Source organism: Flavobacterium aestuarii (assembly GCF_040049115.1).
Classification (GTDB): Bacteria; Bacteroidota; Bacteroidia; order Flavobacteriales; family Flavobacteriaceae; genus Flavobacterium; species Flavobacterium aestuarii.
The window spans coordinates 1-115,343 of record NZ_JBDLZZ010000001.1; the positions used below are offsets into that span (position 1 = coordinate 1).

The window sequence follows — 115,343 nt, forward strand, 5'->3', positions numbered from 1 at the left end:
TATTCCGCTTGTCTCTCAAAGCGGGTGCAAAAGTAACAATTCTTTTTTAACCGGCAAGATAATCTTGAAGTTTTTTTTGAAAATTTTATTTTCGTTTTCTTCTCATTTTCTCTGCAGTCTCTCAAGGAACGTTACGCATTTTACCTCACTTAACCCTTATTTAAAAAAGGTGTTCGGTGAACTTCGTTTGCGGGGTGCAAAAGTAACTCACATTTTTAAATCTCGCAAGCTTTTTAAATCTTTTTTCGAAAATTTCTTTTCTCCCTGATTTGCTTTTCCTGCCAGTATCTTAATGAACGTCGTCGCTGTTGCGGGTGCAAAAGTAGTCAGTTTTTCCGTTTAAACAATGGGTTTTTTGTGATTATTTTTTGTTTATTTTTTAATACTCTGGTAACCTTTGATTTACAGCTGGGGGTTTTTGAGGATTTTTAATTCTGACAGGTTTTTTTTGGCAGTTTTATCGTTTTTGGCAGGATTCCGAAGGTTTCTTTACCAATTCTGCATGTTTAAAATAAACCGCAGATCTGACAGATTAAACAGATCTGCACGGATTTTACCTTTGGACACTTCTATCCTTAATATATAAAGCATAAATTCATGCTCTCTTTATTATGAAAACTGATGCCCTAGCCCAGATGGAAACGGCATCCTATTGTCCCGGGGTTCGGGACAATAGATACAGTGAACAGCTGGAGAATGCTCCTGATTTGGTATAAAAAAAAGAGACAATTACTTTTATAATCATCTCTTTTCGTGTGTTAAGGTCTGTAAATATTTATTTTTTTAGCCAAGCTTCGTCTAGCTTTTCGTAATCAATTGGCTTAGCTGCCTCTTGCTTGCGGAGCCTTCCCGACTCAAATCCCCTGACTAATATAGTTTCAATTAAATAATCTTCATTGACTTCAAAAGGCTTATACTGCATTTTTAAATCGATATTAAACATACTTGCAGTTGTATTTGAAACGAATGCCTTGAAACCGCTTTTAAGATTTTTAATCAGGTCGTAAGTAGTGGTTCCTGTTTGTCTGTCTATTAATTTGACCAAAATCTGGCCCTGCTTTTTGGAAAGTTTTTTTAAACGATCTTCGAACTCATTGCTTAAATAATCTTCAACTATTTTGAAATATCTTTTTTTATCTCTTTTGTTAGTAAACTTTTCCATGCCTCTATTTAAAGAAGTCAGTCTTTCTGCAGCGATCCTGGCATATGGATAGGTAGCATAAACTCTTTTTTGAAGCAATAAAAATTGCTTTTTATCCTCATCACTCATTTTGTGAGTCTCAATTACCAGTTCAGGCAGTACAATAGTATCACCAAATATACTATCAGCCTCTGTTAAGACATACCCCATAGGAATATTGTCATTTTTAGGGTCTTGAGCATAAAGGGACAATGATGTCAAAAAACAAAAAAATAGAATTTTATAGAGCTTCATGGGGAAAATATTTTTAACACAAAATTATACATTAAATATAGAACTATAAAGACAAATTTTTAATTTAGCCGAAAATTATTTTATATGAGTACTGAACCAATATTGAATGCATCATCCATCACTTTTTTAGAGAATTATTTGAATAACGCCTCACCTACTGGCTTTGAAAGTGAAGGGCAAAAAATATGGATGGATTATTTAAAACCATATGTAGATACTTTTATTACCGATACTTATGGAACTGCTGTCGGGGTCATCAATCCTGATGCTCCATATAAAGTTGTCATAGAAGGGCATGCTGATGAAATTGCATGGTATGTGAATTATATTACGGATGATGGAATGGTATATGTGATACGAAATGGAGGTTCTGATCACCAGATTGCCCCATCTAAACGCGTGAATATCCATACTAAAAATGGAATTGTAAAAGGTGTTTTTGGGTGGCCTGCTATTCATACCCGAAACAGAGATAAGGAGGAAAATCCAAAAATCAGCAATATATTTATTGATTTGGGATGCGAAACCAAAGAACAGGTTGAAAAAATGGGGGTTCATGTAGGATGTGTAATAACTTATCCTGATGAATTTATGATCATGAACGAAAATAAGTTTGTCTGCCGTGCCATTGACAACCGTATGGGTGGTTTTATGATTGCGGAAGTTGCCCGTTTATTGCATGAAAATAATATTAAACTGCCGTTTGGTTTATATATCACGAATGCGGTTCAAGAAGAAGTTGGCTTGAGAGGTGCTGAAATGATTACACAAACCATAAAGCCAAATGTGGCCATTATTACAGATGTCTGCCATGACTCGACCACTCCGATGATTGACAAGAAAATCGAGGGCGAAACTAAAATAGGGAAAGGCCCTGTTGTGACTTATGCTCCTGCTGTTCAAAACAATTTGCGAGAATTAATACTCGATACGGCAGTGGAAAAAAATATTCCGTTTCAGCGACTGGCTTCTTCAAGAGTGACCGGTACCGACACCGATGCTTTTGCATACAGCAACGGCGGAGTAGCTTCGGCCTTGATTTCGCTTCCATTGCGATACATGCACACAACTGTTGAAATGGTTCACCGTGAAGACGTCGAAAATGTAATCAAACTGATATACGAAACATTACTGAAGATTGAAAACAATGAAACCTTTTCATATTTTAAATAACCACATAGGCACCATTATAAATGGTGCTTTTTTTTTCAAAACACTTAATATAAAATAGTTACATCATGGATGTTGAAATATTAGCCCGCATACAATTTGCCTTTACTATTGCTTTTCATTATATCTATCCTCCTTTAAGCATTGGGATAGGTTTGATAATGGTCATTATGGAAGGTCTTTATCTTAAAACGGGGAATAAAGAGTACGAAATTTTGACCCGCTTCTGGATTAAAATATTTGCAATTACATTTGGAATTGGCGTTGCAACCGGAATAATAATGGAGTTTGAATTTGGAACCAACTGGGCAGTATACTCACGGTATGTAGGTGATATTTTTGGAAGCGCATTAGCCGCCGAAGGATTGTTTGCCTTTGGCTTGGAGAGCACTTTTCTCGGCATATTGCTTTTTGGATGGAATCGTGTAAAGCCCTGGGTTCATTTTGTATCTACATTGGGAGTATTTTTAGGTTCTATGTTCTCAGCTGTCTGGATTGTTGTTGCTAATTCATGGCAGCAGACACCGGCAGGATACCATATTGTGGGTACAGGAATGCACGCTCGTGCCGAAGTAACCGATTTTTGGGCAATGGTTTTCAATCCCTCTAGTGTGGACAGAATCATTCATACTTGGCAGGGAGCAATTTTGGCTGGGGCATTTTTGGTTTTAAGTGTACATGCATATTATATCAGAAAAGGGCGCTATATAGAAATATCTAAAAAAGCACTCCAAATTTCTTTGGTTGTTGCTACCGTATTTTCGCTTGCTCAATTAATTTCGGGACACAGCACAGCTGACGGAGTTGCGGTAAATCAGCCTGCAAAACTCGCGACAATGGAAGGTCATTTTGGAAAGGACAAGCCTGCCGATTTATATCTTCTAGGCTGGGTTGATAAAGAAAATCAAAAAGTTACCGGAATAGGGATTCCTGGAGGTTTATCATTTCTTGTTCATCAGGATTTTGATGCGCCTGTAAAAGGATTAAATAATTTCCCAATTGAAGACAGACCTACCCAAATTAACGCTGTTTTTCAATTCTATCACATTATGGTTGCAATTGGAATGTTCTTAATTGGACTCACATTGTATGCCAGTTTTTTATGGTGGCGAGGAAAACTATTCGAAACCAGATGGATTTTATGGATTTTTTCCTATGCTGTTATTTTACCACAGATAGCTAATCAAGTAGGCTGGTTTACTGCCGAAATGGGAAGACAGCCGTGGGTGGTTTATGGACATTTAAGAACAAGCGAAGCATTTTCTCAGGAAGTTACATCTAACCAAATTGTATTTTCCTTAATACTTTTTACAGTAGTTTACTCATTATTGCTAGTTTTATTTTTATATACAGTCAATAAAAAAATAAAGCATGGACCATATAATGAAGCAGAGAAAAAAGTAACATTCAAATCCTTTTAAACTTTAGTTATGGAAACTTTTTTAGGAATCGATTACCCAACATTATGGTATTTAGTAATAGGATTGCTGTTCTCTGGATATGCTATATTAGAAGGCTTTGATTTTGGTGCTGGTGCATGGCATTTATTTTTCAGAAAAGACTTAAGCCGAAGAATTGCAATAAATGCGATTGCACCTGTTTGGGATGCAAACCAAGTCTGGCTGATTATTGGCGGTGGTGCTTTATTTGCGGGATTCCCTGTGATGTATGCAACAATGTTATCAGCTATGTACGTGCCATTTATGCTGTTTTTGATGCTCAATGTACTCCGCGCTGCGGCTATTAAATTTAGAAGTGATGAAGAAATGAAATGGTGGAGAAATGGCTGGGACATCATTTACAGCATTTCCAGCATATCAATTGCATTTTTGCTTGGAGTAGTCTTGGGTAATATTTTGCAAGGTTTTGCTTTAGGACCCAATTTCAGCTATCATGGCGGAGTGTTTTTTTCTTTTCTGAATCCTTACGCAATTATGGTTGGATTTACAACTTTGTCCATCTTTATGACGCAAGGAGCAATTTACTTGTTACTAAAGACAGAAGGAAGATTACATGCCAGATTAACCTTTTTGCTCAAAAAAGGAATGATCTTTTTTATCATAAGCTTTGGAATTACTACATTGTATACGTTAGTATTTATTCCAGAAGTTACGGCTAATTTTAGAGCTAATCCAGTATATTTCATTGTACCCGTTATTTCATTTCTGGCTGTAGCCAATGTTCCGCGACTGGTTTCAAAAAAACAATATATGCTTGCATTGATATTCTCTTCCTTAACAATGGCTTTTTTATTAATTTTAGTTGCGCTGCAATTGTATCCAACACTTTTAATTTCCACAATTGATCCTAAATTCAATGTAACCATATACAATGCCGCTTCTTCACAAAAATCATTAGGCATTATGCTAACAATAGTTGTCATTGGCGCTCCTTTATTAGCAGCTTACTTTTTCTTTTTATACAGGACATTCAATGGAAAAGTTAAACTCGATGATACCAGCTACTAAATGAAACAGGCTTTTAAAACTTCCAGCATGAAATACATTTACACATTATTAACTGTGTTTACTGCCACAATTTTTTGGTCTATTATCCATCCAAAAGAAACCTTTACTTGTTTCCTGGAAATTATTCCTGCAATAATAGGACTTTTCATTTTGGCTTTTACATTCAAAAAATTTCGATTCACTAATTTTACCTACACTTTAATTTTAATTCATTGCATTATTTTATTTATAGGAGGTCATTATACTTATGCCGAGGTTCCGTTATTTGATTACATAAAAGAAGTCTTTCATCAAAGCCGGAACAATTATGACAAGGTTGGTCATTTTGCCCAAGGTTTTGTACCAGTGATGATTATTCGCGAATTATTTATCAGAAAAAATGTAATAGCCAATAAAAAATTCTTCAATTTTATAATTGTTAGTATCTGTTTAGCAATTAGTGCTGCTTACGAATGGATTGAATGGTTTGTTTCTGTTGTTACAGGAGATGGTGGTGACGCCTTTTTAGGAACGCAAGGTTATGTTTGGGACACTCAATCTGATATGCTGTTTGCAACAATTGGCGCAATCGCAGCTTTGTTATTATTTTCAAAGATACAAGATCGGGAACTATTAAAAATCTAATATAAAAAAGCATCATTATACTCTTTATAATGGTGCTTCTTTAAAAAAAAGATCCCGTTAAGTTTTGATAAAAAACATTTTAATCATTTGAAATTAATTCATTCCAATAAATGTTTTAGTATTGAATGTGCTATTATTTAAAATAGAATTACTGTTGATTTTTTTAAAATCCAAAGGACTAGCTTCATTTGTTTTAGTACTTTCGATGATTAATTCCAACTCGGCTATTTCATCTTCTATAGTTCTTTCAGCATACAAAGGATACGTTTCATTTGACACAGCGTTTTCTATGATTAAATCTGATTGTGCTATTATTTGTTTCATGAACTCCTCATATTTAATAAATTCCACATCTTCAGAAATAGTTTTCTCAACAATTTTATCACCCTCAGCAATGATGTCTTTTACTGTTTTTGGGCTGCTTGCAATAACTGTTTCTGGATCGAAAACTTCAACATCAACTGCTAACGAAGGTTTATCAAATTTCTTTGAATCGTGATTCTCAATTCTTTCATTATTATCCAAATAGAATGAATTCTGGAATAAATTGTATGGCAAATTAACTGTGTTCGCATTACTGCTGTTCGAAAAAGATATTAATGTAATTGCTAAGATTAAAAGTGATTTTTTCATGATTGATTATATTTTTTGATTGATTGATTGATTGATTTTGTAATGAGGCATCAGCTGTCTATGACGCCTCATTTTTTTTATTATTTTTTATTGCTTTAATAACTGAATTGCTTCAGTGGCATTAGACAATTCTGCATATTTTAAAGCGGTAAAGCCATTTTCGTCCTTTTTATTAAGATTGGCTCCTTTAGATAATAGAAGTTTAATGATCTCAACTTTATTATAACGGGCTGCAATCATTAATGGACTCATACCATTAGATACTTCATTTACATCAGCACCATATTCGATAAATTTTTTAACGGCTTCAATATCTCCTTTGCTGATGGCATATCCCAATGGCGTATTTGTTTCATATAACTCAACTTTTTGTGAAACTGTTACATTTGATTTTGCATTTGATGCTAAAGAAACATTTGTAAATGCTGCTAAAGCTACTCCTAAATAAACGATTGTTTTTTTCATGATAATTGTTTTTTGATTGATGATTGATTTAAACTGTTTGAACTATATAATAATATTCTATGCAAATATATATCTTAAAAAAGGTATTGTGTATCACATAGTACTTAATTTTAACTTTTTATTAACTTATTAAACGATTTTATTGAAAAAATTGTAAACTCATTAGCTGTCATAGAATAAAAACTGAGTGAATTACTACAACTGATATTTATATAGACTCCAAATAAAAAAGAATGTTACTATCTTTAGTAAATAATTAACAAATAAAAAAAAAACTCCATGGAGCAAAAAAAAACTGCTTCAAATTTTGAAGCAGTTTTATATAAATATATTAATATTAGATCGTCAAGAAATTTTTCCTTTAACAATTTCGTCTACAATTTCAGGATTCAATAACGTCGTAATATCTCCAAAATTTGAATAATCACCTTCGGCAATCTTTCTTAAAATACGGCGCATAATTTTACCAGATCTCGTTTTTGGCAAACCTGTAACGTACTGAATTTTATCCAGCTTGGCAATTGGACCAATGTGATCGGCAATATGCTGATTAATCTCTTTAGACAAGTTATCTCTATCTCTGTACTCACCTGATTCCTTAAGAATAACATATCCATACAATGCATTACCCTTGATATCGTGCGGAAATCCGACAATTGCAGATTCTGCAACAGCAGGATGCTCATTAATAGCGTCTTCAATTGGTGCTGTACCCAAGTTATGTCCAGATACTATCACTACATCATCTACACGTCCTGTAATCCTGTAATATCCAACTTCATCTCGCAAAGCTCCATCACCAGTGAAATATTTACCCGGAAAAGTTGAAAAATATGTATCCTTATATCTTTTATGATCTCCCCAGATCGTTCTCGCGATACCAGGCCACGGAAACTTGATACACAAACTTCCTACTACTTGATTACCTTCTATTTCATTTCTTTTATCGTCCATTAAAACAGGCTGAATTCCAGGCAATGGCAATGTAGCATAAGTAGGTTTTGTAGGTGTAATAAATGACAATGGTGCAATCATTATACCTCCTGTCTCAGTTTGCCACCAAGTATCTACAACTGGACAGCGTTTTCCTCCTACGTGGTCATTGTACCAGTGCCAAGCTTCTTCATTAATTGGCTCTCCAACTGACCCAATCACTTTCAATGATTTAAGCGGAAATCTTTGAACATAAGATAAATTTTCTTTTGCCAATGCTCGAATTGCGGTTGGTGCAGTATAAAACTGGGTTATTTTGTGTTTTTCGATAGTTTCCCAAAAACGGCTAAAATCAGGATAAGAAGGAATTCCTTCATAAATAACTGTAGTTGCACCATTTAATAATGGACCATATAAAATATAGGAATGTCCTGTGATCCAGCCAATATCAGCAGTACACCAGAAAATATCATTATCTTCGTAATTAAAGACATTCTTAAAAGTATAAGCAGTATAAACCATGTAACCAGCAGTTGTATGAACCATTCCTTTTGGTTTGCCAGTAGATCCAGAAGTATAAAGTATAAATAAAGGATCTTCGGCATCCATAATTTCAGCAACGCTGTTATTGATTGCATTATCAAGAAGAGGCGCTAGCCATTGGTCACGACCAGCTTTCATTTGGATGTCGGCATTTGTTCTTTTTGCAACTAAAACAGAAGTTACGCTTGGACAACTTTGTAATGCTTCATCAATTATCCCTTTTAAATCAATGGTTTTATTTCCGCGGTAACCACCATCAGAAGTAATTACCATTTTACATTCACTATCATTTATCCTAGATGCAACCGCCGATGCTGAGAAACCTGCAAATACAACTGAGTGGATTGCTCCAATTCGGGCACAAGCCAAAACAGAAACAGCTAATTCAGGAATCATTGGCAAATAAATACATACGCGGTCACCTTTAGTAATTCCTTGCTCGCGTAATACATTTGCCATTTTGGACACTCGCTCATAAAGCTCATTATAGCTTATATGCAATGCGTCTTCTGAAGGGTCATTGGGTTCAAAAATTATTGCGGTTTTTTCTCCTTTTTTAGCTAAATGCCTGTCAATGCAGTTTTTAGTAATATTCACTTTTGCATCAACAAACCATTTTACTTCGGCGTCAGCCATATTAAAATCGACAACTTTGTCCCAGTATTGATACCATGTGAAGTTCTCTTCGGCAATTTTTCCCCAAAATTTTCGAGGCTCACGTATCGATTTATTATAATGTTTAAAGTATTGTTCTAGACTATCAATTTTAAAATAACTCATCTTTTTTAATTTTTTATAAAAGTATTAAATCTGTTCGGTTTACAAAACTATTAATTTGGAAAATACACTAAAAAAATAATAAAAAAATGCTCTTATATAAAATTTAATGATTTTTTGATAACGTTTTAGTTTTATTATCAGATTTAAAACAAGAAAAGAGCATAGTCACCAAGTAACATGCCCTTTTATTAACAATATTAAACAGCAATTTTTTTTATTCTTTATAAACAAAAAAAATCATAACAACTAGGGATTACTTCACTTAACTTACAGCTCGTTCGAAGTTAAGTGAATGTAACTATGCATAAATATCTTTCAATTGTCCAATAAGTGCTTACTAATTCAAAATATTTAAACCTTAATGATATTATGCAAATCCCAGCACACCTCTCACGTGTGTTAATCCTAATTTTTATTTAATTATACAATTTTTTTCATTGCGGTCATTGATTCTCTTAACCACGCCCCTACTTCTTCAACAGGGTGATTTCTGATAATTGCATTTACTTCGATCAATTCTTTATTATCTACACCATTATTTCCATTATTAAATGGACGGCCAACTAAGTTGCTTGGTGCATTTTTCACGTATTCAGCGATTAATGGCTTACAAGCGTGATCGAACAAATAACATCCGTACTCTGCAGTATCAGAAATTACACGGTTCATTTCGAATAATTTCTTTCTTGCGATTGTATTAGCAATAAGCGGTGTTTCGTGTAATGACTCATAGTAAGCTGACTCTTCAATTATTCCTGAATCTGTCATTGCTTCGAAAGCTAATTCAACACCAGCTCTTACCATCGCAACCATCAATACTCCATTGTCAAAATATTCCTGCTCTGAAATTTCAACATTTCCAGCTGGAGTTTTTTCAAAATTTGTTTCTCCTGTTGCAGCTCTCCAAGTCAATAAGTTTTTATCATCATTAGCCCAGTCTTCCATCATTGTTTTAGAGAAATGACCTGAGATAATATCATCCATATGTTTTTGGAATAATGGACGCATGATATCTTTTAATTCTTCAGAAACTTTGAAAGCTTCAATTTTAGCTGGATTAGACAATCTGTCCATCATATTTGTAATACCTCCGTATTTCAATGCCTCAGTAATAGTTTCCCAGCCATATTGAATCAATTTAGAAGCATATCCTGCATCTACACCTTCAGCAACCATTTTGTCAAAACACAATATAGAACCAGTCTGCAGCAATCCGCAAAGAATAGTCTGCTCACCCATTAAATCTGATTTTACTTCGGCAACGAAAGATGATCTCAAAACACCTGCTCTGTTTCCTCCTGTAGCAACAGCATACGCTTTAGCTTGGTCTAATCCTACTCCATTTGGATCATTTTCGGGGTGAACTGCAATAAGTGTAGGCACACCAAAACCTCTTTTATATTCTTCACGAACTTCAGATCCAGGACATTTAGGAGCACACATAATAACAGTTAAGTCTTTACGAATCTGCATTCCTTCTTCAACGATGTTGAAACCATGTGAATATGACAAAGTTGCTCCTTGTTTCATCAATGGCATGATTGCAGTAATTACTGCTGTATGCTGTTTATCTGGTGTTAAGTTACAAACCAAATCAGCTGTTGGGATTAATTCTTCATAAGTTCCCACTTTGAAACCATTATCAGTTGCATTTTTCCAAGAAGCTCTTTTCTCTGCGATAGCTTCTGCACGCAATGCATAAGAAATATCTAAACCTGAATCTCTCATGTTTAAACCTTGGTTCAAACCTTGAGCTCCACAACCAACTATGACTACTTTTTTTCCTGCTAATGCATCTATCCCATTTGCAAATTCTGATTGATCCATGAATTCGCAAACTCCTAATTGTTCTAATTGTAATCTAAGTGGTAATGAATTGAAATAATTTGCCATTTTTTTTTAATATTTAATGAATGTAAAATTTAATAATTGAATTGTAACCTGAATTAATTTAATTTTAACAGATTGTGTTTTAATTTAAAGCTTCTAATAATAATGATGAAATTTCCATTTTTTCTTTTGAAACAGAAATTCTTCCTGACCGAACAAACTGCATGATACCAAAAGGCTTCAATTTTGCATATAATTCTTCAATTTCTGAGCGTCTTCCTGATTTTGAAATCACAAAAAACTCTCTTGATACTGTAACTATTTCTGATTTACTGTCTTTAATGATGTTCTGGATTTGCCTTTCATCAAAAAGCAGGCTGGATTCAATTTTGAAAATTGCGCTTTCCAAAAAGATGGTTTCTTCATCAACATGGTAAAACGCTTTGATAACCTCAATTTGTTTTTCTATCTGTCCTACAATGTTTTGCACCCATTTTTCAGTCGTGTTTACAACAATTACAAATCTCGAAACATTTTCAATTTCAGATTCTGAAACATTTAGGCTTAATATATTTATATGGCGTTTTAAGAATATACCCGATATCCTGTTTAATAAGCCAACATTATTTTCTGAATAAACAGAAATGGTGAACATTTTATTTTCCATTTTTTATTTTTTAAGTTTAAAAAAATGTTTAAAGTTTAAATTGTTAACAGTTTCAAACTTTAAACTTTAAACTATTTTAAGATAATCTCATGTCAGAAACCGATGCTCCTGTTGGAATCATTGGGAATACGTTATTCTCTTTTTCAACCATAACTTCCAAGAAATAGGACTCTTTTGACGCCATCATTTCAGCAACAGCATCATCTAAATCTTCTCTTTGCACTACTTTTCTGGATTTTATATGATATCCTTCTGCAATAGCAATAAAGTTTGGATTAATCATCTTGGTAGACGCATAGCGATTGTCAAAAAATAATTCCTGCCATTGGCGCACCATACCTAAAAATTCATTGTTCATTACCACTATTTTGACAGGAACCTGTGATTGAAAAATAGTCCCGAGCTCTTGAATATTCATTTGAAAACCGCCATCACCAATTATAGCAACAACTTCACGATCTGGTTTTCCCATTTTGGCACCTATTGCTGCTGGCAAAGCAAATCCCATTGTACCCAAACCTCCCGAAGTAACATTGCTCTTGGTCGAATTGAATTTGGCATAACGGCAGGCAAACATTTGGTGCTGACCAACATCCGAAACAATGATTGCATCCCCTTTTGAATGCTTATTAATCATTTCCATGGTTTCGCCCATCGAAATACCTTTTCCATGACTTGGAGTCAACTCTTCACCTATAACGGCATCAAATTCAATTCTGTACTTTTCTTTGAATTCATTATGCCAAGCATCATGAGCTTTTTTATCAATTAATGGAATCAATGCTGTTAAAGCTTCTTTTACGTCAGCCAGAACTGCAACATTTGTTTTTACATTTTTATCAACCTCTGCAGGATCAATTTCGAAGTGAATTACTTTGGCCTGTTTGGCATAAGTTGCTAAATTTCCAGTAACACGGTCATCAAAACGCATACCTAGAGCAATTAGCACATCACATTCATTAGTTAAAAGATTTGGCCCATAATTACCGTGCATACCTACCATTCCCACATTTAAAGGATGATCAGTTGGCAAAGCTGAAAGACCTAAAATAGTCCAGGCAGCTGGAATGCCCGATTTTTCAACAAATCTTTTTAACTCCTCTTCCGCTTCACTCAATATAATACCTTGTCCAAAAATAATATACGGCCTTTTGGCATTATTAATTAAATCGGCAGCCTCTTGCACTTTTTGAAAATCCAAATCAGGCTTTGGATGATAACTTCTAATTCCAGTACATTTTTCATAACTAAAATCCAATTCATCAAACTGGGCATTTTTCGTAATATCAATTAAAACTGGACCTGGACGGCCAGAACGTGCAATATAAAAAGCTTTAGCAATAATTTCAGGAATTTCATGAGCTTCAGTAATCTGATAATTCCATTTGGTTACTGGAGTCGAAATTCCAATGATGTCAGTTTCCTGAAAGGCATCGGAACCTAATAAATGTTTTCCAACCTGACCAGTAATACATACTAATGGCGTAGAATCAATTTGAGCATCTGCAATACCTGTTACTAAATTTGTCGCCCCTGGTCCTGACGTAGCTATTGCGACACCTACCTTGCCTGTAGCTCTTGCAAAACCTTGCGCTGCGTGTGCTGCACCTTGTTCGTGACGTACCAAAACATGGTGCAATTGATCTTGAAATTTATATATTTCATCATAAACCGGCATAATAGCTCCGCCTGGATACCCATAAACCAAATTTACTTCTTCTGCTAATAAACATCTGATAACGGCTTCAGCCCCTGATATTTTCATTTTATTTTTTATTTTTCACCAATAAGTCTTTTTTTTATTTTTTTGACTTACAGGTTTGTTGTTTTTATTAAATTATTTGTCGGTAACACATCCTTCAGATGCACTGGAGACCGAACGCATATATTTAAGTAAAACCCCTTGTTTGATTGCTGATTCTGGTCTTTTCCAATTAGCTTTTCGTTTTGCTAATTCTTCATCAGAAATTTTTACATCAATTGTGTTTTTTACAGCATCTATTGTTATGACATCACCATTTTCTATCAAGGCAATTCCTCCTCCTTCATACGCTTCCGGAGTAACGTGTCCTACCACAAAACCATGAGAACCTCCAGAGAAACGTCCATCAGTAATTAATGCAACCGAATTTCCTAAACCAGCTCCCATGATAGCAGATGTTGGTTTTAGCATTTCAGACATACCAGGCCCTCCTTTTGGACCACAATAACGGATAATTACTACGTTTCCAGGTTTTACTTCACCTGCCTGAATCCCTCTGATTACATCTTTTTCACCTTCAAAAACTACTGCAGTACCTTCAAAGAATTCACCTTCTTTACCGCTGATTTTAGCAACACAGCCTTCTGTCGCAATGTTACCGTATAATATCTGGATATTTCCAGTTGTTTTTAATGCTTTTCCAACTTCAAAAACAACTTCTTGACCGTCATGCAAATCAGGAACCGAAGCTAAGTTTTCGGCCAATGTTTTTCCTGTTACTGTTAAACAGTCACCGTGAAGGAAACCTTCTTTCAATAAATACTTCATCACCCCTGGAACACCTCCAACATTATGTAAATCTTCCATTAAATATTTACCGCTAGGTTTTAAGTCTGCTAATAATGGGGTTCTATCACTGATATCCTGAAAATCTTTTAAAGTTAATTCAATGTCAACTGAGTGAGCCATTGCTATTAAATGCATAACTGCATTTGTAGAACCTCCCAAAACTGCTACCATTGTAATTGCATTTTCGAACGCTTTGCGAGTCATAATATCTCTAGGCTTGATGTCTTTTTCCAGCAGTACTCTAATAGCTTTACCAGCATCAACACATTCCTGTTGTTTTTCTGGACTTAAAGCAGGGTTGGATGAACTGTAGGGCAAACTCATTCCTAAAGCCTCAATTGCCGATGACATAGTGTTGGCTGTATACATTCCGCCACAAGCGCCAGGGCCTGGGCATGCATTTTGAATTACTCCTTTGAAATCTTCCGGTGTAATTGTATTTTTAATTTTTTTACCTAATGCTTCAAAAGCAGAAACGATATTCAAATCTTCACCTTTCCATTTTCCTGGGTGAATTGATCCGCCATAAACCATAATAGAAGGACGGTTTACTCTGCCCATTGCCATTAAAGCACCTGGCATATTTTTGTCACAGCCTGGTACGGCTATTAAACCATCATACCATTGTGCTCCCATAACTGTTTCGATAGAATCAGCAATAACATCACGGGAAACCAAAGAATAACGCATTCCATCATTACCGTTAGAAATACCATCACTTACACCAATAGTATTAAATATCAAACCGACTAAATCCTCTTTCCAGACACCAGTTTTAATATCCTTGGCTAAGTCGTTTAAGTGCATGTTACAAGGATTCCCATCATAACCCATACTCACAATTCCGACTTGCGCTTTTTTAAGATCCTCTTCTGTCAAACCGATTCCGTAGAACATGGCCTGCGAAGCTGGTTGTGTTTCATCTTGCGTGATTGTCTTGCTGTATTTATTTAATTCCATTCTATTTATTGTGTATTTAATTTTATTTATAAAAAAAACCTCCCAGATTATGGGAGGTTTTATATATGTTTTTCACTTATATTTATACCAATCCCTTTTCATATGTGATAATCACAATGACACTTACTACTACAAGGACGTTGATAATATGTTTCATTTTTTTTATTTTGTCATTTGTTTTTTTGACTTTGCAAAAGTACAAAATAAATCTAAAATAAAAAACTTTTAACCAACAAACTAAAAGTAATTAGTGATATAATTCAATATTTTATGATTTTTATTAATTAAACGATAGTTGATTGCCCAATTTGAACATTATCGTTTTTAAAATACAAATCATCCTTACTTAATATGACATTCGAAATAAAATCACCAACATCATTCGTACCAAATCTTGAACCTGGATTCAAATCAATAGTAACTACTTTATATTCAATAGCTTTCTCCACAGCTTCATAAACTTTTTTTGCTTCTTTGTGCAGGCCAAAATGTTCTAACAACATGGCTGCAGACAAAATTGAAGCGATTGGATTAGCTATATTTTTCTTTTTTGCCTGAGGATATGACCCATGTATAGGTTCGAAAAGCGCCTTACTATCACCAATTGAAGCTGAAGCCATCAATCCAATAGACCCCATAATAGCACAAGCTTCATCAGATAGGATATCGCCAAATAAATTTTCGGTCAGGATCACATCATACTGCTTAGGATCAGTAATTATCTGCATGGCTACATTATCAATGTACTGGCATTCTAATCTTACATCTGGATATTGTTTCGCAATTTCTTTAACTAATTTTCTCCATAATCTGGAAGTTTCCAATACATTAGCCTTATCTACCAATGTTACTTTTTTTCTTCTGCCTTGAGCCGCTTTAAAAGCCTGGTGCGTAATGCGATTTATCTCATTTTCTGAATATTCGCATATATCCGAAGCAAAAGTTCCATTGTCATTTATGACTTTATCGCCATAATACGATCCTCCGGTTAATTCTCTATATATAACAAAATCTACATTTTCAATTACTTCTCTTTTTATTGGTGAAGCATCTAAAAGATTTTTAAATGGTTTTATAGGCCTGATATTGGCATAAAGACCTAACTCTTTTCGTAATCTCAATAATCCTTGTTCTGGGCGCACTTTAGATTCAGGATTGTTATCATATTTTGGATTCCCAATAGCGCCAAACAAAACTGCATCAGTATTCAAGCAAAGATTTAAAGTCTGCTCAGGCAAAGGGTTTCTAGTTTTTTCAATAGCAACCGCACCAATTAAGGCATCTTCAAAAATAAATTCATGATCATAGGCAACACTAATAGCATACAAGGCTTTCTTAGCTTGCAAGATAACCTCTGGGCCTACACCATCACCTGAAAGTACTGCTATTTTTAAGTTCATAATATTTATTTTAAAAAGTAATTTTTCTTCTAAATAATTAATTAACGTATATGTTACTTGCCTCTATAATCTGATGAATATCATTATCCAAGACCTCTTTTTTAATATCAGCAAACTTTAAAAACTCAACATAGACAATATCCAATTGAGTTTTTGTAAGTTCGTACCCCACTTTTTTAGCTCTGTAAGCCAAAGCTGCTCTTCCGCTTCTTGCTGTTAAAATAATCGATGACTCATTGACACCAACATCCAATGGATCCATGATTTCGTAAGTTTCTCTATTTTTGATTACTCCATCCTGATGAATTCCGGAACTGTGAGCAAAAGCATTAGCACCAACGATTGCTTTATTGGGCTGCACTATCATTCCCATGCTTTCAGATACCAAACGGCTCATTTCATTCAATTGCCTGCTATTGATATCTGTATATAAATTCAGGTAAGGATGCTGTTTGAAAATCATAACTACTTCTTCAAGTGCTGTATTTCCTGCTCTCTCTCCTATTCCGTTGATGGTACATTCAATCTGACGGGCACCGTTTACAGCCCCAGCAATAGAATTAGCAGTTGCCATTCCTAAATCATTATGACAATGACAGGAAATTGTAACATTATCAATACCTTTTACATTCTCTTTAAGGTATTTTATTTTTGCTCCGTATTCCTCTGGAAGACAATATCCTGTAGTATCTGGAATGTTAAGAACCGTAGCACCGGATTTAATTACTTCTTCACAGACTTTAGCCAAAAAAGCATTATCTGTTCTGCCTGCATCCTCTGCATAGAACTCAACATCTTCTACATATTTTTTTGCATGTGCAACTGCATGTTTAGCTCTTGCAATTACATCCTCAGGAGTCGTTTGCAATTTGTGTATAATATGTGAATCAGAAGTTCCTATTCCTGTATGAATTCTAGGTCTTACTGCATGTTTCAATGCCTGAGCTGCAACATCTATATCATTTTCAACTGCTCTGGTAAGCCCGCATACAGTTGCATTTTTTACAATTTTACATATTTCAGAGACAGATAAAAAATCACCTGGACTAGAAACAGGAAAACCAGCTTCGATGATGTCTACCCCCATTTCGTCAAGGCGATTGGCTATAACGAGTTTTTGATTGGTGTCTAATTTACATCCTGGGACCTGTTCACCATCTCTTAAAGTGGTATCAAAAATTTGGACTTTCTCTCTATTCATTTTAATTTATTTAATGTAATTTCACATCTCAAAACAAAAATAGTTTTCATTTACTCAAAACTAAACCTGAATTTAGGTAAATATACTATTTATAAAGCAAAAAATAACAAAACAACAATCTGAAAATCAGCACGTTAAACACTTTTATAATACAATGGCTAACCATCAAAAAGATTTTTTATTTGTATTAATAAAATCCCTTTCCAAATCTGAAAAAAGACAATTCAAAATTTTTGCCAGCCGCTTAGAGACAAGTTCCAATACTAAATTTATCGAGTTATTTAATATTTTAGATAAATCTGAAGTATATGATGAAAAACTGATTTTGAAGAATGGCTTGATAAAAAAAGTACAGTTGTCCAATTTAAAATCATACCTCTATAAACAAATATTAGTAAGCATTCGCTTAAATATTCCAAGTCAGAATATCAGATATCAACTGCGTGAGCAAATTGACTTCGCCGCAATATTATACAACAAAGGCCTGTATAAGCAAAGCCTTAAAATATTAGACAAAACAAAACAGCAGGCCATCGAAAATGATGAAAAATATATGGCTTTTGAAATTGTTGAATTTGAAAAATTAATTGAATCCCAGTACATTACAAGAAGTATTCAGGGGCGTGCTGATGAATTAGTTATTCAGGCCAAAGAACTGAATTATAAGAATACCATTTCGAGCAAGTTATCGAATCTGTCGCTGCAATTGTATGGCATAATGCTGAAAACAGGATATGTAAAAAGCGATAACGAATACAAATATATAGATGATTACTTCGTAAAACATATTGCGCGTCTGGATCAATCCAAATTTGGTTTCAGGGAAAAATACTGGTTTTACAATGCTAATCTTTGGAGAAGTTTCTTAGTTCAGGACTTTCTTTCCTGTTATAAATATGCCACCAAATGGGTTGCTTTATTTTATGACAACAAAAACATGATTTATCTAAATCCTGTTTTTTTTCTAAAAGGAAATCATTATTTATTGGAGTCTTTATTTATGCTGAAATATAAAACCAATTTCAAAAAATATCTGAATCTTTTAGAAGAAACAATTTCCGATCCACGATTTCCAGTCAATGACAATATTGCTTCTTTGTCTTTTTTATACATTTACAACAATAAGTTAAATTATCACATTCTGGAAGGTACTTTTGCTGAAAGCGAATATCTCATTCCAGAAATCCTCCATAAAATAAAAATTCACAGTGAACATTTAGATGAACATCACGAGATGGTTTTTTACTATAAAATTGCCAGTATTTATTTTGGTAATGAAAAATATCAGGAATGCATTGTTTATCTAGAAAAAATTATAAATAATAAAAATCTTTATGTCCGTGAAGACTTAGCGTGTTTTGCAAGACTATTATGCCTGATTGCACATTATGAATCTGGCAAGGATTTTAATTTGGAAAGCCAATTACTAAGTACCTATAAGTTTTTAATAAAAATGAATGACCTGCATGAGGTTCAAAAAGAGATTATTCGTTTCTTGAAGAAATTAAACAACTTATATCCGAGCGATATCAAAAAAGAGTTTATCAAAATGAGAGAACGTTTTATAGAATTAGAAAAAAACACTTACGAAAAAAGAGCTTTTTTATATCTAGATATTATTTCTTGGCTTGAAAGCAAAATCGAGAACCGAAAAATAAGCGATATCATTAAAGAAAAGGCAAAATTGATTAATCGCTAATCGCATAAAAATATTTTTAATCAAAATGACTTCAAGCAATTGAGGTCATTTTTATTTGGTTCCGATTATATAGTTTCCTTTTTTGTATTTTTACCAAAAAAAATAACACTCTATGAATTTTCTAAAAAAGTTTTCCCCTTTTTATAATCTGGCGCTTTTCTACATTATTGTAAGTTTCGTTTTGCGGATTGTTTTAATATTTCATCCTATCACGCAGACTAATTTTGTTTTTCTGGATACCATGAAAATTTTCCTCATTGGCTTGGTTTCAGATGCCTTTGTGTTTGTAATAGCTTCAGCTTTTTTATGGCTGTACCTTATTTTTATATCCAATTCCAAATATTACAAACCTTGGGGGTACATCATTTTTGGATTTTTCATAGCACTGCTGCTTTATATTGCATCTGGAAAAACGATTTTAAACGAATACGGCGGCGCTTTGCCAAAAATTGGACTTATTTTCGTTGGTATCAAAACTTTACTTTTTGGATTATTACTTTTTTTACCAAAACACCGAAGCAAAATCCGATTTTGGCTGTTCTCATTTGTGATGTTTTTGTATGTAGTTCTTATTCTTCAAAACGGCATCAGCGAATACTTTTTCTGGAATGAATTTGGAGTTAAATACAATTTTATTGCTGTTAATTATTTAGTTTACACCAATGAAGTAATCGGAAATATTATGGAGTCTTATCCTGTGATTCCGCTGTTTTCAGCTTTATTTTTAATAGCTGGAATTGTAACTTATTTCATTGTTAAAAGAACCAGAAATTATATTGATGAAATTCCAGCATTCACAGATAAATTAAAAATTTCAGGAATCTACCTTGCTCTGCTGGGCGTTTCTTTATTGGCCGTTCCTTATTTGGCTAAAAAAGAAAACTCTCAAAATGTTTTCACCAATGAACTGCAGGCTAACGGAATGTACCGCTTCTACCTGGCTTTCATGAACAGTGAATTAGATTATTTTAAATTTTACAAAACCCTGCCTGAGAACGAAGCTTTTGCCTTGTTAGGAAAACAGATTCCGTCCATATCAGGTGTAACCACTTTGCGAACTATTGAAAGTGATACTGCTGAAACTCCAAAGAATGTAGTTTTAATTACCATCGAAAGCTATAGTGCCGATTTTATGAAAGCATACGGCAACGACAAGAACATTACTCCTTTTCTGGATGATTTAGCACAAAAAAGTTTACTATTTACCAATTTATATGCCGTTGGAAACAGAACCGTACGCGGTCTTGAAGCGGTAACTTTGTGTTTTCCTCCAACAGCCGGCGAAAGCGTAGTTAAAAGAAAAGACAATAAAAACAAGTTCTCCACTGGTTCTATTTTCAAACAAAAAGGATATAACGTGAAATATCTTTACGGAGGTGATGCTTTTTTTGATAACATGGAAGACTTTTTTACCGGAAATGGTTATGACATTGTAGATAAAAAAACATTCGCTCCAGAAGAAATTACTTTTGCCAATATTTGGGGAGTATGCGATGAAGATATGGCCAATAAAGCCATAAAAACGATGAATGCCGAAGCCAAAGAAGGCAAACCTTTTTTTAATCATTGGATGACTGTGAGCAATCACCGACCATTCACGTATCCAAATGGCAAAATTGACATTCCGGGAGATTCCAAATCTCGTGACGGCGGTGTAAAATATACAGATTATGCTTTGAGAAAATTCTTTGATATGGCGAGTAAACAGCCTTGGTTCAAAAACACGGTGTTTGTAATTGTTGCCGATCATTGTGCTTCAAGTGCTGGAAAAACAGAACTTCCGGCTGATAAATACCGAATTCCGGCAATGATTTACAGCCCTGGATTTATTCAGCCACAGAAATATACCAATTTGATGTCCCAGATTGATATTATGCCGACACTTTTCGGCCTGCTGAATTTTAATTACCAAAGCAAATTTTACGGACAGGATGTTTTAAAACCAGATTATAAACCAAGAGCATTAATTGCTACCTATCAGGATTTAGGACTGATAAAAGACAATATTTTGACCATTCTTTCTCCGAAACAAGCAGTAAAACAGTTTCAATTGACATTAAAACCGGATCAAAAAACAGCACCTGAATTCCAGATTTACTACGATCAGGTTCCTTTGAAAACCGAAAGAACCGATTTGGTTAACGAAACGATTTCGTACTATCAAACAGCTTCAGATATATTAAAGAAAAAGAATTATCAAAAGGTGAAATAATTCATACCTAATTAAAATAGCCACAGATTAAGTAGTTCAAAAACTAATTTTTACCGCAAATTCGCAAATTATAGCAATTATAAAACTTTATAAATTTGCGAATTTGCGGTGAAAAAATTAGCCTTGACATCAACAAAAAAGCCTGTAAACTCAACATTTACAGGCTTTTTTATTTGCTTTTTATTATTATTGACTAATCAAAATCATTTTCTGCTTCCAAACCAAAAAGCTTTCCGCTTTTCCAAAGTTTCAAATCATTTTTTAAATTCTTTTTATTACGATTGGTTAATTCTTTTGAATCTAAACCATCCAAATCTGGCTTTCCTGCATTTACCCAAGCCGTATACCAAAAATTGGCTGTTGCAGTAATTGCTTTTCTCATCTGACTCTCGACCATTCCGTTTAAAGCGGTATTAAGCTGCGTCACATATTCTTTGGTATATAACAAATCACCAAATTTGCCTTTGGCAATTTTTCCATCCGCATCATGCTCATACATCGTTTCAGGCGTAAATTTTGCACGCAGATTTCTGTCAATCAATAAAAGTGGCTCTACTTGACTGTGCGAATCTTTTATCATGTCCCAAGTTGCTTTTTCAACATTATCAATATACTTCGCTTCTCCCGTATAAAAATTATAATCTCTGCCAAACATTTTCGGAATACGGGATTCCCACATAGCATGAATCCCTTTTTGATTGGTAAGCTGTCCGTCATGATTGGCTGATGTATGCAGAGGCATGTTTGCATCACCTATATAATGCGCCAGATCACCGGCCAAAAACAAAATTTCATTTTTTCTTTTATCTTTAAAAGCCTTTGTCAGCTTCGTCATCGTTTCCTGAATATACCAAGGCAGAATACCATTATCGGCCAAAAATTTCTCATCATACTTTTTCTTTGCTTCATCAAACTGCAGCGGAATCGATTCTACAGCACCAAAATTCTCCATGTCGATATAATGTCTCGGATTTTCGGCTTTATCACGCAAAGTGTATTTGCGCAGATCCGGAACCGATGACTCCTGTGTTATAAAATCAAGATGATTGTAAAAAAAAGCCTGTACTGGTTTTGGCAAAGCCATAACTGCCGCATTATTGATGTGCTCATGACCAAAAACACCCCAGGATAAACTGACAAAAGCAATACTAATTGCCGAAAAAATAAGCAGTGATTGTTTTAATTTAAAGTTTTTCATTATATTTATTTTATTGAAATACAAAAGTATTTTTTTTAAACAAAATTCAAGCATTTTGTGTTTAATATTATGTTAAGCCAAAGAAAAATAAATAAAAATGTTTAAACATCAAGGCAAAAACAGAACTTCAAAACATAATTTACGACTTGCCATACTGTTATCTTTTGTAGCTGGAATAGTTAATGTAACTGGTGTTTTATCGGTAAAGACTTTAACTACGAATGTAACGGGACATTTTGCTTTTTTTGCCGAAGAAGTGACCAAACACAACTATCATGAAGCAATTGTCTTTTTAATTTATACACTATTTTTTTTAGCAGGTGCTTTCACATCAAATTTTCTAGCTGAATTGGTTTCCTCGAAAAAACAAGATCTTTCTCATTTGCCTGCAATTGTAATCGAATTAACTATCTTGATTGCATTGGGAATACTTGGAAATATTTCAGATTTTTCATTTGGAGGAAAATGGATTGCTTTTGGCCTTCTCTTTGCAATGGGAATCCAAAATGCACTGGTTACCAAAATATCAAAATCGACAGTAAGAACTACACACTTGACAGGTCTTTTTACCGATTTAGGAATTGAGCTTTCACAGCTTTTTTTTTACAAAAAAACCGAAGAGCGAATAGCATTAAAGACCAGTATTTATTTGAGGCTCTCGATTATAACATTCTTCTTTTTGGGCTGTTTTAGCGGCGGTTTCATATATGGTTATTTAGCCCTAAAAACACTGCTTATCGCCGCTTGCTTCTTATTAATTGCGTTTTATTACGATTATATCCTATTGAATATCATTACAATCAAACGGAAAAAAACGCCTTTTTAGAAATATCGAATTACCAATAAAGTACCAACAGCAATACTCACCCAAAGAAAAATACCCTGCAATAAAGGCAGAATCCCAACTGATTTTAACACTGTATTACTAAGTCCTGCCCCTATCAAAAACAAGGTAACTGTTAGGCCTGCCTTGGCAACAGAAACAAAATATAGCGCAGCAGAAGTTACAGAAGGAAAATAAGTACTGCAGAGCATTGCCAGAATAAATAATCCAATAAAATATGGGATTTTCACTTTGCCCGTCTTATTCTTGAAAACTACCGAAGTAATCAATGCCACGGGAATAATCCATAAAGCTCTGGCCAATTTAACAGTTGTGGCAACCTGTAAAGCTTCTGCACCATACTTATTAGCCGCGCCTACTACCGAACTCGTGTCATGTATTGCAATAGCACACCACAAACCAAAATCATTTTGAGACATTTTTAGCCAATGACCAATTACTGGAAATGCAAACAAGGCAATAGAATTTAATATAAAAATTACCCCCAGAGCCACCGAAGTCTGTTTTTCATCTGATTTGATTACCGGAGCAATTGCGGCAATTGCGCTGCCACCGCAAATAGCGGTTCCGCAAGAGATAAGATGAGACGTTTTTTCCTCAATTCTAAACCATTTTCCTAATAACGTCCCTAAAGCTAAAGTCACCGCAATTGAACCAACCGTAAACAGAAAACCTTCTTTCCCTGCAGCTGTCGCGCTATGCACATTCATACCAAATCCCAATCCCACTACAGAAAACTGCAATAAAATATTGACTGCCTTGTGATTTAAATGCAAAAAAGGATGTCCAGAAAGATTAGCGACAATTAAGCCCAGCAACAATGCAAGAGGCGGAGAAATAAAAGGAAATAAACAAAGCAGCAGCAGCAAAACAAAAATGATTTGTTGTGCTGTAGTATTGATTTTTAAAAAAATTGGGGCGTTAAAGCTATTGGTTTCCATTTGTTTTGTCATTTTCAACACAACAAAGGTCGGTATTAAACCCGCTTATCACCAATCGTTAAAAATAATCCATTATAACTTTAAGTTATGATAGCTTGAAATATTATTTATAAATAATTCAGACAGAGAATCTGATTTACCTTGTAAAGTAATAATATAAAAAAAACGTTCAATGGACAAATCGATAACATCGATTACCTGTAATTCCTTATTTTTCAACTCTTTATCAATTGCATGGATAGACATAAAAGCCACACAATCAGAATTTAACAAATAAGACTTGATACTTTCGGTACTTCCTAATTGCATTTCGACCTGTAAATCATCAATTTTAATCTGAAAAGGTTTCAACGCATATTCAATAACTTCAAGTGTTCCAGATCCTTGCTCTCGGACAACAAACCGTAACACTTTAAGTTCAGATGGGGAAACTTCTCTTTTCTTGACTAATGCATGATTAGTATTGCAGACCAAGACAAGCTCGTCTTTAATGAATGGCGTGTATTTTATGGATTGATTTTTGGATTGCCCTTCAACAATTCCAATTTCAATTTCTTTATTAAGCAAAGCATTTTCAATCTGTTCCGTATTTCCATTAAGCAGACTCACTTTTACCGATTCCAGCTTTTGATGAAATCGCGCTAATAATGGCGGAATAATATATTGCGAAATAGTTGTACTGGCTCCCAATCGCAGCAGACCTTTACGCTCGTTAATTAACGTGCTCATATCAAAATCGATTTCCCTGTAAATCTCAAAGATATTTTTAGTATGTTTCAGTAATACTTCTCCAGCATTGGTAAGGGCTATTTTGGAACCATTTCTTTCAAAAAGCTTGATTTTGTATTCCTCTTCCAATTCCTGAATGTGCTTGGAAATAGCGGGCTGCGTAATGAATAATTCGGAAGCAGCTTTAGTAAAGCTCAGTCTCGCTGCGACAGTGAAAAATACTTTTAGTCTAAAATTCATATTGGCTATTTGAACTTATAATTTATTATCAATCAATAACTGTTTTATTAATCAAAAAAAAATAAAAATATTAATCTACCATATTTTCTATTTCAGTCTTTAATTTTTCCAAATGACGATTTATAATTGCCCAAACTATAGAATTATCAATACTGTCGTAAGCATGAACTAAACGATTACGAAAACCAATAATCTGTTTATCATTTTCAATCACGATTTCGGGTTCAATCTGTCGTAGTTTATTTAAAGCCTCCCCAATAATAACCAATAGCCTTTCAACCGCACTTTGGGTTTTTCTATCTTTATTATAAATATTGAAATCTGCAATCTCAATAGTAAATTCGCGAATTAAGTGTATCGCCATTAAGACATCAGAAAGATACTTTTTGCTCTTTTCCGTCATAAAGTAAAATTTTTGTAGCGTCTATATTTTTTCTAAGAATAGGATTTTTAATGGATGAATTTGTCAATAAATCAACTTTTCTTTGAAAAAATTCTTCGAGTTTATCCCAAATATCCATCAGGTTTTCTCCGCGTTCAATCGGGTCTTCGTTATCAATTTCAATTAGTAAATCAATATCACTGGATTCTTCATTGAAATTATCTGTCACAGCAGAACCAAAAGCATAAATATTTTTAACATTATGACTCTTGCACAATACTAAAAATTCTGCTAATTTCATTTGTATTGACTCTTTCATTTTCATATGTTGATATTTATTGTTTTTTATCGGTCGTATGTAATTCATATATCGACATTGATATATGCAACTAATTTGTTGCCATAAACATTTTATAAAGCTAAGATAGTTTATTTTTTTGAAAGTTATCTACCCACTAATTACTGTCAAACTCTACAACATCCCGTTATACTTCCTTACAAACCATTCTGTAGAAAGAAAAACAGCAATAAAAACCAACAGCCACTTCCAGTCAATCAAAGGTGATTTGGTTACAACATCTTTCTGGATTGGTTTATATTCCTCGTTTTCTAAAAGTGTTTTTATAAGCATATCAATCTGGTTTGGATAAAAAGCCGTTCCTTTGGTTTGGCTGGCCAATTGCTTCATTTTTTGAACATCAGGATTCACGAACTGCTTTTCAATATCAAAATCCAGAATCTCAAAATGCCCGGAATAAGAGTCATTGGAATTGAGTTCCTTGACCGAAAAATTATAACTGCCTGCAGCAAGTCCGTCAAGATTTACTTTGTAAGTGCTATTTCCTTTTAAAAGATCGTAATTTTTGGTCTGTTTTGTTTTGGCATTAGTCACTGCAATTGTCAAACGCGCTTTCTCGTCAAAATCATAATTTTTATTGAAATATTGTGCTGTAATTTCGATGGTTTCTCCTGAGTTGTAAAAGCTTTCATGATTAACCACCAATGATTTTTTAGCATTATTTGAAGCTAAATACTGAATGATTTTATTTATAAAAATATCGTATTTTTCAAAAGACTGAGTATTGATGTGACTCTGCATATTCCATTTCCAGCTGTTTTCCCCAAATAAATACGCTGATCTTCGGCCTTGATTTTCTGTAAATGATAATAAAGGAGCTTTAGTATCGATATTTCTGATTTTGGCCGAAAGCAGCACATTCACTTCACCATTTGCAGTAATAGTTCCAAAATTATTCTGTAAAGGAGGAAAGCTTTCAAAACCAATGTTTTCAGTTTCAAAAAGATTAAAATGAGTATCAAAACTAGCCAAATAATCCTCTTCCTGACCGCTCATCTTAAAAACAAAACTATTTTGCTCCTGATTCAAAAAAGAAAAATCGGTACTCGTTCCTGTAATTATAAATGTATTCAAATTAGCCTTTTTATTGGCTTCAAAAATTGATTTAAACGCAGAAGTTGGTTGATATAAAATAAGCACATTATAATCCTGTAATGACTTAACATCACTTGGTTTCACCAATACTGTTTTATGTTGCAGATTGGACTCAATCGCTCTCTTTAAAACTGCTATATCAGGATGATTCGTTGTTGAAACAATGGCAACAGTTGTTTTCTGGTCAATAACTTCAACAGCAAAATTCTTGATATTATTGAATGTGTTTTTTTCGCTTACTTTAGATTCAATTTTAGCTTTATAAACCTGTAAACCTGTTTTATTGGCGGGCAAAAGCACATTTAAAACAGCTGTCCTTTTGGAAGCAGAAAAGGATACACTCTCTTTGCTCAGCACTTGATTTCCTTGGGCAATACTGAAATTGGCAACCACATTCTTATCACCCGAATATTGCAAAAATACTTCAGCCGGAAATTTATTTTTCAGGAAAGCATACCGGTTTACATTCAGCTGATTTATTTTTAAATCCAGAACTTTGGTCGTATCTCCCAAAACTACAGGATACACCTTATTGTTTTCATTAAAGCTGTAAACATAATCATTCCCCGAAGTCTGATTCCCATCTGTAATAATAACCGTTGGATAAAATGCATTTTTATAAATGCTTTTTAGATTTTTGGCAACCAAATCCAAATTGGTTTGGTTCCCTTTAAAAGTCAAACTGTCCGACTGGCGAAAATCGGCATCGAAAAGATACGACTGTACATCAAACTTGTCCTTAATGGCACTGTATGAAGTTATTTTTTGCATCAATTCAGCTGCTTTTTCTTTTACATTCAAAAAAGAAATCGAGCTGGAATTATCAACGACTATTGGCAATGGTGTTTTTATAATTTCGAGTTTACTGGTTGTGATAATTGGGTTTATCAAAAGCACCAGCAATGAGAAAATAGCAAGAAAACGCAAAAAAGCCAAGAACAAATACACATTGGATTTGTTTTTGACTTTGTATAAATATTGAAAAAACGACAAACCACCCGCTATTAATAAAGAAAGTAGAAGTAATAGAATCGTGCTTGCTGTCATATTTGTTTAGTTTATTGTTTCCTGTTTATAGTTTTTAGTTGCAGAACAATAAACAACAAACCATAAACAATTAACTTTCTAAGTTAGCATTCCCCCGCAAACATTCAACACTTGCCCTGTAATATAAGCACTCATATCCGAAGCTAAGAACAGACAGGCATTGGCAACATCTTCGGTAGAACCACCACGTTTCAACGGAATACCTTCTCTCCATCCTTTTACGACATCTTCGCTTAATTTTGCAGTCATTTCAGTTTCAATAAACCCAGGAGCAATAGCGTTGCAACGAATATTACGAGAACCCAATTCCAAAGCTACCGATTTTGTAAAACCAATAGCACCCGCTTTTGAAGCTGCATAATTCGTTTGACCGGCATTTCCGGAAACTCCCACTACAGAACTGATATTGATAATAGAACCGGCACGCTGTTTCAAGAAAGTCTTCTGAATCGCTTTTGTCATATTAAAAACCGACTTCAAGTTCACATCGATTACCTGATCAAAATCAGCTTCTGACATTCTCATTAATAAATTATCTTTCGTGATTCCGGCGTTATTTATCAAGATATCTACAGTGCCAAATTCAGCCAGAACAGCATCAACAAAAACCTGCGCTTCATTAAAATCGGCTGCATTGGATTTGTATCCTTTTGCTTTAATTCCCAAAGCGTTCAATTCATTTTCCAAGGCCTGAGCTGATTCTGCAGACGAGCTATAGGTAAAGGCAACATTGGCTCCGTTTTTTGCAAAAACTTCAGCAATTCCTTTTCCAATTCCACGACTAGCACCAGTAATAATGGCTACTTTTCCTTCTAGTAATTTCATATTCAGTTAATATTTATTTTATTAGACTGTTACCCTTTGCAATCTGATGCAGATAAGCTTGATAACATTCGTCAAATATATAATAAAAATGCGGAATGAAAAAAATTACAATTTCAATTCCACAGTTTTGCTGCTGAAAGATTTGTTAGTATTTTTCTAAATTTGAAAAAAAACTGACTTTAAATAATCAAACAAAACACATGATCGTTAACAGAAAACTTTTTGGCTAAAACAACAAATATTTGGTTGAAAAACTGCAAATTAAAACACCATTCAGGGACAGAAAAAATTCTATCTTTAGCCAATGAAAGATATTTTTCCTTTTTATGGCATTGGAGACTTTATAAACCAGCCCAAAAACCCGACTGAGTTTGAAATATTGCGGTTCGACGAAATAGACGAACCCAATGTAGACGACTTTCACAAACACAGTTTTTATGAAATTCTTTGGACAGAAAAAGGCAAAAGCAGACAAATCATTGATTACAATAAATATGAAGTAAATCCGAATAGTTTATTCTTCATTTCGCCAAATCAAGTACATCATTTTGAAGAATGGAAACCGCTTGCCGGCGGGACAATCTTATTTACCGAAGATTTTTATTTACTCAGCCAAAACAATAAAGATAACTTATTTGAACTCAGTTTTCTGGACAATTTATATTCGAACCCCTGCATTGAATTTACAAAAACGGAATTTACTGAAATAGTAGATATTATTCATAAAATTGAAACAGAACAAAAACGTGCTGATAAAAATCCTTCAATTGTTCAGGCCTATCTGAGCATTTTACTTGCGCAGGTACAACGGCACATTCAAACAAAAAATAACACAGCTGCTTCAAAAAAATATCTCATTCAGTTTAAACAATTTAAGGTTATACTGGAAAAACACTTTGCAGAAAACAAAACCGCCAGCTTTTATGCAGACCAATTGAACATTACCCCGCATCACCTGAATCTGATCTGCAAGGAAATTGCAAATATAACGGCAACTGGCATTATCAGGGCAAGAAGTATTCTTGAAGCCAAAAGATTTTTGACATTTACCAGCAAAACAATTTCAGAAATTGCTTTTGAACTTAATTTTACAGATAGCTCCTATTTTTCTAAAACCTTCAAATCCGTTACAAATCAGACTCCATTAGATTTTAAAACCGAAATGTCCGAAAAATACCGAACAAGATAGTTTTAGTCATAACATCCAAACCCTGTTTTACTGCAATTTTGCATTGTTAAATTTATTAAAACCAAGAAACAATGACAAAATTTACAGTTCCCTCCAGAGGAGAAGTATCCGAAAACAATCAAGCCATTTTTGACAGCTTGCAAAAAGCCTTAGGCTTTGTACCAAATTTGTATGCATATTATGCTAAAAACGGAACTGCATTGAGCGACTATCTCTCTTTACAAAATCGAAAATCAACATTAAAAGTAAAAGAAAGAGAGGTCATTAATTTGGTAACAAGCCAAATCAATGGCTGTAATTATTGCTTGGCTGCGCACACAGCACTTGGCAAAATGAACGGTTTTACAGACGAACAGATTATTGAGCTGCGAAAAGGTTCAGCTTCATTTGACAAACAATTAGACGCTTTGGCAAAATTTACAGTATCTACTGTCACAAACAAGGGAAAAGCCAGTGCAGAAAGCAAGCAGGCTTTTTTTGATGCAGGTTACACAGAGGCCAGCATGATAGATGCAGTTATGGCTATTGGTGATAAAATCATCAGCAATTACATCCACAACCTTACAGGCTTTGAAGTTGATTTTCCTTTGGCACAGTCAATTTAATTATCTAAAAATATGACTAAGAAAACGTGGTTCATCACAGGAATTTCAAGCGGTTTAGGCAAAGCACTTGCTCAAGCCGTAATTGACAAAGGAGACTTTGTAATTGGTACATTTCGCAATCCATCACAAACTGATCTTTTTAATGACCAGCACAAAGACAAAGCATTTTCATTGACTTTGGACGTAACAAACTCCAGCAGAATTGAAAAAGCAGTTAAGCTTGTAAATGAAAAATTTGGTCAAATTGACGTGCTTGTAAATAATGCAGGTTATGGGCTTGCCGGTGCTATTGAAGAAACAAGCATGGAAGAAACAAGAAAAATATTTGAAGCTAATTTTTTCGGATCATTGAAGTTGACACAATCGTTTTTACCAATTTTTAGAAATCAAAAAAGCGGACACATTATTCAAATTTCTTCTCATGGTGGTTTTAAAGCCTTTGCAGGATTTGGCATATACAACGCAACGAAATTTGCATTAGAAGGTTTTAGCGAAGCGTTGGCACAAGAGGTTGCACCAATTGGAATTAAGGTTACGATTGTCGAACCAGGACCGTTTAGAACAAACTTTGCAGGCAGTGGCTTCAAGCTTGCCAAACAGACAATTGAGGACTACAATACAACAGCTGGCTTGTTTAGAGAAAGAATTAAAGGCGTAGATGGCAAACAGGAAGGCAATCCAGATAAGGCAGCACAAGCGATTTATGACATCACTAAATCTCATAATCCGCCTCTTCGGCTCCCACTTGGTAAAATTGCCCTGCTTTCATTGACAACTAAATTGGAAAACGTTAAAACGGATCTTGACAATTTTAAACACATTGCAGAAAACACTGTCTATTGACGATTGCACATGTTTAATATACAAATTCTTAGGAATCTTCTCCACTCTTCAAAGTATCTTCCAAAAATACCAATTGTAAGAGCGGGGAATTCCTAAGACTTGGTGAACACAGACAAATCCAACTGGGAAACCACAATAAAAACAACTGCAAGCAATGCCAAAAAAAGTCCGATTATATTGTATTTAGTGACTTTTTCCTTAAAAATAAAAACGCCAACAAGAGTACCAACAACGATAACTCCCATATTCATTCCTGCAAAAACAGTAGACGGATTTTTTGCAAATGCCTGATGTGCTTTCAGGTAAAACAAAATATTGCCAAAATTAAAAATCCCAACCAATCCTCCAAAGATGATACCCTTGAAATCTATTTTAGCTTTATCCGAAAAAAGCTCAAAAACATTATAAATTACCATTATCAATAACGCAATTGAAAAAATAACAAACAGTGAAGCCGTAAAAGATACATTCGAAGACAATGCAATCTGCTTGAAAAGAATGTCTATCATACCAAAACCAACCAATACAATTGCAGGATAAACCCATTTATTTTCTTTATTGTCTGTTGGTTTGTTCAGAATAAGCAATAATGCTGGAAATCCAATCAAAAGAGCGGTCAATTTTAAAACACTAAACTCTTCGCCAAAATACAGCCAAGCTCCCAAAACAGAGATAATCAGCGATAAACGCTGAGCAGAATCGGTTTTTACAATGCCCATATATTTTATGGAAACTGCCAGAAAAAGAAAGACAACAGGCAATAAAATTCCTAATGAAACGAATATTCCCCATGGCGAAGAGCTATCCAGAACTGAAACATCGGGACTGAAAAACATATAGCATAATACCAAGGCAAATACATAATTGAAGGTTACAATTTGAGCAGCCGGTACTTGAAAATTACGGGCAATCTTAAAAATCACGCCCACCGTTACACTACAGATTACAGACAGAATAAGAAATAACATAGTCCTATTTTTTTGATGGCAAAAATACTATTTAAACCTAAAATCAGATCAAATACCATTGTCGTCTTTTTATTTTTAATCAACTTTATACTATTTTTAATATTTTTTCAGTTCTATACAACTAAATTGCACTAAAATAAACTGACATGGAGAATATAAAAATACTTTGGGTTGATGATGAAATCGATTTACTTAAACCACATATATTATTTCTTGAGAAAAAAAATTACAGCGTTACCACCTGCAATAATGGACGTGATGCCGTAGATATTTTTGAAGAAGATAATTTTGACATTGTCTTTCTGGACGAAAATATGCCCGGAATGAATGGCTTGGACACTCTTTCTGAAATGAAAGAAAAAAAATCTTCGATTCCAGTGATTATGATTACCAAAAGCGAGGAAGAGCACATTATGGAAGAAGCTATTGGTTCCAAAATCGCAGACTATCTTATTAAACCGGTAAATCCAAACCAGATTTTGCTGAGTTTGAAGAAAAACCTGGACAATTCCAGACTGATTTCGCAAAAAACAACTTTGGATTACCAAAAAGAATTCCGAAAAATCACCATGGAGATGGCTATGGTGAACTCTTATGAAGATTGGGTGGAATTGTACAAGAAACTGCTGTTTTGGGAATTGGAACTGGAGAATATCAATGATCAGGGAATGATTGAAATTCTCGAATCCCAAAAAGTGGAAGCCAATTCGCAATTTGGTAAATACATTGAGCGCAATTATGAAGACTGGTTTGCCCCAAAAGCAGACAAACCAATCCAATCTCATAATTTATTCAAGGAATTGGTCGTACCGGAAATTCAGAAAAAAGACAAACCAGTGCTTTTCATTGTAATCGATAATCTGCGTTATGATCAATGGAAAGCTTTTGAAAGTGTGGTTGCCAATTACTACAAACTCGAAAAAGAAGTTCCTTATTTCTCCATACTTCCTACTGCTACCCAATATGCCAGAAACGCCATTTTCTCAGGATTACTGCCTCTAGAAATGGAAAAACAGTTTCCGCAGTATTGGAAAAACGATCCTGATGAAGGCGGTAAAAACTTATATGAAGCCGAGTTTCTAACAGCACAAATCAAGCGTCTGCGATTGGACATAAAAGAAGATTATTTCAAAATTACCAATCTGGCAGGCGGAAAAAAACTGGCCGAAAGCTTTAAATCATTAAAAGACAATGATCTTGTGACTGTGGTTTATAACTTTGTTGACATGCTTTCGCACGCCAAAACCGAAATGGATGTTGTAAAAGAGCTGGCTTCGGATGATAAAGCATACCGCTCGCTGACATTGAGCTGGTTCAAAAACTCTCCATTACTGGAAATCATTCAGCAGGCGCAAAAACTAGGATTCAAATTAATAATGACTACAGATCATGGTACTATTAATGTGAAAAATCCTTCAAAAGTTGTCGGCGATAAAAACACCAGTTTAAATCTTCGCTACAAAACGGGACGCAGCCTGACGTACGAACAAAAAGACGTTTATGCCGTAAAAGAACCAAAACTTATCGGTCTGCCTGCCATAAATATGAGCAGTTCATATATTTTTGCAAAAAATGATTTGTTTCTAGCCTATGTCAACAATTACAATCATTATGTAAGCTATTACAAAAACACGTATCAGCACGGCGGAATTTCATTGGAAGAAATGATTATTCCTTTTTTGGTTTTTAATCCGAAGTAGAAAAAGTGGGCAGTATTCAGTTTTTAGTAATCAGTTTTACTTAAATACTAACAAATCATTTAATGAATTAAAATACAGACCTAACAGGTTTTGAAAACCTGTTAGATCTAAAACCATAATGAAATAAAAAATGACCATTACATTTTCAATAGAACAGCTCCCAGAAACAGCACAGCAGATTTTAGATCAAAATCCTAATAAAGTAATCCTTTTCAATGGTGAAATGGGTGTCGGCAAAACCACTTTAATCAAACAGCTCTGCAAAACTCTGGGTGTACAGGATGCCACCAGCAGTCCTACTTTTTCTTTGGTAAATGAATACCAGACCAGCAATAATGAGACTGTATATCATTTTGATTTTTACCGATTGAACAAAGAAACTGAAGCTTTGGATATGGGTGTGGACGATTATTTGTATTCCGGAAACTGGTGTTTTATCGAATGGTCCGAAAAAATTGCTAATTTAATTCCGCCACAGCATACTGTAATTAATATTGGATTATTGCCAACGGGCGAGCGTTTATTAGAATTAAAATAATCTGGATTATGGATTTAGAAACTAATAACGTAATCATTATTCCTTTTTCACCTGAATATAAAGATGCCATAAAAGTTTTAAATTTAGAATGGCTTCAGAAATATTTCAGGGTTGAACCCAAAGATGAAAAAGTTTTATCCAATCCGCAAAGCGAAATAATAGATAAAGGCGGAATGATTTTTTATGCGCGATACAACAATCAAATTATAGGAACTGTATCGTTGCTGAAAATTGATGATATTACATTTGAACTATCAAAAATGGCAGTATCTGACGGAAATCAAGGTTTGGGCATTGGCAAAAAGTTATTGACCCATTGCCTGAATGAAGCAAAGCAAAAGAAAATTCAAAAACTTATTCTTTATTCCAATCGAAAATTACTGCCGGCACTGGCATTATATGAAAGTTTTGGTTTCAAGGAAATTCCATTGGAAGAAGGTATTTATGAAAGAGCGGATATCAAAATGGAAAGAAATCTATTCTAAATCTAAACTTTTATGACTATTTAATTAGGTGTTCCAAATATCATACTTTGAATCTTTTTTGTAAATTGTACCACTAATTTCAATACATCAATGTCTATAAGCCCATTTACAAAAGAACAATTACTGCCTCAGGAAGAAAAACTAGAAATTGCAAGACATAAAAGCCAGCTTTTTATAGGGATTCCAAAAGAGAATAGTTACCAGGAAAGACGTATTTGTTTAACACCAGATGCCGTGAATTCGCTTACCTATCAAGGACATAGAGTTATGATTGAAGCAGGTGCTGGAATGAGTTCCAGTTACAGCGACAAAGAATACAGTGATGCAGGTGCCGAAATTAGTCAGGATACAAAGAAAGTTTTTGGCTGTCCTATGATTTTAAAAGTAGAACCGCCTACAATAGCCGAAATTGAAATGATGAACCCTAAAACCATCTTAATTTCAGCAATTCAATTAAAAACTAGAAAAAAAGCCTATTTTGAGGCTTTATCCCGAAAAAAAATTACTTCTCTCGCATTCGAATATTTAAAAGATGAAGATGGTTCGTACCCTGCCGTACGTTCATTGAGCGAAATCGCAGGAACTGCTTCGATACTTATTGCTGCCGAGTTAATGATTACCAATGAATTTGGAAAAGGATTATTATTTGGCAATATTACCGGAGTTGCTCCTACCGAAGTAGTTATTCTTGGTGCAGGTACAGCAGGCGAGTTTGCAGCTAAAACCGCAATTGGTCTTGGAGCCAGTGTGAAAGTTTTTGATAATTCAATCACTAAACTCCGCCGATTACAAAATAATTTAAGCCAACGCATTTTCACTTCAACCATACAGCAAAAATCATTGCTTAAAGCACTAAGACGTTGCGATGTAGCTATTGGTGCTATGCGTGGATTAGAGCGCTGTCCAGTTGTTGTCAACGAGACAATGGTTGAACACATGAAGAAAGGTGCTGTTATAGTTGACATCAGTATCGATACAGGCGGCTGTTTTGAAACTTCCGAAGTGACAACTCACGAAAAGCCAACATTTATAAAAAGTAACGTTTTACACTATTGTGTTCCTAATATTCCTTCGAGATATTCCAAAACAGCATCGCTTTCGATAAGCAATATCATAACACCTTATCTGCTTCAAATTGCCGAAGATGGTGGTATCGAGAGTGCTATCCGCTGTAATTCGGGGCTAAAAAACGGTGTTTATCTATATCATGGAATTCTTACCAACAAAGCCATTGGCGACTGGTTTGATTTACCGGATAACGACATTAATTTAATTGTTTTTTAAACAAACTTTGCCATACCTTTGCCGAAAAATTAAAATATGAACTTTATACAGCGTTTTGCATACTATCTGGTAGGTTTGATTTTGGGTTTATTTGTGGTAGCAGCCATTTTCAGCGGAAAAGACACCCGCTGCAATTATTTCCCAAATGCCAGAGTTTTAAATGATTTAAGAAATAAACCTTTTCATTATTCCGATAAAGCTTCCCTTATTTTATCCCAAAAATGGATAGATACTACTGATATTAAAAACACCCTAAAACTGGGAGATGTTGATTTTGACAAAAGCAATATTCCGTTCAAAAAAGGAAAACTCTACGTTATAGAAGGCAAAACAAAAAAAAATCAGCAGATTATAATTAAAGTAATCAATTACGAAAACAAAGCCGTTCTCGAAGACATCACCAAAAAATAAGTTCACTAAACTCTTCATCACGAAGAGTTTTTTTATTCAAACCTCTAATGATTTTGCCAAAACAAAACACAAGGAACTTCAAGTCTATAGATAGTTATACCTTAATGTTACACTTATTTATTTGCCACAAATTGCACAAATTTTCACAAATCTGCATTAATTAATTTGTGCAATTTGTGACAGCTATTTTATATCCTAAAAACATGCATTAAAAATTTGAAGGAGCGAAACAATAGGCTTTATTAGTAAATATGGATTCCTGCTGTCACCTTTATCCCTCCGCTGCGCTACGAGGATATCGGCTCCATCAGGGCTAAAAAGCTTGCATTATCGCTTTTTTGGAATTAATTTTTAAATTTATTTCTTTCCATAAAAAAAGCCATAATTCAGTTCTGAATTATGGCTTTAAAATATTTTATGAATCAATTATCTGCTTGCCAAATAAGCCAAAACATTTTTCTCGATTCTTTCATTTATACTTGAAATATCAGCTTTTACAAATTTTTCACCAATAATATTTTCATACAATTCGATGTATCTGTCTGATACGGTTTCGATATATTCGTCTGTCATATCAGGAATCTGCTGACCTTCCTGTCCTTGAAAACCATTTTGGATTAACCAGCGTCTCACGAACTCTTTGGACAATTGTTTTTGTTCCTCGCCATTTTTCTGTCTTTCCTCATATCCTTCTGAATAAAAATAACGGGAAGAATCAGGAGTGTGAATTTCGTCAATCAAAACAATCACACCATCTTTGGTTTTACCAAATTCATATTTTGTATCAACCAAAATCAAGCCACGGCTAGCGGCAATCTCAGTTCCTCTTTGGAACAAGGCACGAGTGTATTTTTCAAGAATCAAATAATCTTCTTCAGTAACGATACCTTTAGCCAAAATATCTTCACGTGAAATATCTTCATCATGAGAACCATTATCCGCTTTAGTAGTCGGAGTGATAATTGGTTCTGGAAATTTATCATTTTCTTTTAAACCTTCTGCCATTGTTACACCGCAGATTTGTCTTCTTCCTGCTGCGTATTCGCGTGCAGCGTGACCAGAAACATAACCGCGGATTACCATTTCTACCTTAAAAGGCTCACACAAATGACCAACAGCCACACTTGGATCCGGCGTTGCAATTAACCAGTTTGGCACAATATCCTGAGTCAGCTCCATGAATTTAGTAGCAATCTGATTAAGAATCTGTCCTTTGTACGGAATTCCTTTTGGCAGAACGACATCAAATGCCGAAAGCCTGTCAGTAGCTATCATTACTAGTAAATCGTCATTGATATTATAAACTTCTCTTACTTTTCCGCGGTAAACTGATTTTTGGTTTGGAAAATTAAAATTAGTTGTAGTAATTGTATTGCTCATTTATATGTGTTTTAGATAAGTTTAGTATCTGTTTTAGATACTTTTAGTAGGCAAATTTAATATTAATTAACAGAGAACGCAAGGAAAACAAAAAGTTCATTTCAAGTTAAAAGATTCTTTTCCCTGCAACTTATGCTTTTATTTCCTTAAGTTTCGTTTTGAACACATCCAGATTTAAAGATAAATATTTTGCAACGCCATCTTTTGTGTTTTCTTCAATCACCTCTAAATGAGACAGTTTGTTTTTTAAATTTTCTGGTGCATTTCCCATAATCAGCCCCAGTCCTGCAGCGCAAAGCATTTTTTCATCGTTAAAACCATCTCCAAACGTAATGGCCTCTTCAAAAGAATATCCTTCTATTTCCAGTATTTTGGAGATTGCGACACTTTTATCTACAGATTTATCCATAAATTCCAGACAAATAGGCAAACTGAAAGCATGACTGAACACATCGGCATGACTTTCCAGAATTTTTTCTTTTAAAACTGTCAATTTTTGATGATCCTCATGAGTGAAAAATATTTTTATGGCACTAAAATCATTCAGATCAGCAAAATTTACCACCTCTGGCGGGTATGTTAAATCTTTTTGAAATGCATTTAACTTATTATTTGCTTTCGAAGTCTGCCAGACCTTTTCTCTGAACAAAACAGTAGTAATTTCTGGATCAATATCGAGTGACAAAACCGATTTTACTGAATCTGAATCCATATCAAAAGAATACAGCAATTCTTTTTGCGGTGAATGAATTCGGGCACCGTTTGATGTTACCAGATAAACAGGAAAATCCAAAGTATTAATAATCGTCATTGCATCCATATGATGACGCCCTGTGGCTACAATAATTAGATAATTCTGCTTGTGAAGTTCTTGAAAAACAGATTTGGTATAGGCTGATATTGTGTGATCAGAGTTAAGTAATGTCCCGTCTAAATCGCTGATAATTACTTTAATTTTTTGTTTCGGCATTTTATATTTCAATTTCATTTTAATCCGTGCAAATTTATTGCTTTTCAACAACATACCCAAAAGTCAGTTTCTATATAGAATCCATTTAACGTAATTATATATATTCATTAACATAAGTCAAAGAATTAAAACTCTTAAACATTTTTTAATTAAAAAGAGAGAAACCCAATCGAGCTTCTCTCTTTTTAATAAATAACATATTGTTTTTTCGATTTAATAATCATTGTTCTCTATCTGTTTATAAGCATCAATAACTTTTTTAACCAATCTATGGCGAACAATGTCTTTATCGTCTAAATAAATAATTCCAATTCCATCGATATCTTTTAAAACCAGTAAAGCTTCTTTAAGCCCTGATATAGTTCTTCGTGGCAGATCGACCTGGCCTGGATCGCCAGTAATCATAAACTTAGCACTTTTCCCCATACGGGTCAAAAACATTTTCATTTGTGAATGTGTGGTGTTTTGGGCTTCGTCCAGAATAACAAAAGCATGATCCAGTGTTCTTCCTCGCATGAAAGCCAAAGGAGCAATTTGTATAATTCCTTTCAAGATATAATCTTCCAGCTTTTCGTTAGGCAGCATATCCCGCAATGCATCATACAAAGGCTGCATGTATGGATCCAGCTTTTCTTTCATATCACCAGGAAGAAAACCAAGATTTTCACCGGCTTCAACCGCAGGTCTAGTGAGGATAATGCGTTTAACCTGCTTTTCTTTTAGTGCCTTTACCGCCATAGCAACCCCTGTATAGGTTTTTCCTGTTCCTGCCGGGCCAACAGCGAAAACCATATCGTTTTTGTTTAACGTATCAACAAGTAATTGCTGATTGGGAGTCATTGCCTTGATGATTTTACCACCTACACCATGAACTAATATCTTGTCGTGGTCAAAAGCTTTTCTGTCATCCTGATCATCACTTTGAATTACGCGCTCAATAACATTATCATCGATAGTGTTGTAACGTGTAAAATGCAGCATCAAGCGCTGAAAACGCTTTTCAAATTCATCTAAAATATCTTTGTCACCAAATGCTTTAAGCGTAGTGCCTCTGGCGACAATTTTTAGTTTTGGATAGTATTTTTTAATTGACTCTAAGTGAGAGTCATGTGTACCCCAAAAGTCTTTTGGAGCAATGTCGATAAGCTCTATGATTCTTTCGTTCAAAATAAGAAGTTTTTAAGTTAATCCATTGAATTTACATCAATTCAACCCTTGCGCTGTAATATTGTATTACAGTTTTTAATTACTAAATCTGTAGGCAATAACACTAAAAAACATCTTTTCCAGAATTTGGGTAATTCTGGTTCTAATTATACATTAGCTTTTAATTTTTTTAACATTTTTTCATTCAATAAATCCGAAGGCTTAATGGACAAAATTTCGCAAAGATTGTTGTTAAATAGCAACTCTACCTCTGCTTCATTGAATACTTTAATTTTTTGTTTTTTAACTTTAATTTTCTTGTCTAAAATATCTGGTTTAGCCGTTTCGCTTTCAGAAATATTTTCCTGCCCAAATGAATTCATAGCAGTAAATAAAAGAAATACAATAAAAATAAACTTTGACATGGTATTTGTGGTATTTGTTTTAATTCAAAATGAATTTGTGCATAAATAAATTATAAAATACTTTAGCTTTGCATTTTTCAAATTTAAGAAAAAAAAAGTTTCTTATACTGTAAAGTTCAATAGTTATAAACAATTTTATGTCAATAATTACCCTTACTACCGATTATGGCTTGAAAGACCACTTTGTTGGTGCATTGAAGGGAAAAATATTGTCCGAGTATTCTGAAGCTTCCATTGTTGATATTTCACATTACATCGATCCTTTTAACACTGCTGAAGCGAGTTACATTATTTCAGCTTCGTACAACAGTTTCCCAAAAGGAACTGTTCATATTATTGGTGTTGATTTGGAAGCTAATAAAGAAAATCAGCATATTGTTATGCAATGGAATGATCATTTTTTTATTGCAGCGGATAACGGCATATTGAGCATGCTTTCGCAAAAGATTATTCCGCAGAAAATCGTCACCATTACCATACACGATCGCCTGCATAGCGAAGCAACCGATCTTGATGTATTTGTAAAAGTAGCCTGCCATATTGCCAAGGGCGGTGCATTGAGTGTTATTGGCAAAGAAATCACAGTCTTAAAGGAAGTAACCGATCTACAAGTCGTTTTATCGGAAGATGGAAACCAGCTAAAAGGAAACGTTATATATATTGATCATTTTGGAAATGTGGTGACCAATATTTCCAAAAAGCAATTTTTGGAATGCTCGAAAGGAAGAGCCTATGAAATTGCTTTTAAAAACCAAACCATTAAAACTATTTTACCTTATTATTCGGCTATTGCCAGCTCGGATAAATATCCTGTAAAATATTATGAAGGAAACAAACTGGCTATTTTTAATGAAGCCGGTTATCTCGAAATCGCCATTTTCAGGAGTAATCCTTTAACTGTGGGTTCTGCCAGTACATTATTGGGACTTAACTATAGAGATGTGATTACAATTAGGTTTAAGAATTAAGATTTTTGATTGCTGATTAACGATTTTTGATTTAAGATTTTAGAAAAAAGAATCAAAGAGAAAATAGAGTTTAGATTGAAGATTTTAGAAAATTAATTTAAAATAGAAAAAATAACGGTTGGTAAAACCTGATAAAATGAAGTTTACAACAACAATATTGATATTATTTTTACTCTTTAGTTGTAATCAAAAAAAAGATAATACAAAATTAGACTTGTGTCCAAAAACTGATGAATTAATTAAAAAAACACACGACAAGGATAGAAACTATGCTTTAAACAAACTAAAGCTAGGACATCCTAAAGATTTGAAAAACAAAACTTTACGTATTTGGTGTTTTTATGGAGGTGGTGCAATTTTTTCAGAATTATACGAACTAAATATAGAAAAATCAGAGTTAAAATTGTATTCATATTTAATTGAGGATGTTGATAAAAAAGAATCTAAAGAATTGTCTAAATTTGAATATGTAGTCAAGATCGATGACAAAAAAATTATAGCCGATTTTATAAATACAACAAACAAAAAATCATTTTTAAATATTAGAAGTAGAAATGAATATTGTGAAAGCAGAAGAATCTGTGGCAACAGTTTTGAGATTGAATATATAAATCAAGAAACAATTAAAACATTTAAAGTTGATGATGACATTAAAAACTGTAATAACGAAAATGCTCAGGAATTAAAATATTTTTATTCACAATTAGAAAAACTGATTTCAAAAAAGAACACTTAAAACTAGGAATATTAGATCAATAATCTAAAATCGGTAATCTAAAATCTAAAATCACCATGCTTGTACGAATAGTAAAACTAAGTTTTCACCAAGAACACATTCCCGCTTTTCTGGAAAACTTTGAACTAATGAAAGACAAAATACGAAATGCGCCGGGAAATCGTTTTCTGGAATTGTATCAGGACAAGGACAACAAAAGCATTTTCTTTACTTATAGCTATTGGGAATCAGAAACGGATTTGGAAAACTATCGCAATTCGGAACTTTTTTATAATGTTTGGGAATCCACCAAAAAACTATTCAATGCAAAACCCGAAGCCTGGAGCGTAGATAAATTGGTAAGCCTTCAATAATCAATGACGGATTTTAGATTCCAGACTGCAGATTTCAGATTAAAAACTTAGTATATTTGCGCCTTCTTGTGACAATTTATCGATTAAACAATAAACGAATTAACATAAAAATGAAGTCAATCGTATTTCGCGAAATAAAATCCTTTTTTGGTTCACCAATCGGATATTTGGCAATTGCACTTTTCTTGATTGGAAACGGCCTGTTCCTTTGGGTTTTCGAAGGAGATTATAATATTTTGAATAGCGGTTTCGCCGACTTAACGCCTTTTTTCACCTTAGCGCCATGGATTTTAATATTTCTAATTCCAGCCGTAACGATGCGCAGTTTTTCGGATGAAAAAAAACAGGGAACATTAGAACTGTTACTTACAAAACCCATCAGTGTCTGGGAGATTGTGAACGGGAAATTCCTCGGAGCATTTTTATTAATTGTAATAGCAATAATCCCAACATTCATTTATGTTGCGACAATTTGGACTTTAGGTTCTCCGGAAGGAAATATAGACATGGGAAGTACATTTGGTTCTTATTTTGGGTTATTGTTTTTAATAGGAGCCTATTCTGCAATTGGGATTTTCACCTCTTCAATTTCCGAGAATCAAATTGTTTCCTTTATCATTGCTGTATTTTTATGCTTCTTTTTCTATTTTGGATTTGAGGCGCTGGCATCTGTTTTGCCTAATTTCTCTTCATTTATTTCCTATTTTGGAATGCAGGATCATTACAAGAGTATGAACCGAGGCGTTATAGATACGCGAGATGTACTTTATTTTGTCAGTATTGCCGTTTTATATCTTTCATTCACCGTTTATAACTTAAAATCTATCAAATCGTAATGAGAGCATTCAATATTAAAAACGCCAAATCGTTATTGATTACTGTTGCGGTTGTATTCCTTTTAAACATCGCCAGTAATTTCTTTTTTCATCGTTTTGATTTAACTCAGGATCATCGTTATACCCTTTCACCAACCACATTGAATATCCTCAAGGAGGTAAAAGCGCCTTTATCCATTAAAGTATATCTTCAAGGAGAATTACCTGCTGAATTCAAGCGATTACAGTTAGAATCCAAACAGCTTTTGGAAGAATTTCAGGCTTATAATTCAAATATTATCATCGAATTTGTTGATCCTTTGGAGAACAAGGACGAGAGCATGGATAAGATTAAGGAACTGTATCGAAAAGGTCTTACACCAATAAACATCACTGTTGACGACAAAGGAAAACAATCCCAATCGATGGTTTTCCCTTGGGCAATTGCAGTTTACAACAATAAGGAAGTCAATATTCCGTTGCTGAAAAACATTATGGGAACCAATACAACCCAAAAAGTGATTGGTTCTGTACAGCATCTTGAATATTCTATATCTGATGGAATCAATAAAATATCCAAAGGAAAACAAAAGAAAGTCGCCATTATAAAAGGAAATGGAGAACTTCAGGAAAGGTATTTCGCCAAGTTTCTCATGCAAGTGCGCGAAAGCTATTTTATAGGTCCTTTTACATTGGATTCGGTTGCCAAAGACCCAAACGGAACTTTGAAATCATTGCAGAATTATGATTTGGCAGTCATTGCCAAACCAACCGAAGCTTTTACCGACGAGGAAAAACTGGTTTTGGACCAATTTATTATCAATGGAGGAAAAACTTTATGGTTAGTTGAACAAGTTAATGCCGAAATGGACAGCCTTTACAATCCAACCGGAGCAACATTGGCTTTTCCAAAAGATCTAAACCTAAACGATTTATTCTTTAAATATGGAGTACGCATCAATCCCGACTTGGTTAAGGATGAACAAGGAAGCCCAATAAAACTGGCTAGTGGCGAGCAAGGAAGCGGAACAACCTATCAGGATTTTAACTGGAAATTCGCTCCACAGGTGTATCCAATAAGCAAACATCCAATTGTAAAAAATTTAGGAGGCATCAAATTTGATTTTGTCAATGCAATAGATACTTTGAAAAACGGAATCAAGAAAACCGTTCTATTACAATCTTCCCCTTATTCCAAAAAGATAGGAACACCAATACCCATCAGCCTGAATATGGTTTCCGAACAGACCTCCCCTGCTGATTATCTGAATAAAGGAAATATCCCTATGGCTGTTTTATTGGAAGGTACTTTTCATTCGGTTTTTGAAAATCGTGTTTTGCCTTTTGACGAAAAATCATTTACTGCCAAAGGAAAAGATAGCAAGATGATAGTGATTTCGGATGGTGACATCATAAAAAACCAGCTGGATAAAGCCGGACAGCCTGTCGAATTAGGATACGACCAGCGATCTGGGAATTTATACGACAATAAAGATTTTATGATGAACTGTGTCAATTACCTATTGGACGACACTGGACTTATTAACATTAGAAGCAAGGATCTGGATTTACCTCTATTGGACAAGGAAAAAGTATATGAAAACTACACTTCCACACAGTTCCTAACTATCGGGCTTCCAATCTTAATTTTATTGCTGTTTGGCCTCGGATTTACATTCTTCAGAAAAAGAAAATACCAAAAATAGGATGTTAATAAAAAATTTGCATTACTAGAATAGTTTACGATATATTTGTAAAGTGTATTACAAATCGTATTTAAAAAAAGTACACCATTAAAAACAAAACAATACAGATGAAATTTATAGTATCGAGTTCGTACTTATTAAAACAATTACAAGTTTTGGGTAGCGTTATCAACAGCAATAACACTTTGCCAATCTTGGACAACTTCTTGTTTGAATTAAATAATAGCGAATTAACTGTTTCGGCTTCAGATTTAGAGACTACCATGTCTGCTACGTTGACCATCGACTCTACCAGTAAAGGAAGTGTTGCGGTTCCTGCAAAATTATTATTGGAAATTCTTAAAACTTTTCCGGAACAGCCATTAACATTTACAGTTGAGGAAAACAGTACTATAGAAATCAGTTCAAACTCTGGTAAATATGCCTTGGCGTACGCACCGGGAGAGGAATTCCCTAAATCAGTAAACTTGGACGAACCATCAGTTACATTGGTTCCTGCAGATGTTTTGGCAACTGCGGTCAGCAAAACTATCTTCGCAGCCGGAAATGATGATTTACGTCCTGTAATGTCTGGAGTTTTCTTCCAGTTTTCTCCAGAAGGCTTGATTTTTGTAGCAACAGATGCTCATAAATTGGTAAAATATGCCCGTTCTGATGTAAAGGCATCGCAAGTGGCAGAGTTTATCATGCCAAAAAAACCTTTGAATATCCTAAAAAGCATCCTAAGCACATCTGATGCTGAAGTAAAAATAGAATACAACGACTCAAACGCTACTTTCTCTTTTGACAACTACATTTTATTATGTCGTTTGATTGATGGAAAATATCCAAACTACGAAGCGGTTATCCCAAAGGAAAATCCAAACAAATTAATGATGGATCGTTCTCAATTCTTGAGTTCAGTACGTCGTGTTGCCATCTTCTCAAATAAAACAACACACCAAATTCGTTTGAAAGTGGCTGGTGCCGAATTAAACATTTCTGCCGAGGATATCGACTACTCAAACAAGGCGGAAGAAAGATTGACTTGTGATTACCAAGGAGACGATATGCAAATTGGTTTCAATTCCCGTTTCTTGACTGAAATGCTGAACAACCTGCAATCGGATATGATCATGCTTGAAATGTCATTACCAAACAGAGCCGGAATTCTAACTCCAATTGATGGACTGGAAGAAGGCGAAACCGTAACAATGCTTGTGATGCCTGTAATGCTAAACAGCTAGTTACCTCAAAATACCAAACTAACCAAAACCATTTTTATATTTGAAAAGACCAAAGCTCACTAACCAGAGTTTTGGTTTTTTTTTGATTTAAATCCAAAGAGAAAGATCAGCATTTTTTTAGCAGTAATTTTGCCACCAAAAAAATTGAAAAAAATTTTGCAACAATACCAATAATTGGTATTTTTGGTAAAAAACTATGGCACGAAATACATCGATATTATTAGGAGACTATTTTGAGAATTTTATCAATGAACAAATTGCTACAGGGAAATACAGCTCTGTCAGCGAAGTTGTGAGAACTGCTTTAAGAATATTCGAACAAGAAGAAAATAAAACAAAATCTCTAATTAATGAATTAAAGATTGGTGAAAAAAGTGGTAAAATTAAAAATTTTGACCGCAATAAAAATCTTGAAAAGCTTAAAGCTAATTTTCAAAAATAATGTCAGAGTACATAATTAGTGAAAAGGCACTAGAAGACATAAACAACATTTGGATTTATACGGCTGAGAATTGGTCAGCTGAACAAGCAGACCGATATTATAACTTGATTTTTGACGAAATTGAATATATCGTACAGAATTTTGAAATGGCTCGTGACTTTGATAAAATTCGAAAATCCTATAAATATTCAAAAGTAAAATCACATTTAATTTTCTTCAAAAAACACAAAATTAACCAAATTGAAGTTGTTAGAGTTTTACATGAAAGAATGGATATTGAAAATAGATTGAGCGAATAAATTCTCATGCTTGATTATAATCAAAAACACCGTCCCATAAAGCATCAATCTGGATAAGTGATTTTTCCAACGAAAGAACTTCCCATTTGCCATTGATTTCTACGCCAAGCCCTGTTCTCTTTAGCTTCAGCAAGGCATCTTTTACATCAAAATCGAGAATTGTATTTAATTCTGATGAAAACCAAGACTCAATTTGATGATCTAATTCTTCGGCTGATAATGGTGTTTTGCTTCTGCTTAAAAAGGCATACGCCAAAATAGTTTCCTTGAGCACTTCTTCTTCGGAAGAGTTTAATAATGAATAAAATGCCCCGCTATTGTTTCCCAAATTTTTGAAGTAAAGACTATCTGAAAGCATTTTTGAATACCTGATCTTCTTGTTGACATAATTATTATATTGGCGAAACAAATAGGCTGACAATATCCCCAGTGCAATCAACCCCTGATTTAACGAAGTTTTACTATTCAAAAAATCAATTGCCTCACCCGATTTATATGCGCCGTACATCCCAATCAATGCGGGTATTACCTTGGCACTTAACAACGAAACTCCACCGAAAATAGCCGGTATCCATAAAAGCAATTTATCGGTAGTTGACATCATTGGGATTGCATTTGGAAATATGGTTTCCAAATCATTTTTAGGAACACGCTTGAATATTTTCAGGACTATGGAGCTAGGCTCAACGGGAATCCCCTTTAATTTTACTTTTTTCTTTTTCAGAAAATCGGCATCGTTATAATTAAGATAAATCATAACGCGGTCGTAGTATTCAATCTCAATTTCCTTTTTCCAAAAAAAATATTTTTTTATCTTTTCCTTGGCTTTATGCTCCCCGCGAACATACACTTCATAGTCTTTAAAAGCGTTAAAATCTATCGATAAATCCAAACCAATCAAATCCGAATTCTTAAAAGCGACGTTCAGAGTTTCCTGATCTATGCGAGTATAATTGCTATGATCCAGCACTTTTTGAAGTGTTTCCTTAAAAACTGAAAAATCGCTTTTACCCACAAAACTCTTTTTCTCGTGTTTGCTTAAATCTGGGTCAAACAAGGCATAATGTTGCTTCAAATTCTTATTAAGATTGAAAGCTTCATAATGATAATAATGCTCGATGATATCGAACAGTTTTTTAAAATCATCAACTCTTTTTGGATCATCAGAAAAAGATGCCAGCTGTTGCTCGAGCAAGAATTCCTTGTTAAAGGGAATGTAATGGCCTCGTGTCATATTAAATTTGGGGATTTAATTTTGGAAGTATTTACAATGCAAAAATAATACTCGCAATGCAATTTTTAAACGATTTTGTATTAAAGCTTTATTAAAAAACAGTTGCGGTATGCAGTTTGGTGAGAACAGAAAAAAGATTATAGAACTAAATAATTCAACACTAAAAACTGAACACCACCAACTATCAACCACCAACTATCAACTATCTTTTAAATCACTCCCATCTTTTTCATTAGGAAAGTGGCACTCTTGTTTTGACAAATACCATCACGAAGTTTGTAATCAAAATGCAATTCGTCGTTGCTGATTTCAACCTCAAAGCATTTGTTGGTTAATGTATCCGGATATTCATTTGTGGTCAGGCAAACTTCTATATCATGAGTTGCTATGGCACCGATGGCTTTTTTGGCAATTACTTTTTTGACTACTTCGATGGTTCCGTTGCGTTTATCATCTGAGTTGGTACCTCTCAGGATTTCATCAAGAAGTACAAAAGCAGGCTTCTCTTCCAATTCATCCATAATTTGCTTCAAGCGCTTGATTTCGGCAAAGAAATATGACTCACTATCCGATAACGAATCGGAAAGTCGCATCGAAACCAAAACTGGCAACGGATGTACGCTTGCCTGACTCGCACACACAGGAGAACCCATACCCGAAAGCACCATATTGATTCCCAGACTACGCAAAAATGTACTTTTTCCCGACATATTGGAACCTGTCAAAATCATAAACGATTGTGGCTGAAACTGCACCTCATTCCCTACTCTGGTTACAGGATTCAGCAATGGATGGCTTATATTGGAAAAAGAGATTTCATAATTAGAATTTAATTCAGGATATACAAAATCAGGATTATTATATCCAAAATTGGCCAAGCTATTCAACATTTCAAATTCGCCTATCACTTCCAGCCATTCTTCCAGTACAACAGCGTGCTGTTTTTTCCAAGTAATCATCGATTTTAAAACGTGAAGATTGAAAAGGAATGTTCCGTTGAACAATATTGCGGTTACAAGGTTGCCTATGCTTTCCATCTTGGAAAATAATTCAGCTAAATGCTGAAGATGAGCACTTGCTTTCTGATTCTGAAAGTACAGTTTTTGCTGTAACGCAATCAGCTTTTCGGACTGGAAGCTTTCATTTTCAATTTTTTGTACCAAAAGACCGTATTGGCTGATAATCGTATTAATATTGTCGGACTGGGCAATTTCCATTTGAATCCGCTTTGTAAAATTCCCCAAAATACCTAAATTAATTACAAACAAAAAAGAGGAATACGTCAGGAAAACCATGTTTGATGTTGCCAAATAAGCAATAAGACAACTTACAAAAAGCGCAGGAAACAGATAAGAAATCAATACAGTTCCCTTGGACAATGGCTTGCTATTGAAAACGCTCCATTGCAACAAGGTTTTATAAAACGTTTCGTTGTCCTGCCCTACTTTGGCGAAAGCCAAAAACTCCTGACGCCAATTTAGCTTCTTGCTTAATTCGGATACTGCTTGGTGATTCTCCAGTATTTGGTCATTTGGCAAAAGTGTTAATAACTGCTTTGCCAATGTTTTTTTACCGATGAAAGTGGCGGTTCTATTCAGGTTTTGAAACAACGAATGCTCGCCAAAAATATCCAAGTCGTAAGCATACGGATGATGAAAATCATTGAATTCGATACCATTTTTAAAAGGAATTGATTTTCGCTCCAAATAGGCTATTTCATTCTCGTTGATTTCGACCAAGGCCGTTTTTACTTTTTTTTGAAATGACAATCTGGAATGAATTCGCATCAAAAAAAGAAAACCAGCAAACAGTATAATTGCCGTCATGACAAATACTGATTCACCGGTTTTTATGTAATAAAACAAACTTGCCAAAAAAAGCACAATACTGATAAGCCTAAAAAAACTAATCGTATTGTATTTGGTATTGATTGCTTTTAACTCCCTTGAATAGTTTTGGCTATTGCTTTTGTATATTTCCATTTTTCTTTTTTAATGAAAAACAAATGTAAGGAATGACAATGGCAATGGCAAAATCTCAAATTACTAATATCAAATCTCAAAAAACAAAAGTCAAAAGTCAAATCTCAAATTGCAAATTGCAAATCTCAAATTGCAAATCTCAAATTACAAAAATCTAAATTCTAAAATCTAAAACCTACCCTTCTTCATGCAATGCCAAAACAGGTACCGTGGAAATATTGGAAAATTTTTGGGTCAGACTGGGCTGAAACAGCTCGGAAAAAAAATTCCTTTTGTGAGTTATCATCGCCAGCATATCAATGTTTTTATGAGAGACAAAATCCAAGATGGTTTCCTTGACGTAATCGCTATTTGTTATTATAAATTCCACGGATTCAAACTCGAATTCTTTTTTCCATTGATTGATTGTTTCTTCGGCAACATCTGATTTTTCGGTTTTTACGTAGAGACATTTCACCACTGCACTCGATTTTTTGGCAATTTTCAGCACTTGTCTCAAAGCTCCCTTGTCTTTGTCCCTAAAGCGTGTGGTGAAACCAATCGTTTTAATTGGAGTATATTCGGTGTCGAGAGGTATGGTGAGTACAGGCACATTCACGGCGTTTACTACCGCGCCTGTATTGGAACCTATAAAAAAAGCTTCCCAACCGGCAGCACCAGCGGTTCCCATGACAACAAAATCTATATGCTCTTCTTTGACAGCTTTTTTAATACTGTAAATTAAATCGCCTTCCATGATTTTGTGGTTAAGGGCAATGTTTTCCAAATGCTGTTTTTGGGCTATTTCCCGAAGTTTTGGAATCTGTCCTTTAAACATATCGTATTGTGCCAATTGCAAGGAGTCAAAAAGCGTGTAATAATTGTCGGGAGTGAATGCACTTTCGACTATGGGCAATTCGAATGTATGCAATAAAACGAGTTCTCCATTGACAATTTTTGCAAATTCCAAAGCGTGGACAAAAGCATTATTGGCCACTTCGGAAAAATCGGTTGGAAATAAAATCTTTTTCATTTTGTATGAATTTAGGGTTTGACTGTCACAGACTGATTTGTTTATATGTTTTCTTATTTAATAACTTGTATTGTTATGAAACGCATGCGTGAGGGATAGAAGCTGGCTACCGAAGTAGCGCGTATAGCCCGACCCCGTTGAGCAAAGGGGCTGTATATGCGGATTCATGATTTAGCCCCTTTGCTCAACGGGGGCACGCCCAGATTGTAAATACTCTAATTTGACTACTTGACAGATAAAATTGGTATATTGATATTGACTGCCAGTTTTTTGGAAAGGCTTACTTGAAATAGTTTTTCAAAAAATCCCTTGTGTTTTATATGAACAGCCATCATGTTTATGTTATTCTGCTGAATAAAATTTAAAATTGCACCTTCGATATCATCGCTCAAAACGGAATGAAAGGCGATATTGGAGTCCCTGAAGACATTTTTGAAATCGGTTACAAAATCGTCATTGTGCACTTTGTGAGGTGGTTTTATGTTGAGGCAATCGATGTGTGAATTGAGCAATTTGGCCAGATTTTGTGTTTTCTGCAAGGCTTCGATATCGCTAAAATGGTATTTGGTCGTAAATAGTATCTTATTGATTGGAGCAAATTGACAGTCATCAGGCACACCCAAAACTGTTACATTGGATTCGTCCATTATTCTGGTAAGTGTAGTACCCAAAAATATTTGACGCAAATGTGTTGCTCCTTTGGTTCCCATTACAATAAAATCGATGTTTTCGTCTTGGGAAATCTTGAGTATTTCGGCAACCAGACTGCCCTGCATGAGAACGTTGCTGATGGGTATATGCCCTAAATCATTGGCTTGGGCTATGTTTCTTAAAACAGGTACCTCATCCTTATAATTTTCGAATTCGCTCAATTCTTCGTATTCGTAAATTTCCTGTAAGTAAATGGAAACGTCCAAAAAAGCAGGAGAATCCAACTGATACACATGCAGGGTTATAATCTCGGCATTTAGGGCATCGGCGAGTTTTAAGGCGTATATAAACGCATTTTTGGAAACGTCTGAAAAATCAGTTGGAAACAATATCTTCTTCATAGCCATTTATTTAAGTGTGAAATCAATAATATATAAAGTTACAAAACTTAATAGGAATAATGCATGATAATTGTCATAAGTGGCAATTGGCTGTTAGCTTATTGGCTATCCGAAAGTGATCCCCGATAAAAAGTCAAACTGTAAGCAATAGCTAAAGGCTAAAAAATTTGATTACTTTTGCATAAATTTTTGGATTATGATTAAAAACGATTCTATAGTTGCTTTGGCCACTGCATCGGGAGCTGGTGCTATTGCTGTAATTCGGGTTTCTGGTGAGGATGCTGTTGCGATAGCTGATTCGGTTTTTAAATCTGTCAAAAATAAAAAACTGACTGCCCAAAAAACGCATACTCTGCATTTGGGACATATTATGGATGGTGAAAAAACACTGGATCAGGTGCTGGTTTCTATTTTTAGAAATCCAAATTCTTATACAGGCGAAAATACCGTCGAGATTTCCTGTCACGGCTCAACTTATATCCAGCAGCAGATTATTCAGTTATTGCTCCGAAAAGGGTGCCGAATGGCTGATGCGGGCGAATTTACACTGAGAGCTTTCCTGAACGGAAAACTGGATCTTTCGCAAGCAGAGGCTGTAGCCGACTTGATTTCGTCAGATAATGAAGCTTCCCACCAAATTGCAATGCAGCAAATGCGTGGCGGTTTCTCCAATGAAATTGCCAAATTGCGTGAAGAACTGCTCAATTTTGCTTCCCTTATCGAACTCGAACTGGACTTTGCTGAAGAAGATGTTGAATTTGCCGACAGAACCCAATTTTACGAATTATTGAACCGGATTGAATTTGTCCTTAAGCGTCTGATTGATTCATTTGCCGTTGGAAACGTTATCAAAAACGGAATTCCGGTAGCCATTGTGGGAGAACCTAATGTGGGTAAATCGACTTTGTTGAACGCTTTATTGAACGAAGAACGTGCCATCGTTTCGGAGATTGCAGGAACTACCCGAGACACTATCGAAGACGAATTGGTGATTGGCGGAATCGGTTTTCGATTTATCGACACCGCAGGAATACGTGAAACGGCCGATGTTGTAGAAAGCATCGGAATCAAGAAAACTTTTGAGAAAATAGAACAGGCGCAGGTTGTTGTTTATTTATTTGATGGTTTTAAGTTTCAGGTTTCAAGTTCAGAATTTGTGACAGAAATTGAACAGATTAAAAACAGATATCCTCTAAAACCTTTATTGATTGTAGTTAATAAAAAAGATATTTTATCCGAAAACGAAATATTAAATATCACTAACCAGCTAAAAGACCTGAATGCAAAACTTCTTTTAATATCAGCAAAACAGAAGATTGGCGTTGATGATTTAAAAAATGAATTACTATCGTTTGTTAATACGGGCGCATTGCGCAATAACGAAACAATTGTAACCAACACAAGGCATTACGATTCATTATTAAAAGCTTTGGAAGAAATCCAGAAAGTAAAATTTGGCTTGGAAACTGGTCTATCGAGTGACTTAATTGCTTTGGATATAAAAGAAGCTTTATACCAATTTGGGCTGATTACCGGTCAGGTTTCGAATGATGAATTGCTCGGGAATATTTTCGCGAACTTCTGTATCGGAAAGTAGCAGGACAAACCATCAAAAAAACATACGACTTGCAATATATATTTCAGCATTTTGGAGGCATCAGCAATGCAGCATAATAAAGAGGCTGTCTGAATAAAAACTTCGGGACAGCCTCTTTAGATTTTGCGGAACAGATATTTTAGAGTGTTACAACTATTTTTTTTCCATTATATGAGATGGTTTTAACCGTTTTTGCATTAGCATCGCCCAGTGCATTATTATGATCGGCAATAGCAATTCTAAACTTACGGGATTTTAGCATGCCTGAAAAACTGCCTTCCCTGTTTTCAATCGTCAGTGTTTTATCCTTCTGGTTCCATTTAAATCTGATAGTCGAATAATTTCCTTTTTCGTAGTTATAATTATCATTTTCGTCCTCGTAGAGTACAAATTCTCCATCGGCTCCAGGATAAATACGCATTTCAAGATTGTCCCATTTTTTTTCGGAAGTATATTGTACTGCTGGTCCAATAGGAAGTATAGAACCAGCTTTTATGTAAAGAGGCATTTTGTCTACAGGGGTTTCGGTTACTGCTGTCAATCCTCCTTTTTGGTATTCATTTGTCCAGAAATTATACCAGTCACTTCCTTCAGGCAAGTAAACTGGCCACGTTCTGGCGTTATATTGAGTGACTGGAGCGACAAGGATAGAGTGACCAAACAGATATTCATTTCCAATGTCATGAGTTTTTTTATCTGCCGCAAAATCCATAATCAACGGCCGCATAAATGTTCCGCTGTTATGACTCACATCCCATGAGGTGCTGTAAATATATGGCAATAATTTATAACGAAGATTGATTGATTTTTCCTGAGCATCAAAACACCAGCTGCCACGATCACCAAAGTTCCAGATCTCCCTTGGCAGATCTGTACCGTGTGAACGCATCATAGGGCAAAAAGTTCCAAACTGCATCCAGCGTACATACAATTCCTGAAATTCAGGATTACTGTTCCCCCCGCCTTTTTTCCATCGGTCAGCAAAAAAGCCGCCAATATCACTGTTCCAGTTAGGAATTCCCATTAAAGTATAATTTAGTGCAGCCGGAATTTGTTTTTCGAGCATATCCCATGTCGAAACAACATCACCGCTCCAGGTATTGGATCCATAAAGCTGCTGGCCAATAAATCCTGATCTGGTAAGTATCACTGGGCGAATGTTACCATTTGTGGCTCGCTGGTGAGTGGCAATTCCCTTATTGTGCATCATACTGTAAGCATTTTTCACACTGCGATAGCTGCCAAGATAGGTTGGCAGTGCATAATCTGACTCTTTTTTATTGATATGATCAGGTTCTGTAGAATCTAGCCACCAGCCATCATTTTTAATATAGCTGAATATTCCTTTGTTAAGATAACGCCAATAAATATCCAACGCCTCCGGATTGTAAACATCATATGGTCTTGCTCCGCTGTTTGGCGGCCAGGTATCAAAGTTGATGATCATATTTTTACTGTCAAATTCTTTACGCTGGGCTGTCTTGGGACCAAATCCAGGCCAGGTAACAATAAGCAGTTTTGCATTTAGTTTGTGTATTTCATCTGCCCATTCCTTTGGATTTGGAAATCGTTCTTTGTCAAAACTCTGAGAATTCCATGTACTGTCGGTCTTATTATGCTCTGGCCAGTAACGCCAGTCCTGAATTATTACATCAAGTGGAACTTTGAGCTTGCGGTATTTTTTTAAAACATCCAGGCTCTCGTCCTGTGTGTGATATCGTTCTTTACTCTGGAAAAAGCCATAAGCCCATAAAGGAAGCATAGGAGCTTTTCCTGTAAGCTCACGAACCTGGCCAATAACACCATCAGCATTTCCTCCATACATAAAATAATAATCAGCACAATGTCCAAGCCCTTCAAAAGAAAGTTCCTGCGGATTATCGTTAAACTCTGAAATTGAGTAATTGTCCCAATAAACGGCATATCCTTTTACCGAAAGAAAGTAAGGTGAATAAGTTGACATGTTTTCATTTTGCATATGATGAAACGAATTACGGCGGTTAAATTTATTATCCATAATTTGTCCTACACCATACACAGCCTCTTCTTTGTCAAGCAAAAAACCTTCCCTGACTTTATAAGAAGGCGTGCCTGCATCATCAAATGGTGAAAATTGAGTCCCATAATCCTTATCCCTGAGCAGCAGTTTCCCAGATGTGTCATAAAAATAAATCCCTCCGGTTTCCGGATTGATTTCAACATTTACAGATTTACTTTTTAATACTGTATTGTTTCCCTTTTGTTCGAATTTTACAGATACATTTTCAGGTGATTTGACAACCGAAAGACTTTTTTTGTCATAAGAAGCTCCTTGAGGAGTTTTGTATACCCGGACAGTCTTGTCTGAGTAAAACTCGATCTGAATATCGAGACCGTTTACAGAGAATTTTGCTCCCTGTTTTGTCTGCTGGATAATTTGAGCATTAGTCCCAGTAACCATCATGGATAGTACTGCAGCTAGTAAAAAGAAGGTTTTTTTATAAAATTTCATAATTGCTGATTTATGTTTTTTGATACCAGCAAAAATATCAGACAGCAGGCAAAATGAAACAACAACCATGTTGAAATTAACAGTAATTATGTTGATTTCTTTACTTTTTCTGCATATTCAGACGGACGGCAGCCATACATTTCCTGAAAACATCTGCTTAGGTAACTGGAGCTGCTGAATCCTACTTTTTCTGTAATTTCTGAGATACTGAGTTCCTCATCAAGAATTAATCTTGCTGCTCTTTGCAAGCGGATATTCCGAATAAATAAAGAAGGGGATTCATCTAATAATGCAATTAACTTACGATAAAGACCCGTACGATCCATACAAAGGTCACGACTCAGCTGCTCAACCGAATAATCTGGGACACCAAGATTTTTTTCTACTTGCTCCAAAGCTTTTGCTAAAAATACTGCATCGGCCTTGTTTTCAATAGTGCTTTCTATAGGCTGGCTGGTTTCTTCATTTGTTTTTGCAAGATAAATTTCCTTTTCCGATTGAAGAGAATTACATTGCTCAATCAGGTTTCGAACACGGACCAGTAAAATTTCCTCCCGGTGGCTTCGTTCCAGTTTTTTTCGGGAATAATAAATATAGCCGTAAATAACCGAACAAACAATAGTTATAAAAAAAGAGATAAACAATATATAGGCAGTATTGGTTTTCCACCAGGGCGCATGAATGGTTACCATTAATTCAGTTACCTGCCCATTCCATTCGCGGCTGTTACCCGAAGCCATAACCTTGAGCTTATATGTGCCTGGCGGCAGATTGGTGTACGAAGCTTTCAGTATCCCTTTATTATTTATAGTTTCATTTTGCAGCCCAAAAGCAGTTTCCTGCCAATTATTATCGATGCCTTCCAATTGATATCTATAATAAGTTTGAGAAGGGTTCTGATAGTTAACAGTCGAGAATTCAAAAGTCAGGAAGTTCTGATTGTAAGACAGTTCAATTTTTGAGGTATAAGGTGCGGCCTCCCGCATAATGATCCTATCCTCATATTTTTTTTCTGATTGAACCTTTATACCCCGTAAAAAAAGATTTGTAAAAACAGGCTTGAAAGGCAGTTTTTGGGATTCTTCACTATTGGGATTTAATATATTGAACCCATTAATACCCCCAAAATACAAATTGCCATTGGCCGCTTCAAATATAGCTCCATTAGTATATTCTCCCTCTAACGTTCCGGCATCTGAACCAAAAGCGGTAAGATGAATCTTTCTGTTTATGGAATCTGCCTGCAGTTTGGTTATGCCGTAACTTGTAGTAATCCAAATGTTTTTGTTACGGTCCTCTAATAGGGCGTGTACAAAATTATTAGATAAGCCATCGCTGGTGTACAATGTTTTTCCCTTCCTTTTATCAGGCATATAAAGTTGCAGCCCATCTGGTGTTCCTGTCCATTTCCAGCCATGAACATCAGTAAGTGAGATTTTATAATTGCTGGTTTTTATATTTTGATTCAATTTTTTTAACACCTCCTTTGGCACAGATGAATCAGGAATGGGGGTCAATGTTTTTGAATAATACTTGTATATTGATGATTGGCATTTAACGTATATAATTCCACTCTGATCTTCGGCAAATGCCTGTACAATAATATCTTTTGCATCATTTTCATGAAAATAGGAACGCCCAATATGGATAAATTTGTACCTGAAAGGATGATAATACAACAGCCCCTGATTGAGGGTACCGAGCCACAAACCTTTCTGTCTGTCATAAAAGAGCGTACTTATTTCGGTATTCAAAATGCTCCCATCCACTTTTTTCAGTGTGGGCAGATATTCTTTTTCACCAGTATGGCAATTAATTTTCCAGATACCATTGGTACAGCTGATGTATGCCGTATCCAAATTAACTGCTAATGTATTAAGCGTGTAATTAGTTTCCAGTATTTTTTTCCAAGTACGTTGATGGATATCAAAGAAGAAGAAGCCTCCTCTGCTCCCATTCCGCAATTGATAAAAACCATTATTTCCCTTTACCACCAAAGAGGTGTTTTCGAAAAAAGGCTGCTGCTGGACCGGATAAGAAGCTTTATTATAAAGTTTTCTTTTTGTTTTCAAATCATAACAGATAACTTCGCCAGTATTATAAAACAGATATAAATTATTCTTTTCAGCTGCTAAATCCTGTAATCTTCCTTGATTTGCTGCTATATTCAAAAACTCAGAGGAATTCTCCTTAAATAGTTTTCCAGATATGAGCAGCCATAACTGCTGGCTGGAATCCATAAAAAGATCGTCAACAGGCTGCTTAAAACCTTTGTTCTTAAAATAAGAATCTAAACGGGAGAGGTATTTTTCTGTGCGAAGGTTAACACACATTAATTTATGGCTGTCTTTGATCCAGAGAAGCGAATTTTTTCCCTGATAAATACGATAAAAACCGTCATAGCTATTTAATCGATAAACAGTATTTGAAACCTGATGGATATATTTAAAATGTGCCCCATCATAAATATTGATATTCCCGCTTGTTTTAAAAACCATTCTTCCGTCAGGGAGCTGTAAAATAAAACGGACTTGATTATCACTGAGTCCATGTAAAACATTAATGGGCGAAAAAACAAAATCATTGGCCCTGGCGATGGACATTGAGAAAATAAAAATTGTTATTACTTTGATTATCTTATTCATTATTATTAAGAAATACAGCTTTGCACTCTGTTATTTACATTTTTAAAGATAATAATTTCCTAAGATATTTAAGTTTTCAAAATACTGTAACTATTTTTTTCCTAAAATCTAATGATTATTAATCAGTTAAAAAACATCAATTAACTGATTTGTTTAATTATTAAGCAAAAACAAGGAGATTTTGCTTATTAGCAGTCATTTTGAAGCCATTTGCCGTAAAGTTATCAGGGAACTTTCTCTAGAGATTTATTCATGAAAATTATTTATATATAGTTTCAAAATCACTAATATTATTAGTTATCAATCAATCAATTAACAACTTATATTAAATAAAAAGTTTAACATAAACATTGCTTAGAAAAAAACGAGCCTACTATTGAAAATCAATAGTAAACCCGTTTTTAAAAATTTTATTTTAAAGTATGCTTACAAGATTATATTACAATCTTATTTAATATATTTTTGTCAAACACATTTAAAAAGATGAAAAAAGACTTGTCTTAGCCATCTTATCTGAAGAAAAATCTACTGTAAGGCCTTGCCCATAATTCCCTTGGAAAAATTCTACCTTAACTGGGTATGAACCTTTCTTCAAAGTAAGTGATGCACTTTTTTCTTCAAATGCGTGCGATCCATCATTGTTTATAAGCAATTGATCATTGATATAAAATTTACTGCCATCATCTGATGCGATGTAGAAAGTGTATTTACCATCGGCAGGGATATTTATGAATCCGTTATAAACTACACCATAATTATTGGCTTCGTGATTAATTTTACCTAAATCAAAATCAGGAACATATCCTTTATCAACTGGAGTAAGCGTACTGAAATCGGGCATTTTATCCCACGCACCTTTGTACAGACTATAGCTTAATCCAGATTTTTTATTAAAAAATATTTTGGAAACTGCCGAACTGCAGGCACCGTTCCCTTCTGGACATGCTATAGCGTTTACACGTACCGGAACTGGAACTTCTATCGCTTTTGTATACAGTTTAGAATTGCGAGACGGAACAGATCCATCAGTTGTATAATATATTTTGTCGGTTCCTTTGTTTACAAATTCGATTTTGGCTTTCGCTCCAGAATCCAATGCGCTTTCGGCAGTTTTAAATTCTGGTCTTTCGGCAATATTTCCATATTTTTTGAGCAGTTCATAATAGGGCTTGAAATCCTTATTTGTTTCGCTGGCTGACTGGATCAGCAAAAGAGCATTATTCCAGCGATTGTCAAACTTGTCAATTCCAGATTTAATATCTGCAAGATTATATTCTAGGCTTTGTCCAAATTGAGAAAGCGATATAATCCCCGAAGCATCATATAATCCGTCATTCCAATTGTGCTCTACACGGAAAGTCTCGAATTTTTTCATGTATTTAAGCTGTGCCTTTTTACCTGAAAGAAGCTGCTGGTCATAATCTGGAAACTGCACCTGAACTGAAACTTTAGTATTGGTTGCAAATTCTGGCAAATATACCTGTGTTTCAAAATCATTTCCTGCATAGGTCCAGGTTCCTGCTTTAGCCACAGTACTGTATGGAATGTTTTGCCCATTAACAGTTACCCGGGCTGGAGGAAATGAGCAAGGAAAACGAAGTTCATAACCTCTTGATGTCAGCATTCCTGGAAATGAGCCTTCAACAGGTGCGATAGCAATGTTCATTGTATTTCCTGTACGCTCAAAACTAACTGGAGTATAACTAAAAGCATCTTTCTTGAAATTATTGTTATTGCCTTCATCTTCATATAACCTCAACGATCCTTTTTTTCCTGGAAAGAAAGAAAGTATCAGCGGGTTAAGCGGTTTTTCATCGGTTCTTGATGCTTTTGGCTGCATTGGAATAATAGCTCCTTCTTTTACAAAAACAGGAATATCTCCCAAAGTAAAAGGCATAGTAACTTTTTTGTTTCCGTCTATGATGCTTCCCGTACTGTATTCGTACCATTTGCCCTCAGGCAGCCAGGTTTCGTGCGAAAGAAAGATATTTCCCTGCTCAATAGGCTTTGTAATTGGATGTACTATCATATCTCTTCCAAACATATACTGGTTAGGGATAGTATATGCATTTTCGTCTTTAGGATAATCGTAATACATCGGGTGAACAGTCGAAACTCCCGTTTCATAAGTATTGCGAGCTTCGTTATACAAATAAGGTACTAATGCATACCTGAGCAGATAAGCATCTCTCATAACAAGGAAGTTTTCCAGAGGATATGCCCATATACGGCGTTCGTGCCAAGGCATTGAAGTTGCATGAGTCCTGAATATTGGACTGAAAATTCCCCATTGGATCCATCTTGTATAAAGTTCTGGAGAGCCGGCATCACCCTGATGTCCGCCAATGTCATGACTCCAATAGCCAAATCCAACATTGGCCGCTGTTGATGTAAAATATGGCTGATACTCTAATGATTTCCAAGTTACGTGTGTATCTCCTGAGAATCCAATTTGGTATCTGTGATTTCCTAATCCTCCCCAGCGGTGAAAAATAAGCGGACGTACTTTATTCTGGCGTTCCATGTCGCTATAATGTACATAATTTAAGTAAAAAGTCGGGTTAACACCTGGAATATTGGTGTTGCCCCATTGCTGCCAGTCTAGCCACCAGAAATCGACACCCGCTTTTTCAATAGGATGCAGCACCAGATTCATATAATTAGTAGCAAATTTTTTATCCGTAATATCAAAAGGGACAAACTTTTTTGTAGCTGGATCTATTCCCATTGCTTTTGCCATTTCAGGATATACCTCTTCAAAAGGCTGTATTCCTGAAGCTGGATGAAGATTTAAACAGGTTTTAAGATTCTGCTCGTCTGTCCATTTCAAAAACTTTTCTGGCGAAGGAAAGAAATTCTTATTCCATGTAAATCCTGTCCATCCTGCATCCTCTCCTGCCTGATCTCTTTGTCTTTGCCCGTTCTTGAAGAATTCCGGCAATGATTTTACGTGCCAGTCAATATCAATTACAAATACATCAAGGGGAACATCATGGGTTTTAAATTCACCAACAAGCTCACGGAATTCAGTATCGGTATATTCTCTATATCTCGACCACCATGCGCCAAAAGCAAATCTTGGAGGCATAGCTATCTTGCCGGCAATATCGGTGTAATCCTTTAAAGCTGTTTTATAATCAGAATCATAAGCAAAAAGATATAAATCCTGTGGCTTATCCCCTGCTGGCCGTGCCATTACCCAAGACCATTCGGAATTATCAAAAAGGGGACGCTCGCTGTCGTCTATCAAATACCATCCATCACGCGAAATTATACCTTGCTCCAATTCTTTGGCTGGACCATCAACTCCATCCAAAGTACGGGTAGTTCCCAAAAGGTTTTTAGTATTAGCAAGTCCAGGCTTCCATGTTGTGGTTTTGCCATTAACAGTAAAATCTACACTGAGATTGCTCTCGGTAAACTTGCCGGAACCTGTTTTATATTTAAGTTTTACTACATCAGTATTAATTTGGAGTACTCCATCCGTTTCTTTTTTGGTAAAAGCAGGCACAGGGAGGTTTCGATTAACAAATGTTAACGAAGCATTGTCAATAAACTTTGCATCGGCACTCCATTCCATGCGGATTACACGTGGCGAAAGTACCGTAAATCTAGCGTTGCCCGAAACTACAACCGCCAACGGATTTGCTTCAGGCTTTAATTCCTGTGCAAATAATGCTGCCGAAGCAAAGCAAAAAATTGTAACTAAAAATTGTTTTGTTTTCATATTCTATTTTAAAATTAATCATAAATAAATATTTTAAACTGTCCTGTCAAAAGCGATGAACTTGTGATTAATGACATAATTTAAAACAAATACTTTTATTATGGGTCTACTTTTTTATAAACTTCTTAATGTATTTTGCACCTTCAATCTGAATCTGCAGTAAATAAATGCCTTGCTTCAAATTCCCTACATACAATTCGCTACTATATTTATCAGGATTGATTAAAAGCCTGCCCTGAATATCAAATATTTTGATATCTGCAGCTGATAAACTAATATCCGAAGTAATATGCAGTAACTGATCTACAGGATTGGCTATCATAATTTCATGGCTGGACTGGAGGTTATCAATACCCAGAGTACTTTCATAAAATTGGGATTTGGGTATTACTTCTCTGCCCTGCAAAAAATTGGACCATTCCAGTTTGCAGGTAGCTGCACTGCTGTTTTCAAAATATTCTAATTTGATGTCGTATTTCTGGCCAGCTGCAAGGAAAATTTTACCTCGATTTTCGCCTGTATCATCAATCCATCTGTCAATGATCAGCTGGTTATTGATCCACAGTCTTCGTCCATTGTTGCTTGTCACATAAAAAGTATATTCGCCAGAATATTTTGGTTCAATCTGGCCTTTCCAGCGTACCGTGAACATGTCTTGATTCACGCCAGAACCTGGTGAAGCAAATCCCCAATCAAAATTTACGGTTTCATCTACCCTGCTTAATACTGGTGTTTCGAAATTCATTCCATTAAAATAGTTTCCAGACAAACCACTGCCATTGCCTGTTACAGGGTTTACATCAGGCATTAAATCAAGTTTCCAGCGTTGTGCATTATTGTTAAAATCAGACCATTGCTGAATATTTGTCCCAGGTTCTGAAAGATCATTAGCGACATCCAGGCATTTATTGGTGCCTTTATGAGTCAATTTAAAATAGCCATCAGGCATTAAATCCAGCTTCCAGCGCTGTGCATCATTATCAGTATCTGTATACTGGTGTACATTGGCTCCGTCATTACCGCTATTATTATCAACATCCAAGACCTGATTTGTCCCTTTGTGCTTCAGCTGATAATATCCATCACTTTCTAGAGTAATATACCATCGCTGGGCATCAACATTGCCACTATCTGTCCATTGGTGTACATTGGCTCCCGGAGTTGTACTGTCCTTATCGACACTAATAACCTGATTTGTTCCTTTATGCGTCAATTTATACAATCCTCCCGAGATGACAGGGATCTCAATCAATTCCAATTTCCAGCGCTGCCCATCACTTGCATTATCTGTATATTGCCTTACATTGGCAAGAGGTGCATTGCTGTTTTGATCGACATCCAGACATTGATTGGTTCCTTTGTGGGTAATTTTAAAATAGCCATCGGTCATAAGTTCAAAATTCCAATGCTGGGCATCACTGCCAGTATCAGTTCCCTGCAGTACATTTGCCCCTGGCTGATTACTCCCGTTATCTGCCTCCAGGCACTGATTAGTTCCTTTATGAATCAGTTTATAAAGTCCATCTGACTCTAAAGTAATAACCCAGCGCTGTGAATCGCTGCCGTTATCTGTATTTTGCTGTACATTGGCACCAGGCTGGCTGCTATTATTCTCTGTTTCTAAACACTGATTGGTGTTTTTGTGTATCAGCTTATAGATACCTCCCGAAACAATTGGCGCAACAGGCAATGATGAACAGGTATTATCTGGCACTCTTGGTTTTACGCCATAATTTGTCATGTTTACAGGCTCAATCAAGTCATTTGCATTAAAATACATATGATCGATAGCAATTTTCCTGTCTCCGCTCGAAGCATTTTCATAACGATGGTAAACAATATAATACTCATCACAATCGCCCATCTTTATAACAGAATGATGACCAGGGCCTTTATCCTCAGCATTTGAACTGAGTACCTGTCCTTGATATGTCCAGGGTCCCATAGGAGAGTTTGAAGTTGAATATTGCACATTGTAACTGTCATTGCCCCAATATCCATTTGAATACATCATATAATAAATACCTTTCCGCTTCACCATATAGGGGCCTTCGGTATAATTTTGAGGTGTAATATTTGTAGAAGCCGTGGCCAATGAAATCATATCAGGATTTAATTTGCGTACAGCCAATTTGCTTTTGCCAGATCCTCCATAATAAATATATGCCTGATTATCATCATCAATAAATACCATTGCATCGATGATATCATCAGTATAAGGATCAGTACCAATAAGCGGCGTGCCCAAATCTGTAAAAGGCCCAGTGGGCGAATCGCCTACTGCAACCCCAATTTTTACTTCGGCGGTATAGTACAAATAATATTTATTATTCCGATAAGCAACCCCAGGCGCCCAGCCATTATTATCAGCCCAGCTGCATTGAGGGCCAATATCAAAAATAACTCCCTCGTCCTTCCAGCTGGTTAAATCAATTGAGGAATAAGCATGGAATTGCTTACCCGCAGCTGCTGTGGGGTAGATATAATATTTGTTATTGAAATAATGAATTTCGGGATCGGCTCCCGAAAATAAAGGATTACCGCTCGTCTGAGCCAGCACTTGAGTCAATGATATAAAAAATAAAAAGACTGCAAGCCGGTATTTTAACAGGCAGATCAAATTATTTTCTTTTTGTAAAATTCGCATCATAATTTTTATTTATTAAAACACCCCTAAAAGCCATTCCAGTAATTTTCAACTTAAAACAAGAGCGGTTTTAGAGATGTTTATTCAATGAATCCTTTGCTTAAAAAGCAAAAGTTTGTGTTAGATAATTATTTTTTAATAAATCGTTTTGTAACTTTTTTTCCATCCTTATCAAAATCAACAACATAAATTCCAGCCGCCAATCTAGAGACATTTATACTATTATCAGTTAATTTTTGTTCTAAAACCAAGGTCCCAGTTTGAGAAAAAACGCGAACTCGAGTTCCTTTTATTTCAGAGGTAAAGAAAAGTGTGTTCTCTGCTGGATTTGGATATATATTAAAAGCTGTATCTTCATCTGGATTTTGCGATTTCAATTGCGATTTAGATACTTTGGCTGTACCTGGTGCCAATTTTATTAAATCCAGTTTCCATCGCTGGGCATCATTTCCATTATCAGTATATTGATGAACATTTGTTCCCGGCTCAGCAAGATTATTTACAACATCAAGACATAAATTGGTGTTTTTGTGAGTCAGCTTGAAATAGCCGTCACTCATCAATTCGATTTTCCAACGCTGTGCATTAGTACCAAGATCTGTCCATTGCTGCACATTTGCACCAGCCTGGCTGCTATTGTTATCTACATCCAGAACCTGATTGGTGTTTCTATGAGTCAGTTTATAAAATCCATCAGATTCCTTTGTTATGACCCATCGCTGTGCGTCTGTTTCATTAGTGTTATGTTGCTGCACATTTGCACCTTGCTGCGTACTGCCACCGCTCACATCAAGGCTTTGAGTTGTACCCTTATGAGTAAGCCTGTAAATGCCTCCAGAAACAATTGGAACTTCAATCAAATCCATTTTCCAGCGCTGTGCATCATTATTGGTATTTGGATTATCAGTCCATTGCTGCACATTTGCTCCAGACTGGCTGCTGTTATTGTCTACATCCAGACACTGGTTGGTTCCTTTATGAATCAGTTTATAATAACCATCGGACATTTTTTCTATCTTCCAGCGTTGTGCATCGGTATTGCTATCAAGCCATTGCTGTACATTAGCGCCTTGCGCACTGCTGTTTTGGGATACATCCAGACATTGATTAGTTCCTTTGTGAGTCAGCCTATAAGAACCATCTGGCTCCTGAGTAACTACCCAGCGCTGTGCATCACTGCCATTATCTGTACTTTGCTGTACATTAGTTCCTGACTGGTTTCCATTATTAAAAACATCCAGACATTGATTAGTTCCTTTGTGCGTTAATTTATAAATACCTCCAGAAACTATACTTTGTGCAGGACAGGATTGATCTGGAATTCTAGGGGGAACGCCGTAATTAGTCATATTTACTGGTTCAATCAAATCAGCAGAATTAAAATACATTCTGTCAATTGCAATTTTTCGATCGCCAGAGGTTCCGTTTTCATATCGATGGTAAACAATGTAATACTCATCACAATTTCCCATCTTTAGCACACCATGATGCCCCGGCCCTTTGTCTTCGGAATTTGAGCTGAGTACTTTCCCTCTATAAGTCCAAGGCCCCATAGGAGTACTGGAAGTTGAATACTGCACATTGTAAGTATCATTAAACCAGGATCCATTAGAATACATCATATAATAAATACCTTTGCGCTTTACCATATAAGGACCTTCAGTATAATTTGGGGGAGTTATATCTGCAGGTCCCGTGGCCAGAGAAACCATATCTGGATTTAGTTTACGTACTACCATTCGGCTTTTGCCGGATCCTCCATAATAAATATAGGCCTGTCCATCATCATCAATAAAAACATTGGCATCAATAATATCATCTGTATAAGGATCTGTTCCAATAAGCGGAGCTCCAATATCCGTAAATGGTCCAATAGGAGTATTACCTACTGCTAATCCTATTTTAGTCTCAGCAGTGTAATAAAAATAATATTTGTTATTTCGGTATACCACTGCAGGAGCCCATCCGTTATACTGCGCCCAAGGACTGTCCGGAAAGAGGTCAAAAATAAGGCCCTCATCGTACCAATTGGTAAGATCGTTTGAAGAATAGGCATGAAACTGCGTACCATAAGTGGCAGTAGTATAGATGTAATATTTGTTGTTAAAGTAATGAATTTCGGGATCAGCACCTGTAAATAGAGGATTGCCGCTAAGCTGCGCCTGTGCTGCAGCCGTTATAGATATAAATACCAGCAATGCTGCAAAACGAAGCCTTGCTTTTTCAATCAGGTTATAACTATTTTTCTGCGCAAATAAATTGGAAACACATAGCTGAAACAAAAGAACGCCTGTGTTTCTAGTTCTAGATAGTTTTTCTCTCATAAATTTCTTTTTTTTAAGATTAATAATTAAATGATAAAATAAAGGGCAACTATTCTAAAAACCCACGAGTATAACTCATGGCTTTAATTTATAAACATCTGAATCTATTATTTTTAACTTTCTATTTTTAAAACTAAATAACCGAGAAAAGAAACAGTACTGATTTCTAATTCCTGCAGCAAAAAAAGCATGTCCTCTTCTCGATTTAGATAAAAACAGTTTTGTCAGTTATTGAACTGGCATAAGTTATTGCTCTTTTGTAATGCTTATTTTTTTTGTTTTCAAATCGATGGTAATTTTATATGTTCCTGTTTCACCTGGCTGTACTTTCCATTTATTATCTGGTGAAGTACATCCTTCGGCTTTTGTAAATGTGGTATCGGATAAAGACTGATCGGCAAATGTTGAATACAGCCAGACGTCATCGCAGAAACCATTGGTACCAGAGTGAAATTTAAATTTACCCTCTGTGCCATTATTGGCTGCAGATAATGTTCCAGTCCAAGTAAAAATATTTAAATCATCTGCAGACTGCTGCATTGGAAGCCCTTTTGGATCCCAGCCTATTGAAGTCGCATCGCCCACTATAGACAATGTAAGAGTTGGTGTTTTCTGAATTATATAACCTAATGTTGACTGATCAAAAATCACGCTGTAATAGCCATCTTTATCTGTTGAAAATGAAATTGCGTCAGCAGCTTTTTCAACAGCTTTGCCTCTTAAGCCTTTTGCACCTCCCCACTCTAACCTGGGCTTGTTTTTGCTTTGAATGAATTTCAATGTGTATTTTTGTCCAGCTTTTAAAATAAGCGAGTCGAGCTTCCATTTATTTTCACCAGCATTTTTCATCGGAAGCAGTCCTGCTTTGAAACTTCCTTCCAGATACATGGACTTGATCATGCTCAAATCAATGTCGGGATTTTTATCTTTTATGATCGGAATATAACGGACATCATCTGTTGACCAATCAGAATATACAATTCCATTGTCAGTTACATATCCAATTCTGCTTGTTCGGCTGACTTTTTTATTTCCTTCGGTTTGACTGATAACAACTTTTAATGTGGAAGCATTGTGTTTTGCTGCTGTAATTTTATGCATGGCAAAATCATTGGTTTTATACCCAAATCCTTCTCCATTATCAAAATAAATTTTACCCTCGGCAGTACCATTTTCTAATGGATTCATCAAATAGGTGATTTTATCACTATTGTATTCAGCAGTACTTTGGATAACTTCACCAGTAGGGATTATTGCTCCTGGCCTTACGTATAAAAGTGCTTGATATTTATCGTCATCCGTCGTTTCAAGTTTTACCTTGTTCCAGTTTCCTTCTGGCAAATTGGGGTTTACTGCCCATCTTGGAACAACTAATAAATCTTTTCCAAGCAGGAAAGCCTGTTCTTCTGAACGTAAGCTCTGATCCGCAAAATTGCTAAAAAAAACAGGTCTCATTAAGGGCATTCCTGTTTGTGAAGCTTCCTGCAGCAGCGTATATAAATAAGGCATTAATTTATACCTGCGGTTAATGGCTGTACGCGAAACATTCTCGATTTCTGGTCCAAAAGCCCACGGTTCCTGATCTACAGATCCTGCTACAGAGTGATTTCGTGATATAGGGTAATAAGCTCCCAGAGCCATCCAGTGTCCAAGCAGATCTCCGGTACAGTTTCCTAAAAATCCTCCAATATCGGGTCCTGAAATAGGCTGTCCGGACAATCCTAAAGTAATAGACATTGGTATAGACAGTTTTAAATGATCCCAGCTGGATACGTTGTCTCCGGTCCATGTTGCTGCATATTTTTGTCCTCCAAGAAAATTGGAACGGGACAATATAAAAGGCCTTTTGTCTGGATTAGACTTGGCAATTCCTTCCCTGCTTGCCTTTACCATAAGGAATCCATACACATTATGATATCTTAAGTGCGAATCTGCCGGAAGTCCAGCACCTCCAGAATGCAGATTTGTTTCGGGCATAGTTCCTCCAGGCCCGTCAAATACCGAAGGCTCATTCATATCATTCCAAATTCCATCGACTCCTGTGGCCATAAAACCTGGATATAATGCAGCCCACCAGGAACGTGTTTCGGGTCTTGTAAAATCGGGGAAAGAAACCACAGGAGGCCATACTTTACCTGTAAATTCTGTTCCATCCGATTTTTTTACCCAATGGTTTCCAGCAGTTCCCTGATCATATACAAAATATCCTTTCTCAGTTTTTACTCCAGGATCAATCATGAACACTGATTTGAAATTTTTACTGTGCAAATAGTCATTCAAGCCTTTAGGATTGGCAAAACCTTTGGGGTCAAATGTGAATATTTTGTAATTGTCCATATAATCAATATCCATCCAGAGCACATCACAAGGGATTTTTCTTGAACGAAACTCATCGGCAATACTCATTACTTTTGTGTCAGGAACATAGGAAAACCTACTTTGCTGGTAACCAAGTGTCCATAGAGCAGGAAGTTCCATTTTTCCTGTCAAATCAGCCAGTGTCCTGATTAATTCTTCGGGAGAGTTTCTTTCGATAATGATAACTCTAAAACCTGGCCCTTCGGAAGTTATTTTAACTGGGTTTGAAATCTCAAAATATTGTTTCCAGGTGTTGTCTGCTATTATTCCGAAGGCAGTTCCATTTGGACGAACTCCCATAATCCAAGGATGAGACTGGTATAGCCTCTTGCCATTATCAACAGAAAATGCACCGCTATCACTATTCCATAAAGTGACATTGGTACCATTGCGCCGCAGCGCTCCTGTCACTTCCCCATTTCCGTAAAAATCAATATTGCCTGTATAGGGAATTTTTACAACACTCTTACCATTTTCTATGCTGAAAAGCGGTTTTATTTCCCATTTGGCAGGTATTTTTCCTTTATTAACAAAATCTTTTGTAAAAATCAAAGAGGGTAATGTTCCCGAAGGATTAAAGTTGTCTGGATAAAAAACAGCAATATTATCTCCAGCCATATTTGAAGTCTGGCTCCAGGATATGGAAAGGCAAAATGCCAATACGAAAGTTAATATACATTGTTTAAAGCCTTTTTTCATAATTGCAAAATTTAATATTGATATAATCTGTATGTATTAGTATATTTTGAAGCATTTATCACAATCCGATAATTGAATATGCGTTTGCCTCTTTTACAAATGATTTTTATAAAACTCATTTTCCTTTGACCTTCGATTTTATTTTTTAAGGAATTTTTTTGTGATTTTATTTCCTTCTTTATTCATTGTTATAAAATAGGTTCCTGCAGTCAATTTAGAAACATCGACACCATTGTTATCATCTACTTTTTGTTTTAAGACTAAGCTTCCGCTTGAAGAAAAAACACTAACAGTAATTCCTGTCATCTTTGTACTAAAGAAAAGTGTGTTTTCTACAGGATTTGGATAAATATAATTCAGGGGTTTAGCTGCTGCAGTATTTGGCAGTCCAAGACTTCCTGATAAATCCTGAATACTTATTTTATTGGTACCTAAATTGACCGTTATTTTATAGATACCTGATTGTCCTGCAGGCACTTTCCACATATTATCTGGATTCATACATCCATCAGCCTTTGTAAATGCAGTGCCAGAAAGGGCTCCATCTGGAGCTGGTGCATATAGCCATACATCCTCGCAGATGCCGCTTCCTGAATGAAATTTGAATTTTCCATCGGCAGTACCATTTGAAGCTGTCAATGCTCCTATCCATGTAAAAACATTTAAGTCATTTGCAGATTGCTCCATCAGCAGGCCTTTAGTATCAGTTCCCGCTGGAGTTGCATCACCTGCAATTGAGAGTGACTCTAGTATTGTTTTTTGGAAACTTACTTTTTTACTCTCAATATCAACTGTTACTTTATATGTTCCTGTTTCTCCAGCTTTTATCTGCCATTTATTATCTTTAGCACATCCGTCAACTATTATAAAATTATTATCAGATATTGACTGATTATCTGTAACTGAATTTAACCAGATATCGTCACAGAAATTATTTAACCCTGAATGAAACTTTAATTTTCCCTCCGATAATTTTCCTGTCCATGTAAAAACATTCAGATTATCAGTGGATTGCTGCATTGTAAGCCCTTTGGGATCCCATCCAGCTGAGGTAGCGTCGCCCGTTATTGCCAACGAAGTAATAGTTTTGTTTATATTGATTGTCTTGGCAGCAACATCAACAATAATTTTATAGGTGCCTGTTTCTCCTTCTTTTACTTTCCATTTATTATCTGGTCCAGAGCAACCTGGAAATATTTCGTATGTCTTTGAAGATAAAGATTGATCGGCTACTGAGGCATACATCCAGGTATCATCGCACCAATTATTAGGCCCTGAATGAAATTTGAATCTTCCCTGCGAAGTACCATCGCTTGCAGACAGCTTTCCAGTCCATGTAAAAATATTGGGGGTATTCAGATCATGATCCATTGGCAAGCCTTTCGGGTTCCAGCCAATTGAAGTGGCATCTCCTGTTATAGACAAAGTAGCAAAATCATTAAGCTTTTCTATTTTTATCACTTTCGTAGAAACATTAACTGTTATTTTGTACGTGCCGTTTTCGCCCGCATTCACTTTCCACTTATTGTCTGGATACGAACAGCCATCTGCAATCACCATTGATGATGAAGACAAAGGCTGATCTGCTGAGAGTGAATAAATCCATACATCATCACATTGTCCTCCTGTACCGCTGTGGAATTTAAATTTCCCCTCGGTTTTGCCGTTAGTCGGAAATAAATGGCCTGTCCATGTAAAAACATTTAAATCTTCGAGCGACTGGACCATAGATAATCCTAACATATCAAAATTCATCAGGTCAGTAGCATCTCCAACAATAGATAATGAATTAATTGCAGGTGTTTTTTGAATGCTGTATTTTAACGTTGACTCATCAAACGTTACACTATAACTGCCATTGGTGTTTATAGTAAAGGAGATTGTATTATTGCTGTCTGGAGTTTCAACAGCTTTTCCTGATAATCCTGCTGCTCCCCCCCATTCTAATCCATTTCCGTTTTTTGTCTGAATAAATTTCAATGTATAGGTTTGGCCAGCCTTGAGGTTAAGGGCATCAAACTTCCATTTTTTTTCGCCAGCATTTACCATCGGAGTCAGATTTGCGTTAAAGCTTCCTTTCATAAACATTGTATTTACCAGGCCTAAATCAATGTTTTCATCATTGTCTTTTATTAATGGTATATAACGCACACTGCTTGCAGACCACGCTGAATATACTATCCCGTTGTCAGTTACATATCCTATCCTGCTGGTGCGGTTTATATTTTTGCCTCCAGCTGTCTGATTGATTACAACTTTTAATGAATCGGCATTGTGTTTTGTTACATTAATTCCATGAACTGCAAAGTCATTTGTTTTATACCCAAATCCATCTCCATCATCGTGATAGATTTCGCCTGTGGCTGTTCCATCTTCTAATGGATTTATCAAATAGGTAATATTGTCACTTTTGTATTCTGCTGTACTTTGAACCACTTCGGTAATTGGAATTACTGAGCCTGGTCTTACATATAACAGCGCCTGGTATTTATCATCTTCGGTACTTTCGAGCTTAACTTTGTTCCAGTTTCCTTTTGGCAGGCTTGGATTGACAGCCCATCTGGGAACTACCAATAAATCTTTTCCTACCATAAAAGCCTGCTGTTCATTCCGTAAGCTCAAATCAGTATTATCGGCAAAAAAAACGGGTCTCATCAAAGGCATTCCTGTTTGCGAAGCTTCTCTTAACAATGTGTACATATAAGGAAGAAGACGGTATCTGCGATTAACAGCTGTCCGGGAAACATTTTCAATTTTCGAACCAAAAACCCAAGGCTCCTGATTAACAGAGTTGTTTGCAGCATGATTTCTTGAGAAAGGGTAATAAGCTCCAAGAGCCATCCAATGTCCCAATAAATCGGGCGTGCAATCATTGTTGAAACCACCAATGTCAGCGCCAGAAATTGGCTGGCCAGAAAGGCCCAATGTTATAGACATTGGAACTGATAACTTTAAATGCGCCCAGGTAGATGAATTATCTCCTGTCCATGTTGCTGCGTATCGCTGTCCACCCAAAAAATTAGAACGCGACAAAACAAATGGACGTTTATCCGGATTAGCAGCAATAATTCCTTCACGGCTTGCTTTGACCATCATATAACCGTAGACATTGTGATATCTTAAGTGGCTTCCCGCAGGCATATCCCCGCCGCCTCGGTGTAAATTATCTTCAGGCATGGTTTTGTTTGGAGTTTCAAACACAGAAGGTTCATTCATATCATTCCAGATTCCGTCTATGCCTTTTCTCATGAAATCTTTATACAATCCAGCCCACCATTTATTAGTTTCAGGTCTGGTAAAATCAGGAAAGGCAACATCACCTGGCCATACTTGACCATTAAATTCTGTACCATCAGCTTTTTGTACCCAATGATTACCTGCTTTTCCTTGATCGTAAACAAAATACCCTGTTTCTTTTTTTACACCAGGATCAATCATGTATACGGCTTTGAAATTTTTAGTATGCAAATAATCATTCAAGCCTTTGGGATCACTAAATGCATTTGGTTCAAAAGTAAATATCTTAAACTTGTCCATGTAATCAATATCCATCCAAAGGACATCGCAAGGGATTTTTCGGCTCCTGAATTCATCGGCAATGCTTTTTACCTTTGAATCAGGAAAATAAGTAAACCTGCTCTGCTGATAGCCAAGTGTCCATAAGGCTGGAAGCTCTATTTTGCCCGTTAAATCTGCAAGCGTTTTCAGTAATTCCTGCGGGCTCTTCCGTTCAATAACCACCACCCTGAATTGAGGACCTTCAGATGTAATTGTTATGGGATTCGATATTACAAAAGACTGTTTCCAGGTATGATCTGCAATGATACCAAAAGCAGTACCATCAGGACGGACACCCATAATCCACGGATGAGACTGATAAAGGCGGGTTCCATTATCAATCCAATAATTTGGTGCCTCGCTATTCCATAAAGTTACTTGGGAGTCATTGCGTTTTAGAGGCCCCGACACTTCGCCATTGCCATAAAAATCTACATTTCCTGTATAGGCAATTTTGACCACGCTTTTGCCATTTACAACACTAAATGCAGGTTTTACTGCCCATGATGAAGGGACACTTCCTTGATTTGTTAAATCATTTGTAAAAATAAGAGACGGCAATGTCTCTGATGCATTAAAATTGTTTGGGTAAAAAACTGCAATATTGTCGCCAGCCATATTCGAAGTCTGGCTCCAGGATATGAACACATTCAGTATTAATGCAGAAACAAACATAAGCTGTGTAATTCGTTGTTTCATAAGTATTTTATTTTTTATTGCTTTCAAAAATTATTAATCCAAAAGATTTTTTTCGAATCATTTTTAGCATTTTATGGTTTTCTTTCCATCCACATTTCATCTGATCAAATACATTTTTCACTTTTAGTTTATAAGTATGAGCTCTATTGCTATAATCCGTCTTCTGATTTTCCAGACCACACTTTTTATACAGGAGAAAAAACACTTGCTTATAGACCGTTAAACTGGTGTTGATAAAGTGTGTTTTCTGCGGTTTTTGAGCTGTGAGAAGTTTAAATCATATTCTGTATTTTTATCAGCACATATTTTTAACTCAATAAATCGATTTAATGAATTTGGAATAAATATAAAACCAAGATACTGTCTTCATTAAATAGCCAATTATATTATAATCAGATTAGTAAAAAGAAGCCAAAACGATTCAATACTTTTATATTGAAAAGTTTTGACTCCATAAATAGTCTTTCAATTGCTATTGAAAATATATTTTAATTTTAAAATGTTCATGCATTACAATTTTTTCAATGCTATAGTCATTTTAGTTGGATTAACGATCAATTCATATTGTCCGGTTGCTTCAATAACCCATTTGTTGTCCGGACTTGCATTAGGCATCAATGACATTGGTGTAGCACCAGCATCTGGCACGAGCTTTGTACCATTTGCTGCAGGCATTAAAGCTCTGCCACCCCAATTACCTTGTTGAGTATAAAGTTTAAACTCACCAGCATCAAATTGTCCTTTAAAAGTAAAAGCTTCAGGGTTTTTAGGATCCCACGACATTTGTTTTGCTCTTCCAATATCCCAGCCTATTCCTGTTATTGCATTTCCAACCATATAAACATCTGCGTATGGTACATAACCAAAAACATAAGTTTTTTGTTCAATATCCATATAGAAAGAATGACGACCAGCTTGTGTTACTGTAAAAACATTATCAGCATTTCTTGGCACAGTCTCATTGTAAACAATAGTGTTTCCTGGTTCAGGATCATAAGATGGTAATTCTGAACCTGGTTCTTCAATAACCTTGAATGACCCAACTGAAAAATCTCCCGTAAAATTGTAAGTTGTTCTTTCAGTTATTTCAGGCAGGCTCTTTCCTTTGCTGTAATCCCAACTGCCACTTATTGCATCTCCAACCATAAACAACGGCAGTGGTCCTGGGCTATAGCTCGTAACTGCAAAACTAGATGTAGACACCTCTGGAAGCTGAAACTGTTTGCCACCGTTTACCTGCGCTATTATCTGCACTTCAAGATTCGTAACAGTACTTCCCGGGCGTTTAAAATGTTTCAGCAATATAGAATTTAACTGTTTTACTGTATAAACTTTAGTAAAGGCTCCTGCTGGAATTTCCTCCGTATAAACACTCTTTTTTTCTGGGTCAAGCTCATCTTTGCTAAAATTATTTCCTAATATATCCATACGAAAGAAATACTTCAGGCTAGTACCTGCACCTCTATCGTTTCCTGGTGTCCAGGTAAAAGTTATTGCATTCTGATCCTCATTGTCTTTGAGCAATACAACTTCTTTGCTGGAAAGTGTCAATGTCATGGGATTAGCAAAGTTGGGCTCCTGCAGCCAATCCTGATTATCAAGCCCTTTGTCTTCACAGGAAACAAGGACTATACTCATTATAATAAATGAGATAATATTTTTTATATTTTTCATTTTTGCTTTGGTTTTTAGTTATTTGGCCCAGAAAGGTGATTGGACTAAATTTGGGTTCTTTTCGATTTCTGCCAAGTATATTGGAAACCAGTAAAATGATTTTTTATATACTCTTGTCTGATATACGGTTCTTTTATAGAATTCAGCTTCAGTTTTACCATTAAAGTTCATTCCGTAAGCGGGACCGTTCAATACAGTTTCTGCTAATTTCCATCTTCTTAAATCATCATAACGAATTCCTTCTGTACAGAGTTCAACTCTTCTTTCCATTCTGATAATATTTCTGATGCTTGCCTGGTCATTATCAACATGAATATTGTTAGCATCAGTCGCTCCAGTAGTATAGGTTCTTACACCAGCTCTTTCTCTGATTTTGTTAAGATATATAAGAATATCAGCATTACCAGGATCAGACTCATTAAGAGCTTCGGCATAGTTTAAGTATGCTTCTCCCAATCTATATAAAATTCCATGGCGTGGTGCAAAATAATCACGAAGAGGATCTCTTGTCGGATCAGTTCTTTTTCTTACCAAGTAACCATTTTGAGGTGCATCATGTGTATGATTATTGTCTCTTCCACCATTAAAAAACTCAAGTTTTCTTCCTTGATCTTTTCCTGCATTTGCACCATCAGTATACCAGGCTCTATCAAAATTAACTGCCAAATAAAATCTTGGCTCACGATTGCAATACATATTATACGTTCCGGCTACAGTAACCAGACCTGCGCTTTTTGACTCATTCCATTTTGTAGTACCATAAGTCCAATATCCGTCTTCACCAGAAAAACCATTTTCAACATATCCTGAAGCTGGATCGGTAATCGGCAAGCCATTCGCTGTAAAAAATGCATCTACTAAAGATTGTGTTACGCCATATCCACCAGCGCCTCCACTCCCGCTAGGAGCTGAATGCCTGTCATATTCTTTAGACTCTACACTTGGACGTGCAAACAAAACTTCTCTATTTCCTTGACTAGCTTCTACAAGGTGTAACCTTTGACAAGATAAAAATGGATCAATTTCTCCAGCAGTATTCATTTCGACATACAACTTATGACCAGCTGCTTCTGCACTTATAATCAAATCTTTGCTGGCATCTGCAGCAATTTTCCATTTATTAGCATTGTAAGAAGTACTAAATAAAGGTTTTCCTTCTTTAGAAAGGTGATTAGCATAATCTGGATTGCCATTAACTAGTGGACTGGCTGCAAAAAGCAGCATTCTGGCTCTAACTGCCTTACACATAATAGAGGTAGCGCGGCCGTATTTTTTACCATCTGTATAAGATTGAGGTAAAACTTTTTCAGCCTCTTTCAGTTCATTATCAATCCAGCTTACAATCTCATCATAAGGAGTCTGTCCAACCTGCAGATCAGGAAGATTAAAATCTACTGGAGTAATTTCATCTGGATTAAATGGAACTGGCCCATAAGTATTGATCAAAAGCGAATAATAGTATGCTTTTAGAAAACGGCACTCAGCAATCATTAGCCTTACTTCATTCTCAGTTAAATTCTGTGAAGGAATTGGCTTAATATTTTTTATTAAGATGTTACACTCTCTGATTCTTTGAGGAAGATTATTCCAATACCCTGGTCCCCATGTTGAACTAACTGCCCAGTCACCAAGGGCAAATGGTATAACCTCCCAGTTATATTGACGCCATCTCTCTGATGGAGTCATATCGTCGGCTAAAATTTCCCATCCCAAACTGCGGGCATAACCCCAAGTAGGGTCTGGAATTCTGGAGTAACAGCTAGCCAGCCAATTCTCTGTTTTTGTTTTACTTTCAAAAACAGCATCCAAAGTTAGCTCTACATCATCCTCCTTATCCAAATATTCGGAGCACGAAGACGATAAAAATAGTCCTGCGAAAAGGAATATTAATCTGATATATAAATTTTTCATTTTCATTATTTTAATATTATAGATTTATATCTAATCCAAAAAGAATAGATCTTGTTGATGGATATTTCAAACCATTTGATGTGTTTAACTCTGGATCCCAAAGTTTAAAATTCGATATGTACCATAAATTATTACCGCTTACATATACTCTTAACCCTTGTAATCTCATTCTCTCTGCAGTGTTTTTCTTCAATGAATATCCAAATTCCATAGATTTCAATCGGCCAAAACTCATATCTTTTTTCCACCAGGTAGACGGAAGAGCATTATTAATATTAGGACCATAGCTCAATCTTGGATAAAATGCATGCTGATCAGGGTTTTCTTCAGTCCAGCGGTCTTCGTAGTTATCATAAACATTTCCTAAAGTTCCTTGACCACTTCCTGGTATAAAGGTGCTTCCTCCTATAATTCGTTCTGATTTAGCGATTCCTTGAAAGAAAAAGCTGAAATCGAATTGCTTGTATTTAGAAGTATTACCGAAACCATATACTATTTGCGGATCAGTTGTACCACCTATAAATCCTTCATCTAGACCGTCAATGACACCATCTTTATTTCTATCTTCATATTTAATGTCACCTGGGCGGACTGCTCCAAACTGCGGTTTAGCAATCCCTGCTGCTAAAACATTTTCCTGAGGATTGTCACTAATAACAGCAAAATCTTCATTAGTATATAAACCAGTTGCTGTATAACCATATAATGTATTGTGCTGCAGACCTGTAATAGAGCGGTAAGTACCTTTTACAGCATCAGCTTCGTCCCTTTCAGTTACTTTATTTTCAACAAAAGTAAAATTGGCACGCCAGCTCATAGAAAAGTCAGTAGTTATCTGTTTGTTGAAATTTAATGATACTTCAAATCCTTTATTTTCCATTTTTCCAAAATTGGCATAAGGTGCATTAATAAAACCTGCCTGGGTTGGAATAGTATTGCGTCGAATAAGGATGTCTTTTCTTTTGTCCTGGAATACATCTACTGTCAAATCAATTGTATTTAAAATTCCTAATTCTAAACCAATATCTGCCTTCGCTACCTTTTCCCATGTTAAATTAGTTACTCCAATTTCTCCTTCCTCAATACCCTCATATTTTACTCCATTTCCAGTACCCCAATGGTAATCTGAGTTATTATTATCACTGATTGTAGTCTGATAAGCAAATCTTCTGTTTCCTCCAATGTTATCATTTCCTGCCAAACCATAAGACCCGCGAAGCTTGATTTTATTAAAAACTTTAGTAATTGGCTCCATAAATTTTTCCTCGCTTGCTATCCAGCCCATAGATACAGATGGGAAAAAACCATAACGCTGTACAGCAGCAAAATTTTCTGATCCATTGTATCCAAAATTAAACTCCCCAACATATTTCCGGTCAAAAGTATAAGATGCTCTTCCTGCATATCCTTGATGCTTATATGCCTGAGGAGGAGTTCCATCATCATAACTGTCTTGATTATAAAGCAGCATACCTGTCACATCATGTTTTCCAAAAGAGTGGCTATATGATGTACTTGCTTCCAGATAAACACGTTTATTTCCAAAATAATCATTCTCATAATTTTTGTTATACCCAAGATAGTCCTGTCCATAACTTTGAATACCATGTATTAAACTTCCGTCAAGATCTCTTTCGGTAGCTACATTATAATAGTTGGGTGATTTACCACGCTCCACTTTGTTTTCTGAAAAAGAATCGAATGCATATGTAAATTTCGCTTTCAAACCTGGAGTAATAGATTTCAAATCCTGCTCTAATGATGCGAGACTTTCAATTTTACTGCCACTGTGTTTATAAAACCCCTGCTGTGTATTCATAGCCCATGGGTTAGGACGGTTTATAACCTTAGGAATGGTACCATCTGAATAGATTGCTGGATGAGCAAAAGGTGTTGTTTCGAATGCAGTATTAAACAAATCATCAGTACTGCTGTTTCCTTTGTTTAGTCTTTGCAGAAAACCTCCAATGTTTAATCTGAATAAAGTAGTTTTAGACAAGTTGACATCGACATTCGAGCGGATATTTGCTCTATTTAATCTTGTTTCAGTATCATAAGACAGACTTTTATCTGCAGAGAGTATACCGTTCTCACTGTAATATGAGGCTGTCAATGCATATCTTAAAATATCCGACCCACCTGCGATATTCAAGTTTGTTCTAGAGGTATAAGCATAATCTTTAGTAATTGCGTCGACCCAGTTTACATCAGGATATAAATCAGGATCATATCCATTAGCTGTTTTAGCAATACGATCTGCGGAATATAATTCAGTACCAGATAATTCATTCAGTAAGCTCATGTAAGGTGCAGCACCAATAAATCTTGGCAGCTTAGTAGGCTCCTGAATAGAATATTCAGTTCTCAATTGTATTTTAGGAGCTCCAACAAAACCTCTTTTGGTATTAATCAAAATAACCCCATTTGCACCTCTAACACCATAAACAGCTCCAGCTGCCGCATCCTTTAAAACTGAGAAAGATTCAATTTCTGAAGGGTCAAGGTCGTTTAGATTTCGTTCGATTCCATCTACCAATACAAGCGGATTTTGCCCTCCCGCGAAAGTAGAGATTCCACGGATTTTTATATCCGATTGATCGTAGCCTGGTTCACCAGATCTTTGAACCGCCATAATACCTGTAACCTGGCCTGCAAGGTTATTACCCAATGTACGGGCAGTACCAACTTGCAATAATGAAGGTTTTACACTGCTGATCGCCCCTACTACGGATGCCTTTTTCATTGTACCATAACCAACTACAACAACAGTCTGAAGATCATTCGTTTCGTCTGCCATCGCTATCGTCATCGTTTTTACGTTGTTTACTGGTCTTTCGACCTCTTTCATACCGATATATTTAAATACTAATATGGCCTGCGGGGACGAAACTGTAATAGAGAAGCTTCCATCGAAGTCTGTTGTTACTGCATTTTTCGTCCCTTTTTCAAGTATAGTTGCATTAGGCAATGAAAGCCCTTTAGAATCGGTTATTTTACCTGTTACCTTAACAGGATCTTTTTGATTGCTGGTTTGCGCATAACTATTCCCTGCAAAAAGCATCAGAAACAATAAGCAGATCAATCCAGCCATACTAAACTTTAATCCCCTAAAGGCAAAAAAGCTCAATTGATTGGGTGGCATTTTCCAAGTCGTTTTAATTTTCATTTGAGTTTAATTTTTTGGTTTTTAAATTAGATTAGGTATTAAATTAAAATTTGGCTTTTAAGGATTTCAATTTGCATAATTCAAAATGTAAGTAATATTGCATCATTCAGTAAGTATTAGAATTTTTAAATAATTTAAGAAATGTGAAAATATTCTGGCTCTTTTTTATTAATACTATAATTTATATCCATAAAAAATATCATTTTAATTTTTGACCAAATTAGGATATAGACAACGTAATTTTAATCCCATTTTGTTTCATAATTGTGTTCAAATGGTTCATTCGACCCGCTAAAACGCTGAAAAAATGCAATATGAATCAATGCTGACAATTTGTGAAACAAATGGCAAAGATTTTTGAACCAAAAAATTAACAAAACTATAACAGGCCTTCACATTAGATATAAAAAAGATCGATCAGCCTTCCCATTTTCTGCAATTTCTGGTGAAGAAAACAACTCTTGGCTTAATAGAAGAAATCGAAAGATATTTGATATTCCACACATAAGAATCTCCTTATTTTTTTCGCAATTATTATTTTTTCTTAACTTAAAATAGAGCAAACTGAAACACTTTTTCAGAAATAAACAGCATATACAATAAATGTTTAAGAGTAATTCTAAAAATAAGAGCCATCAAAAAAAAGCATCCAAATAAAAAGCAGCTCATTTTACTTTTTATCCGAATGCAATAAATAAATTCACTAATGATGCTGCTCAATTAATGCAGATTTTTATTAAGTATTTTGAAAACACATCGAGACAGCATAAAGATATTCACAAAAAATACTTCCTGATTATTTAATCAAATGTGCTTTAACGCCTTCATTAGTTATAACTACTGGTTTTATTAAACCATTCTCATCAAAATGCATTTCTTCTATACAGGTTTCTCTGGAATTCCCATCGGTCTCCGTAAGTGGCCTTCTATGATAAACAATAAAATATTTATCATCATTTTGTCCTTTTATTACCGAATGATGGCCGGCACCAGTAGCAATTTTTGGATCCTGCTCTAATATTTTTCCAATTCGCCTGAATGGCCCCATCGGAGAATCTGCAATAGCATAAGCCACACAATAGTCAGGGCCAGTCCACCCTCCTTCAGACCACATGAAATAATATTTATTGTTTCTTATAAACATAAAAGGTCCTTCGACATAGTTTTCGGGAGTAATTTCTTTAAAAATAGTTTTATCTGCAAAAGGAATAAAACCAGTAAAATCTGATTTTAATTTTGCAATATTGCAATGTCTCCATCCTCCATAAATTAAATAACATTGACCATCTTTATCTCTAAACACAAACTGATCTATAGGCTGAGCACCATTGTGAAATTTATCAACCAGCGGTTTTCCTAAATAATCTTTGTAAGGACCTTCGGGTTTTGATGCCACAGCAATACCAATCCCTCCAGTTTCATTGTCACTCTGAATATCATTTGCTCCAAAAAACAAAAAATATTTGTTTTTATTTTTAATGATCGAAGGTGCCCATAAGGCTCTCTTGACCCATTTTACAGCGGCAGTATCTAATATTCTGCTGTGTTTTTTCCAATGTACTAAATCCTTAGACGAAAAAGCATCCAAAAAAACCTGACTATTGTAAGGAGCAGAAAAAGTGGGATAAACCCAATAGGTTTTATCAAAAATAATACCCTCGGGGTCGGCGTACCAGCCTTTGAATATGGGATTGTTATTTTTTGTATTATTTGCATTTGTTTCTTGTGCAGCCATTTTACAGCAAGAAATAATGAAGAGATATAATAAAACTTTTTTCATATTTATAACAATTTGGGTTAAAGCTAACAAATTTACTAAATCGATTTAGCAAAAACAAGCTTATTTAAAAATAGGTGATTCACAAATTTTTAAATAAGCTTGCAGTAAATATTTTTGACTTTTATATTCTGTACTTCTAAACAGAAAAATTATAAAGTTTCATTCATTGAGATCTAATCTCCTTTGCATTCCAGTGTGGGCAATGTTTTTTACAATGTCTTAGAAAATTTATAGACTGAAACTGTATGATAAACCTGTTTTGGCTCTAGCGTAATTGAAGGAAAATTTGGCTGATTTGGAGAATCAGGAAAATGTTGTGTCTCTAAAGCAAAAGCTGTTCTATAATCATCTTTTGCCCCCGATTTAAATGTGTTTTTGCTTTGCATGAAATTGCCACTGTAAAATTGAAAACCAGGTTCTTCCGTATAAACATTCATTACCACACCTGATAAATCACCAGTTATTGATCCTACATGAGCCAAACCTTTCTTATGCTTATCTAATACATAATTATGGTCGTAACCGCCACCGTTTTCCAGCTGTATATTATTAGTCTTGATTCGTTCCCCAATAGAATGAGGTTTTATAAAATCGAATGGTGTACCAATAACAGTTTCAATTTTCCCAGTAGGAATCAAGCCTTTGTCAACAGGGGTATACGCCTTTGCATTAAATTGCACTGTATGATTCAAAATTGTACCGCTTCCTTCACCATTTAAATTAAAAAATGCATGATTGGTTAAGTTTACAATTGTTGTTTTATCAGTTGCTGCCTCATACTCCATTTTTATTTCGTTGTCTCTAGTTACGCTGTATGTAACTTTAACTTTTAAATTTCCTGGGAATCCCATCTCCATATCTGGAGAAACATAGGTAAAAACTATAGTCTGATCGTTAGTTTTTTCTGCATTCCAAACAACATCCTGATAACCTTTTGTGCCCCCATGCAAAGCATTTTCGCCATTGTTAATGGGAATACTGTATGATTTGCCGTTTAAACTGAATTTACCTTTGGCAATCCGATTACCCACACGGCCGATAGTAGCACCAAAATAAGGTTCAGTAGAGTTTTGATAGTCTTTAATACTTTTAAAACCCACTACTACATCTATAAATCTGCTGTCTTTGTCTTTTACCAGTAAACTCACCAGACGGCCACCATAATTAGTGAAAGCTGCCTGAATATTTTCGTTTTTTATCCAGTAAAGGTTCACTTTTTCCCCTTGGATTTCTCCAATAAAATTACTCGAATCAAGTACTGCAGGTGTCATGCTTGTGTTTTCAGTTAATGTTTTATTTGAGGCTTGTGTACTTACATTTTGTTTTTTCTGACATGAGACCTGGAGCAATAATCCTAAAGAAAGAATACTGATTAATTGTTTTTTTTTCATTGGTTTTATATTTTTTAATTATTTCATTGCCGGAATAGGTATTGAAACCCCGGCAGATACAGGCTCGCCAATAAAGGGATTTCCATTGCTATCCCATTTTATCTGCTGCATCCTTGGGGATCTTTTTACGCCGCATCCTTCCCCTGGATTAGAATTTGCATGGTACAAAATCCAGTCTTCCTTGCCATTTGGAGATTTAAAAAAAGAATTATGTCCTGGCGCATATACTTTGGCCTTGCCTGATTGTTCCAAGATTGGCTTATCTGATTTTACCCAAGCCTGAGGATCCAATAAATTGTCTGTTCCGGTAAAAGTCAGCAACCCCAAACTATAGTTGTCCGTCCAGCAGCCGCTTGCCGAAAAAACAATAAAAGCTTTATCATCATGTGACAAAAATTGCGGTCCTTCATTTACATTTACCTGCGGAGGGTTTACATCATCATGCAGTGCACCATGCAGTTCCCAAGGATTTGTTGGCATCGAAATCAGGACTCTGTCCCCGTCAATCTGGGTTGGACTTTTCATTTTGGCGATATAAATATTCTGCTGTCCATTAGTATCTCCTTCCCATCCAGACCAGATCATATACAGCTGTTTTTTAAAAGTAAAAACATTGCCATCAATGGCCCATTTATCAGTTTGTGCAGCAATTTTCCCTTTAAAAACCCATTTGCCTTTCATCGGATTTTTAGAAGAATTTTCTAAAACATACATTCTGTGTGTGTTGTTACTGCCGTTATCTGCAGCAAAATACACATACCATTTTCCATTAATAAAATGAAATTCAGGAGCCCAGACTTCAGCGGAATATTGAGTGTTCATTGGGGCATTCCAAATAACTTTTGTTTCGGCATTTTTCAGATCAGCTAAATTTTTAGTTTTCAGGAGTATCAGACGATTCTGCATTGTGTGAGTATAGTAATAATAACCATTATAGTAAGTGCTGTAAGGATCGGCACCATAGTCTAAAATAGGATTGGTAAATGTCTGCTGCGCTGATACGGTATGGATGCCAATACAAAACAGTATTAACAGTAATGTTTGTTTTAGTGTGGAATTATTTTTTTTCATGTGTAGGTATTTATTTTATTTTAATTGGTCAAAAGCTTTTTTTTGCCAGCTAATGGGTATTCAGTTATAGATTTGGCAATTTTGACCAATTTTGGATAACATAATTCCATAAACCATTTAGATTTTTATTCTTTATATACATTATTAGGGAAATGATATTTGAGGGGAGAAAACAATTTTAACACTTATTTACAGTCAGTTACACAATCAAAAGTTATAATCAAATTACCGGGACAGGTATCCCGATAATTTGAAACCAAAGAAAACAACTAACCACAGTCATTATAAAAAGCAATTTATTTTTGATGCCGATTTTATTTAGAATTTACTTCTGATGTAATTTTTTTAATGAAATCGGTTTCTGATTTTTTATAAGGGGTTCCATCCGCGTTGAAAACTTCATGAAACCATACAGGCGGTGCTGCTGTATATTTTTTCGTCCAGCTGTCCCAAGGAAATTTTGTCTGGGTTTTTCCATCGACTAATCCCCAATTAATCATTGCAATTTTATTTTCTTTAGCAATTGGCAAGAATCCTTCAAAAGTGCTTCCGTTTGGCCTAGCCATATACTCGGTACATAATAATGGTTTGCCGTAGCGCTTTAATTCATTTATTCTTTTTAAGAAATCAGCAGGCTTGTCATAACAGTGAAAAGAAATAACATCTGATTGTTCCAGCTGTAATTTAAAGATAGGTTTCATTCCTTTTTCAGACCAGTCTCCTGCCCAAACACCTGAAGTCAATGGCTGCGAAGGATTACTGGAGCGTGCCCATTGAAAAGTTTTTTCCAGGAGTTTATAAACCAGTTCTTCTTTGCTGGGGGTTTCTGTTTTATCATAAGCTGGCCTATTGATATTATCTGGTTCATTCCAGACATCCCAGCCTAAAATCCGTTTATCATCTTTAAAATGTGCTACAGTTTCTTTTACATATTTTTCTAAACGAGGGGTTTGTGTCTTATCCAGAAGTGCTTTTTGCCCTGGCGACTGTACCCAGCCCGAATTGTGTACAAATGGTTTTGGATCTCTTTGTTTTCCCAGCACTGGAAACGGATCCCAGCAGGAATCAAATAAAACGAATAATGTTTTGATATGGTGTTTATCTGCAATAGCCAGATATTCATCCATTCTTTTATAGAATCCTTCTGCATCATCTTTGTGCAATAAATCATGAAGATAAACACGCATTACATTCATCCCTATACTCTCTGCCCAGCCCAGTTCCTGATCGATTTTTTTAGGATCAAAAGTACTTTCCTGCCACATTTCTAATTGGTTGATGGCACTGCCTGGGGTAAAATTTGCGCCAACAAGCCACGGCTGTTCTGCATACCAGCTGTCAGCTTTCTCTTTGCTCCAGATTGTTCTTTCGGCAAGTTGGGTTGTAGCAGAGATCTGCTCCGTTTTGACTTCATTTTTGCTCTTATTGCAGCTGATTGTAAGTACTGCGCATAAAGCAATAGCAATTAATTTATTTTTATTTTTCATTATAAAGGTATTGGGGATTATATTGATATTAATGGGTAAAAAAACGTGCAGCATTTCGACCCACTTCATATTAACCTGTTGACGGCTATGATTTTAAATTATTAAAATAGATTCAGTATAATTATTTCAATTCGAATTTAATTGTGGGACTATCCAAATTTTCGATGTTCACTGTTATTTTGTAAGCTCCTTTGGTATTATCCGTAATAACCCATTTCTGATCTGGGTTACCCCCTTTTATCAGCTTGCAGGTTGTTTTGGACAAATCGCTTTCTCCATCTGCAACTGGCATAAAAAAGTCAGTGCCCCAATTTCCGGTACTCACTGGAATTTTAAACTGCCCAGGCGTTAATTGCCCCTCCCAGGTAAATTCGAAAGCATTATCTGGACTCACTGTCATAGGAGATGGTTTATTGATATCCCATCCTGCTGATGTAGCATCACCTACCAGATATAGGTTTTTATATACTGGGAGGTTATATATTTCTATGTCTTTAACATCCTCCTGACAGGAAGAAAATACTATCCCAATTAATAATACTATAATTTGATATTTAAATTTTTTCATCTTATTTTTTTTACTGTTAATGTAACCACACATCATAATTGATTAATAACCAGGGTTTTGTTTTAATTGCGGAGATGCATTTAATACTTCAGTACCTATAGGGTATAATCTGGTATGATCTGATCCATCTGCTTCTTTGTCCCACCAGACACCAGATGTAAATTTGTTGAATCTAATAAGGTCTGTTCTTCTTCTTCCTTCACCAAGAAATTCTCTTCCCCATTCATCCAATAGTTCTTTCTCAGTTAATTCGCCACTGTAAAGGCTTGCAGATCCAGATGGATAATAACGTTTTCTCACTGTATTGATAAGCTGTTCTGCTCCGCTTACATCTCCAGCTCTAAATTTGCATTCGGCTACACTATAATAAATTTCAGCTAAACGGATTTCTGCATAATCCGATTCCATTTTATGATCATCTGTTGATTTATAGAAAGGATATTTCAAATAATACACACCAGAGTTTTGGTCTGCATGAGACATATTTGACTCTTTATCTGCAGGATATTGCCCCGGACCAAGTGTACCAAACCAGCCCACAGCATCACGGATATAAAGATCTTTTCCTTTGTCTGACTGGACTCTTTTGCCGTTTCCATATTCCAGATATCCATATAAAAACATACCTGTTCTTTTGTTGTCACCAAGGTTTTTATATACTCCCAAGCGCACATCATCTGCATATTTCTGAAATTTCACAAATGGCTGTCCCAATCCAGAAGGAAAATTGTATAAATTATCATCTACATCACGGCCTGGCTGCATAGCAAATCTTGGGTTTGCAGTTCCTCTATCATCAAATTCTAAATATTCCGGAGCATTATAAGGCATTGTCCACCAGTACATACCCCCTTCATAATGCCAGTGTGTTCTGCCAAATGAACTAGGAAAAGCAAATATTGTCTCACTGCTCAAATCGTTATTCCAATCGAACGGGGCGTCCCATCTTCCTTCTATTGCATACGATGCATATTTTCCGTTAATAATATCACTACCAACAGCTGCGCATTTGTCATAATATGGAGTTCCTGTATATACTTCTCCATTTAGATAAAGACGGCATAATAAAGCCGCGGCACCCGCTTTTGTCCATCTGTTTACAGTGATAGACGGATCACCTTTTGAACTTAAACTTGGTATGGCTTCGGTAAGCTCTTTTTCTATAAAAGCAAAAACTTCTGCAGGTGCTGCCTGTGGAGGATTTATCGGTGCTCCTTTAAATTTAGTTACAATTGGCACATTGCCATATAAATCTAAAGCCTTGATATAATACCAAGCTCTCATAACCCTGAGTTCAGCAATAAAAAGATTCAATTCGCTTGCGGTAAGTCCAAAACGTGCCGGATCAAGCGTCTCGAAATCCTCTATTGAATTATTTGCCAGACCAATACCAACGAATAAAGCTTCCCATCCTTCGTTCAAATACCCTTCAGCAGGAGTCCAAGTGTGCTTATGCATTCGTAAATACGTGCCTCCATCCTGCCAATGCCCTTCTCTGTTAGGTGTCATTAATTGATCTGCAGATAATTCCTGCATTCTATATATAGGACTTTGAATACTCCAATAGCCATGTTCGTAAGTTCTTAGAAATGAACGTATAATATCATCTTTAGTCTGATAGAAGTTTTGCGAAACAATTTTATCATAAGGCACCTCTTCTAAATTTGTACAACTGAAGAATGAAGAGCCAAACAATACTAAAGTGAGAACAGGCAACTTTAATTTTTTTATAACTTTCATAACGATATATTTTTGAATTTAAAAGTTTAAGTTAATACCCACTAAATAGGTTGCTGCAGCTGGATAATAGGATTTAGAACCTGTAATTCCCGGAGTCAATCCGTTTACTGGGTACATCTCTGGATCTCCTGAAAAACTGGTAAACGTAGCCAGATTGCTTCCTGTAGCATAAAGCCTTAGTGAATCAAAGTAAGAAGACATTTTTAGTGTATAGCCAATAGTCACAGCATCTAATTTAATGTAGTCCCCTTTTTCCAGAAAATAATCCGTCAAGACCTTATCTCCTTTTATAAGCTGGTTTTTTCCGTATGCAGATGACAATACATTTTCATTTTCTGGAGAAGAATCAAGACCATAATAAAAATCATGAATATTGAAAATATCGTAATCAAAAGCTCCTCTAAGGAAAACTGCCAAATCCCAGTTTTTGTAAGTTACTTTTTGATTTAAGCTGGCAAAGTATTTTGGCAAACCATTGCCCACAAAACGCTTGTCGTCTTCAGTAGCTTCATTTTGATGAATAATTTCGTTATTCTTGCTCAATATTAGCATATTGCCAAACTGGTCTACACCGGCAAACTTCCACATATAGAATTCTCCAATCCGTCTGCCTTCTTCGAGCCTCTGAGCAGGTCCTGGAGTTCCTGGAGATGGCAGATACACAAGATCTGTATGAGACTGCCCTTCAAAAATTTCGTTAGAGAATGATAAGAATTTATTGTTATTGCTCGAGCCTACAAATGTTACATTGTAGTTAAGATTATTGCTGCGGATAACATCATAGCTTAAGTCCAGCTCGAAACCTTCATTTCGCATAGACCCAACATTCACAAACGTAGTTGAAAATACATTTGGCGGTACTGGTGATCTATAATCTCCAAGTATGTCTTCCTGTTTTCTGTTGTAGTAATTCAAGCTTCCTGTAATTCGGTTATCATAAAAACCAAAATCAAAGCCAACATTGATGTTTTTGCCCACTTCCCATTTTAAATTGGCATTCGGATTATTCCCTGGTCCCCATACCGTATAGTATTTGCCATCATATAAATATTGTCCAAAACCGCCATATATAGACAGCGACTTATAATTATCAAAAGCCTGATTACCAGTTTCTCCATAATCGGCTCTTAATTTCAAGTCATTGATCCAGGAAACATCTTTAAGAAACGATTCCTTATTTAAATGCCATCCAACAGATACTCCTGGAAAATTACCCCACTTATTATTTTCTCCAAATTTTGAAGATCCTTCGTGACGCAAACTCGCTGACAGCAGATATTTGTCATCAAAAGAATAATTTAACCTTCCAAAAAAAGCAATTAATCTTGAGTCTTGCTTATGTGATCCAAAACCGGTTCTTCCTTCTTCTTCTGATTGAAATGTTCCGTCACCAAGATTATTATAAGTTAATGCATCAGATGTAAAATCTTTATTCTCGGCTGACATTCCTGATCTGACATTATATTGGTACGTATACCCTCCTAATGCTTTAACAGAATGCTTCCCAAATCTATTATTATAATTTACGAGCCAGTCCGCATTTTGCTGTGTATTTGTTGTGTAGCCACGATTAGCCTCTCCTTTGTATCCGCTTCGTATTGCTAAATTTGATACCGAAGGACGGAAGTAATAACTGAAATCATCAGTGTTATTTTGAGCCAATGTAACCTGAGTATTCAGATGATCCGATAGATTAAGCTTGAACGTACTATTCATCTCCAGATATTTTTCTTCGGTTCCGCTTTGATCTAAATTCAATAACTCTACAGGATTAAAGTTCCCATCACTTCCTGGCGGAATATCAGTATAACCGCTAGGAGTATTGCCATAAACAGGATAGGTTGGATTTAATAGTAAAGCTTTGGTTATAGCATTCGTATCCGAATTGTCTCGTTTTATAAAACGCGGAGCGAAGTTTACAGTAACAGAATATTTGTCATTTTTCCCTATATGAGTCAGGGCAATCCTTCCCCCATATTCTTTTCTTGCAGATCTTAAATCCATACCTTCAGCATCTCTGTAATCTAATGAAGCTCTATAAGTCATAAAATCGGTACCTCCGCTCAATGATAAAGAATGGCTTTTTGCAATACCAGAGCCTTTTAATACTTCCTTTTGCCAATTCGTTCTTCCTCCATAATCAATACCTCTTCCTGCGGCAACAAACTCTTCAGCCGATAGGGATTTTAATTGATTTGTTGGTACGCTGAAAGATGTATACGCATTATAACTGGCTTGAGCCATGCCCTTTTTGCCTGTTTTTGTGGTAATTATTATTACCCCATTGCTTCCTTGTGTACCATACATGGCTGATGCTGAACCATCTTTTAAGACATCAAATGATTTTATATCATTTTTATTGATGTTATAAAGATTACCTCCAATAACTCCGTCTACTACAATTAATGGTCCCGAGCCTGCTGCTCTCGAAGTGACACCTCTCAGCTGGATAGAAGGCCCGGCATTGGGATCTGTACCACCAGTATTAGTGATGGATAGACCAGCAACTTTACCGGCCAGAGACTGTATTGGGTTTGTGGGGCCATTCTCTATAAGTTCATCTCCCGAGACATGGCTTACAGCACTTGTCACCTCTTTTTTATCCAAGGTTCCATATCCTATTACTACAACTTCATTTAATGTGGCAATTTCATCTTCTAGGGCAATTGTCAATGATGTGCTGCTTGATAATTTAACTTCCTTGCTTTTGAACCCAATAAAATTGAAGCTCAAAATTTCTCCTGCATTAGCTTGAATGCTGAATTTACCATCAAAATCTGTAACTGCACTATTCTTTGTCCCTTTGATGACTACATTTGCACCAGGAACAGGAACTAGTTTTGAGTCAGTTACAATACCTGTGTATGTTTTAATCTGCTGCGCTGTCATATTTGCATTAGACAGCAATAGAATTAAAAAAAAGCATACTGTTTCAAAAACTCCGACTTTGGCTGAAGTGATTTTCATAAATATTTTTTTTGGTTAAAGTGTATTAATAAATGATTATTGTACTCTGCTTTTTAATTAAATACATTCAATAATGGCATAAAGAATTGTGAGTATATTATTTTTATTTTTTACAGTTCATGAAATATCTGCGAATCGAGATTAAAAAATAAGTTTTTACAATTTTATTTGTATTAGTCAAAATATAAGTAATATTGCAACTGCTCTAATGATTGTTATTTTTGAATCCTGTTGAAATATTTTGGCTATTTTTTACTAATACAATAATATATCTGCCTAAAAAATATCATTTTAATTTTTTGACCAAAATAGGATATAGCTAACAAAAACGTAATCCCATTTTGTTCCACAATTATGTTGAAATGGTTCAAATCCCTAATAAATACTTTGGGAATCAGCAATACAAATCAAAATGCATACATGTGACACAATTAGAAGAGTTATTTTTATAAAAAAATTAATAAACAGCAGGATGCGAAGTTTTTTCAAAATAGGTACATTGATTTGTCTTTTGTTTTTGTCAGGCAGAATTTTTTGCCAGGAGTATTATTTTAAGCATTATAAGGTAGAAAACGGCATGTCCAACAATTCGGTTCTGGCATCAATTCAGGACAAAGACGGGTTTTTATGGTTTGGAACCAAAGATGGATTAAATCGTTTTGACGGATATCATTTTAAAACATTCCGCAGTGGTGCAAACCCCAAAACATCTCTAGGCATAAACTACATTCAATCTTTGCATGAATTCAAAAATTATATCTGGGTAGGAACCGACAAAGGATTGTACTCGTATGATAAAAAATTAGACAAATTCACATTCTTGAATGAGGCAATAAATAACCGGATTAATGATATCGATAATGACCTGAAAAACAACTTATGGTTTATTTCTATAGGAACGATTGTAAAATATAATGTTGAAACAAAAGAAACAACCATGTTTGATGGCAGTAACTTTTTTTATGCCACATCAATCACCTGTGACAGTAAAGGAGGGATCTGGGCATCAGCACCTGATGCGTTATACCGTTATTCCGAAGCGACTCAAAGATTCGACAAAATCGAGGTGCAATTGCCTAACACGGTCTTTTCAATATCAGTCATCTATGCACTAGATGCCAATACAATCCTGATTGGCACCCGAGATCATGGTGTTTATAAATATGACATCGCCAATAATAGAACAGAACCTTTTATAAATGGTGCAGAACGCCCCATTTTTGTCCGTCAATTTAAAAAGAAAAAGGACGAATTATGGATTGCCAGCGAATCGGGTGTTTTTATATATAACCTGAAGAAAAAAACCGTTAGAAACTTGCGTAAAAGCCCAAGTGACCCTTATGCTATTTCCGATAACGCTGCATACTGTATTACTATTGACAAAGAAAATGGCGTATGGATTGGGACTTATTTTGGCGGAGTCAATTACCATCAAAAGCAATATGACCAGTTTAAAAAGTACTTTCCCCGCAAGAGCGAAAATGCGATTGTAGGAAGTGCTGTCCGCGAAATTCACAAAGACAATAAAGGGAACCTCTGGATTGGTACCGAAGATGCAGGAATCAATAAATTTAATCTGCAGACAAAGAAATTTGTAAATTATCAAGCGGGGCTTTCATTTTACAATGTTCATGCAGTTCTGCCCAGAGATAATAAGGTCTGGATAGGTACATTTGAGCATGGACTCGATGTAATGGATGCCAGCACCGGAAAAGTTTTAAAACATTATGACCAGAATAACAGTAATTTAAAAAGTAATTTTATTATTACCTTTTACGAAACGCCCGAAAAGGAATTATATGTTGTAACATCATTAGGGATCTATCTGTATGACAGCAAAAACGATAATTTTAAAATTTCGGACAATTTTTCGCAGACCACCCATTATACCTGCATGTCAAAAGACAAAGATGGAAATTTCTGGGCTGGATCATACCGTGACGGGCTGTTTTATTACAATTCAAAAACCAAGGAAAAAGCTGTTTACCGTCATGATTTTAAAAACGGCAAAAGCATCAGTAATGATTTTATAACTTCAATTTTTCAAGACAAACAGAATAACCTGTGGATAGCCACCGAAAATGGCTTGAATTTGTTTGATTTCAAAAAAAAAGAATTCAAAAAATACACTACAAAAGATGGATTCCCCAGTAATGTAATTTATTCTATTCTACAGGATGAAAACCAGAATTTATGCATTACAACTTCCAAAGGGCTTGTCAAATTTAATTATAAGACAAAGTCAGTAAAAATTTTCACTACTGCAAATGGACTGCTCAGCGACCAATTTAATTACAATTCGGCTTTCAAGGATTCCAATGGTGATATGTATTTTGGGAATCTGAATGGGATGATCAGTTTTAATCCAAAAAATTTCAGCACCAATAAATACAATCCGCCCATATTCATTACGGGCCTGCAGATCAACAATCAAGATGTGGCTGTAAATGAAAAAGACTCCCCGCTGGATGAATCTATTTCGTATATCAAAAAAATCACTCTCAAAAATTATCAATCTAATTTTAATATTGATTTTGCTTCACTGAGCTACACGGCTCCCGAACTCACTGAATACTGGTACAAATTAGATGGAATCAATGATGATTGGGTTTATTTGAATAAAAACAACAAAGTGTTTTTTACGGAACTTCCTTCGGGAGATTATAAATTCAGAGTAAAATCATTAAGTGTCAATGGAATATGGAGCAAAGAAGCTGTTATTGACATTACAATCCTGCCTTCATTCTGGGCAAGCAGCTATGCTTTTTTCTGCTATTTTTTGATAATAGCAGGATGTCTTTATTGGCTGCTGCAAAGGTATCATAAAATTAATATTAAAGAAAATAATCAAAAAATTGCAAATCTTAATAATCAGAAAGAGAAAGAAATTTATAATGCCAAAATAGAGTTTTTTACCAATATTGCCCATGAAATCCGGACTCCTTTAACTTTAATTAAAAGCCCTCTGGAAAGCCTGCTCAAAAGAACATATGACTCTCCCGAAATTCCACAGAATTTATCGATAATGGAGAAAAATACTTCACGTTTATTAAATTTAGTTAATGAATTGCTCGATTTCAGAAAAACGGAAATGAAAGGATTACGTTTAACTTTTGTCGAGACAAACATATCAGCACTGGTTAAGCATTTGCAATCTCAATTTACTCCTTTAATTGAAGAAAAAAATATCAATCTGAAATTAGAATTGGGTGAAAAAAACATTTATGCCTTTGTTGATGAAGAAGCTATCAGGAAAATTTTAAGCAATTTGATCAGCAATGCTATAAAATATGCCAAAAGCGAAGTGATGATAAGCTTATTCAGAGATGAAACCTCTCTGGAATTTATAGTCAAAAATGATGGAAATTTGATTCCAAAAGGCCTTAAGAGCAAAATATTTGAGCCATTCTTCAGAATATTGGGTTCCGAAACTCAAACTGGCACGGGAATCGGCTTATCACTCGCTCATTCATTAACCGAATTGCATAACGGAACCTTGAAATTGCAATTTCTGGATGACACAATGAACACCTTTGTCCTGCAATTACCTCTGCGCCAGGAAAGCGAGTTCAACCTGTACAAAGATTACTCCGCAACTGACCTGAAAGACAGCAGCGAAGAATTCGAGAATGATAGTAACGCGAAAGACACAAAAACCCAGCTGCTTGTAGTCGAAGATAATCTGGAACTATTGAATTTTATGAGCAAAGAGCTCGGAAAAGAATACAAAGTTTTTAAAGCTGCCAATGGCGAAGAAGCTCTAAAAGTAATTCATAACGAAAGCATTCATATCGTTATCAGCGATATTACAATGCCAATTATGGACGGTATAGAATTATGCGACCGTATTAAATCCAATATCGAATCGAGCCATATTCCAGTAATTTTACTCACAGCCTTAAGTGCTGTTCAGTCCAGGATTCAAGGGCTTGAATCGGGAGCTGATGCTTATATTTCCAAGCCATTTTCGATGGATTTTATATTGGCGCAAATCGATAATTTATTATCCAATAGACGCCATGTTATGGATTATTATGCAAGTTCTCCACTGTCACACTTAAAAACTATTGCACACAATAAGACTGACGAGGATTTTATCAAAAAATTAGATATCATCATAGATCAAAATATGGCAGACACAAACTTAAGCGTAGAATCGCTTGCTGATATTCTGCACATGAGCCGTTCTACATTATATCGCAAAATAAAGGACATTTCTAATATCAGTCCTAATGAACTCATTAACAATGCCCGCTTGAAAAAAGCGGCAGAATTACTGCTTTCGGGCAAATACAAGGTATATGAAATATCAGAAATTGTAGGTTATAAATCGCAATCAAGTTTCAGCAGAAACTTCCAAAAAAACTTTAATATGTCACCTTCGGAGTTTATTAATAATGGAAGTTAGCAAACAATATTCATCTTAAAAAAAAATTAAAAGCACTTAACATCCATAAAATCAATATGCATTAAAAAATTAAGATCAAATGTTATTTTGTTGTGCAGGAAGCTAAAAATAAATTAAAAAACAATTCGTAATTTTACTTCTTCACACATATATCAATTATGAACAATTCCACATTTACAAAAAGCCCTTTCAAAACCTTGATTTCGTTTCATAAACTGATTGAAAACTTAGAGGAAATTGCTGCTGCAAATGTGGATTATCGTTCTAATTATGCTAACGCTTTACTGAAGGAAATAGAACCCTATCCGGAATTTAGAGCCGGTATTACTGATTTGGGCTTTATAAAAAAACATGAAGAATTAATCCATAATTTACTGGCAGACCTCTTCCCTACTGCATTGACTAACAATGAGATAAAAGCAGTAACCATTCCGTTTCAAAATGTGACTTTTAATTATTCCGAAAGATTCAAAAAAATTCTTCAGGATGCCGGCATGACATTCGATATGGAGATACGTGATTTTGAAGAAGACCAATTTTACATTCTCAATTGCATTTTGATTTTAAATGCATCGTATGGTCAGAATTTTGATTTCAATAAGCCTTTATTTTATGATATTCCAAATGCAAGCGGTATCATGTACCATTATCGTATTATGTATAATGCTGATTTTCTTGAAATCATTCCAACACAAAATGCTCCATTAATTACTCAGGAAGACATCACGCTTTTAATGAACAATTATGGCAATATCGAGCTCTGGAAAGAAAAATTCCCTCAGGGAAGCTGGATTTTAAAGGGATTCGGAATAGTAAGCCTTTTTGATGTTACCAGAGAAAGTGCCGTATCAAATTTAAAAAGCAATCTTTTAAGAGCAAAATCCGCACAGCCAAAATCAAGTTCCAGTTTTGAAGAAATTTTCAAATCCATATTTAGAATCCCTGATTTAAGAGTTGGATTTATTTTATATAATGAGGAGGAAGAAAAATTTACAATTCCGCCATATAGTGATAAGGCGAATACAAGTTTTTTATTGAATGGTGTTGATGAAATGAATTGTAAAAAAGGTATTTATGGTCATTGTTTTTCGACATTTTTAGAGGATAAAAAAAACATTATCATATCTGATGTTAAACAATTTACAGAAATTCCAGAAAATAAAAATCTAGGAAATCACCTGCTGCAGCAAGGCATACAAAGCTGTATTTTTGCGCCTGTAATGAAGAACAGTACCATTTTAGGAATCATCGAATTAGTATCATCAAAACCAGCCGGATTAAACAGCGTCAATGCTATTAATCTGGATTTATTTTTGCCTTATCTGGTCGATAACTTAGAAAGTTACAAAATCGATAAACAAAACGAAATTGAAGCGATTATTCAAAGAGAATATACAGCTATACACTCCAGCGTTTACTGGAAATTTAAAAGAGAAGCCCTGAAATATTTCCAGTCTCCCGCCAAAGACTACATTTTTAAGGAAATTATTTTCAAGGAAGTATATCCTTTGTATGGACAGATAGATATAAAAGGATCATCGGAACATCGCAATAAAACGGTAAAAGAGGATTTAAAAAACCAATTAAACACGCTTATAAATCTATTTAAAAGCCAAAAAACCAATGAAAGCTTTGTTTTGCTGGAACAAAGAATTTTTGAATTGCAATCATATACAAATGAACTAGATACATCATTAAAAGCTGATACTGAACAGCAGATTCAGAATTATATTGAATCCGAAATCCATCCTATCCTGAAAAATACCAGTATGGATATGGAACATGAAAAGGCTAAACAGAATTACTTTGAAAGCCTGGACGAAAAAACCGGAATGTTTTATCACTCGAGAAAAAAATTTGATAATACGATGTCTATTATCAACAAAAAACTGGCTGTCATTCTCGATCAGAAACAAGTTGAAGCCCAGCAGATTTATCCACATTATTACGAACGTTTTAAAACGGATGGTGTAGAGCATAACCTTTACATTGGAGAATCGATTTCACCATCAAAACCATTTGACAATCTGTATCTCAATAACTTAAGGCTGTGGCAGCTCCAGACCTTATGCGAAATGGAACTGAAACACCATCAGCTGAAAGCTGCTTTACCTTATGAATTGGATGTTACTTCACTGATTTTAGTATTCAGCTCGCCGATTTCTATCCGTTTCAGAATGGATGAAAAGCGATTTGATGTCGATGGAACTTACAATGCCCGCTATGAAGTGGTCAAAAAACGTATCGATAAAGCAACAATAAAAGGAACAAAAGAACGGATCACTCAAAAAGAAAAAATCACGATTGTATACTCCCATAATTCGGAACAAACCGAATACTTGAAATACATCAAATACCTGCAGTTCAAAAAAATTCTAGAACCTGGTATTGAACAATTTGAAGTCGAAGAACTGCAGGGTGTATCAGGACTTCGGGCTATTCGTGTAAAAGTCATCAATACCAGTTTAACCGATTTTGCACATACCAGCACCTATGAGGATTTAGTCGACGAACAGTATTAAAACTTATAAGAATTACCATTAATTATATAAATAAGGATTGGCTTTAAAACTTTAAATTTATTGTTTTTAAAACCAAATACTTTATATGACGTTGCCTAAAAAAATAATTTTTGGAATCGCAGCCTTGCTCCTGATATTGTTAATGATCAATGCTGGCTTGAATTTTTGGCTGAATCACCAGCTTCCTAAAATTATTAAAGAAAACAACGACACTCCATACAATATCTCGTATGACAAGTTAACAGTAGACTTGCTTCCAGCCAATATTCACATTACTGATATTACCGTTTTTCCTAAAATAAAGCCCAAAAAAAGTACGGACAAAATTGGGGTTTATGCCAAAACCAAATCTATTACTATAACCAGTTTTAGCCTTTGGCAGTTACTCTTTGAAGATATTATTAAAGCTAAAAGTATTACTGTTGATGCTCCTGATGTGACTTTATATAGAAAAGAAAAAAACACTCAGAATATCCGGAAAGAGGTTGTTGAACCATTTGACAAAATAATTATAGTCTCTAATATTTATCTCAATAAAGGCAAATTAGCTGTTATTTCCATTCAGGATAGCGAAACAATTCTCAGCACTCAGAACATCAGCACAACAATCGAAAATATTGTAATTACTGACAGTGTGCTTGAGGGTTCTATACCTTTTTTATTTGATAAATACATTGTGGATTGCGACAGTTTATATTACAAGCCTAATGATTTTTATACCATCAAAGCACACGAAATAAGAGCTGCCAATCATACACTCCATATCAAAAATTTCGAATATTTACCTGAATATACTCGTGCCGGATTTGTGAAAAAGATACCGAAAGAAAAAGATTTTTTTACTATTAAAGCTTCCTCAATAAATTTAAAATCACTGGATTGGGGCTTCAAAAAAAATATTATTTTCTTCAATGCACATTCTTTATCGCTAGATGGCGTTAATGCTAATATTTACAGGAATAAAATACCAAAAGATGATTTAAGCAAAAAACCATTGTACAACGAATTACTTCGAAAAATACAATTCCCGCTGCAATTGGATACACTTTTAATAAAAAACTCCAAATTAGTATATGAAGAAGAAATTGATTTTGAAAAAGGTCCAGCCAAATTAACATTTGACCGCTTTAATTTAAAAGCCACAAACATTAAGAGTGGTTTTGGCATAAAAAAAACTCCCGATGTTGATATAAATATCAATTGCCGTTTTATGAAAGATTCTCCATTAAAAGTGCATTGGACATTCAATGTCCTTGATGTAAAAGATAGTTTTACAATAAAAGGCACTATACAGAATTTTGATGTACAGTCATTAAATAAATTTACAAAACCGTATATCAATGCTTCTGTGGACGGTAATTTTAAATCGTATGCTTTTAATTTTTCTGGAAATAATAAAAGAGCTTACGGTACAGCTTTTTTAAAATACAATGATTTAGATGTTACACTCTATGAAAAAGACAATCCTGACAAAAAGGCTAAACTAAAAACTGCTGTTGCCAACTTGCTTCTTAAAAATGATTCTGAAGGAATATCAAAGGAAGCAAAAATCGAAATTGAGCGAATTCAGGAAAAATCTTTTTATAATCTGCTTTGGAGAAGCATCGCCGAATCCTTAAAGAAGATTCTTCTTTAGAATTGAATTTTAAACAAAAAAAAACCTTTGCTTTCAAATGAAACGCAAAGGCTTTTCTGATAATATTATAATTACTTTTTGTCTTTGTTTTTTGTACTGTCATCAATAATAGCACCAGTTCCTGCACCTACTCCGGCTCCAACCAATCCGCCTATTACTGCCCCTTCTCCTTTTTTCTTGCTGACAATAGCACCAGTAGCGGCACCAACACCTGCTCCAATGACTGCGCCTTTAGCAGCTCCGCTCCATCCTTTCTTTTTAGCGGGAACTGCAGCTGTATTTGCTGGCTGGTTTATAACTGTCACTTTCTCATTGTCATGGCGTTTATTTTCTTCTTGAATTTTTGCAATCTCTATCTCCATTGAATCAATAGCTTTTTGCTTTTTGATCTCCATTTTCATTGAGTCAATACTGGCTTGTTTTGCTCTGTTTATATCTTCATTCTGCTGTTTCTGGCATGCGCCAAAAACTAATACTAAAAATATTATTGATAAGGATTTCATAACTATAAAGTTTAAGTTCATTACAAAGTAAAAACTAAAACCTTCAATGAGAATTACATAATTTTAATGCTTTTTATCAAAATTAACAGAACCCATAATCAATTAAAATTAAGCACTTAATGTTTTGAAAGCAAATATAAAAGCAATTACAGATAACACTATTCCGATCATAAAAATGTTGTAGGCTATTCGCAGTAATCTATATTTTTTTTCTAAAACAATTCCCAAAAAGTATAAATCTTTAATCAGCGAATTATAAAGATATTCACGGTCTTTCATCACTTCGTTCATTGCCCATTGATAATCTTTCAGAGGCATTTTGTAAAAATTACCAAAAAAAAGCAGATTCGTATTCCTGTCATCGATATCTTTTTTTGTGAAGACACCTTTCGTCACTTTTGGCCGTGTCGAAAGTATTGCAAAAATAATCGTAATTACACTTGACATTAACATGATGAAAGTAGGAATGACCAAATGCGCATTTTTTGGACTGTCCAATTTCGGAATCAATGTAGAGAGAGCTATCGAAATAATTATAGCATTTACCGAGAGCAAAATATTAGCTTTGCTATCAGCAATACCGCTCAAACGGGTATGATTTCCTAAAGTAACACGAAATAAAGTATCAATACCACGATCTGGCTTTTCCTCTTTGTACTTCTTTTTTTCTTCGTTTTCGATTTCTTTATTTTTTTTCAATTCTTGCTTTTTGAGTTGTTTTTGTACTATTGCAATATTTTTTTCTTTCAGAGGCTGCCATTTTTTCAAAGCATAATCCGTGTAAAACTGATGCTTATTTACTAAAAAATCCAGGTTTTCTTTGGCCCATTGGAGATTATCAAACGAAAGATTCATTGTGTTTTCTAACTCACATCGCAATAATTCGCAGGTCGAGGCATACTCCAGGCTTGTTATATGGACAAAATCTGCATCTTTTATTATTTTTTCCAATTGATTCTGAGGTACATAATATTTGGACGTAGCCATGATAAGTTTTGAAACTTTTTCTATAAACTCTTCCGATTGGCCTTTATCTTTCAAAAATGAAGCCGCAATTTTTACACTTTCATTTTCATGATCTTCAATTCCGTTAATATATCCTGTATCATGAAACCACGCTGCTGCCAAAAGCATTTCTTTTTCAATGCCTTGCACATCCTCTTTGCTGCAAAGCTTTTTTACAGCACCAACTACATTGGAAGTATGAAAGATATTATGATAAGAATATAACTTAGAAAGTTTATCTTTGAGTAAATTGCTCACGAAATCTTCAGATTGTTCTACTAGAGTCATAAAGAATATTTTAATCTTACTAAATTATGAAATTGTTTTTGGATAATCGTTTTATAAATTCAATTATAAAATATTCTATCACTTTAGCTTTATTGCTTACTATAAATTCCTGCGCAACACACAAACCTCAATATGGAAAAAATGTGAGCACCAATGAAAACAAAAACGCAACAGATACCATAAAAATTGCTCATACCTTTTATTTAGTTGGTGATGCAGGAAATGCAGATGAAGAACAAGCACAGCAGACTCTTGAACTTCTGCATCAAAAACTAAAAAAATCAAATAAAAAAGCCACTCTTCTTTTTTTAGGCGATAATATCTATCCAAAAGGTTTTCCCAGCGATAACAATGTGGCAGAAAAAACATTGGCAGAAAAAAAGCTGACGAATCAATTAAAACTAGCTGAAGGTTTCAAAGGAAAAACAATTGTAATTCCGGGTAATCATGACTGGTATAACGGTATCAAAGGACTGGAACTTCAGGCTGATTTTGTGACGAAATATTTAAATGATAAAAAAGCCTTTTTACCCAGAAAAAGCTGTCCGATTGAAGATGTAAAAATTGACAGCATTACCACTTTGATAACCATAGACAGTGAATGGTTTCTGGAAGATTGGGACAATCACCCAACAATAAACGACAATTGCGATATCAAAACCAGAGAAGGTTTTTTTGATGAACTGGAAAGCCTGCTGAATAAAAATCAGGAAAAAACAGTTGTCCTCGCCATTCATCATCCTTTATTAAGCAACGGAACACATGGAGGACAGTTTTCATGGGAAAAACAATTATATCCTTTGGAACAAAAAATCCCGCTTCCCGTGATAGGTTCTTTTATTAATTTATTGCGAAAGACATCCGGAATTAGTCCGCAGGATCTCCAAAACAAGCAATATACTATTTATGCCAAGCGAATTAAAACACTTTTGCAAAAGCAGAAAAATGTAATTGTTGTTTCGGGACACGATCATAATCTGCAATATATCTACAAAGAAAATATTCCGCAGATTATTAGTGGTGCCGGTTCAAAATCGGAAGCGGCACGAGCGATAAACCCAAGTGATTTTTCGTATGGCGGAAACGGTTATGCCGTACTTACCTTGTTTAAAAGCGGTGATGCCAAAGTAGCTTATTTTGGAAATAAAAATAATAAGGAGAAACTGCTTTTTGAACATGAAATCATAAAAGCCAAAGAGATTAATTGGGCGGCTGATAGTCCAAATAATTTTCCGCCGAGTTTCAAAACTTCGATTTATACCGAAGAAATGACGCAAAAGAGTCTGGTTCATAAATTTTTATTTGGAAATCATTACAGATATTATTACAGCTTACCAATTGAAGCAAAAACTGTCACTTTAGACACTCTTTTTGGCGGTTTGAAACCCATTCGCGAAGGCGGTGGACATCAATCCATTTCACTTCGATTGGCTGATTCCAAAGGAAGAGAATACGTGATACGGGCTATGAAAAAAAGTGCAACCCAGTTTTTGCAGGCAGTAGCTTTCAAGGATCAATACATTGTAAATGATTTTGAAGATACATACGCCGAAAATTTTCTGCTTGATTTTTACACGACATCTCATCCTTATACGCCATTTGCTGTTGGTAACATGGCAGACAAAATTGGTTTGGCTCACACGAATCCTGTTTTATATTATGTACCGAAACAAAAAGTTTTGGAAGAATTCAATTCAAATTTCGGAAACGGACTTTACATGGTTGAAGAGCGACCTGCAGACAATCATTTGGATGCAAAAAATTTTGGCAACCCAACAAATATCATTGGCACCGATGATATGATGCAGAATCTTCATAAAGACGAAAAATATTCGGTTGATGAAAAAGAATATATAAAAGCGCGTTTATTTGACATGCTGATTGGAGACTGGGACAGACACAGCAATCAGTGGCGCTGGGGAGAATATAAAAAAGACGGAAAAGTAATTTACAAACCAATTCCGCGTGACCGTGATCAGGCTTTTTCAAAATATGACGGAACCTTGCTTTCGCTTTTAATGAACATTCCGGCACTTCGGCACATGCGCACTTTTAAAAACGAAATTGACAATGTAAAATGGCTCAACAGGGAACCTTATCCGCTAGACTTGGCTTTTCTTAGAACTTCTGAGGAAAAAGATTGGCTGGCTCAAGCCAAATATATTCAGAAACATTTAACAGATAATGATATTGACAATGCTTTTAAATCACTTCCAAAAGAAGTTCAGGATGAAACCATTGAAGATATTAAGGCCAAATTAAAAAACAGAAAAAAGGAACTGCAGAAATATGCCTCTGAGTATTCAGATGTTCTAAGTCATACTGTAATCATTGCCGGAACGGATAAAAAAGACAAATTTATTATCAATCATAATGCTGATAAAAACATTGAAATTCAGGTTTTTAGAACCAAAAAGGAAGTTGACGAATTAATTTATACCAAAAATGTAACCGATGCCAAAACTGATAATCTTTGGATTTATGGTTTGGATGACAATGATATTTTTGAAGTTATTGGTAATCACAAATCGAAAATAAAAATCCGATTGATCGGCGGGCAAAACAATGACACTTATAACATCCAAAACGGAAAAAAAGTTATTGTATATGATTTTAAATCAAAAGAAAACACCTATAATCTGGATTCCAAAACACAAACACAGCTGACTGACGATTATGATGTCAATTTATACAATTATGAAAGACCAAAATACAATGTAATTTCCGGTCTTCCAAATATCGGTTATAATCCGGATGATGGCGTAAAAATGGGTGTTAATGTAAATTATACGGTTAACAATTTCAAGCAGAATCCCTATACTCAAAGGCACACTTTGAATGCCTTTTATTACTTTGCAACTGGCGGTCTTGAGTTTAATTATGCAGCACATTTTCCGGGCTTGTTGGGGAAATGGGTTATTGATGTCGAATCACAATATACTACGCCCAATTTTGCGAAAAACTATTTTGGCTACGGAAACGAAACTTCAAATTATGATCAGGAATTGGGAATGGATTACAACAGGGTACGTATCCAGCAGTTAAAAGCTGCTGGTGCCATTCGACATGTGGGACGTTATGGAAGTGAGTTTTATTTTCAGCCATTTTTGGAAAAAATGAAAGTAGAAGAAACGGAAAATAGATTTATAAACACTGGCAATGCTATTAATCCTGATGTTTTTACTGCCCAGACTTTTGGCGGTGGCAGAATCAGATATAGTTTCAAAAATTCTGATTTCAAGGCAAAACCAAATTTGGGAATGGCTTTTGCCATTGAGGCCAGCTGGACAGCGAATTTAGAAGAAACCAAACAGAACTTCCCATCACTGGAAAGTATCTTGGGTTTTACTCATAAAATTGACAAAAACGGAAAGTTAATTTTAGCCACTTATATTAAGGGAAAAACAATCTTCAATGACAATTATGAGTTTTACCAAGGAGCTGTATTGGGTGGCGACAAAGATTTACGCGGGTATAGAAACGAGCGATTTTTAGGGAATTCCTATTTTTCCCAAAGCACTGATTTACGGCTTACTATTGGTAAAATCCAGCGCACGATAGTCCCGATGACTTACGGAATTCTTGGCGGTTTCGATTACGGAAGAATCTGGCTTGAAGGCGAAAATTCCAGAAAATGGCACAATGATTATGGTGGCGGACTCTGGTTAAATGCCGTGAATACGATAACAGCACGCATTTCCTATTTCAAATCTCCGGAAGAAGCCGGCAGGGTTATTTTTGGAGCGGCATATAGTTTTTAAGGGGAAGTTGCTAAGTTTATGAGATTCTAAGTTAAAAAACTTAGTAACTTAGTAGCTCAGAAACTTAGCTGCTTATTTAATCAACTTAAACTCATATACCTTGCCTCCTACTTTATTTGTTTTTTCGTCGGCAATTAAAAGAGTGTTATTGTCTTTGAAAACTATCGCTTCTTTTTGCGAAAAGTGATTCAGTTTAATTTCAGTCTGTGATCCTTTGTGAAATAAATCTCCTTTAAAATTTTGAAATAAAACAATTTTATCGTGACTCAATAAAGCGACTTTTTTCCCGTCTGGGCTAATTGTTGCACTTGTCAAAACGCAATGATTGTAATTATCACAGGTTTTAAATTGGCCAATTTTTACTGCTTTTTGAGTTCCTGATGCATTTTTAATTTTATAAATGAAAGCTGTTCCATCAAAACCTTTGCTTCTGTTTTTTGTAAAAAGATAAAAATAATTCTGGTATTCAAAAAAACCTTCAACATCATAAAAGAGTTCTTTTTTCTTTGGCGGAAATTCGGTCTGTTCCGGGTATGAAAACGAAATTTTGTATTCGGCAGCTGCATTTTCCTTATTCAATTGATTTTTTGCCACTTTATAAATGCATAAATCTTTACGGATGTTATCATTATTGCCAAAGTCACCAATGTAAATATTACCTTTTTTATCTCTGGTAATATCTTCCCAATCTTCATTTGACGCGTTGATTATTGTGACCTTTTTATCAATTTTTCCGTTTGAATTTAAAGCATATATTGCATTGGCATTCCCGCTGTCTTCAATTGTATATATCGAATTGGTTTCTGGAAAATAAGTAATTCCTGAAACTTCCTTCAGCTTTTTAGGCAAATTATAAAGCACAGTAAGAGTATCCGGACTATTTTGACACGCCAGTAAAATAAAAACAACTGTAATCGAAATAAAATTTTTCATAATTTCTCGTATAGACACAAAAATAACTATAAATTGACTAAATACCATCTTTTTTCTTTTTAACACAACCGCCTTGCATTTGCAGATAAATTCTAAAACCTATTGCTCTTTCACCTGTCTAAAAGTGAGATTGATTCTTGGCAGTACATCCCGCGCTGTTTTTGGCACTTGGTGTTCCCAAAAACTATTTGTTTTTCCTGCCATCAATAAAAAAGAACCATGATGCAGCGGAATCTCAATTTGTGGCTGATGCTTCAAGAATTTATGCCGTAATCTGAAAATTCTGGTTTCGCCAAAAGTAACCGACGCGATATTCATATCTTTATTTTGGCTTTTTGTTTTGTCGCTATGCCAGGAAACACCATCCTTGCCATTTCTGTATAAATTCAACAAAACTGCATTGAAATTTATCTGGGTTTCATTTTCAACCCTGGTCTTGATAGTTCGCAATACTGAAGGCCAGTTAAATCTTCCTGAGGTCTTTTTACTGTCTTCATACCATGACACCATGCGTGGTGCCGTAACCATTTTGTCGTACATAGGCATTTCGTATTCATGCCATGCAGTAGTATTGAGCAGAATAGTATAGTAGTTATCCGATTCTTCTTTTGTAAAAAAACCATCAATCAGCATTAAGTCAGCATCGGGGACATCAAATACTTTTTTTCCAGATGTGCCAGATGTAAACATTTCGGTGTCGCTGAAAAGGATCATAGCTGCTGTATTTTATTTTCATTTGAAAAGCGTTTCACTTTTCCTGGATATTTATCTGCATAGGCATAAATAAGATGCATAATGTATTGATTGCTCTTGTAGGGTTCGATATATTCCTTCATCTCTGAAAATTCTGTAAATCCAGTATCTGAAGGTATATATCCCATACCATAAAAATGCCCATTCTCGACCCAGATACAACTGTTTTCCTCTATAGAAATACCTTTGTCTATAATGGCAAAATTGGGTCTGTTACTTTGCAAAAATTCAATTGCATTTTCGATTTTTTCATTGTGAATATCAATTTCAGGCAGATTTGTCACATCTTTTTTCTGGAAAAATTCTCCTGTTGCCGGAATGCCGTATTGACAGAACCGATGATCAATTTTAAATTGGCTGGAAAGATTTTGCAATACCGCAATCCCGTCATATTGGCTATTGAATTCCTGAATACACTTCTGAAACTTGGTCATTTTGCCAATTGCTAAATATTTGTATCCGTTTCGGGCTTCATATTCATACAATCCAAATTTAGCTTCAAAGCGTTTTAATGCCCTGTTATGGATTGGCCACAGCTTCTTGATTTCGTCACATTCCAGTAACAAAGCCATAAGTTCGGTAGCGCAGATTTCGAAAGAAATTCCGTAAATATCCTTGAGGAAATTCTGCCTTTGAGCATTAACATTATGACCGCTGAAATGAGAAGCCACACGTTTTTTTAAATTTACAGCCTTGCCAACATAAATCACTTTTCGCATCTGATTATAAAAATAATAAACTCCTGTTTTTTCTGGCAATTGTTCAAAGTCCTCTGGAGGCAGATTGGGCGGGAGTCTCTGATCCTGTGAAGTTTTCTTGATCATTTTTTCCATCTCTCCTCCACTGTCACACTCTAATAGTTTTGAAAACAATATAGCTGTAGCGTCAGCATCACCACCCGCACGGTGTCTATTCTCAATGTCTATATCTAATGAACTGCAGAGGTTTCCTAAGCTGTATGAACTTAATCCAGGGCGGATTTTTCTCGCTGCACGAACAGTACACAGCTTCCTGGCTGTCCATTTAAACCCAGACTCTTCCAGCTGATGACGAACAAAAGAATAATCGAAATTAACATTATGTGCCACAAAAACACGATCTGTCAACATTTCCAAAACTTTTTCGGAAATTTCATCAAATACAGGGGCATTTTTAACCATTGCATTATCAATCCCGGTCAGTGCAAAAATAGGAAGCGGTATCTCTTTTTGAGGATTCACAAGTGTCTCCCAACGGTCAATAACTTTATTTCCGTCATGAATAACAATGGCAATTTCGGTAATGCGGCTTCCTCTGGCATTGCCTCCTGTAGTCTCAATATCTACTATGGCGTATTGCAGCTTTTTCATATAATACCAACGTGACTATTATTCTTATTCTTATAATTGCCCTATTATCTTATCCTTACTAATTAAAATATTGCACAAAATTAGGACGTTAAATCACTTTAAACAGTATATTTGCAGGGACATAAAATCCCTTTAACATATGTTGTATATTTCTGACAATCTCAAATGGCTGCGGAGCAGACGTAATTTGTCTCAACAGGAGATAGCAAGCGGCATGGCTCTGCCTCTTGATCGCTACAAAAAATATGAATACGGAAAAAACACGCCTCCTGCCGAAACACTGGTAACTATTTCCCGCTATTACCACATTAGTATTGATTTGCTTTTAACAGTTGATTTACGGAAAATTTCTATTGAAAATTTATTGCAATTAGAAGACAACCGTATTGTATTGCCCATAACCGTTGATCAAAATGGCAATAACCTCATTGAAATTATTCCGCACAAAGCGCAAGCTGGCTATCTTAGCGGTTATGCCGATGCTGAATATATAGAAAATCTGCAGCAGATAGCATTACCTTTCTTAGGCACTGGCAAAATGAGGGCTTTTCCAATAAATGGCGATTCTATGCCTCCACATACGAATCAATCTTTTGTAGTGGGAAAATATGTAGACAATCTGGGTGAGATAAAACAGAATAAAACGTATATATTCATCACATCCAGCGAAGGAATTACCTATAAACGCCTAGGCAATAAAAATAATGATTCCCTGACCGTGGTTCCAGATAACATTATTTACAGTCCATACGAAATCAAGCTCTCTGACATTCTGGAAATCTGGGAATATGTGTGCCATATCGGAAGAGACGATAGTAAACAATCAGGAATGGAGCCAGACACAATAAAAGGGATGTTTATGGAACTGAAAAAAGATATTAACGATATAAAATTTAAAAAACCATAATTTTATAATATGTGACTAAATATCTATAACAATTTGATAGTGAAACCTTTTAGATTTGGTTAAAACTGTTAAAAACTAAAGTTATGGATATATATACTATTGGGATACTTGCCGCAATTTTTACTACAATGGCTAATATCCCTCAAACGTATGTCATTATACGTGAACAATCCACCGAGCACGTTTCGGTAACAACCTATTTTATATTACTGACAGGTACATTGCTTTGGGTATATTACGGAATCCTCAAAAATGACTGGCCCATTATATTGACAAATGCTTTTACGAGCATTACCAGCATCATAATTATACTGCTCAACTTTTCTTCCAAAAAAGTGATTAGAAAAATCCATCAGGCAATATTACCCGAAAAAATCCAAAAAGAGTCTAAAAAAGCAAAACAGAAATAAGGTTCTGAATTTTAATTTGAAACATCACTCACGACAGTCAACAATCCAAATTATCCTTAAGAACAGTGCGAAAAAAAAACCTGCAGCTAATTAATAATCTGCAGGTTTTTATAATAAATTTAGAATTCTAAGCTTCATCTTCTTCTGCTGCATCAAAATTAATCGTGTTGTACGCAGCTTCTGTAAGCAGTTTATCAGCTTCTTTTTCTTCGGATAATGTTTGTTCTAATAATAGTACAGCGTCATCCTCGCCCAGCGTCTGTGCAAAAGCAGCTAATGTACCATAAGAAGCGATTTCGTAATGCTCAATTTTTTGCGAAGCAGCAATAATTCCAGCATCACGCACAGGTCCTGCTTCAGTTTCTTCTACAATGCTTTCACCTTCTTTGATAAGTCCTTCCATTGCATCACATTTTTTTGCAGCTGCTTTTTCTCCCACAGATTCGAAGACTTTTTCAAGCCTGCTTACTTGTTCAGCTGTCACAGTCAAATGTTCATTAATAGCCGAAATAAGATTCTCAGATGTAGCATTTTTTGCCATTTTTGGAAGTGCTTTCACTAATGCTTTTTCGGCCCAGTAAATATCTTTAAGTGAATCTACGAATAGTTCTCTCAATCCATCGGCAGCACTTGATTTTGCTTTCACTTTGCCACTATTATTTGTTTTTTTTCCAGCTGTCGCAGCATTGCTTTTTGAAGCTGTGTAACTTTTAGGACTTTTTGTTTCAGTTTTCATAATAAGTGTTTTAAAAAATTAATATTTCAAATTTAGACAAACACTTAATGACTGATTTACACAATTATTTATCAATCTTATAGAATTTTAAGCAAAAGAAAAAACTTTTTTTTCAGCATTTACAGCTGCTGCAAAATACATTTTTTATGGAAATAATTCTGCTCAAAAAACCATCAAGTTATAATTATGTAACTAATAGTGATAATTATATAATACCCTGGCTTGGAATGATTTTAATTTTGTGCGATAACAAAAGCATAAAATTTACATGAGGTTAAAAATCAGGAACATTTTTCCAAAATGCGAACAATAGATTTTAATTTATTCCGGCCATGAACTACTATACATTTTTTCAGATACTGATTGTCTCGATTGCTGCAACATCAGCAATGACATTATTTAGATATGCCATATCTACAAAACACAGTGAAATTTACAAAGAACCTGTTTTGCTTACATATTTGTTTTCTCAACTGAAATCGGGACTTTCAATAGGTTCCAAAAAAACATTAGGATGGCTGATGCATTTCAGCATCGGATTCATTTTTGTACTCACCTACCATCTGCTATGGCGATACAAAATACTTGATTTTTCAGTAATAAGTTCAATTTTACTTGGTTTTATCAGTGGTATTACTGGTGTTCTCAGCATGGCAATTATATTCAAAATCATTAAATATACCTTAACAATAGATTTTAAAAGTTATTATATAAAAACATTTATTGCATATCTTATTTTTACATTGTATGCTGCTGCTGTTTACTATGTTTTATTAACTATCTTTTTAATGACTCATTCCTCTATTACATTATAAGCTGTATATATAATTTAAAATCAAACCATTTGTCTGGCCTAGGCATAAAAGTTATTTAAATTAAAGCTTTTAATTTATTACATTTACAGTAATCATGTAAAGTTTATTTTAAAAGAAACAATAGATTTTATGTTTAAAAAAAAATAAATTTGGATAACAAGAATGACAGTGCCGACTACTTTTTCCTTCAAAATGGCGGGAATTCAGCTGAAATAATTCGTAATATTGACTGGTCATTAAACCCGTTAGGAATTCCTGAATGCTGGCCAGAGAATCTGAAAAACACCTTAGCCACATTATTGTCCTCAAAATTCCCTATGTTTCTTTGGTGGGGAGATGACCTGATTCAGTTTTATAATGATTCCTATCGCCCAAGCTTTGGCAATGATGGAAAGCATCCTGCCGCCATGGGACAAAAAGCAATTGAATGCTGGCCCGAAATCTGGGACTTTATCTATCCATTAATTACCAAAGTTTTAACTACTGGCGAGAGTATCTGGTACGATGATCTGCTGCTTCCTATATTCCGCAACGGGCATATGGAGGATGTCTATTGGACTTTTAGCTATAGTCCTGTTCGTGATGATGATCATCAGATAAAAGGCGTATTAGTTGTATGCACTGAAACCACCGAAAAAGTAAATTATAACAAAAAAATAGAGGAAAGCAACAGCGAATTAGAATTTGCTATCAATGTTGCCGAGTTTGGAACTTTTGATTTAAATCCCCAAACAAACAGATTCTCTGCAAATGAAAGACTGAAAAACTGGCTGGGAATGAAAGCAGAAGACAGCCTGTTGCTCAGTTCGGCTCTCGATGTAATAATAGATAGTGATAGAAAACGAGTTATAAAAGCAATTGCACAAGCACTGCAATATGAATCTGGTGGGAAATACGATATAGAATACACTATAATTAATCCAGATACCAAAACTAAAATTACAGTTCACTCTATTGGAAAAGTTTTTTTTGACAGCAACAATGTTGCTTATCGTTTTAATGGCACAGTTCAGGATATTACAGCCCATAAAAAGGCGAACGAAGATCTTCTCAAATCCCGTCAGTTAACTGATCTTACGATAAAAAGCATGGGATTAGGACTATTTAATATTGACCTTACGGAAAACAATATAGACTACTCCCCAGAATTGTCAAAAATTATGACTGGCGCAGTAAAACATAACTTAACCAGAAAGGATTTTTTAAATTATATACATCCCGAAGATTTGCCATTGCGCACTGATGCAATTAAAAAAGGAATAGAAACAGGTGCTTTTAGTTATAAGCCAAGAGTAATCTGGGATGATGGTTCGATACATCGAATTGCCATTTCGGCAGCCAGAATTATCGATGATAAAGGCAAGCCAACAGCTTTTTCTGGTACCATAGCAGATATTTCCCATGAAGACAGAAACCGTATAGCTCTCGAACAAGCGGAATCCCTTTTGGAACAAACAAAAAGAGAAGCTTCTAATCTCTTTCAAAACGTTACAGACAGCTCTCCAACAGGCCTGTGGCTTTCCAATCAGGATGGAGTACTCACCTATTTTAACAAAACCCTTATTGAATTTACCGGAATCCCTATGGACGAATTGCTTCAAGGAGCATGGGCATCAGTAATAGTAGAAGAGGACAAGAAAAATGCTATTCAAACCTATGTAGATGCCATACAAAGAAAGGGACATTATGATGTGTTATTCCGCGCAATAAAAGGAACTGGAGAAATAATCTGGTGCAGGGCAGCTGGAGATCCTTTCTATGACGAAAACGGAAATTATGCTGGTTATTCGGGGTTCTGCATGGATATGGATGAAATTA

Annotated in this window: 81 protein-coding genes (1 of these 81 running past the window's edge); 32 read left to right on the top strand and 49 right to left on the bottom strand. The window is 35.3% G+C overall.

The genetic code is table 11. From position 1 onward, the window contains the following. Positions 1-775 precede the first annotated feature (775 nt). The gene (locus ABEG11_RS00005) at positions 776-1,435 is read right to left on the bottom strand and encodes a DUF4294 domain-containing protein (RefSeq protein ID WP_348822140.1); all 660 of its coding nucleotides are present in this window, start codon (positions 1,433-1,435) and stop codon (positions 776-778) included. Positions 1,436-1,519: 84 nt separating this feature from the next. On the opposite strand from ABEG11_RS00005, the gene ABEG11_RS00010 reads away from it, so the two are divergent. The 4 genes from ABEG11_RS00010 to ABEG11_RS00025 all read left to right on the top strand — a co-directional run bounded on the left by ABEG11_RS00010 (position 1,520) and on the right by ABEG11_RS00025 (position 5,697). Next, positions 1,520-2,608 (top strand): M42 family metallopeptidase, encoded by a 1,089-nt coding sequence (locus tag ABEG11_RS00010; RefSeq protein ID WP_348822141.1) that lies wholly within the window; start codon positions 1,520-1,522, stop codon positions 2,606-2,608. Positions 2,609-2,673: 65 nt separating this feature from the next. Next, positions 2,674-4,026, top strand: coding sequence for a cytochrome ubiquinol oxidase subunit I (locus ABEG11_RS00015; RefSeq protein WP_348822142.1), 1,353 nt, complete (start codon positions 2,674-2,676; stop codon positions 4,024-4,026). A 9-nt stretch (positions 4,027-4,035) separates the two neighbouring features. Next, positions 4,036-5,073: a cytochrome d ubiquinol oxidase subunit II gene (gene cydB / locus ABEG11_RS00020; RefSeq protein ID WP_348822143.1), complete on the top strand. Its 1,038-nt coding sequence runs from the start codon at positions 4,036-4,038 to the stop codon at positions 5,071-5,073. A gap of 27 nt (positions 5,074-5,100) precedes the next feature. Next, positions 5,101-5,697: a DUF2238 domain-containing protein gene (locus ABEG11_RS00025; protein ID WP_348822144.1), complete on the top strand. Its 597-nt coding sequence runs from the start codon at positions 5,101-5,103 to the stop codon at positions 5,695-5,697. Positions 5,698-5,790: 93 nt separating this feature from the next. Here the strand turns inward: ABEG11_RS00025 and ABEG11_RS00030 are convergent, their stop codons facing one another. From ABEG11_RS00030 to ABEG11_RS00070, 9 genes are all read right to left on the bottom strand, one after another. Beyond that, positions 5,791-6,330, bottom strand: a complete 540-nt coding sequence (locus ABEG11_RS00030) for a hypothetical protein (protein ID WP_348822145.1) — start codon at positions 6,328-6,330, stop codon at positions 5,791-5,793. A gap of 87 nt (positions 6,331-6,417) precedes the next feature. Continuing rightward, entirely contained in the window at positions 6,418-6,795 is a 378-nt protein-coding gene (locus ABEG11_RS00035; RefSeq protein WP_348822146.1) for an ankyrin repeat domain-containing protein, read from the bottom strand. A 345-nt stretch (positions 6,796-7,140) separates the two neighbouring features. Then, positions 7,141-9,051 (bottom strand): acetate--CoA ligase, encoded by a 1,911-nt coding sequence (gene acs / locus ABEG11_RS00040; protein WP_348822147.1) that lies wholly within the window; start codon positions 9,049-9,051, stop codon positions 7,141-7,143. Positions 9,052-9,471: 420 nt separating this feature from the next. After that, positions 9,472-10,944 carry a ketol-acid reductoisomerase gene (ilvC, locus tag ABEG11_RS00045; RefSeq protein ID WP_348822148.1) on the bottom strand — a complete coding sequence of 491 codons (1,473 nt, stop codon included), beginning with the start codon at positions 10,942-10,944 and terminating at the stop codon, positions 9,472-9,474. 79 nt (positions 10,945-11,023) lie between these two features. Further along, positions 11,024-11,548: an acetolactate synthase small subunit gene (gene ilvN / locus ABEG11_RS00050; protein ID WP_348822149.1), complete on the bottom strand. Its 525-nt coding sequence runs from the start codon at positions 11,546-11,548 to the stop codon at positions 11,024-11,026. Between the two features lie 76 nt (positions 11,549-11,624). After that, a complete protein-coding gene (ilvB, locus tag ABEG11_RS00055) occupies positions 11,625-13,313 on the bottom strand; it encodes a biosynthetic-type acetolactate synthase large subunit (RefSeq protein WP_348822150.1) in 1,689 nt (562 codons plus the stop codon). 72 nt (positions 13,314-13,385) lie between these two features. Continuing rightward, positions 13,386-15,059 (bottom strand): dihydroxy-acid dehydratase, encoded by a 1,674-nt coding sequence (gene ilvD / locus ABEG11_RS00060; RefSeq protein ID WP_348822151.1) that lies wholly within the window; start codon positions 15,057-15,059, stop codon positions 13,386-13,388. Positions 15,060-15,343: 284 nt separating this feature from the next. Continuing rightward, the gene (gene leuB / locus ABEG11_RS00065) at positions 15,344-16,459 is read right to left on the bottom strand and encodes a 3-isopropylmalate dehydrogenase (protein ID WP_348822152.1); all 1,116 of its coding nucleotides are present in this window, start codon (positions 16,457-16,459) and stop codon (positions 15,344-15,346) included. A gap of 37 nt (positions 16,460-16,496) precedes the next feature. After that, a complete protein-coding gene (locus ABEG11_RS00070; RefSeq protein ID WP_348822153.1) occupies positions 16,497-17,660 on the bottom strand; it encodes a 2-isopropylmalate synthase in 1,164 nt (387 codons plus the stop codon). A gap of 154 nt (positions 17,661-17,814) precedes the next feature. Between ABEG11_RS00070 and ABEG11_RS00075 the strand changes: the two genes are divergently transcribed. Continuing rightward, on the top strand, positions 17,815-19,359 hold the full coding sequence (locus ABEG11_RS00075; RefSeq protein ID WP_348822154.1) for a hypothetical protein: 1,545 nt from the start codon (positions 17,815-17,817) through the stop codon (positions 19,357-19,359). Between the two features lie 112 nt (positions 19,360-19,471). Beyond that, a complete protein-coding gene (locus tag ABEG11_RS00080; RefSeq protein WP_348822155.1) occupies positions 19,472-21,571 on the top strand; it encodes an LTA synthase family protein in 2,100 nt (699 codons plus the stop codon). A gap of 193 nt (positions 21,572-21,764) precedes the next feature. Here ABEG11_RS00080 and ABEG11_RS00085 read toward each other — a convergent pair whose 3' ends face one another. After that, positions 21,765-22,769 (bottom strand): zinc dependent phospholipase C family protein, encoded by a 1,005-nt coding sequence (locus tag ABEG11_RS00085; protein ID WP_348822156.1) that lies wholly within the window; start codon positions 22,767-22,769, stop codon positions 21,765-21,767. 97 nt (positions 22,770-22,866) lie between these two features. On the opposite strand from ABEG11_RS00085, the gene ABEG11_RS00090 reads away from it, so the two are divergent. Further along, entirely contained in the window at positions 22,867-23,595 is a 729-nt protein-coding gene (locus ABEG11_RS00090; protein ID WP_348822157.1) for a YoaK family protein, read from the top strand. Here the strand turns inward: ABEG11_RS00090 and ABEG11_RS00095 are convergent. From ABEG11_RS00095 to fabG, 6 genes are all read right to left on the bottom strand, one after another. Then, positions 23,592-24,554, bottom strand: a complete 963-nt coding sequence (locus ABEG11_RS00095) for a YeiH family protein (RefSeq protein WP_348822516.1) — start codon at positions 24,552-24,554, stop codon at positions 23,592-23,594. The genes ABEG11_RS00090 and ABEG11_RS00095 overlap by 4 nt on opposite strands. A 72-nt stretch (positions 24,555-24,626) precedes the next feature. After that, positions 24,627-25,523: a LysR family transcriptional regulator gene (locus ABEG11_RS00100; RefSeq protein ID WP_348822158.1), complete on the bottom strand. Its 897-nt coding sequence runs from the start codon at positions 25,521-25,523 to the stop codon at positions 24,627-24,629. A 70-nt stretch (positions 25,524-25,593) separates the two neighbouring features. Beyond that, positions 25,594-25,926: a HepT-like ribonuclease domain-containing protein gene (locus ABEG11_RS00105; RefSeq protein ID WP_348822159.1), complete on the bottom strand. Its 333-nt coding sequence runs from the start codon at positions 25,924-25,926 to the stop codon at positions 25,594-25,596. Further along, complete coding sequence (locus ABEG11_RS00110; protein WP_492764708.1) at positions 25,895-26,272, bottom strand: nucleotidyltransferase family protein; 378 nt, start codon at positions 26,270-26,272, stop codon at positions 25,895-25,897. The genes ABEG11_RS00105 and ABEG11_RS00110 overlap by 32 nt, the downstream gene beginning before the upstream one ends. Before the next feature lie 105 nt (positions 26,273-26,377). Further along, positions 26,378-28,405 carry a hypothetical protein gene (locus ABEG11_RS00115; RefSeq protein WP_348822161.1) on the bottom strand — a complete coding sequence of 676 codons (2,028 nt, stop codon included), beginning with the start codon at positions 28,403-28,405 and terminating at the stop codon, positions 26,378-26,380. A 78-nt stretch (positions 28,406-28,483) separates the two neighbouring features. Next, the gene (fabG, locus tag ABEG11_RS00120; RefSeq protein ID WP_348822162.1) at positions 28,484-29,230 is read right to left on the bottom strand and encodes a 3-oxoacyl-[acyl-carrier-protein] reductase; all 747 of its coding nucleotides are present in this window, start codon (positions 29,228-29,230) and stop codon (positions 28,484-28,486) included. 304 nt (positions 29,231-29,534) lie between these two features. On the opposite strand from fabG, the gene ABEG11_RS00125 reads away from it, so the two are divergent. From ABEG11_RS00125 to ABEG11_RS00135, 3 genes are all read left to right on the top strand, one after another. Continuing rightward, positions 29,535-30,419: an AraC family transcriptional regulator gene (locus ABEG11_RS00125; RefSeq protein ID WP_348822163.1), complete on the top strand. Its 885-nt coding sequence runs from the start codon at positions 29,535-29,537 to the stop codon at positions 30,417-30,419. 71 nt (positions 30,420-30,490) lie between these two features. Next, positions 30,491-31,024, top strand: a complete 534-nt coding sequence (locus ABEG11_RS00130) for a carboxymuconolactone decarboxylase family protein (protein WP_348822164.1) — start codon at positions 30,491-30,493, stop codon at positions 31,022-31,024. 12 nt (positions 31,025-31,036) lie between these two features. After that, complete coding sequence (locus ABEG11_RS00135; protein WP_348822165.1) at positions 31,037-31,867, top strand: oxidoreductase; 831 nt, start codon at positions 31,037-31,039, stop codon at positions 31,865-31,867. 92 nt (positions 31,868-31,959) lie between these two features. Here the strand turns inward: ABEG11_RS00135 and ABEG11_RS00140 are convergent, their stop codons facing one another. Further along, entirely contained in the window at positions 31,960-32,835 is an 876-nt protein-coding gene (locus tag ABEG11_RS00140) for an EamA family transporter (RefSeq protein WP_348822166.1), read from the bottom strand. Positions 32,836-32,981: 146 nt separating this feature from the next. Here ABEG11_RS00140 and porX point away from each other — a divergent pair, with 146 nt between their 5' ends. From porX to ABEG11_RS00165, 5 genes are all read left to right on the top strand, one after another. Then, positions 32,982-34,535 (top strand): T9SS response regulator signal transducer PorX, encoded by a 1,554-nt coding sequence (gene porX / locus ABEG11_RS00145; protein ID WP_348822167.1) that lies wholly within the window; start codon positions 32,982-32,984, stop codon positions 34,533-34,535. A 130-nt stretch (positions 34,536-34,665) separates the two neighbouring features. Beyond that, complete coding sequence (tsaE, locus tag ABEG11_RS00150; protein ID WP_348822168.1) at positions 34,666-35,073, top strand: tRNA (adenosine(37)-N6)-threonylcarbamoyltransferase complex ATPase subunit type 1 TsaE; 408 nt, start codon at positions 34,666-34,668, stop codon at positions 35,071-35,073. Positions 35,074-35,081: 8 nt separating this feature from the next. Next, positions 35,082-35,558: a GNAT family N-acetyltransferase gene (locus ABEG11_RS00155; protein WP_348822169.1), complete on the top strand. Its 477-nt coding sequence runs from the start codon at positions 35,082-35,084 to the stop codon at positions 35,556-35,558. Positions 35,559-35,648: 90 nt separating this feature from the next. Next, positions 35,649-36,842 (top strand): alanine dehydrogenase, encoded by a 1,194-nt coding sequence (locus tag ABEG11_RS00160; RefSeq protein WP_348822170.1) that lies wholly within the window; start codon positions 35,649-35,651, stop codon positions 36,840-36,842. A 36-nt stretch (positions 36,843-36,878) separates the two neighbouring features. Further along, a complete protein-coding gene (locus tag ABEG11_RS00165; protein WP_348822171.1) occupies positions 36,879-37,253 on the top strand; it encodes a DUF4258 domain-containing protein in 375 nt (124 codons plus the stop codon). Positions 37,254-37,679: 426 nt separating this feature from the next. Here the strand turns inward: ABEG11_RS00165 and ABEG11_RS00170 are convergent, their stop codons facing one another. The 4 genes from ABEG11_RS00170 to ABEG11_RS00185 all read right to left on the bottom strand — a co-directional run bounded on the left by ABEG11_RS00170 (position 37,680) and on the right by ABEG11_RS00185 (position 41,174). Next, on the bottom strand, positions 37,680-38,633 hold the full coding sequence (locus tag ABEG11_RS00170) for a phosphoribosylaminoimidazolesuccinocarboxamide synthase (protein ID WP_348822172.1): 954 nt from the start codon (positions 38,631-38,633) through the stop codon (positions 37,680-37,682). A gap of 130 nt (positions 38,634-38,763) precedes the next feature. Beyond that, positions 38,764-39,603, bottom strand: a complete 840-nt coding sequence (locus ABEG11_RS00175; protein WP_348822173.1) for a Cof-type HAD-IIB family hydrolase — start codon at positions 39,601-39,603, stop codon at positions 38,764-38,766. A 213-nt stretch (positions 39,604-39,816) separates the two neighbouring features. Beyond that, positions 39,817-40,770, bottom strand: coding sequence for a PhoH family protein (locus tag ABEG11_RS00180; RefSeq protein WP_348822174.1), 954 nt, complete (start codon positions 40,768-40,770; stop codon positions 39,817-39,819). A 146-nt stretch (positions 40,771-40,916) separates the two neighbouring features. Continuing rightward, complete coding sequence (locus ABEG11_RS00185) at positions 40,917-41,174, bottom strand: hypothetical protein (protein ID WP_348822175.1); 258 nt, start codon at positions 41,172-41,174, stop codon at positions 40,917-40,919. A 137-nt stretch (positions 41,175-41,311) separates the two neighbouring features. On the opposite strand from ABEG11_RS00185, the gene ABEG11_RS00190 reads away from it, so the two are divergent. The 8 genes from ABEG11_RS00190 (at position 41,312) to ABEG11_RS00225 (ending at position 47,719) form a co-directional block, all read left to right on the top strand. After that, complete coding sequence (locus ABEG11_RS00190; protein ID WP_348822176.1) at positions 41,312-42,142, top strand: SAM hydrolase/SAM-dependent halogenase family protein; 831 nt, start codon at positions 41,312-41,314, stop codon at positions 42,140-42,142. 136 nt (positions 42,143-42,278) lie between these two features. Continuing rightward, positions 42,279-42,878: a hypothetical protein gene (locus ABEG11_RS00195; protein ID WP_348822177.1), complete on the top strand. Its 600-nt coding sequence runs from the start codon at positions 42,279-42,281 to the stop codon at positions 42,876-42,878. Between the two features lie 56 nt (positions 42,879-42,934). Beyond that, a complete protein-coding gene (locus ABEG11_RS00200) occupies positions 42,935-43,231 on the top strand; it encodes a putative quinol monooxygenase (protein WP_348822178.1) in 297 nt (98 codons plus the stop codon). A 110-nt stretch (positions 43,232-43,341) separates the two neighbouring features. Further along, positions 43,342-44,067, top strand: coding sequence for a gliding motility-associated ABC transporter permease subunit GldF (gene gldF / locus ABEG11_RS00205; RefSeq protein ID WP_348822179.1), 726 nt, complete (start codon positions 43,342-43,344; stop codon positions 44,065-44,067). Beyond that, the gene (gene gldG / locus ABEG11_RS00210) at positions 44,067-45,752 is read left to right on the top strand and encodes a gliding motility-associated ABC transporter substrate-binding protein GldG (RefSeq protein WP_348822180.1); all 1,686 of its coding nucleotides are present in this window, start codon (positions 44,067-44,069) and stop codon (positions 45,750-45,752) included. Before gldF ends, gldG begins: the two co-directional genes overlap by 1 nt. A 107-nt stretch (positions 45,753-45,859) precedes the next feature. Beyond that, positions 45,860-46,978: a DNA polymerase III subunit beta gene (gene dnaN, locus ABEG11_RS00215; protein WP_348822181.1), complete on the top strand. Its 1,119-nt coding sequence runs from the start codon at positions 45,860-45,862 to the stop codon at positions 46,976-46,978. Between the two features lie 196 nt (positions 46,979-47,174). Beyond that, on the top strand, positions 47,175-47,420 hold the full coding sequence (locus tag ABEG11_RS00220; RefSeq protein WP_348822182.1) for a type II toxin-antitoxin system ParD family antitoxin: 246 nt from the start codon (positions 47,175-47,177) through the stop codon (positions 47,418-47,420). Beyond that, on the top strand, positions 47,420-47,719 hold the full coding sequence (locus tag ABEG11_RS00225; RefSeq protein ID WP_348822183.1) for a type II toxin-antitoxin system RelE/ParE family toxin: 300 nt from the start codon (positions 47,420-47,422) through the stop codon (positions 47,717-47,719). The genes ABEG11_RS00220 and ABEG11_RS00225 overlap by 1 nt, the downstream gene beginning before the upstream one ends. A 4-nt stretch (positions 47,720-47,723) precedes the next feature. On the opposite strand, the gene ABEG11_RS00230 is transcribed toward ABEG11_RS00225, so the two are convergent. The 4 genes from ABEG11_RS00230 to ABEG11_RS00245 form a co-directional block, all read right to left on the bottom strand. After that, complete coding sequence (locus ABEG11_RS00230; protein ID WP_348822184.1) at positions 47,724-48,953, bottom strand: TMEM143 family protein; 1,230 nt, start codon at positions 48,951-48,953, stop codon at positions 47,724-47,726. Between the two features lie 209 nt (positions 48,954-49,162). Beyond that, the gene (locus ABEG11_RS00235) at positions 49,163-50,935 is read right to left on the bottom strand and encodes a MutS-related protein (protein ID WP_348822185.1); all 1,773 of its coding nucleotides are present in this window, start codon (positions 50,933-50,935) and stop codon (positions 49,163-49,165) included. A 175-nt stretch (positions 50,936-51,110) separates the two neighbouring features. Next, positions 51,111-51,947, bottom strand: a complete 837-nt coding sequence (locus ABEG11_RS00240) for a universal stress protein (protein ID WP_348822186.1) — start codon at positions 51,945-51,947, stop codon at positions 51,111-51,113. Between the two features lie 224 nt (positions 51,948-52,171). Next, positions 52,172-52,999, bottom strand: coding sequence for a universal stress protein (locus ABEG11_RS00245; RefSeq protein WP_348822187.1), 828 nt, complete (start codon positions 52,997-52,999; stop codon positions 52,172-52,174). Between the two features lie 196 nt (positions 53,000-53,195). On the opposite strand from ABEG11_RS00245, the gene mnmE reads away from it, so the two are divergent. Continuing rightward, the gene (gene mnmE / locus ABEG11_RS00250; protein ID WP_348822188.1) at positions 53,196-54,596 is read left to right on the top strand and encodes a tRNA uridine-5-carboxymethylaminomethyl(34) synthesis GTPase MnmE; all 1,401 of its coding nucleotides are present in this window, start codon (positions 53,196-53,198) and stop codon (positions 54,594-54,596) included. A gap of 139 nt (positions 54,597-54,735) precedes the next feature. On the opposite strand, the gene ABEG11_RS00255 is transcribed toward mnmE, so the two are convergent. The 17 genes from ABEG11_RS00255 to ABEG11_RS00335 all read right to left on the bottom strand — a co-directional run bounded on the left by ABEG11_RS00255 (position 54,736) and on the right by ABEG11_RS00335 (position 93,499). Then, entirely contained in the window at positions 54,736-57,087 is a 2,352-nt protein-coding gene (locus tag ABEG11_RS00255) for a glycoside hydrolase family 31 protein (protein ID WP_348822189.1), read from the bottom strand. An 86-nt stretch (positions 57,088-57,173) separates the two neighbouring features. After that, positions 57,174-59,732 (bottom strand): ligand-binding sensor domain-containing protein, encoded by a 2,559-nt coding sequence (locus ABEG11_RS00260; protein WP_348822190.1) that lies wholly within the window; start codon positions 59,730-59,732, stop codon positions 57,174-57,176. A gap of 475 nt (positions 59,733-60,207) precedes the next feature. Next, complete coding sequence (locus ABEG11_RS00265; protein ID WP_348822191.1) at positions 60,208-63,459, bottom strand: TIM-barrel domain-containing protein; 3,252 nt, start codon at positions 63,457-63,459, stop codon at positions 60,208-60,210. A 106-nt stretch (positions 63,460-63,565) separates the two neighbouring features. Beyond that, entirely contained in the window at positions 63,566-66,109 is a 2,544-nt protein-coding gene (locus ABEG11_RS00270) for an RICIN domain-containing protein (RefSeq protein WP_348822192.1), read from the bottom strand. 125 nt (positions 66,110-66,234) lie between these two features. Next, positions 66,235-68,430, bottom strand: coding sequence for an RICIN domain-containing protein (locus tag ABEG11_RS00275; RefSeq protein WP_348822193.1), 2,196 nt, complete (start codon positions 68,428-68,430; stop codon positions 66,235-66,237). 246 nt (positions 68,431-68,676) lie between these two features. After that, positions 68,677-71,487: a TIM-barrel domain-containing protein gene (locus tag ABEG11_RS00280; RefSeq protein ID WP_348822194.1), complete on the bottom strand. Its 2,811-nt coding sequence runs from the start codon at positions 71,485-71,487 to the stop codon at positions 68,677-68,679. A gap of 138 nt (positions 71,488-71,625) precedes the next feature. Further along, positions 71,626-75,744 carry a TIM-barrel domain-containing protein gene (locus ABEG11_RS00285; protein ID WP_348822195.1) on the bottom strand — a complete coding sequence of 1,373 codons (4,119 nt, stop codon included), beginning with the start codon at positions 75,742-75,744 and terminating at the stop codon, positions 71,626-71,628. Positions 75,745-76,254: 510 nt separating this feature from the next. After that, positions 76,255-77,418, bottom strand: a complete 1,164-nt coding sequence (locus tag ABEG11_RS00290; protein ID WP_348822196.1) for a SusE domain-containing protein — start codon at positions 77,416-77,418, stop codon at positions 76,255-76,257. Between the two features lie 18 nt (positions 77,419-77,436). Beyond that, a complete protein-coding gene (locus tag ABEG11_RS00295; protein ID WP_348822197.1) occupies positions 77,437-79,329 on the bottom strand; it encodes a RagB/SusD family nutrient uptake outer membrane protein in 1,893 nt (630 codons plus the stop codon). A 16-nt stretch (positions 79,330-79,345) separates the two neighbouring features. Beyond that, on the bottom strand, positions 79,346-82,495 hold the full coding sequence (locus ABEG11_RS00300) for a SusC/RagA family TonB-linked outer membrane protein (RefSeq protein ID WP_348822198.1): 3,150 nt from the start codon (positions 82,493-82,495) through the stop codon (positions 79,346-79,348). Between the two features lie 796 nt (positions 82,496-83,291). After that, on the bottom strand, positions 83,292-84,275 hold the full coding sequence (locus ABEG11_RS00305; RefSeq protein ID WP_348822199.1) for a glycoside hydrolase family 43 protein: 984 nt from the start codon (positions 84,273-84,275) through the stop codon (positions 83,292-83,294). A gap of 209 nt (positions 84,276-84,484) precedes the next feature. Further along, entirely contained in the window at positions 84,485-85,666 is a 1,182-nt protein-coding gene (locus ABEG11_RS00310; protein ID WP_348822200.1) for an aldose epimerase family protein, read from the bottom strand. A gap of 18 nt (positions 85,667-85,684) precedes the next feature. Further along, positions 85,685-86,737 carry a glycoside hydrolase family 43 protein gene (locus ABEG11_RS00315; RefSeq protein WP_348822201.1) on the bottom strand — a complete coding sequence of 351 codons (1,053 nt, stop codon included), beginning with the start codon at positions 86,735-86,737 and terminating at the stop codon, positions 85,685-85,687. Positions 86,738-87,051: 314 nt separating this feature from the next. Further along, complete coding sequence (locus ABEG11_RS00320) at positions 87,052-88,224, bottom strand: glycoside hydrolase 5 family protein (RefSeq protein ID WP_348822202.1); 1,173 nt, start codon at positions 88,222-88,224, stop codon at positions 87,052-87,054. Between the two features lie 121 nt (positions 88,225-88,345). Continuing rightward, a complete protein-coding gene (locus ABEG11_RS00325) occupies positions 88,346-88,792 on the bottom strand; it encodes a SusF/SusE family carbohydrate-binding protein (RefSeq protein ID WP_348822203.1) in 447 nt (148 codons plus the stop codon). Positions 88,793-88,834: 42 nt separating this feature from the next. After that, the gene (locus tag ABEG11_RS00330; RefSeq protein WP_348822204.1) at positions 88,835-90,532 is read right to left on the bottom strand and encodes a RagB/SusD family nutrient uptake outer membrane protein; all 1,698 of its coding nucleotides are present in this window, start codon (positions 90,530-90,532) and stop codon (positions 88,835-88,837) included. Between the two features lie 18 nt (positions 90,533-90,550). Further along, a complete protein-coding gene (locus ABEG11_RS00335) occupies positions 90,551-93,499 on the bottom strand; it encodes a SusC/RagA family TonB-linked outer membrane protein (protein WP_348822205.1) in 2,949 nt (982 codons plus the stop codon). 577 nt (positions 93,500-94,076) lie between these two features. Here ABEG11_RS00335 and ABEG11_RS00340 point away from each other — a divergent pair. The 3 genes from ABEG11_RS00340 to ABEG11_RS00350 all read left to right on the top strand — a co-directional run bounded on the left by ABEG11_RS00340 (position 94,077) and on the right by ABEG11_RS00350 (position 102,065). Further along, positions 94,077-97,907 (top strand): hybrid sensor histidine kinase/response regulator transcription factor, encoded by a 3,831-nt coding sequence (locus ABEG11_RS00340; RefSeq protein ID WP_348822206.1) that lies wholly within the window; start codon positions 94,077-94,079, stop codon positions 97,905-97,907. A 158-nt stretch (positions 97,908-98,065) separates the two neighbouring features. Next, positions 98,066-100,429 carry a GAF domain-containing protein gene (locus ABEG11_RS00345; RefSeq protein ID WP_348822207.1) on the top strand — a complete coding sequence of 788 codons (2,364 nt, stop codon included), beginning with the start codon at positions 98,066-98,068 and terminating at the stop codon, positions 100,427-100,429. A gap of 85 nt (positions 100,430-100,514) precedes the next feature. Continuing rightward, positions 100,515-102,065 carry a hypothetical protein gene (locus tag ABEG11_RS00350; protein ID WP_348822208.1) on the top strand — a complete coding sequence of 517 codons (1,551 nt, stop codon included), beginning with the start codon at positions 100,515-100,517 and terminating at the stop codon, positions 102,063-102,065. Between the two features lie 71 nt (positions 102,066-102,136). Here the strand turns inward: ABEG11_RS00350 and ABEG11_RS00355 are convergent, their stop codons facing one another. Together ABEG11_RS00355 and ABEG11_RS00360 are read right to left on the bottom strand one after the other, a co-directional pair. Then, the gene (locus ABEG11_RS00355) at positions 102,137-102,568 is read right to left on the bottom strand and encodes a YMGG-like glycine zipper-containing protein (RefSeq protein ID WP_348822209.1); all 432 of its coding nucleotides are present in this window, start codon (positions 102,566-102,568) and stop codon (positions 102,137-102,139) included. Positions 102,569-102,676: 108 nt separating this feature from the next. After that, positions 102,677-103,861, bottom strand: a complete 1,185-nt coding sequence (locus ABEG11_RS00360; protein ID WP_348822210.1) for a Pycsar system effector family protein — start codon at positions 103,859-103,861, stop codon at positions 102,677-102,679. A gap of 26 nt (positions 103,862-103,887) precedes the next feature. Here ABEG11_RS00360 and ABEG11_RS00365 point away from each other — a divergent pair, with 26 nt between their 5' ends. After that, positions 103,888-107,622: a metallophosphoesterase gene (locus tag ABEG11_RS00365; protein WP_348822211.1), complete on the top strand. Its 3,735-nt coding sequence runs from the start codon at positions 103,888-103,890 to the stop codon at positions 107,620-107,622. Positions 107,623-107,694: 72 nt separating this feature from the next. Here the strand turns inward: ABEG11_RS00365 and ABEG11_RS00370 are convergent, their stop codons facing one another. The 3 genes from ABEG11_RS00370 to ABEG11_RS00380 form a co-directional block, all read right to left on the bottom strand. Continuing rightward, a complete protein-coding gene (locus tag ABEG11_RS00370) occupies positions 107,695-108,555 on the bottom strand; it encodes a hypothetical protein (RefSeq protein WP_348822212.1) in 861 nt (286 codons plus the stop codon). Positions 108,556-108,654: 99 nt separating this feature from the next. Then, positions 108,655-109,269, bottom strand: a complete 615-nt coding sequence (locus ABEG11_RS00375; protein ID WP_348822213.1) for an alpha-ketoglutarate-dependent dioxygenase AlkB family protein — start codon at positions 109,267-109,269, stop codon at positions 108,655-108,657. Continuing rightward, positions 109,266-110,657 carry an exonuclease domain-containing protein gene (locus tag ABEG11_RS00380; protein WP_348822214.1) on the bottom strand — a complete coding sequence of 464 codons (1,392 nt, stop codon included), beginning with the start codon at positions 110,655-110,657 and terminating at the stop codon, positions 109,266-109,268. The genes ABEG11_RS00375 and ABEG11_RS00380 overlap by 4 nt, the downstream gene beginning before the upstream one ends. A 139-nt stretch (positions 110,658-110,796) precedes the next feature. On the opposite strand from ABEG11_RS00380, the gene ABEG11_RS00385 reads away from it, so the two are divergent. Continuing rightward, positions 110,797-111,564, top strand: a complete 768-nt coding sequence (locus tag ABEG11_RS00385) for an XRE family transcriptional regulator (protein WP_348822215.1) — start codon at positions 110,797-110,799, stop codon at positions 111,562-111,564. 83 nt (positions 111,565-111,647) lie between these two features. Continuing rightward, positions 111,648-111,974 (top strand): SemiSWEET family sugar transporter, encoded by a 327-nt coding sequence (locus ABEG11_RS00390; RefSeq protein WP_348822216.1) that lies wholly within the window; start codon positions 111,648-111,650, stop codon positions 111,972-111,974. 127 nt (positions 111,975-112,101) lie between these two features. On the opposite strand, the gene ABEG11_RS00395 is transcribed toward ABEG11_RS00390, so the two are convergent. Next, on the bottom strand, positions 112,102-112,710 hold the full coding sequence (locus ABEG11_RS00395; protein ID WP_348822217.1) for a YciE/YciF ferroxidase family protein: 609 nt from the start codon (positions 112,708-112,710) through the stop codon (positions 112,102-112,104). Positions 112,711-113,042: 332 nt separating this feature from the next. Here ABEG11_RS00395 and ABEG11_RS00400 point away from each other — a divergent pair, with 332 nt between their 5' ends. Both ABEG11_RS00400 and ABEG11_RS00405 read left to right on the top strand, forming a co-directional pair. Then, a complete protein-coding gene (locus tag ABEG11_RS00400) occupies positions 113,043-113,525 on the top strand; it encodes a hypothetical protein (RefSeq protein ID WP_348822218.1) in 483 nt (160 codons plus the stop codon). A 149-nt stretch (positions 113,526-113,674) separates the two neighbouring features. Beyond that, positions 113,675-115,343: the 5' portion of a PAS domain-containing sensor histidine kinase gene (locus ABEG11_RS00405; RefSeq protein ID WP_348822219.1), read on the top strand. It continues 1,601 nt past the right edge of the window; 1,669 of the gene's 3,270 nt are visible here — the first part of the coding sequence; its start codon is at positions 113,675-113,677; its stop codon lies beyond the right edge, outside the window.

Excerpts from the sequence above, each read along its gene's own strand:
- ABEG11_RS00130 (WP_348822164.1), top strand. The coding sequence starts at position 30,491 with ATGACAAAATTTACAGTTCCCTCCAGAGGAGAAGTATCCGAAAACAAT.
- ABEG11_RS00225 (WP_348822183.1), top strand. The coding sequence starts at position 47,420 with ATGTCAGAGTACATAATTAGTGAAAAGGCACTAGAAGACATAAACAAC.
- acs (WP_348822147.1), bottom strand. The coding sequence starts at position 9,051 with ATGAGTTATTTTAAAATTGATAGTCTAGAACAATACTTTAAACATTAT.
- ABEG11_RS00260 (WP_348822190.1), bottom strand. The coding sequence starts at position 59,732 with ATGAATAAGATAATCAAAGTAATAACAATTTTTATTTTCTCAATGTCC.
- ABEG11_RS00015 (WP_348822142.1), top strand. The coding sequence starts at position 2,674 with ATGGATGTTGAAATATTAGCCCGCATACAATTTGCCTTTACTATTGCT.
- ABEG11_RS00295 (WP_348822197.1), bottom strand. The coding sequence starts at position 79,329 with ATGAAAAATTTATATATCAGATTAATATTCCTTTTCGCAGGACTATTT.
- ilvD (WP_348822151.1), bottom strand. The coding sequence starts at position 15,059 with ATGGAATTAAATAAATACAGCAAGACAATCACGCAAGATGAAACACAA.
- ABEG11_RS00380 (WP_348822214.1), bottom strand. The coding sequence starts at position 110,657 with ATGAAAAAGCTGCAATACGCCATAGTAGATATTGAGACTACAGGAGGC.
- ABEG11_RS00340 (WP_348822206.1), top strand. The coding sequence starts at position 94,077 with ATGTCCAACAATTCGGTTCTGGCATCAATTCAGGACAAAGACGGGTTT.
- ABEG11_RS00005 (WP_348822140.1), bottom strand. The coding sequence starts at position 1,435 with ATGAAGCTCTATAAAATTCTATTTTTTTGTTTTTTGACATCATTGTCC.
- ABEG11_RS00200 (WP_348822178.1), top strand. The coding sequence starts at position 42,935 with ATGCTTGTACGAATAGTAAAACTAAGTTTTCACCAAGAACACATTCCC.
- fabG (WP_348822162.1), bottom strand. The coding sequence starts at position 29,230 with ATGAAATTACTAGAAGGAAAAGTAGCCATTATTACTGGTGCTAGTCGT.
- gldF (WP_348822179.1), top strand. The coding sequence starts at position 43,342 with ATGAAGTCAATCGTATTTCGCGAAATAAAATCCTTTTTTGGTTCACCA.
- ABEG11_RS00100 (WP_348822158.1), bottom strand. The coding sequence starts at position 25,523 with ATGAATTTTAGACTAAAAGTATTTTTCACTGTCGCAGCGAGACTGAGC.
- ABEG11_RS00350 (WP_348822208.1), top strand. The coding sequence starts at position 100,515 with ATGACGTTGCCTAAAAAAATAATTTTTGGAATCGCAGCCTTGCTCCTG.
- ABEG11_RS00300 (WP_348822198.1), bottom strand. The coding sequence starts at position 82,495 with ATGAAAATTAAAACGACTTGGAAAATGCCACCCAATCAATTGAGCTTT.
- ABEG11_RS00385 (WP_348822215.1), top strand. The coding sequence starts at position 110,797 with ATGTTGTATATTTCTGACAATCTCAAATGGCTGCGGAGCAGACGTAAT.
- ABEG11_RS00400 (WP_348822218.1), top strand. The coding sequence starts at position 113,043 with ATGAACTACTATACATTTTTTCAGATACTGATTGTCTCGATTGCTGCA.
- ABEG11_RS00370 (WP_348822212.1), bottom strand. The coding sequence starts at position 108,555 with ATGAAAAATTTTATTTCGATTACAGTTGTTTTTATTTTACTGGCGTGT.
- ABEG11_RS00115 (WP_348822161.1), bottom strand. The coding sequence starts at position 28,405 with ATGACAGCAAGCACGATTCTATTACTTCTACTTTCTTTATTAATAGCG.
- ABEG11_RS00395 (WP_348822217.1), bottom strand. The coding sequence starts at position 112,710 with ATGAAAACTGAAACAAAAAGTCCTAAAAGTTACACAGCTTCAAAAAGC.
- ABEG11_RS00140 (WP_348822166.1), bottom strand. The coding sequence starts at position 32,835 with ATGTTATTTCTTATTCTGTCTGTAATCTGTAGTGTAACGGTGGGCGTG.
- gldG (WP_348822180.1), top strand. The coding sequence starts at position 44,067 with ATGAGAGCATTCAATATTAAAAACGCCAAATCGTTATTGATTACTGTT.
- ABEG11_RS00355 (WP_348822209.1), bottom strand. The coding sequence starts at position 102,568 with ATGAAATCCTTATCAATAATATTTTTAGTATTAGTTTTTGGCGCATGC.
- ABEG11_RS00375 (WP_348822213.1), bottom strand. The coding sequence starts at position 109,269 with ATGATCCTTTTCAGCGACACCGAAATGTTTACATCTGGCACATCTGGA.
- tsaE (WP_348822168.1), top strand. The coding sequence starts at position 34,666 with ATGACCATTACATTTTCAATAGAACAGCTCCCAGAAACAGCACAGCAG.
- ABEG11_RS00255 (WP_348822189.1), bottom strand. The coding sequence starts at position 57,087 with ATGAAATTTTATAAAAAAACCTTCTTTTTACTAGCTGCAGTACTATCC.
- ABEG11_RS00390 (WP_348822216.1), top strand. The coding sequence starts at position 111,648 with ATGGATATATATACTATTGGGATACTTGCCGCAATTTTTACTACAATG.
- ABEG11_RS00265 (WP_348822191.1), bottom strand. The coding sequence starts at position 63,459 with ATGAAAACAAAACAATTTTTAGTTACAATTTTTTGCTTTGCTTCGGCA.
- ABEG11_RS00235 (WP_348822185.1), bottom strand. The coding sequence starts at position 50,935 with ATGGAAATATACAAAAGCAATAGCCAAAACTATTCAAGGGAGTTAAAA.
- ABEG11_RS00270 (WP_348822192.1), bottom strand. The coding sequence starts at position 66,109 with ATGATGCGAATTTTACAAAAAGAAAATAATTTGATCTGCCTGTTAAAA.
- ABEG11_RS00075 (WP_348822154.1), top strand. The coding sequence starts at position 17,815 with ATGGCTAACCATCAAAAAGATTTTTTATTTGTATTAATAAAATCCCTT.
- ABEG11_RS00035 (WP_348822146.1), bottom strand. The coding sequence starts at position 6,795 with ATGAAAAAAACAATCGTTTATTTAGGAGTAGCTTTAGCAGCATTTACA.
- ilvN (WP_348822149.1), bottom strand. The coding sequence starts at position 11,548 with ATGGAAAATAAAATGTTCACCATTTCTGTTTATTCAGAAAATAATGTT.
- ABEG11_RS00330 (WP_348822204.1), bottom strand. The coding sequence starts at position 90,532 with ATGAAAGTTATAAAAAAATTAAAGTTGCCTGTTCTCACTTTAGTATTG.
- ABEG11_RS00090 (WP_348822157.1), top strand. The coding sequence starts at position 22,867 with ATGTTTAAACATCAAGGCAAAAACAGAACTTCAAAACATAATTTACGA.
- ABEG11_RS00110 (WP_492764708.1), bottom strand. The coding sequence starts at position 26,272 with ATGAATTACATACGACCGATAAAAAACAATAAATATCAACATATGAAA.
- ABEG11_RS00345 (WP_348822207.1), top strand. The coding sequence starts at position 98,066 with ATGAACAATTCCACATTTACAAAAAGCCCTTTCAAAACCTTGATTTCG.
- ABEG11_RS00135 (WP_348822165.1), top strand. The coding sequence starts at position 31,037 with ATGACTAAGAAAACGTGGTTCATCACAGGAATTTCAAGCGGTTTAGGC.
- ABEG11_RS00310 (WP_348822200.1), bottom strand. The coding sequence starts at position 85,666 with ATGAAAAAAAAACAATTAATCAGTATTCTTTCTTTAGGATTATTGCTC.
- ABEG11_RS00280 (WP_348822194.1), bottom strand. The coding sequence starts at position 71,487 with ATGAAAAAAGGCTTTAAACAATGTATATTAACTTTCGTATTGGCATTT.
- leuB (WP_348822152.1), bottom strand. The coding sequence starts at position 16,459 with ATGAACTTAAAAATAGCAGTACTTTCAGGTGATGGTGTAGGCCCAGAG.
- ABEG11_RS00195 (WP_348822177.1), top strand. The coding sequence starts at position 42,279 with ATGAAGTTTACAACAACAATATTGATATTATTTTTACTCTTTAGTTGT.
- ABEG11_RS00095 (WP_348822516.1), bottom strand. The coding sequence starts at position 24,554 with ATGGAAACCAATAGCTTTAACGCCCCAATTTTTTTAAAAATCAATACT.
- ABEG11_RS00220 (WP_348822182.1), top strand. The coding sequence starts at position 47,175 with ATGGCACGAAATACATCGATATTATTAGGAGACTATTTTGAGAATTTT.
- porX (WP_348822167.1), top strand. The coding sequence starts at position 32,982 with ATGGAGAATATAAAAATACTTTGGGTTGATGATGAAATCGATTTACTT.
- ABEG11_RS00010 (WP_348822141.1), top strand. The coding sequence starts at position 1,520 with ATGAGTACTGAACCAATATTGAATGCATCATCCATCACTTTTTTAGAG.
- ABEG11_RS00170 (WP_348822172.1), bottom strand. The coding sequence starts at position 38,633 with ATGAGCAATACAATTACTACAACTAATTTTAATTTTCCAAACCAAAAA.
- ABEG11_RS00305 (WP_348822199.1), bottom strand. The coding sequence starts at position 84,275 with ATGAAAAAAGTTTTATTATATCTCTTCATTATTTCTTGCTGTAAAATG.
- ABEG11_RS00185 (WP_348822175.1), bottom strand. The coding sequence starts at position 41,174 with ATGTCAAAGTTTATTTTTATTGTATTTCTTTTATTTACTGCTATGAAT.
- ilvC (WP_348822148.1), bottom strand. The coding sequence starts at position 10,944 with ATGGCAAATTATTTCAATTCATTACCACTTAGATTACAATTAGAACAA.
- cydB (WP_348822143.1), top strand. The coding sequence starts at position 4,036 with ATGGAAACTTTTTTAGGAATCGATTACCCAACATTATGGTATTTAGTA.
- ABEG11_RS00365 (WP_348822211.1), top strand. The coding sequence starts at position 103,888 with ATGAAATTGTTTTTGGATAATCGTTTTATAAATTCAATTATAAAATAT.
- ABEG11_RS00125 (WP_348822163.1), top strand. The coding sequence starts at position 29,535 with ATGAAAGATATTTTTCCTTTTTATGGCATTGGAGACTTTATAAACCAG.
- ABEG11_RS00335 (WP_348822205.1), bottom strand. The coding sequence starts at position 93,499 with ATGAAAATCACTTCAGCCAAAGTCGGAGTTTTTGAAACAGTATGCTTT.
- ABEG11_RS00325 (WP_348822203.1), bottom strand. The coding sequence starts at position 88,792 with ATGAAAAAATTTAAATATCAAATTATAGTATTATTAATTGGGATAGTA.
- ABEG11_RS00165 (WP_348822171.1), top strand. The coding sequence starts at position 36,879 with ATGAACTTTATACAGCGTTTTGCATACTATCTGGTAGGTTTGATTTTG.
- ABEG11_RS00070 (WP_348822153.1), bottom strand. The coding sequence starts at position 17,660 with ATGAATAGAGAGAAAGTCCAAATTTTTGATACCACTTTAAGAGATGGT.
- ABEG11_RS00105 (WP_348822159.1), bottom strand. The coding sequence starts at position 25,926 with ATGACGGAAAAGAGCAAAAAGTATCTTTCTGATGTCTTAATGGCGATA.
- ABEG11_RS00315 (WP_348822201.1), bottom strand. The coding sequence starts at position 86,737 with ATGAAAAAAAATAATTCCACACTAAAACAAACATTACTGTTAATACTG.
- ABEG11_RS00245 (WP_348822187.1), bottom strand. The coding sequence starts at position 52,999 with ATGAAGAAGATATTGTTTCCAACTGATTTTTCAGACGTTTCCAAAAAT.
- ABEG11_RS00080 (WP_348822155.1), top strand. The coding sequence starts at position 19,472 with ATGAATTTTCTAAAAAAGTTTTCCCCTTTTTATAATCTGGCGCTTTTC.
- ABEG11_RS00025 (WP_348822144.1), top strand. The coding sequence starts at position 5,101 with ATGAAATACATTTACACATTATTAACTGTGTTTACTGCCACAATTTTT.
- ABEG11_RS00155 (WP_348822169.1), top strand. The coding sequence starts at position 35,082 with ATGGATTTAGAAACTAATAACGTAATCATTATTCCTTTTTCACCTGAA.
- mnmE (WP_348822188.1), top strand. The coding sequence starts at position 53,196 with ATGATTAAAAACGATTCTATAGTTGCTTTGGCCACTGCATCGGGAGCT.
- ABEG11_RS00320 (WP_348822202.1), bottom strand. The coding sequence starts at position 88,224 with ATGAAAAATAAAAATAAATTAATTGCTATTGCTTTATGCGCAGTACTT.
- ABEG11_RS00085 (WP_348822156.1), bottom strand. The coding sequence starts at position 22,769 with ATGAAAAACTTTAAATTAAAACAATCACTGCTTATTTTTTCGGCAATT.
- ABEG11_RS00290 (WP_348822196.1), bottom strand. The coding sequence starts at position 77,418 with ATGAAAAATATAAAAAATATTATCTCATTTATTATAATGAGTATAGTC.
- ABEG11_RS00160 (WP_348822170.1), top strand. The coding sequence starts at position 35,649 with ATGTCTATAAGCCCATTTACAAAAGAACAATTACTGCCTCAGGAAGAA.
- ABEG11_RS00285 (WP_348822195.1), bottom strand. The coding sequence starts at position 75,744 with ATGAAACAACGAATTACACAGCTTATGTTTGTTTCTGCATTAATACTG.
- ilvB (WP_348822150.1), bottom strand. The coding sequence starts at position 13,313 with ATGAAAATATCAGGGGCTGAAGCCGTTATCAGATGTTTATTAGCAGAA.
- ABEG11_RS00030 (WP_348822145.1), bottom strand. The coding sequence starts at position 6,330 with ATGAAAAAATCACTTTTAATCTTAGCAATTACATTAATATCTTTTTCG.
- ABEG11_RS00175 (WP_348822173.1), bottom strand. The coding sequence starts at position 39,603 with ATGCCGAAACAAAAAATTAAAGTAATTATCAGCGATTTAGACGGGACA.
- ABEG11_RS00360 (WP_348822210.1), bottom strand. The coding sequence starts at position 103,861 with ATGACTCTAGTAGAACAATCTGAAGATTTCGTGAGCAATTTACTCAAA.
- ABEG11_RS00230 (WP_348822184.1), bottom strand. The coding sequence starts at position 48,953 with ATGACACGAGGCCATTACATTCCCTTTAACAAGGAATTCTTGCTCGAG.
- ABEG11_RS00190 (WP_348822176.1), top strand. The coding sequence starts at position 41,312 with ATGTCAATAATTACCCTTACTACCGATTATGGCTTGAAAGACCACTTT.
- ABEG11_RS00240 (WP_348822186.1), bottom strand. The coding sequence starts at position 51,947 with ATGAAAAAGATTTTATTTCCAACCGATTTTTCCGAAGTGGCCAATAAT.
- dnaN (WP_348822181.1), top strand. The coding sequence starts at position 45,860 with ATGAAATTTATAGTATCGAGTTCGTACTTATTAAAACAATTACAAGTT.
- ABEG11_RS00275 (WP_348822193.1), bottom strand. The coding sequence starts at position 68,430 with ATGAGAGAAAAACTATCTAGAACTAGAAACACAGGCGTTCTTTTGTTT.